Here is a 115,343-nt window from a genome sequence, read left to right on the forward strand (position 1 = left end):
CGGGCTTGCGAGCGGAGTCCACCCGGATGTCCGACGCGGGTCGGGGGCGTGAGCCGGGCGCGTTGGTTGGGGGTCTGGGATCGCCAGATGGGAGCCATGAGGCTGCCACGGGTGCTACCAGGCGCATGTTTTCATTCGTCCGTTCGCCGACGAAATCAAACCGCTCGCACGTAGAGTCTGATTTCTTGTTGTCGGAATATGCCTCCGCATAGAATGCCACTTTCATACGTGCACATGGCAAGAAGGGAACAAGCCATTCGGCAGGGCTCATAAACGACGATTAACTGCGGCGACTGCGAGGGCGAAAGCTCGCCCCAGAGCTTGAAACGCGTCGCGCCCGGCGTTACAACATGCTTGAGCGAGGTGTCGACGTGCAAGGCGGACCCCTGGTTGGAGGCTGGCATGAGTTCCTTCTCGGTTCCAATGGTACAGTTCATCGCCCTGACGCTGCTCTGGTATGTTGCGGCGCTTGCTGCCCTCATGGTCGTTGCGGGTCTGTTGCGGCTTGCCGTGCGGAAGTTCCTGGGATCGCAGGAACCGGAGCCCAATGCCACGACCTATCCCACGGAGGTCCCTTGGGTCTAGCCGCGCACGCGGCAGGCGAGCCCTCGCGGGTGTCTCCGGAGTGCTTTTTCACAACAGTTTCCCTCCCGTCCGTTAACGGGAGCCCTTGGGATGGCAGGGGAGGTATTGTGAAAAGTTTCTTGTCCATTTTCACAGAAGCTCCCCTGTCATCCGCATCTCAGATGCCTGATGGATGGCAGGGGAGGTATTGTGAGCGGCTGCCTGCTTCCGGCTCACACTAATTCACCTGTCGTCCGGAGGGCGTGCAGAGATGGACGGCAGGGCAACTTCTGTGAGCCGTGGCGGTAAAGAGACTCACAGAAGCCCGCCTGCCAGCCACAGCTTGTCAGCCGAAAGGCTCGTGCCTGAGAGACCCCGAGAGGCGTCACAGGCCTAGTTGTCTCCAAGCTCGGTCGGCCAGACGGCGTCGGCGGGCATGGTTGCGTTGCCCGTCTTGATGTCGTCGGGAATCGAGCTGTCTGCCGCCATGAGCTCGTTGAGGGTGACGAGGGTGTAACCCTGGGACTGCAGCGAGCTGATGATGGTGGGCAGCGCCTGCACGTCTTGGCTGCGGTCCCCACCGCCGTCGTGCATCAGGATGATGGACCCGTTCGTGATGCCCCTGAGGGAGTTCGCCACGATGGCGTCGACGCCCGGGCGGCGCCAGTCCTCGGAGTCCTGGTTCCACAGGACGGAGGCGGATACGAGCCCCCCGGAGTTCAGCCAGGTGGACTCCTTGAATGCGCCGTAGGGCGGGCGGAAGATGGTCGTGGACACGCCCGTTGCGTCCTTGAGTGAGTCAAGGGAGTCGCCGAGCTCCTTCCGTAGCGCGGCCGCGTCGAGCTTGGTGAGCTCGGGATGCGTGTCGGAGTGGCTGGCGACCTGCATGCCGGCGTCGGCGACGGCCTTGGCGAGATCGGGGTACTCACGGATGTTGTTGCCCAGCTGGAAGAAGGTTGCCTTGGCGCCGTACTGCGCAAGGATGTCCAGGTACTGCTGGGTGAACTCGCTGGGACCATCATCAAAGGTCAGCGCGACGAGCTTCTGGCCGTTGTCCGGGGTGAAGTTGTGCAGGAAGACGGTGCAGTTCTGGACCTCCTGGACGGTGACCTCGGCCGTCTCGCCGGAATCCCTGCCCGTGCGCGTCTCGGTGATGCCAACCTTCCCCCACTGCTTGATGTAGGCGAAGGCGCCGTAGCCGCCCTCCATGACAAGCTTGGGCTGGACCTCCGAGGTGGTCGCGTCGTAGTCCTCGGTGGTGTCGCTGCCGTCACCGATCTCGATGGTCTCGCCGCCCCGGACGCCGTAGGCCCCGACATTCTCTGCGGAGAGGTCCTCTCCGTCGACTTTCGCCGAGAAGGGCGTGCCCCCGCCCTCTCGGATCACGTTGCCAAGGACGGAGACGTAGTTGCCCGCCGCCACCTGGATCTTGTTGTCGTCCTTGAGCTTCTCGAGGGACTCGCCCGGCTGGGCCTCGATCTGGTTGCCGTTGAGCGTGAGCTTGACCGGGCGATGGGCCCAAAGGTAGGCACCCCCGCCGATCATGGCGACGAGGAGCACCAGGGCTATGAGGGCGGGAGCCTTGCCGGACCTCCTGCGTCCGTTACCCCTCCTGCCGTGCCCCCCCTTCTCCGAGAGGGCATGCTGGCCGGTCTCGCCGCCCTGGCCGTAGACGGCGCTGGGGATGTAGTAGGCCTTCTTGACGGTGGGCTGTCCTTGGCCATGCGTCCCTGCGGTGCGGGAGTGATGCTTGCCTGTTCCATGCGCATGTGTCTGTCGGGCAGGCGCGACTCGCCGCGTCGGCCTGGATGGTGCCTCGCGCCGCGTTGAGCTGTCCGTTGGGCTGTCGTTCTCGTGCTCTGCCATGGTACTCCCGATCCATTCCGCCTTGTCGATGCCTCAGATGCATATGGCACAAGCATATCAGTTTGATCGGGGCTTAGGTTGTAGCCTCGTATAACTTCCGAGATACGAGCGCAGTCGTCCTCCCGCCTACGAGCGCAGGCGCCTCTGGAGTGGCCCTTTGGTGGAACGGACAGGTTTCCGCAGGAAACTGCAAAACTTGCGACACGCCTACCTGGTGCTTCTCGAAAACCGACAGGCTCCTGCGGAAAGCTGCTCAGTCCTGTAGACAGGTCAGGTCACCATCAGGCCGGATCGGCATCAGGCCAGAGGTCAGATCCGACGGATGAAGAGGCCGCTTCTGAGCTTGGGCTCGAACCAGGTGGACTTGGGTGGCATGAGAAGCCCCGCGTCGCCTACGGCCATCAGCTCATCGACGGAGGTCGGGAAGAGCGTGAAGGCGACGCCGCCATCCTTGGCCTGGCGTTCCAGCTCACCGGTGCCGTGTATGCCGCCGACGAAACTGATGCGCGGATCCTCGCGGGGGTCGGCAATGCCCAGGATGGGGCCCAGTATGCGCTCTTGCAGCAGGGAGACGTCGAGTGATGCGACGGGGCCGCCCGACCCTCCCTCGGGGGCGTTGCCGTCGGCTTTTCCAGCGAACGTGAGCTCACGCCAGCTGCCGTCCGCATAGAGTCCCATGCGCCCCTTGGTGTGGGGCTCGATGGGCGCAGCCTGGGGGGGACCGGCCTTAAAGCCCGCGGCCTCGATGCGGCCGACCAGCCCCTCGACGGAGAGCCCGCCCCTGTCTCGCACGACGCGGTTGTAGGGGAGCACACATAGCTGGCTGGCGGGGAACAGGACGGAGAGGAACAGGTCCCAGGGCCGTTCGGCCATCATGGCCTCGTCTGCGCCAGGGTCGGTGCCAGCGGTGGGGCCCGTGCCGATGTCATCGCCGTCGGCGCGGGCGTCCCTTGGGACTGACTGCGACTCTCGGCCTTGCCCCCGCCCATGCGCACGACGGCGCTCGAGGCTCACGGCGACTGCGGAGGCAGCACGATGGTGGCCGTCGGCTATGTAGGCGCAAGGCACGGTGGCGAAGGCGGCCTGGATGGCTGCGACGGCATCGGGCCTGGCTATGCGCCATACCGTCTGGCGCACGCCTCCCTCGTCCGTGAAGTCATAGAGGGGACTTCCCGTGCATGCGGACCGCACCAGGACGTCCAGGGCATAGCTGTCGCGGTAGGTCAGGAAGATGGGGCCGCTCTGGGCACCCGTCGTGCGGATGTGCTCGATGCGGTCGCGCTCCTTCTCGTGACGGGTGCTCTCGTGGCGCCGTATGGTGCCGTCCAGGTACTCGTTGGCCGAGCAGGCGCAGACGATGCCGGTCTGGGAGTGGCCGCCCTGCTCCAGACGATAGATGTAATAGCAGGCCGTCTCGTCGCGGACGAGGGTCCCGTCGCTGGTGCGCAGGCGCATGAGCTCGGCTGCCTTGGCGTAGACTTCGGGTGCGTACATGTCCTGTGAGGGGCCGAAGGCGGTCTCGGGCCGGTCGATCTCAAGGAAGCAGCCAGGATGCGCCGCAACGTAGGATGCCGCCTGCCTTCGGTCGAACACGTCGTAGGGGGGCGAGGCGAAGTCGGCGGCCCTCTCGGGGGTCGGTCTCCAGCAGCTCAGGGGCTCTGCGCGCATCGTGTGTCCTCTCCTCTAGTCGTTGTCCGGCCTCCGTCCCCCTAGGCCCGCGTGGCCTCGCGAGGGGGCTCCAGCACGCGGATGCGGTAGATGCCGGGTATGGGGCGCAGATCGGCAACGGCCCCGTCGTCCAGGCGTCCATCGAGGTCGATGAGGGTGTAGGCGCTGCCGTCCTGGGCCTCGTTGCTCATGCGACGGATGTTTGCATCATAGCGCGCAAGCACGGCGGTGATCTGCCCGATCATATTGGGCACGTTGTCGTGCAGAGCGGCGATGCGCAGGCCGCTCGTGACGGGCCCCAGGTCGCAGTCCGGGTAGTTGACGGAGTTACGGATGATGCCGCTCTCCAGGTAGTCCTTCATCTGGCTGACGGCCATGGCCGCGCAGTTCTCCTCGGCCTCGTTGGTGCAGGCGCCCATGTGCGGGGTGATCATGGTGCGGGGCATCCGCGTCGTCTTGGGCGTCGCGAAGTCGCACACGAGCGAGCCCAGCCGACCGTCCTTCAGCGCCGCGGCCACGGCGTCCTCGTCGATGATGTCGGCGCGGGCGTAGTTGACGAGCATGGCGCCCTCGTGCATGAGGGCAATCTGCCGGGCGCCGATCATGCGGACGGTGTCGTCCTTCGAGGGCACGTGCAGGCTCACGTAGTCGGCGTCGCGGCAGAGCTCATCGAGGCTGTCCACGCGCTTGACGCTGCGGGAGAGCTGCCAGGCATGCTCGACGGAGAGGTAGGGGTCATATCCGTGCACGTCCAGCCCGAGCGAGACGAGCGCATTTGCGACCTTGGAACCCACTGCCCCCAGCCCCACGACACCGACCTTGCGACCGATGGCCTCGTGCCCCACGAAGGCCTTCTTGTTCCTCTCGGCGTCCCTCACGATGTCAGGGTCCTGGGCGTTGTCCAGGACCCAGTTGATGCCGCCCAGGGTGCCGCGCGAGTTGACGAGGATCATGCCCACGACGAGCTCCTTGACGGCGTTGGAGTTGCCACCTGGGGTGTTGAATACCACGATGCCCCTGCGGGCGCAGTCTTCGATGGGGATGTTGTTGTAGCCGGCTCCGGAGCGCGCGACGCAGCGCACGTTGGGGCCGAGGTCCATCCCGTGGATGTCGCTTGCGCGGACCAGGATGGCGTCCGCCCCGTTCACGTCCTCGTACCTCTCATAGCCCTCACCCAGGTCGACGATGCCGTCTCGGGTGATCTTCCTGCTGATGTTGTCCATGATCTTGACGTGACGCACGGGGATTCCTCTCTGTGAGCGCATGGCCCTCCAGGGCGGAGGGCTTGCGTGCGGGTGCGGACGGGCTGCCTGCGGGTGTGCGGGCACGCGGGCGCGGATGGGTCGAGGGCCGGCGTGCTGCCGGCTAGCCAGATCGGACGCCCTTGGGGTCCGTCGGGCTTCCCGACGTCACCTGAGTCGGCGTTGCACCGGCCCTCGTCGCGTTTTCAGGCGCCGCGCCCGCATGGGTGGCCTCGAAGTCCGCCATGCATGTGACGAGCTCTTGCACGGAGGCTGGCGAGACCGCGTTGTAGCAGCTCGCGCGCATGCCGCCCACCAGACGGTGCCCCCTGACGTTGACGATGCCCCTCTCGGCCGCAGCCTCCACAAAGGAGTCGTCGAGTTCGGGAGAGGAGGTGCGGAAGGTGACGTTGGCGATCGAGCGGTCCCCTGCGCGTACCGTCCCACAGAAGAGGCCGCTCTGGTCCAGGTAGTCGTAGAGGAGCCGCACCTTGTCCCAGTTGCTCCGCTCCATGGCCTTCAGGCCCCCCTGGTCCTCGATCCAGTGGAAGACCTTGCCGCACACGTAGATGGCCCAGCAGTTGGGGGTGTTGAGCAGGGAGCCCTTGTCCGCCTCGACGCGGAGGTCCAGGTAGGTGGGGCAGATGTCGGCGAGCGCCGGTCCCTGGGCGATGAGGTCGTCGCGCACGATGACCACAGCGGTGCCGGCGGGTCCCGCGTTCTTCTGCACGCCGGCATAGACGAGCCCGAAGGCGCCCACGTCGAGCGGCTGGGACAAGAAGCAGCTGGACACGTCCGCGACCAGGGGCACGTCGTCCGTCTGGGGGAAGTCCCTCATCATGTTGCCGAAGACCGTCTCGTTCTGGCAGACATAGACGTAGTCGAGGGTCTGGTCCACGGAGTCGGGGAAGGCGGGCACGCGGTCGAAGGAGCTGTCCTCGCTCGAGGCGATGACGATGGCGTCACCGTACCTGCGCGCCTCCTGCCAGGCCCTCTTCGACCAGTTGCCGCTCACGACGTAGCCGGCGCGCCTCGTGCGCATGAGGTTGAGGGGCACGCCCGCAAACTGCAGCGTCGCCCCACCCTGCAGAAAGAGCACGCGGTAGTTCTCCGGTATGTCCAGCAGGCGCCTGAGCGTGGCCTCGGCATCGTCCATGATGGACTGGAAGGCACCGGAGCGGTGGCTCATCTCCATGACCGACATCCCGCAGCCGCGGTAGTCGAGCATCTCGGCGGCACACTCGCGCAGCACGCACTCCGGCAGGGTCGCGGGGCCGGCGGAGAAGTTGTGGACTCGGGCCATCATGCCTCCCATCCTGGTCTGTTGGAACCAACATAGCGCCTGGATGTTTCAGGCAGGCTACGGGGCCGGCTTTTGGGCCCTCGCGGTTAGGGAGGACAGACGCATGGACGGCATGGGCGAGGGGGACGCGCTCTCACGGGCCGTTGCGGCCGAGCGTACGGTGGTGGTGTTCGACTTCGATGGCACGCTCGCCGATACGATGGGCGGCATCGTCGAGGTGGCGTCGGGGGTCCTGCGCGACTTCGGTCTGGACGAGGAGTGTCTGGCGGATTGTCCCAAGCTGGTGGGTCCGCCCTTCCCCGAGGCCTTCTCGGAGGTCTTCGGCCTCTCCCTTGCGGACGCACAGCTCGTGACGGATCGCTTCCGCGAGCGCTACAACGGTCGCGGACTGGTGAACTGGCCCAACTTCCCTGGCATTCCCGAGCTGGTCAGGGAACTGTCCCGGGCAGGCAGGACGGTCGCCGTGGCGAGTTCCAAGCGCGAGGAGACCCTGCGTGTGGCACTGAGGCAGGAGGGCATCCACGACCTCTTCGACCGGGTGCGGGGCAAGCGCCGCGAGCTGGGACACGACAAGGCCGACACCCTGCGCGAGCTCATCGGCGAGCTGGGCGTCGCACCCGACGACGTCGTGATGGTGGGGGACCGCTTCTACGACGTGGATGCCGCGCTCGCGTGCGGGCTGCCCTGCGTGGGCGTCACCTACGGCAGGACGGCGCCGGCGGGCGAGCTCGAGCGGGCGGGCGCCTGCAGCGTGGCCGAATCCGTCGAGGAGCTGGGGCGCGTCCTTCTCGGCTGACGGGAACTTCCGTCACCGATCGGGCCAGACGTGATAGCCGCTTCCGGTGTGGGGTAGAAGGGGCAACAGGGAGCCAACGGACGTAGCGCTGCGGCGCGTATCACGAAAGGGGTCTGCCATGGCCGGTTTTGGCGATCTGGGCGAGGGTGTCTACAAGATGTTCCTGGCGGGCGTCGGCGCGGTCGCGATGGGTGCCGAGAAGTCCCAGGAGATCGTGGGCGAGCTGGTCAAGAAGGGCGAGCTCACGGTCGAGCAGGGCAAGATCGTCAACGAGGAGCTCAGGCACCGGTTCGAGGGCGTTGCCAACGACACCTCGGACTCGCTCCTTCGCGCCAAGCTCAGGGGCATGACGCCCGAGGAGCGTGCGGCCTGGATCAGGCATGCCCAGCAGGTGAGTGACGACCTCGAGGCCCAGGTCACCAAGGTGGAGGTCGAGGAGGGGCCCGCGACAGACGAGCCGTCCCCTTCCGCTGACACCACGACCGAGTAGCGCCCGGGCGGGGATGCATGGCCGGCAAGGGCGGCGGGAGCCAGCCGAGCGGGGACCTCGACGAAGGTGAGGTCCTGCGCGGCCTCTACGATGACATGCTTGGGGAGCGACCCAGGGGCGAGGCCGACACGATCGGCCTGTTCGGCGCACGCTCCGATGCCATCGCGGGTCTTGACATCTCGCGGCGCAGCAAGCTCGCGCGCCTGCGCGAGATGGTCGCGATCGCAAGCCACTACGACGTCTTCCACGGTCTCACGCCCTACACCTTCCGCAAGCTCTTGGAGGAGCTGGGCCCGACCTTCGTGAAGGCCGGCCAGATCCTCTCCATGCGCTCGGAGATACTCCCCCAGAGCTTCTGCGACGAGCTGGCCAGGCTTCGCACGGACGTGGAGCCGATGGACCGCGACCTGGTGCTCGAGACGCTGCGCGCCGAGTATGACATGCCGATAGAGGAGATCTTCGACGCCATCGACGACGTGCCTCTGGGTTCGGCCTCGGTCGCTCAGGTCCACAAGGCGCGGCTCGCAACCGGCGAACTCGTGGCCGTGAAGGTCCAGCGCCCGCACGTGCGTGAGATCATGGCCCAAGACATCTCCATCGTGCGTTCGCTGGCGCGTCGGGCCGAGCGCTTCATGGGCGACGAGCAGTTCCTGGACCTGCAGTCGGTCGTAGACGAGCTCTGGCAGTCCTTCAAGGAGGAGACGGACTTCTTGGTGGAGGCCCGCAGCCTCGAGGAGTTCCGCCGCAACAACGCGGACTGCCGTTTCGTGGACTGCCCGCGCCCCTATCCCAGGCTCTGCACCGAGCACGTCGTCGTGATGGACTACGTCGAGGGACTCTCCGTGAGTGATGCCGCCGCCTTGTTGTCCTGTGGCTACGACCTCGAGGAGATCGGCACCAAGCTCGTCGACAACTATGCCCAGCAGATGCTCGACGACGGCCTCTTCCATGCGGACCCACATCCCGGCAACCTCGTGGTGCGGGGAGGCAAGATCGTCTACCTCGACCTGGGCATCATGGGTCGCCTGTCGGCCCATGACCGCTCGGCCCTCTCGGACATGGTCTTTGCTGTGGCCGAGAAGGACGCAGCGCGTCTCAAGGACGGGCTCCTTCGCTTCTCGGTGGGCGACGTGGCCGACGTCGACCACCCTCAGCTGCTTGCGGACCTTGACTCGATCATCGACGAGTTTGGCACCGCCGGCCTCGCCGACCTCGACATCGGGGCGTTCGTGAACGCGCTCGTCTCCATGGCGCGCAAGAACGGCATCGAGCTGCCGGGCACCGTCATGATGTTGGGGCGCGCGCTGGTCACCCTCGAGGGGGTGGTGGACGGACTCCTTCCGGGCACCTCCATCGTGGAGATCATCTCGCGTCACGTGAGGAGCCATACGGAGCCGGGCGAGTTCGCCCGCAGCGAGGGGAAGCGCCTTGTTCGGGAGTCGGTCCGCGCGACCCATGGCCTCCTCGGCGCCGCCGCGCAGGCGAACCTCGCGATGGGCATGCTCACGCGCGGCCAGCTTCGCGTGAACCTGGACCTCCCCGGCACCAAGGACCCCGTCAGCGACCTGGCCCATGCGGCCGACCGCCTGACCATGGGCATCATCATCGCGGGCCTCTTCATCGGCTCGTCGGTGGTCTACTACGCCCGCATCCAGCCGGTCATCTTCGGCATTCCCGTCATAGGCTTCGTGGGCTACCTCATCGCCCTCATCATGGGCCTTCAGGTCGTGCGCCAGGTCATGGGCGAGTCACGCCGAAGGCGATAGGAAATCGGCTCGGGTGGTTGGGACTCGAGCCGATCTGGCCTTGGGATTGCCTTGGGTCTGGTGACCCGAGAGGTCCCCGGCTACCCTATGACACGATAGCCCACGGTGCCCACGCCGTCGAAGCCCAGGGCATGCGCGACGGCCGGCTGCAGGTCGATCTCGCGTCCTGCGATGTAGGGGCCACGGTCGTTCACGACGGCGGTGGTGGTGCGTCCGTTATAGGTGATCTCGATGACCGTTCCGAGGGGCATGGTCTTCATGGCGACGCCCATCGAGGTCGGTGTGACGACGTCGCCCGAGGCGGTGGCGCTGTACATGAGGCCGTCGCCCTCGCCGTAAGTCGATGCGCCGACGTAGGTGTACGAGCCACTCGGTGCACTGGGGCTCGGATTGGGGTCCGAGCTGGCGTTCGAGCCCGAGCCGTCTGCCGAACTGGAGTCGCTGGCACTGTCGTTGGCATTGTTGGAGGAGTCGTTGCTGCCACCGCTTACGCCGCCGTTGGTGCCGCTGGTGGCTGCGGCAACCTCGGTCGCGGTGCTGTCCTGCTGGCCTGCCGCCTGCTGGGCCTCATAGGCGGCCTGGGCGGCCGCGGCGTTCTCCATGGCCTTGCGCTCTGCGGTCTTTCGCGCGGACTCCGCAGACTCATAGGCGCTCTGGGCCTCTGCGACCTTGGCATCGATGGCGGCCTTCTGCGACGTGAGGTCGGCCCTGGTCGCCTGGAGCTCGGCCTCGGTCTTAGCGAGTCCCTGGATGGCATCCATGTTGGACTGCGTCACCGTGTCGAGGTACATGAGAGAGGCGACGAACTGGTTGAAGTCCTCTGACGAGAGGAGCAGCGTGAGGAGGTTTGCCTGGTCCTGCGACATCTTGTACGAGGCGCGGATGGCGGTGGACGCCTTCGCCTTCTGCTCCGGGAGCGCCGCCTCGAGCTCGTCGATGCGCTGCTGGTTGTCGTCGATCTGCTGCTGGAGCTGGGTCGCCTGATCCTGTGCCTGCTGATAGGCGTCGGCAGCGGTGATGGCTGCGTTCTGGAGGCTCTCCAGGCTCTCGTCCGCAAGCGCGGGGAGCGGGGTGGCCCAGCAGAGGGTGGCCGCCGTGATGATGGCTACGGCGTCGCGGCCGAATCGCAGGGCGGGGCGCGTCGGTGTGATCATGGTCCTCCTGAGGTTGCGTCAACGAAGGTCTTCCGTGACGGCGCTACAGACCCCTCTATCATAAGGCCTTGTCGGGTGCCGTGGGCAAACTACACGAAACGGACCATGCGGGCGAACCGATGGCGGCCGGCATCGAGCGGCACGCGAGGGCGGTCGTGTGGCGTCCGAGGTTGGCGCCGAGCGGGGACTAGTCGACCATTGCCATGGACGTGATGCGCGGCTGCTGGTCCTTGGGGACGGTGCCGTTCGAGTCGGTGGGCACGATCTTCTCGCATATGGCATCGATGACCTCGAGACCGCTGGTGACCCTGCCGAAGGCGGCGTACTTGCCGTCAAGCGAGCTCGAGTCCGCGTGCATGATGAAGAACTGGGAGCTGGCAGAGTTCGCGTCGTTCGAGCGCGCCATGGAGATGACCCCGCGCTTATGCTGGATGGCGTTGACAATGCCATTCTCGGAGAACTCGCCCTTGATCCTTCTGGCGGAGCCGCCGGTGCCGTCCCCGTTTGGATCGCCGCCTTGGACCATGAAGCCACCGATGATGCGATGGAAGGTGAGGCCATCGTAGAAGCCGCTCTGAACGAGGTCGGCGAAGTTGCTGACCGTGATAGGCGTGTTGTTGGCGTTGAGTTCGAGTTCGATGGTGCCGAAGTCCGCCACCTCGATCGTCGCATGGTGCATGCCTGAGCCGAAGCCGTTCTCGAGGGGCCTCGTGAGCAGCTCGGGCTCGCTGGAGGAGGGCGTGCCGGCGGAGGAGCCATCGGAGGAGCTGTCGGACGAGTCGGAGGATGATCCGTCAGATGCCGTCGGGTCGGAGCCGGGGGCAAGCCTGCACCCGGAAAGCCCCAGCATTCCGTTCACGCCGAAGGTTGCCGTCAATCCAAGGAAGGCCTTGCGGCTCATCGATGCGCTCATATCTTCTCCTCTGTGCCGAACTGTGGAAAGCTGCGTGGTCCCTAGCTACGCAGCCCCTAACTTGTCGTGTGCCGTGAGGCCGTTTGCACCGACGATGCGGGACGTGGGCGGGAGATCATCGCATGCGCCGTGCGGTCGCTCCCGATTATAGCGGTCGACGGGTGCGGGCAGGGGAGGGCCCCGTGCCCATCGAAGCGGAAGCGCCTCGGGCGCACCTCGAGATACGCTCGTGCCCCTGTCGATTGCCCGGGAGTGAGCGGTGGCTGACCGGAAGTGTGCGCCAGTTCGCCAGAGTTGGCCAGAAGTGTGCACCATTTAGCCAGAAGTGTGTACCAGTGCTCACTTCTGATGATTTTGGCAAGCGTTGTACCTGCGGCGTTGCCGAGAGATGCATGCTTGTCGAACGTTGCAGGCCTTCGGAGACCCTAAAAAGTACTCACTTCTGGAGGTCAGAGACATCTAACGGCCAGGGGTCAGACATTTAACGGCTGCCGAGGGAACGACCGCCGAGGGGAATGCTTGACGGTGACGCCGCAACCGGCGGACGGCACCACATCGCGCCTTTGCCCGGCTGCCTACTCCAGCTCGAACGCGCCGGTGTAGAGCTGGTAGTAGGTGCCCCTCTGGGTGATGAGCTCGTCGTGGGTGCCACGCTCGATGATGCGGCCGTGGTCCAGGACGATGATCACGTCGGAGTTGCGGACCGTGGAGAGGCGGTGGGCGATCACGAAGGTCGTACGGCCCTGCATGAGGGCGTCCATGCCACGCTGGACGATGGCCTCGGTGCGCGTGTCGATCGAGGACGTTGCTTCGTCGAGGATCATCGCGGGGGGGTTGGCCACGGCAGCGCGGGCGATGGAGAGCAGCTGGCGCTGGCCCTGGGAGAGGGAGGCCGCATTGTCCGTGAGCATGGTGTCGTACCCCTCGGGCAGGCGTTCGATGAAGGAGTCCGCACCGGCGAGCTTGGCGGCGGCGATGCACTCGCCGTCCGAGGCAGTGAGACGCCCGTAGCGGATGTTGTCCATGACGGTGCCGGTGAAGAGGTTGACGTCCTGCAGGACGATGCCCAGCGAGCGCCGCAGGTCGGCCTTCCTGATCTTGTTGATGTTGATGCCGTCGTAGCGGATCTTTCCGTCGGCTATGTCGTAGAAGCGGTTGATGAGGTTGGTGATCGTGGTCTTGCCGGCTCCCGTCGCCCCCACGAAGGCGACCTTCTGGCCGGGCTTCGCGAAGAGCGAGACGCCATGCAGGACGGTGTGGTCGGGCGTGTAGCCAAAGTCGACGTCGGTCAGGCGTACGTCACCCTTGAGCGGGGTGTAGGTGACGCTGCCGTCGTGGTGCGGGTGCTTCCAGGCCCACAGGTCGGTGCGCTCGCCCGTCTCGACCAGCTCGCCCTGCGCGTCGCGCCGTGCGTTCACCAGGGTGACGTAACCCTCGTCGGACTCCGGTTCCTCGCCCATGAGGCCAAAGATGCGCTCCGCTCCCGCGAGGCCCATGACCACGAAGTTGATCTGCTGGGACACCTGCCCGATGGACCCCGCGAAGCGCTTGGTCAGGTTGAGGTAGGGGACCACGATGTCGATGGTGAGCGCCAGCCCGCTGATTGAGAGGTTGGGAACCGAGAGGGACATGAAGACACTGCCCGCCAGCGCCACCAGGACGTAGGCGAGGTTGCCGATGTTGAAGAGGATCGGTCCGAGCGTGTTGCCATAGATGTTCGCGGCCTTCGAGGCCTGGAAGAGCTCCTCGTTGACCTTGTCGAAGTCGCGCTCCATCTGAGGCTCGTGTGTGAAGACCTTGACGACCTTCTGACCGTTCATGGACTCCTCGGCAAAGCCCTCGGCCTTGGCGATGCTGACCTGCTGTGCAAGGAAGAAGTGCGCGGAACGCCCTCCCATGAGGCGCACCAGCCAGCCCATGAAGGCGACCATGGCGAGCACGACGAGTGACAGGGGGACCGAGTACCACAGCATGATGAACAGGACGGAGGCCATCTGCAGGAACATGGTCAGCAGGTTGGGGAGGGCCTGGCTGATGAGCTGCCTCAGCGTGTCGACGTCGTTGGTGTAGTGCGACATGATGTCGCCGTGCTTGTTGGTGTCGAAGTAGCTGATGGGCAGGTCCTCCATGTGGTCGAACATGGCGTTCCTGGTCTTCATCAGGGTGCCCTGGGTGACGACGGCGGAGAGCTGCGTTTGGACGACGTTGCACGTGATCGCTACCGCGTAGATGATCACGAGCTGGGTCATGAGGGGCGTAAGCTCGACGAGCGCGCTTGCCCAGTCGCCTGCCTGCCAGTACTTTCCTACGACGACGAGGGCCTGCTGCATGTAGATCGAAGGCAGCGAGGTCAGGATTGCCGCGGCGACGATACAGATGACGATGACGATGGTCTGCGCGGGGTAAAACGAGAAGACCATTCCCATGACCTTGCGAAGCGTCGCCATCGGATTGGACGGTCCGCGGCCCTTGCCGCCCCGGGGGGCCTGCGCCTCGGTTGCGCCTCGCTTTGCGGTGGCGCCCGCCTCGCCCGTCGTCCTCTTGGGGTCGTCTGCCATTACGCCTCGCCTCCTTTCAGTCTTTCCGCACCCTCGTCTTCGATCTCGCCCATCTTCACGTCGTGGGACTGCTTGTTCTGGGACGTGTAGGTCTCGCGGTAGATGGAGCTCGTGCGCAGGAGCTCGTCGTGCGTGCCGATGGCGCTCACCTTTCCGTCGTCCAGGACGACGATACGGTCCGCATCCTCGACCGAGCTGGTGCGCTGGGCGATGATGAACTTGGTGGTCTCGGGGATGAAGCTACGGAATCCTTGTCGGATGAGCTTGTCGGTCTTGGTGTCGACGGCCGAGGTGGAGTCGTCCAGGATCAGGATCTTGGGACGCTTCAGGAGGGCGCGCGCAATGCAGAGGCGCTGCTTCTGGCCACCCGAGACGTTGGTGCCGCCCTGCTCGATGTAGGTGTCGTACTGCTGGGGGAGTTGCTGGATGAACTCGTCGGCCTGGGCGAGCCTGCAGGCCTCGACGAGCTCCTCGTCGGTGGCGTCCGCCTTGCCCCAGCGCAGGTTCTCCTTGATGGTTCCCGAGAAGAGGACGTTTCTCTGCAGCACGACGGCCACCTCGTTACGCAGGGTGTCGAGGTCGTACTCGCGGACATCGTGCCCACCGACTTTGACCGATCCCCTGGAAGTGTCGTACAGGCGGCAGATGAGCTGGACGAGCGTCGACTTAGAGGAGCCCGTGCCACCGATGATGCCGACGACCTCGCCGCTCTTGACGTGGAGGTCTATGTCGTCGAGGGCCATGCGCTCGGCGTCTTCCGAGTACTCGAAGCTGACGTGGTCGAAGTCGACGGAGCCGTCGACGACGGTGTAGAGGGGATTGTCGGGGTCCGTGAGGTCGGGGACCTCGAGGAGCACCTCGCAGATGCGGCGCGCGCTCTCCTCTGACATGGTGACCATGACGAAGATCATGGAGAACATCATGAGCGAGATGAGCATGGAGAAACCGTAGGTGATGAGGGCCGAGATCTGGCCGACGTTCATCGCGGCGCCCTGGCTCTGCACGATGGCGCGCGAGCCGAAGAAGATGACGAAGGCATAGATCACGTCGATGGCCAGAGACATGAGGGGCATGTTGAAGGCGAGGATGCGCTCCACATGGACGAAGTCGTGGTAGAGGGCGCCGGAGGCGGCGTTGAACTTCTCCTTCTCGTGGTCCTCCCGCACGAACGACTTGACCACGCGGATGCCGCTAACGTTCTCCTCGACGGAGTCGTTGAGCTTGTCGTACTTCCTGAAGATGCGACGGAACATCGGCATGACCTTGATGGCGACGCCAAAGAGGATGGCGCCCAGCACCACGGAGACGATCACGTAGATGACCGCCATGGGGCCGCCTGTGACGAAGGCCATCACGATTGCGAAGACGATCATCATGGGCGCACGCAGGGCGGTGCGGATGATCATCATGTAGGACTGCTGGACGTTGTTGGTGTCGGTCGTCAGGCGCGTCACGAGCGAGCTCGTCGAGAAGCGGTCGATGTTGCTGAACGAGAAGCGCTGGATCGTCGCGAACATGTCATGGCGCAGGTTCTTGGCGAACCCGGTTGCCGCAACGGAGCAGGTGACGCCTGCGAGCGCCCCGCACGCAAGCGACAGGAGGGCGAGCGCGAGCAGCACGAGGCTGTAGTGGACGACCACGTCCATGCCGGCACCCATCTGCATCCGGTCGATCAGCTGCGCGGTGATGAAGGGCAGGATGCACTCGATGACGACCTCGCCTGTCACGAGCAGGGGGGTCAGGAGCGAGTCCCTCCTGTGTTCGCGAACGCTTCCGCCGAGCGTCGAGAGAATCTGCCGATACGTCAGTTCTTGCATGTGCCTTCCTTCGTCCCATCACCGTACGTGCGCCAGTGGTCGGCAACCTTGTCGAGCATGTCGGCGAGCTGTTCCCTCTCGTCGACCGTCAGTGGCGAGAGGGATGCCTCCTGGAAGGCGAGCTTCTGCCGCACGATCTGCTCGGCCCGACGCGTCCCCCCCTCCGTGAGGGCGATGTCGAGCTGCCTCCTGTCCCGAGCGGAGCGTGTCCGCAGGACCAGTCCCTCCGTCTCGAGCTTTGCGAGCACTTCCGAGAGCGCCGCGGCCGTGACGTGGGCGTGCTCCTGGAGCTCCCGCTGCGTCATGGCCCCGCCGCTTCTCAGCAGCCGGGACAGTATGTACTGCTTGCCGCCTCGTCCCCCCGCATGGACGTGGAGGAAGTGCCCGAAGAAGCCAAGGTCGCGCAGGACCCGGGCCTCCGTCGCACGACTGGCCCGCTCCATGCGCTTTTCCAGCCCCTCGTCCCTCAAGGCCCCTCCTTCCGTGTGTAGGATCGTGAAACTCGGTCTATGAGACGGTAGGTGCTTGGGGAGAGGAACGCAAGGTACTTGACAAAATTGAAAGGTACCTAACGGAATCTGCACACAAAGATGCCCTCCCCGCGGCCCGCATGCCACGAGTCCGCATGCCACGAGTGGGTGCATCGGGGCAGGTGGGAGTGGCGGAGGGGTCTGGGTCTGACCCTGACGTCATCCTATCGGCAACTCGGCTCGCCCCAGCGTGCGCAGGAGCTCATCGCACACCTCGTCCGGGACCTCCTTGGGAAGCGTGTGACCCGCACCGGCAACTATGCGGAGTCGCGCGCCGGGGATGGACCGTGCGATCGTATGCGTCTCCTGTGGCCTGACGCAGTCGAACTCGCCCGCCATCACCGTCGTGGGACAGGAGATGCACCCTAGGCCCTCGGCGTCGATGTGGGGCTCCCGGAGCATGAGGTCCAGCAGCTCCGCAGTCTGGCGTGCCTCGGCGGCGCTGGGCGTGACAAGCGTCGCGTCGACGTCCCCGCCCGCCTGGCCCTCGAGCCAGTCAGCCCAGGCCCTGCAGGTCGCCACGGTTCCCGCGACGTCCCAGTCCTCGTCCTCGATGATGCCCTCGGGCGTGAGGTTCGCGCCCAGGACGGTGAGCGAGCGGACCCGTTCGGGATGGTCGCGTGCCAGCACCAGCGCCTCGATGCCGCCGTCGGAGAACCCCAGGATGTGTGCGCAGGCCATGTCCAGCCGATCCATCACGTCGAGGGCATCTCGTGCCATGAGCTCGTAGCTGAGCCTCTCGGCATCCCCGCGCGTCGATCGGCCCTGCGCCCTGGAGTCTATCCCCACGGCCCTGTGCCCCCGTGCCACGACGGCGTCGACCATAGGACCGAAGATCCCGTGCTCCTCCCCGTTGCCGTGGAGGAAGACCACGTCATCCCGCCCACCTGCCCGTCCGTACACGAAGGCGGCGATCCGGGCCCCGTCGTCCGTCGTGACATGCCCCGCCCAGCACGGCGCCGTCTGGGGACGACGGTAGGGGCTGGGGAAATGGGGCTGCGGTGGCCTGGGTGCGTCCATGGGCTACTTCTGCCGAATCTGGCTGGGGTGCCTCTCGAAGAAGTCGAAGCGCGGTGGGAGCCCCACCGTCTGGTGCGTTGCGGGCGTGGTGCCCTGTGCCTGGCAGAGCTGTGCGATCGAGTCGAAGGCGTGCTCCCAGTCGAAGAAGAGGTCGCTGTCGAAGCCCAGATGCTCGCAGACCTTCTCGCAGCCCGACGGCGTCGCTGGGTGCATCAGCAGCGTCACCGTGCGAAGCGCCTGGAAGGCGTCGGCGAGCGCCTGCTCGTAGGCGACGTCGTCACCCTGGGCCGCCTTCGAGGCCTCGCCCCAGCGCTTGTTGGCCGCCCGTGCGAACGCGTCCACTGCTGCCAGGGCGTTGTGCGCGTCGAAGCCGTGGGCGAGGCGCTCGAAGCGGAGGGTCACCTCCCTGCAGGCAGCCATGACGTCGTCGTGCGCGGCAAGTGTCGGCAGGTGGCCCGCGCACGCGCTCTGCGTGCCGTAGAGGCAGCTGCGGGCCAGGCGGTTGAAGATGTTCGTGAGGAACGCCGACTCCTTGAGGGCTGGGTCGACCACGCGTGGGTCGTCCCTCACCAGGACGTCCCTGCCGGTCTTCCTGTCCCTGTGGCTGACGCTCGTGTCATAGGGCTTGGGCGAGAAGGACACCGCCCTCTGGTCGAGGCCCAGGCTCAGCCAGTGGCATCGCAGCTGCTCGGCACTGTAGTGGTCCAGGAGTTCGGTGGCCATGGGCGGCTTGATGGCGCCTGAGCTCGACGCCTTCCTGTTCATGAACAGGATGTGGTAGTTGGCGACGGGGACGTCCTGAGAGAGCCCCCAGTCGAGCGCGTCCCACAGCGCGGGCTGTGCGACGCAGTAGAAGTAGATGTTGTCCTGACCGATGAACTGGTAGACCTTGGCGTCGTCCGCGCACCACCAGTCGCGCCAGTCGTCGCTCGAGTAGCGCATGCCACCGGAGCGTGCGTCTGCGTCGAGCAGCGCCTGCGTGAAGGAGATGGGTGCCCACAGGGACTCCGGCCAGCACCAGACGGTGAGGTCGCGGACGTCTTCCAGCACGGGTGCCGGGACGCCCCAGTCGATGTTGCCGGTGATGCGGAATGGCAGGAGCGTCTTGCCCGTGCGGAAGCGGACGTGCGCTTCCTCCAGGACGCTGCGGGCCTGGTCGCGCTGCTCCCAGTCGGCAAACTCCACCGAGAAGGACTGCTGCCCCCTCTCGGGCTCGCGCAGCGCGTGTGCGGGGAGCCTGTCCGCGATGGCGTCGAACTCGTCGCGGAACTTGTCCTGTATGTACATAACCGGTGCGGCGAGGGACTCGCGGACGGTCTTGGTGACGACGGGGCGCACCTGCTCGTCTGTGTCCCATGCGTCCACGAGGCCCTCGAGCCGTCCCTTGAACGCAGGAAGGTCGAAGTACCAGTTGTCGACCGGACGCAGCTCGGGCGTGGTGCCCGTGAGCTGTGACACGGGGGAGATGAGCTCCTCGGGCTCGAACTGGTGTCCCAGGTCGCACTCGTCGGCGTAGGCCCTCTCGGACTTGCACCCGCGCACCGGGCAGCGCCCGATGACCTGTCGGCCGTTCAGGAACTGGTTGGCCTCGACGTCGAAGAACTGTCTCGTCGACATCCTGTGGAGGTGACCCCGCTCGTACAGGCGCGCTATGACCTCCGAGGTCAGGCGCTCGTGGTAGGGTGCCGCGTCCTTAGTGCCCGATCCCGCGAAGAGGTCGAGGCTGATTCCATAGGCATCGAGTGCGGCCCTCTGCGCGTCGTGGTTGGCGCCCACATAGTCGACGATGCTGCCCGTGTAGCCGTCATCCTCGACCTTCTTGCGGTAGCCCTCCATGATGGGTGAGCCATAGCAGTCGGTCCCCGAGACAAAGACGACGTTGTCGGCCCCCAGGCGGTCGCGCAGGAAGCGCGCGAAGAAGTCGGCGGGGACGAAGACGCCCCCGATGTGGCCGAAGTGGAGGTTCTTGTTGCCATAGGGCATGCCGCCGGTGATGACGGCACGCCGGGGGAAGCTGGGACGCCCCGCAGTGGGGGTGCTGGTGTCTGCCATGTGACTCACTGGTTCCTTCGGTTGCTCCGGGGGTGCTCTGGGGGAAGTGAACGCCCGCGATTATCCCACAACGCGTCAGGCGTCGCGGCGCGGGCCATGCATGCGCGTCGTTTCGGTGCAGGCCCCTCGGCGTTGCTAGAATGGTGCGCGCCAGCGAACTAGGGTCTCGCGTCATGACGGGAGGGGACGGATGTCCGAGAAGAGCGCGGCCACGCCGCTCCTGCTGCATGCCTGCTGCGGTCCGTGCTCGCTCGAGCCCGTCAAGTACCTGCGGCGCGAGGGCTTCGAGCCCACGATCTGCTGGACGAATCCCAACATCCAGCCCCTCGCGGAGCATGACCGGCGCCTCGCCGTCCTGAGGGACTGGGCGTCTCGCGTCGCACACGTCGACCTCATAGTGGCAGACGACCAGCGCGAGCTGTGGGAGCGCACGGTCGCCCCCGCAGGCCTCGACCGTGCCCGTCGCTGCCGGCTCTGCTATGCCCTGCGCCTGGCCGAGAGCTGCCGCGTCGCGCGCGAGAGGGGCTTCTCGCACATCTCCACCACGCTCGCCGTCTCCCCCTACCAGCTCTTCGATGACTGCTGCGACGTGTTGGCCTCCCTCGCCGCGCGCAACGGCCTCACACCTGTCTGGCGTGACTTCAGGCCCTACTACGCCGAGTCCGTGAGCGACTCGCGCGAGCTGGGGATGTATCGCCAGAACTACTGTGGCTGCCGCTTCTCGGCCGCCGAGGCCGCACTCGAGCGCCATGAGGCCCGCGACTGGCGCAAGGCCGCGAAGGCCGCCCGACGCGCGGGCAAGGAACCGCCTCCTCGTTCTGGGTACCTGCCAGGATAGCGCAGCTCCGACGAGCCCATCCACAGACGATCCCCCGCCATGCGGGAAAGGAAGCATGATGCGTACCGATGACTTCGACTACCCGCTGCCCGACTCACTCATCGCCCAGGTGCCCTGCGAGCCCCGCGACGCCTGCCGCCTGCTGGTCCTCGACCGGAAGGACGGCTCCGTCGAGCACCGCAGATTCACGGACCTCGTCGACTACCTCGAGCCGGGGGACCTCCTGGTCGCCAACAGGACCCGCGTACTGCCCGCGCGCCTCATGGGCCACAAGCGCGGCACCGGCGGCGTGTCTGAGACGCTGCTGCTCGCGCGTCGCGAGGACGTCGACGCGCTAGGCCATGTGTGGGAGTGCCTCGTCAAGCCCGGCAAACGCCTCAAGCAGGGCGCCGTGGTGGAGTACCGCGAGGGTGGCATCCATGCGCCGATGGACTGGCCCGTCGTCCTGACCGGCGAGGTCATCGACTACGTGGACGAGAGCCGTGGCGGACGCCTGGTGCGCTTCGAGCCCGTGGGCGGCCTTTCGCTGGACGAGGCCATCCACAGGGCCGGTCACGTGCCCCTGCCCCCCTACATAACCGACTACGAGGGTGATCCCGAGAGGTACCAGACCGTCTATTCCATGCGAGAGGAGCACTCAGCCGCGGCCCCCACGGCCGGCCTCCACTTCACGCCCGAGCTCATCAAGCGCATCCGCGGGCGGGACATCGACTTCAGGACCGTCGAGCTCGAGGTCGGCATCGACACCTTCCGCCTGGTCGAGGAGGACGACCCCACGCAGCATGCCATGCACACCGAGCGCTATCACGTGGGAAGAGGCGTCGTCGACGCCGTCCATGCGACCAAGGCGGCGGGACATCGCGTCATCGCCGTCGGCACCACGTCCGTGCGCTCTCTGGAGAGCGCCTTCGACCCGGACGTTCCCGCCTGGGGCACCCCCGTCTGCGCACGGCGCTTCGAGGGCGCCCGGGACTCCGCCCGCCTTCTCGGCAGAGGGGACATCGTCGAGCGCGTGGACGCCACGACCGACCTCTACCTCATGCCCGGCTCCACCTTCCACGTGGTCGATGCCATGATCACCAACTTCCACGTGCCACGCTCGACCCTCATGATGCTCGTCTCCGCCTTTGCGACGCGCGAGCAGATCATGGGAGCCTATCAGGCCGCTATGAACGAGGGCTACCGCTTCCTCAGCTTCGGTGACGCCATGCTCATAGAGTAGAAGGCGGAGGGCCGGGGGATGGGAGGGACGTCCTACCAGCGAAGGAAGAGCGTGATGGCCACGATCACGATGACGATGACGGCAACTGTCGCCGCCACCATGAGGGTGTAGCGCTGGCGACGGGTGCTCAGGCGTAGCTCGCGTTCCTCGTGGGCAAGCTCCTCGACGGTCGCCTGCCGCTGCTCGAGGTCCCTCATCTGGGCGTCGACCTTCTCCTGGAGCTGACGGGTAAGCTCTGGGGTCGTGTGGATGTCACGCGCCTCGTCCAGGAGCCGCTGCGCCGCAGACATGCGCCCCTCGGCGGCCTCGCGCCCCTTTGCCGCCTCCTCGGCCTCCTGCCTGCATCGTGCGATCTCGTCGGAGAGGTCCTTCTCCCTGCCCATGGCCTCGTTGTAGAGCCGTTCGTACTCCTCGCGCCTGCCATCGGCCTCGTGCTTGGCGTCATCGGCCTGGCGCTCCACGGTCTCGAGAGACTGTCTCTGGGTCCAGAGGTGGGTCTGGGCGTTGTCGACGAGGAGCTGGCACTCCGCCGTCACACGCGTGACCTCCTCGCGGGCCGCATCCAGATGGGCCTGTTCCGCGACCGCCTCGCTCTGCATCTTCGAGATGGCACCAGGGGCCGCGGAGGGGTTCGTCTGCAGCGCGTGGAGGTCCGACTGTACCTTGCGCAGACGCTCCTGGGCGTTGTCCACCGAGCGATTCGCCGCCGCAATGCGCTGTTCGCGCCGCTTTGCGGCATCGCTGACCTGCTGATCTGCGCCCTTGATGGCACGCTTGAGCTCCGAGAGCGACTTTGCTGCGTCATCGGAGCGGCCCTTGGTCGTCTCCATGAGGTCACGGTATGGCCGCAGCTGCCCCTCGTGCTTCTCCTTCATGGCGGCGAGCTGCCCCTCGAGCGCGCCTCGCTTTTCCTCCGCCTGGTCGATGGCGCCCTGCGTGGCCTGACGCTCGGACGTCGCGGCCCCAAGCTCGGCACCCTGGTCGGACACTATCTGCTCGAAGTTGCGCTCTATGTCGAGACGATGCGCGAGGACGCCCCTGCTCTCGTCGAGCGCGTCCTGGGCCGATTTCAGCTGGGCGCGCGCTTCTGCATGCTGGCGGGCGGCACCGCGCACCGCGGCAATGGCGCCGATGCCGGCCCTGAGCGCTCCGATCGTCGCTTGCTGACCCCGCCCGGCGTCGCCTTCGCCGTCCTGTGCCGTGGGCTCGTCTGCCATGGGTGCTCCTCCCGCTCTCGCCTGACCTCATGACGGTACAACATCTTCGTTGCCGGAAGGCCCCGCCCGCGCCGACTCCTCCGTGCCGTCATGTGCGAGAGGCCCCGGGGAGAAGAAATGTCCGATGGAATCATGCATAATCGCCGTAGTTTGTTACTATGGACGGAGTTCTTGGTGCAGTAGGGGGGAGCCGTCGGCTTCTCACAAAGGGACGCAAAGGAGTGCGTTATGGTTTCCAAGCAAGTGACTATCGTCAGCGCAACTGGTCTTCATGCCCGTCCGGCCTCTCAGTTCGTCCAGGTTGCCAAGGGCTTCCAGAGCGACGTCAAGATCTCGGACGTCGACAAGGGCACCGCTCCCGTCAACGCCAAGTCGATCATGATGATCCTCGCAGCAGGCCTCGGCACCGGCTCCAAGGTCGAGATCACCTGCGAGGGTCCCGACGAGCAGGACGCCCCGGGCGCGCTCCTCGCCATCAAGGACAACGACGAGAACCTCTTCTCCGAGTAGCCCGCTGCGCGCAGGCCTCGCCTCGGCGTGACTCCAGGGCCCGGCACCCAAGGTGTCGGGCCCGTTTGCGTGGCGTGGCCGTTTCCGGGCGCGTCGCATCGAACACCACCAGGCTGGAAGGCAGCACCGTGAACGACACCCACACGAACCCGCGCGAGAGCTGGTTCACCTATGACATCGTGGCCGAGGACCCCCTGACCCACGCGCGCGCCGGCGTGCTGCACACCCCGCACGGCGACGTCCCCACGCCCATCTTCATGCCCGTTGGCACCAAGGCGACGGTGAAGGGGCTCCTGCCTGGACAGCTTGAGGAAATTGGCACCAAGATCCTCCTCGCCAACACCTATCACCTCGCCATGAGGCCCGGTGCCGATCTCGTCGAGGAGATGGGCGGCTTGCACGAGTTCATGCAGTGGAAGGGTCCCATCCTGACGGACTCGGGCGGCTTCCAGGTCTTCAGCCATGGCGACTTCACCAAGCTCACGGATGACGGGGTGACGTTCCGCACGGTCGACTACGACGGCTCCTACGTCACGTGGACGCCCGAGAGGAACATGGAGATCGCCCAGAAGCTCGGTGCGGACATAGCCATGCAACTTGACCAATGTCCCGGCTACCCCGCGACGCGTGCCTTCGTGGAGCGCGCGGTGGAGCTCTCGAGCATGTGGGCTGAGCGCTGCTGGAAGGCGCATGGGAGGGACGACCAGGCGCTCTTCGGCATCGTCCAGGGAGGCATGCACCTGGACCTCCGGTTGAGGTCGCTCGCGCACCTTGAGGAGTGTGGCGACTTTCCGGGCTACGGCATCGGCGGCTACTCGGTGGGCGAGGATCACGAGACCATGTTCGAGACCCTCGAGCCACTGGTCAGTGACTACATGCCCAGAGACAAGCCACGCTACCTCATGGGCGTGGGCAATCCCACCACGCTGGTGCGCGGCGTGTCCTGCGGCATCGACATGTTCGACTGCGTGCTCCCCACGCGCACGGCCCGCATGGGCTGCGCCTTCACGGGCCAGGGTCGGGTGAATCTGCGCCATGCCGCGCACACGCACAGCCACGACCCCCTCGACCCCGACTGCGCCTGTCCCGTCTGCACTGGCGGCTACACCCGAGCCTACCTGCATCACCTCGTGAGGCAGAGGGAGATGGTGGGCTCCATCCTGCTGTCCCTGCACAACCTGCACTACCTGCTCGACCTCATGCGCCGCGCCCGACAGGCCATCATGGAGGGGCGCTACGGCGAGTTCGTCTCGGCTTGGGGGGACCTGCCCGCCGCCAACGACTGGTAGGCAAGTGGTCTATCATGAACGGGTTAAACCAGCCGGGGCCCATGCGCCCCCAACTCAGGAGAGTCAGCCATGGCACGAGACACCAAGTCCTCGGAGCCCAGGACCGGCGTTGAGCGTTGGAACGCCTCCGAGGGCGCGGGAGCGACCGCGAAAGGTGGCCGCGCGGTACGGAAGGGCAAGCGGACCAAGCCCAAGAGGGGGTGGGGCAGGCGCATGGCTCCCCAGGTGAGGCGCTACGTCAGTACCCTAGTGGTGCTCGCGGTCGTGCTCGTGGCGGCAGCGGTCGGCTTCACTCCGCTGGGCGAGCGCATCACGCAGGGCCTCGACATACAGGGCGGCGTCTCGGTCATCATGGCGGCAAACAAGGCGGACGGGTCCACCCCCAGCTCCGACGACATGGCGACCGCCACGACGATCGTCCAGAACCGCGTCAACTCGCTCGGTGCCTCGGAGACGTCCGTCCAGCAGCAGGGGACCAACTCCATCCTGATTCAGATTCCCGGTGCGACCAACGCGGACGCCGCCATCCAGACCATCGGCCAGACCGGTCACCTCGAGTTCGTCCGTCTCGACGAGATCGGCGATGCCGATGCGCTTGCCAAGATCAAGGCGGGCACGCAGGGTGTCAGCCTGCAGGACGGCAGCTACACCGCCTTCATGGACGGAAGCCACATCTCCTCGGTCAACGTTGCCCAGGACAGCTCGTCCGCAACGGGGCAGTATGCCGTCAACGTCACCCTTGACGGCGAGGGTACCAAGACCTTCGCGGACGTCACCAGGGAGCTCGCCCCCACCCACGGTCGCATCGCCATCGTCCTTGACGGCGTCATCAACTCCGCCCCCGCCGTCCAGAGCGAGATCACGGGGGGGCAGGTCTCCATCACGGGTGGCTTCACCCTCGAGCAGGCCAAGAGCCTCAAGACCGTCCTCGACTCCGGCTCCCTGCCCGTGACCCTGACCTACTCCGAGAGCCGCGTCGTCGGCCCGACGCTGGGGCAGGACTCCCTCAACCAGGGCGTGTTCGCCATCGCCATAGGCGTCGCCATCGTCGTGGCCTACCTGTTTGTCTTCTACCGGGGCCTGGGCCTTCTGACCATGGGCTCACTGGGAGTATTCGCAGTCCTCTACCTGGGACTCCTCGCTCTGCTCTCGCACTTCGACGCCTTTGCGCTGACGCTGCCGGGACTTGCCGGCATCGTGCTCACCACAGGCTCTGCGGCGGACTCCTCCATCCTCGTCCTCGAACGCTTCCGCGAGGAGATACGCATGGGCCGCTCGGTCAGGACGGCGTCCGTCTCGGGCGCCAAGCATGGCATCACCACCTCGCTTGACGCCGATGCCGTCACCCTGGTGACGGCCCTCGCCCTCTTCTTCGTTGCCGTCGGCAGCGTCAAGGGCTTCGGATTGACCCTTGCCCTCGGCATCGTGTGCGACATCGTGACCATGTTCTGCTTCAAGGCGCCCGCGCTGCGCCTGCTCGCCCTGGGCACCATCCAGAGGCATCCTCGCTTCTGGGGGATCGACCAGGACGTCGAGGAGGCGGAGCGCGAGAGGGACGCAGCTGGCGTGAAGGGGGGTGTCCGCAATGCGTAGCCACTTCAGTCGCGAGATCCCCATCATCTACCATCGCAGGCAGTTCCTCGCCATCTCGGGCATGCTGGTGGTCCTCGCCATCGTCGGCCTCGTGGCCCGAGGACTCGTGTTCGGCATCGAGTTCAAGGGCGGTACCGAGATAGACTTCCACGACACGGGCTCCATCAGCATCGGGCAGATGCGCTCGGCCCTCGTCTCTGCGGGTGAGGAGGACCCCACGGTCCAGACGAGCGTGACCGAGGGCGCCCAGGGCTTCCTCGTCCGCTCCGACACCATCGACCCCAAGACCGCCAACCAGCATGCCGCTGCCGCCGCGAGTTCGCTTGGGTTGGGTGGGGAGTCCTACACCGTCACCACCATCGGTCCCGACTGGGGCGCCGACGTGACACGCTCCTCGGCCATGGCCTTTGGCGTCGCAATCCTCCTCATCATCGCCTACGTCTCTGTGCGCTACGAGTTCAAGATGTCCATCACGGCCGTCATCGCCCTGCTCCACGACCTGCTGATCACGCTGGGCGTCTACGCGTGGACCCAGACGGCCATCACCCCCAACGTCGTCGCCGCGCTGCTCACGATCATGGGCTACTCTCTCTACGACACGGTCGTCGAGTTCAATCGCATGAACGAGAATGCCAAGCAGCTCAAGGACGGGGTGCATCGCACCTACTACCAGATCTGCAACTTCTCCATCAACGAGGTCTTCGTCCGTACGATCAACACCACCATCACCTCGCTCGTCCCCGTCGTCGCAATGCTGCTCCTGGGTGGCGCCACCCTGAAGGACTTCGCCTTCGCCATGCTCGTCGGCGAGCTGTTGGGGACGTGGTCGAGCTTTGCCGTCGCATCGCCCTTGCTTGCGATCTGGAAGACGCGCGAGAAGAGGTGGGCGCGCCTCGAGGCCAAGTACGGACCTGGTGCTACGGACACTGCCAAGATGGAGGACGACGCGGCTCCCGAAGGGGCCGAGTAGCCGTGCCTGGCCTGCTGGGAAGCAGGAGGTGGGAGCTGCTGCCGCAGGACGCGGCCGCCGAGAGGTGCCTGCGTGAGGGCTGTGGCGTCTCATCCCTCGTCGCGCGCACCCTCGCCGCGCGCGGTGTCAAGGACGTGGACGAGGCCCGTCGCTTCCTCACGCCCTCGCTCGAGCGCGACTGGGCGGACCCCTTGCTCATTCCCGGCATGGAGGGGGCGGCGCAGCGCGTGGGCGCCGCGCTCGACCGTCACGAGACCATAGCCGTCTTCGGTGACTTCGACGTCGACGGCATGTCCGCGACCTGCCTGCTCACGCTTGCGCTGCGCAAGCTGGGCGGTGACGTCCACCCTTACATACCGTACCGCTTCGGCGAGGGGTACGGCCTCTCCGACGAGGCCCTCTCCCGTGTGATAGAGGGCTGTGACCCCGACCTCATCGTCACCGTGGACAACGGCATCGCCGCCCGTGAAGAGGTCTCCCATCTCGGGGAGCGCGGGATCGACGTCGTCGTGACCGACCACCACGAGCCAGCCGAGCTCGTGCCCGTCGGCGTTCCCGTGACGGATCCCAAGATCGATCCCGCCTGCGTCTCGCGGGAGCTGGCGGGCGCAGGCGTCGCGCTCAAGCTCGTCCAGGTGCTCGGCGAGCGGCGAGGCCAGCCGGACCTCTGGCGGCGCTACACGGAGGTCGCCACGCTCGGCACCATCTCGGACATGATGCTGCTGGAGGGCGAGAACCGCGCCCTCGTGGCGGACGGCATCGCCCAGATGCGCCAGACCAGGCGTCCCGGAATCGTGGCGCTTGCGGCCACGTCCGGCGTGGACCTGTCCTCCATCACGGCCGACGAGCTGCCGTTCTCCCTGATCCCGCGACTCAACGCGGCTGGTCGCATGGGTACGACGGACGTCGCCTTCGACCTGCTCCTGACCGATGACGCCGCCGTGGCGGCCGTGCTCGCCGGTCGCCTCGAGCGCACCAATGCCGAGCGCCGCGAGATAGAGTCGCGGCTCACGGACGAGGCCATGGAGAAGGTCGAGGCAACCTACGACGGCGGTCGCGTCGTCGTGGTCGGTGGCGAGGGTTGGCACGAGGGGGTCAAGGGCATAGTCGCGAGTCGCATAGCCAATCGCTACCACGTCCCGTCCATCCTCTTCACGATCTCCGATGGCGTGGCTCGGGGCTCGGGCCGCTCAGTCGGCACCGTCGACCTCTTCCGTGCGGTCGAACGGTGCTCCGACGTGCTGGTCCGCTTTGGCGGACATGCCGGGGCGGTGGGGGTGACCTGCGCTGCCTCCAACCTCGATGCCTTCAGGTCCCGCCTCGGGGAGGTCATGGGCCAGCTGCCAGAGGAACAGTTCGTCGACAGGGGAGAGGTAAGCGCCCCCGTCGGCCTCTCCGAGATGAGCGTGGAGGCCATCGACTCGCTCGAGGTGCTCCAACCCTTTGGCCAGGGCAACAAGAAACCCCTGTTCGCAGTGCATGGTGTCTGCATGCGCAACCGCACCCGCGTCGGCGCGTCAGGCAACCACCTGCGCTTCGTGGCGACCGACGGCGTGAACCCCGTCCCGGCCATCATGTTCCGCACCCCCCAGATCGAGCGCGCCTGCGACTGCGAGGCGGCGGTCGACTTGGTGTTCGAGCCAGTCAACGAGACCTGGCAGGGGCGAACCAAGCCCAAACTCATGGTCCGTGACATCCTGTATCGGGACGCGGTCGACCTCTGCGGCGATGCATGCGAGGCTGCCACGTCCCTCTCGGACGACCTGTTCTCACGTGCCGGCGAGACCCTCTCGCATGACGCCCAAGGGGACGCAGTACCGTCTGACGCGCCCGCCCGTAGGGCGCAGCTGGGGCGCCTGGGCACAGACGAGCTCACCGACGAGCTGCGGCGCGCCATGATCGGCGACCATGCGCTCCTGCCCGCGCAGAGGGAGGCCCTCGACCGCCTGGCTGCCGGCAAGTCGGTGCTCTGCGTCATGGCGACAGGGCGTGGCAAGTCGCTGATCTTCCACATCCACGCCGCCCGTGAGGCCATCGGTCGCGGCAGGGCGAGCGTCTTCGTGTACCCGTTGCGCGCGCTCGTCGCCGACCAGTCGTATCATCTGGCTGGTTCCTTCGGGAGGCTGGGCATGAGCGTGCGCGTGCTCACGGGCGAGACGCCCTTGGACGAGAGGGACGACAGCTTTGCGGACCTGGCCCTAGGCTCGGTCGACGTGCTGCTCACGACCCCCGAGTTTCTGGCCATCCATGCCGAGCGCTTCGCGAGCTCGGGGCGCGTCGGGTTCGTGGTCGTGGACGAGGCCCACCACGCGGGTGTGGCCAAGGGGGGGAGCCGCAGCTCCTACACTGCGCTGCCCAGGGTCCTGGAACGCCTGGGAGGCCCGGTGGCGCTTGCCGTGACGGCGACCGCCGAGGAGGGTGTGGCCCGCGAGATCTGCCGCCTCCTCTCCATCAATGCCGATGACGGGGTCGTCGTGGACCGGAGCGTCCGGGAGAACCTCCACGTCGTAGACTACCGCGGGCTGCACGACCGCGAGGCCGCGCTCGTGTCAGTCGTCGCGACGGGCATGAAGACCGTGGTCTATGTCAACTCGCGCGAGCGATCGGTGTCACTCGCGCGCATGTTGCGCAAGAACGTGCCCGAACTGGGGCAGCGCATAGCCTTCTACAACGCCGGCCTCACGCGCGAGGATCGCTTTCGCGTGGAGGCGGCCTTCCGGGACGGGCGCCTGAGCTGCATCGTATCCACCAGCGCCTTTGGCGAGGGCGTGAACCTTCCGGACATCAGGAATGTCGTGCTCTACCACATGCCCTTCGGCTCGATCGAGTTCAACCAGATGAGCGGCCGGGCGGGACGCGATGGCGACGACGCCTGGGTCTATCTGCTCTTTGGCAGCAGAGACGCGCGTATCAACGAGAGGATCATCTGCTCGGCGGCCCCAGGGCGCGATGATCTGGTGGTGCTCTACCGGACCCTGATGACCCTGGCGGGACGCGCGGGCGCACGCGACGGCGAGACGCCCCTCTCGATGGGCAATGCTGACATTGCCCAGGTCGCCCTTGACGTCGATCCCACGGCGCGTCTGGACGAGCATTCCGTGTCCTGCGGCATCTCGATCTTTCGCGAGCTGGGCTTCCTGGGCGTCAGTGGCTACGGGCCGACCCGTCGGATCTCCATGGCCCCCTCACCCGAGCGCATGCGGCTCGAGCGGTCGATACGCTATCTCGAGGGGCTACGCTCGCGCGATGCGTTTTCGGCCTTCCGCGATTGGGTACTTACTAGCGGCCAACAGGAGATGTTGGAGCGTATCAACAAGCCGATCACGCCCGGCTTCGGCTGCGTCGTAGATCGATAGGAGGCTTTCATGGGCGAGGCTACCGGTGGCTTGGGGAGTGTCCGACGAAGGGCCGTGCCGCAGGCCGATAACTGGCGCGTGCTGAGGAACACCTGTGTCACGTACCTGGATGCCGAGGCATTGGCCAAAATCGACGCCGCCTACTCGTTCGCCGCGGACTTCCACCGCGACCAGCGTCGACGCTCTGGCGAGCCCTACATCAACCATCCGGTCGAGGTCGCGCTCATCCTGGCCAAGGACCTCAAGATGGACGAGGATCCCATCTGCGCGGCCCTTCTGCACGACACGGTGGAGGACACCTCGGCGACCCTGGATGACCTGACGGAGCGCTTTGGTGCCACGGTGGCGGAGCTGGTCGACGGCGTCACCAAGCTGACCTCCATCGAGGTCTCCTCGATGGACGAGAAGCAGGCCCTCAACCTGCGCAAGATGTTCCTGGCCATGTCCAAGGACATCCGCGTGGTCATCATCAAGCTCGCCGACCGCCTGCACAACATGCGCACCCTCGCGGCCCTGCCCCCCGACAGGCGCGTGTTCAAGGCCCGTGAGACGATGGACGTCTACGCGCCGCTTGCGGATCGCCTGGGCATCAGCTCCATCAAGTGGGAGCTCGAGGACCTGGCCTTCTTCTATCTGAACCCCGACGAGTACGAGCGCATCGCCCGCATGGTGCAGGAGTCGCGCGCCCAGCGCGAGCAGAACACCGACGAGGCCATCAAGACGCTTGGAGACGAGCTCGCCCGCGTGGGGATCACGGGCTTTCAGATCCACGGTCGTCCCAAGCACCTGTGGTCCATCTATCAGAAGATGACGCGCAAGGGGAAGAAGTTCACCGACATCTACGACCTGATCGCCATTCGCGTCCTGACGGAGTCCGTGGGAGACTGCTACTCCACGCTGGGTGCGGTCCATACCGTCTGGCATCCCCTGCCCGGCCGCTTCAAGGATTACATCGCCATGCCGAAGCCCAACGGCTACCAGTCGCTTCACACCACGGTCATCGGCTTCGACGCGCGGCCCATCGAGATCCAGATCAGGACCTTCGAGATGCACAGCCAGGCGGAGTACGGCATCGCCGCACACTGGCTGTACAAGAAGTCCGGCAACTCGAGCGGGCGCATGTCGCGCGACGAGGCTGACGTGGACAGCCAGATCAACTGGATACGGCGCAGCCTCGACTGGGCCACCGACGAGGAGATGGGCGATCCCCACGAGTACCTCAACAGCCTGAGGGTGGAGCTCTTCGAGGACGAGATCTTCGTGTTCACCCCCAAGGGCGAGGTCATGAGCCTCAGGCGCGACTCCACACCGCTCGACTTCGCCTATGCGGTCCATACCGAGGTCGGCAACCACTGCGTCGGAGCCAAGGTGAACGGCTCGGTCGCACCCCTGACCTACCGCCTCCAGAGCGGGGATCGCATCGAGATCCTGACCAACAAGAACGCAAGGCCGAGCCATGACTGGCTCAACGTCGTCGTGACCCCTTCGGCCAAGGCCAAGATACGCAAGTATTTCACCACGGTCTCGAAGGTCGACGATGCCGAGCAGGGCAGGAGCGACATCGCCCACGAGCTTCGCAAGCGAGGCTACGGCATCTCCAACCAGCGCACCACCAAGGCGATCGAGCGTGTCACCGCGCTGCTCGACTACGTCCGCACCAACGACCTCTTTGCCGCCGTGGGGACGGGAAAGATCTCGCCAAAGCAGGTGGCCAATCGCATAGAGGCCATCCTCGAGGAGAACTCGCCCGAGCGCCTGGCCGAGCAGGAGCGCGCCGCCGCACGAAAGGCCGCCCACGAGAGGGCCATGACCGAGAACCGCCCCCTGGTCAACGTCTCCGCGAAGTCGGCATCGGACCGCAGGAGGCGCAACAACTGCGGCGTCGTCGCGAAGGGGGACCCCGATCTCCTTGTCCACCTGGCCCACTGCTGCAACCCCGTGGCCGGCGACGAGATCGTTGGTTTCGTCACCCGGGGCCGTGGCGTCTCCGTGCATCGGGCGAGCTGTCCCAACTGCAAGGACCTCCTGAACCACCCGGAGCGCATGATCGATGTGGAGTGGGACGCCACCGGTGCGACCGAGTTCCAGGTCGAGATCGTGGTCGAGGCCACGGATCGCATGGGCCTCCTCAAGGACGTCACCATCGCGCTGGGCGACGCGGGCGGCAACATCCTCTCGGCGGCCACCCAGACGACTTCGACCGGTGTCGCGCGCCTGCGCTTCCTGGTCGCCATATCCGACGCGTCGCGCCTGGGCCCACTGCTCGCTACGGTCAACAAGGTCCCCTCCGTCTATGATGCGCGTCGTATCATGCCGGGGGAGGGCGGAAACGAGATGAAAAGGAGGACCCGATGACGTGCAGGGACGAGAGGGACGAGTCCTGTTGTCGTGACGGCCACGGACACGGCGGCTGCGGCGGTCACGCCCATGGGCACGGGCACGACGACTGCCGCGATGGCCACGGGCACCACCGTGAGGGTGACGGCTGCTGCGGGGGCTGCGAGGGAGGCCGTCGCGGGCGCGACCAGATCGCCATGTTCGTCGTGGGTCCGCTCGAGACGGACTGCTACGCATACCTCTCCGGCGGAGAGTGCATGGTCGTCGATCCCGGAAACTCGGGGGCAAAGATCGCCGAGCATCTCCCCGTGGGCGCGACGGTGAGGTACATAGTCGCGACCCACGGGCACGGAGACCATGTGGGCGGCGTGAAGGCCCTGCGTGAGATCACGGGTGGCAGCTACGCCATCCATGCGGCTGACGCCGAGCTGGCCCGACACGCCGGCGAGCCCAGCGAGCAGGGGCGCTCCTACGACGACAATGCCCCGGACCCCGACCTGACCTTGGCGGAGGGTGACGTGCTCGAGCTGGGCAGCGCCCGCTTCAAGGTGCTCGAGGCACCGGGGCACACGCCAGGGGGCATCGTCCTTCTCGGCGAGGGTAGCGCCCGGGGCGTGGCCTTCGTGGGTGACACCCTGTTCAAGGGCTCGTGCGGCAGGACCGATCTTGGGGGAGGCGACGAGAGGGCCATGCGCAGGACGCTCGCACGTCTCAAGAGGGAGATCCCCGCCCACACAAACCTCTTCTGCGGGCATGGCGACCCCACGACCATGGAGGACGAGCTTGTGACGAACCCTGCGCTTCAATAGTGCCGTTTTCTGATATATTCTCCTTGCTGCGGCGTGGATGTTCGCAGCCGAGCCCGAGTGGTGGAATTGGCAGACACGGCAGACTCAAAATCTGCTGCCGGCAACGGCGTGTGGGTTCGAGTCCCACCTCGGGCACCAGCTCACTATATGGGGGACTGCCTCGGGTCGCCATTCCTCTGCCAGACTTCCGAGGCTCCTCTCGATCACAGCGATATCGCTGATGACAGGGGACCCTCGACGGGTCGCAACAACCTGCAGCCTCAGAGGGTGTACCCCGGCAGAGGCGTGCCGCGATCCATCGTCATCGTAGTGTCTATCATCCCTCGTGTCGCAGTCTGCGACCCCGTCGACTGCCGGTTGACCCAGCTCGTCCAAAGTCGACGAGCCATCCGTTGTCTCAACCGGTGAGAGACTTGATACTGGATTTGGGGGCGACCTGAGGCGTGCGCCCGCGCCGCGAGGGAGGGTGTCGACATGGAACCGACCGTCAGCATCGGCAGCGTCATCGCTCGTGAGCGGCGCTTGCGCGGCGACACGCAGCAGGAGCTCGCGGAGCGGCTCGGGGTTTCGAAGGCCGCAGTCTCGAAGTGGGAAGTCGGTCAGAGCATACCCGACGTCACGCTCCTGCCTCGCATAGCGGCCTACTTCTCACTTACGCTCGACGAGCTCTTCGGCTATCGCTCCGTGCTCTCCAACGAGGAGGTGGCGACCCTCTACGCCGAGCTGCGCGCCAAAGCGGCTCGGGACCAGTCCTCTGCGCTCGACCGCCTGCGCGAGGCCGTCCAGGATCACTATGCGGACTGTCGGCTCCTGGTCATGATGGCGTCGCTGCTCTTCGAGTGGGCGACCGTGGGGCCGGACCCACTCGGGCAGGCGGGGGATGAGGTTCCCCGCCTGGCTGCCGAAGATGGCCCCGACATGCTGATGGCCGAGGCGGTCGACCTCCTCGACCACGTGATCGACGAGGGTTCCGATTCCGTGGCGGTACGGCAGGCAGCCCAGATGAAGGCCGCGACACTCGTCCAGTCGGGGTCATATGCGAAGGCGGTGGCGCTCCTGGAGCCTGTGGTCTCCCCGCAGGGGATATCGCAGGTGATGCTTCTGGTCATGGCCTATAGGGGGCTGGGGCGCAAGGATGACGCCTGGAAGCTCATGCAGGGGGAATGCCTGCGCTCGGCCTCGCTCGTCGAAGCGCTCCTGCTGCAGGAGGTCGGCATGGCGGAGGATGCCGAGCATGTCAGGTGTGCCGCCCGGGCGGCGAGCGCGCTTCACGGGGCGCTTGACATGGATGGGGTCAACCCGTGCTACCGCGCGACGGTCGCCCTCGAGCTCGCAGGCACGCTTCGTCGGATGGGCGATACGGACGGCGCCCTCGAGGCGCTTGGGGATGCGGTCGACCTTGCGCGGGAACTTGCGCCGGCCGTGCCCTTCTCGTCCCAGAGCTCACCGCTCTATGACCGCATCGCCCCCGACGCCGACCCCGGGCAGTTTGGGGCAGCGTGGGCCGGGCATAAGGAGGGGCAGGCGTCCGACCTCGTCCGCGCCTTGAGGGAAGCCGTCGCCGCCGCGGTGGCCGACCCCGCGTGGGGCGGACTCGCGGACGACGAGCGCTTCCGGAAGCTCGCCACCTCCGCTGCTGCCCTCACGAGCGGCGGGCTGGACATGAGGTGAGGGGCTGGCTCTCGGCGGCGCTGCACCTGGCGAGCGCCAGCGCGTATTCCCGGCGTCGGCGATTCGTTGGCGCACTACTCAGTACGCTTAACGCCCCCCAGGACGGAGGACCTCTCGATGAGCTCGTGGTCAGGACTCGCTGCCGTTATCGGTGAGAAGAGGTGCGAAGAGCCCCTTGAAGCCGTCTGTGCCTACGATCCTCTCAAGTGCATCGAGCGTGCGCACCACCCCGTCTAGGGTCTTCTCCTCGAGAAGCAACATGAGCTGGAACTTACAGGATCTGAGATAGAGCGCGAGCAGGCACTTCGAGTCGCGCACTATGCCTGTGACTGCGTCCATCTCACATGCTGAGTCTCGCTCCTCCTCCGGGAGCTCGACGAAGGCCGCATGGGAGCGCGTGGGACCGTGGCTGGCGCCCTTACGGGTTATACCCTTCTTTCTCAGCCTATGGGAGACCCTTCGCCTGAGCTCTAGGTGGGCTGCGTCTGCATATCTCAAATCTATCCAGCGATAGATCGTAGGGACGCTCACGGAAAGCTAGCACATGAGGTTGTTGATTGACTCGTATGCGGAGGGTGTGTGGCCGGTGGTGTGCCCCAAGGGTCGCGCCTTGCGTCACAAGGGTCATCCGTCTACAATAGTCCCCGCAAAGAGGGGTGGTTCCTGTGCCCCCACCTACACGGCGCCCTCGGCAGCTGTCTGGTCAGACAACGTAGTGCCCCGCCTCCTGGCGGTTACTGTCTCCTGGATGCTGTCGCGCCGGGAGTTTTTTGTATCGCACGTTCTGCGATACGCGAAGGGAAGGTGTAGAAGATAGCCAAGAACGAGGGTCCTCGCATCAACAACGAGATTACCGCACGTACCTGCCGCCTGATCGGAGTCGATGGCTCGCAGCTTGGTCTGTTTGGCGTGCGTGACGCACAGCGCATCGCAGACGAGCAGAACCTTGACCTCGTGGAGATCGCACCCAACGCGGAGCCTCCCGTCTGCAAGGTCATGGACTACCGCAAGTTCAAGTACGAGCAGGATCGCAAGGCCAAGGCCGCCCGCAAGAAGCAGGTCAGGGTCGAGGTCAAGGAGATGAAGTTCCGCCCGAAGATCGATGTGGGGGACTACACCACCAAGAAGAACCACGTCATGCGCTTCCTGAGGAAGGGCGCGCGCGTCAAGGTCACCATCATGTTCCGCGGCCGCGAGATGGCCCATCCCGAGCAGGGTCTCAACGTCCTCGAGAGGCTCGCGCAGGACCTGAAGCCCTACGCCACCGTTGAGCAGCAGCCCAAGATGGAGGGCCGCAACATGCACATGCTCGTCGCCCCGATCAAGGGCGCCTTCGATGAGAAGGCGGTTGAGGGTGACGCCGAGAGCGAGAAGGAGAACTAGCATGCCCAAGATGAAGACTCACAAGGGTTCGGCAAAGCGCTTCCGCCGCACCGGCACCGGCAAGATCATGCGTGCCAAGGCTTTCAAGAGCCACATCCTGACCAAGAAGTCTCAGAAGCGCATTCGTGCGTTCCGCAAGGAGACCGTGCTCACCCCAAGTGATGCCCAGGTCGTCTCCCAGCGCATGGGCAAGTAAGCGCCCTCGCGTCCCCGAATCGTATTTCTCAAGGAGTTGATTAGATATGGCACGTGTCAAGCGCGCAGTCGCCGGTCGCAAGAAGCGTCAGACGCTGGTCGAGCGTACCAAGGGATACTACGGCACCTCCTCCCGCACCTTCCGCGGGATGAAGGAGCAGGCACAGCACTCCATGCAGTACCAGTACCGCGACCGTCGTAACAAGAAGCGTGACATCCGCGCCCTCTGGATCCAGCGCATCAACGCTGCCGCCCGCATGAACGACCTCTCCTACAGCAAGTTCATGCATGGCCTGAAGCTCGCTGGCGTCGATCTCGACCGCAAGGTCCTGGCCCAGATCGCCTACGACGATGACACTGCGTTCAGGGACCTGGCCGAGGTCGCCAGAAAGGCCCTCGCCGAGGAGAACTAGGGCCGGACGTCCTGAAGTCCCTCACCCTCACGGGCGAGCTGAGAGGTTCCGGTCCGGTGGGATCGGAACCTCTTTTTTTGCCAAACCGCTCAGATGCCGTACTCGTCCATGAGCTTCTCGAGGTGACTGCGGTCCTGCATCGCGGGAGGCAGCAGCTCGAGCCCTCCCTTCTCATCGAGGGCCGACACCAAAGTCGACATACGGTCAAATTCCGCCTCTCTGGCACGATCTTCCCTCCTCTCGCACTCATCCTCGATGAGGGCGGCGAAATCGGGGAAGCCTGCGTAGACGTCGTCCATCTCGTCCGGGTATCCATCCAAGCGCGAGCCCGACGGCCGTTCGCCACATGGCCTGCCAGCGCCACGGCCTTCGGCAAAGAGTCTCCCAATCAGCTCCCCACGCAGCCTGTCGGTCATGACCTCCCTCATGATGAGCTCATCATGGTCCAGTATGGCCTGGACGATCGTCGGGGTCGCGCAGTCATCAAAGCAGATGTCCATGGTCGTGCTCCCTTCTCGTTGCTGGTGGGGGGGAGCATAGGACAGTGCGCTTGCGTGGCCTGCCGCGCCCGTTTGCGGCGTACTTGCATCGAAAGGCGACGTTCGGCGTGTCAGCCGTTGGGGTGGTGTGTCCTCTCGAACTTGCGCTCCTCTTGGTCGAAGGCGGCATCTTGGGGGCATACGAGCTCGTCGTCGCCCGTCTGGGGGTTCCTGTGGTGCAGCAAGACCGGCCGGAAGAGGTGCAGGCGTGCCGCGAGGCCTCCAGATAGGGCAAGCAGGAGACAGAAGATGGCGATGCGTGGGATGACGCCGACCTGCGTCATGACAAAGGTCCCCAGGCAGAGCGCCGCCGTCCATGCGTACATCAGCAGCACGGCCTGAAGCTGGTCGAAGCCTTCGTCAATGAGGCGGTGATGGATGTGCCCGCGGTCAGCGGAACCGATGCTCACGTGGGCGCGCCTGCGCCGCACTATCGCGGAGAACGTGTCGATGATGGGTATGCCCGCTATGACCAGAGGGACGATGATCGTCGTGAGGCCAGCGACGCGGGTGACTGAGAGCAGAGAGACGGCCCCAAGGGCGTATCCCAAGAGCAGGGATCCCGAGTCACCCAGGAAGATGGACGCGGGGTTGAAGTTGTAGCGCAAGAAGCCGAGGGTCGATCCCGCGAGGGCGATGGCGAGGCTGGCCGCGTCCATGCGTCCCGCCATGACCGAGAGCGTGAACATCGTCACGCCAGCGATGCACGCAATGCCTGACGCCAGGCCGTCGAGACCGTCTATCAGGTTGAAGATGTTTACGTAGGAGACCAGGTAGATGACGGTGATGGGGTAAGCGAGCCAGGAAAGCTCAAGGGCATCCCCCGTAAGGGGGTTGACGATGGTGCCGATGACAAGACCGCCCGCGACGGCGACCGCCGCGGCGATGACCTGGCCCAAGAGCTTCTGGAGTGGTTTGAGCTGGAAGATGTCATCGAGGACGCCAGTGAGGAAGATCACGCAGAAGCCCACCACGAGCATCTGGTAGCTCATGGATGCGAAGTGGGGGGCCGGGGTGAGGACGACGGGCCAATCGAGCCGGGTGGTGCCCAGGTACTGGATGACAAAGGCCGCAATGATCCCCAGGAAGACCGCTATACCGCCCATACGGGGGATGGGGCGTCTGTTGATGCGCCTCTTGTTGGGATAATCGACGGCCCCAACCTTCCAGGCGATCCTTCCGGCAAGGGGGGTTGCCACGAGAGCAACGAGCAGTGCCGTGACAAAGAGGCAGAGGTATGGCATCCATGGCCTGAACATCCCCGCCTCACACCCTCCTGCCGCAAGCGAACCCCTCCAAGGAGGCAATGATACAGGAAGAGGGGGACGTGCACTCCGTGCAGCGAGGCGTCTCTCCAAAAGGACCCCGGCAGCTGGCGTGGGGCCAGACGCAACCTCAACTGTTACTCATAGAGGAGAGCAAGTCAAGACTGGTATCGCTGCGTCACTCCCGTATAGTGTGAGGTGTCGTCCCCCTGCGGTAACAACTGGGTGAACCGACAAGCGTTTTGAGGGAGCCCGTATTTCGTTTCCCAGTACAGAGATCCTCCCTTGTTGAGGAAGCTGGAACAGACGATGAGGGCACCCACCTTATGAAGGTGGGTTCATTTCGCGGCCGCAGGGGGCGACTTCTCTGGGTGACGCCAAATCTCCGTATGTCATGGCGGGCGGTTGACACTGCAGTTGTTAATTGCGATACTACTCCTCGCGCAAATTTGCTTGGGGATGTAGCTCAGCTGGGAGAGCGCTGCCTTCGCAAGGCAGAGGCCGAGGGTTCGAATCCCTTCATCTCCACCATGAGCGTGAGCGCCGGGCCCTTCTCTGCCAGGGATGGGCCCTGCGTCTGACATAGGTTCGTGGACGGATAGAGTCCACGAGGAGGTGCTCCGAGAGCGCCCTCGGGACTCCGCCCGAATAGATTCGGGCGGGGTCTTTTCATTGTGGAGGAATCATCAGGTGGTCAGAGAAATCTCCGAAAGCGAGCTGAGCGCACTGCTCAATCTGTATCTGCATTTGCACGGAGAACCCGTACCGCAAATGACCGAGCATTTAAAAGGCGCGTGGGACACCATCACCAAAGACGAGAACCATCACATCATCGTTAACGAGATAGATGGTGACCTCGTGTCCTCCTGCGTTTGTGTAATTATTCCAAATCTAACGAGAAATGCCAGGCCATATGCATTTATCGAAAATGTTGTTACTCATGTCGACTTTCGTGGAAAAGGATATGCAACCGAGTGCCTGAACCGCGCCAAAGAGATAGCCCAGAAAGCCAATTGTTACAAAATGATGTTGCTCACAAGTTCGAGGGAAGAGGCGACACTGCACTTTTACAGTGATGCGGGATACAGCAACACTGATAAGACCGCATTCGTTCAATGGCTGCAGTAGCCTCAGAAAGGCAGGGGCCGCGCGACTGCGGGCCTGCCAGGTGACAAGGGGCAAAGGCGATTAGTTCGCACGAGGAGGGGCGATTGGGGCCCATGAACATCGATGCGGGGTCCTACGAGGCCTGCGAGCTCTGCCCTCGTCGCTGTCGCGCCGCGCGCGCCCAGGGCGAGGCGGGGTTCTGCGGGGCAGGTGCGACGTTGCGCGTCGCACGCTCCGCACTGCACTTCTGGGAGGAGCCCCCCATCTCGGGCGAGTCCGGCTCGGGTGCCATCTTCTTCACGGGTTGCCCGTTACGTTGCGTGTTCTGCCAGAACCATGAGATCTCGCAGGAGGGCTTCGGCCTCGCCGTCACGACCGGACGCCTCGCGCGGATGATGCTTGAGCTGAGGGATCAGGGCGCACTCAACATAAACCTGGTCACCCCGCTGCACTTCGCACCCCAGGTTCGCGAGGCGATCATCCTGGCCAGGGGAGAGGGGCTTGCCCTGCCGATCGTCTGCAACACCTCCGGTTACGAACGTCCTGAGGTCGTCGCGGCCATGGGCGACGTCATCGATGTCTGGCTCACGGACTTCAAGTACGGCTCGACGAGACTTGCGGGGAGGCTCTCGAAGGCGAGGGACTATCCGGACGTCGCAGCCGGGGCCCTCTCGGCCATGCTGAGCTCCCTGCGTTCCCGGGGCGGCCGTGCCCAGGGCGAGGATGGGCGCATGTTGAGGGGCATCATCGTTCGCCATCTGGTGCTTCCCGGTCACTCGTGCGACTCCAAGGACGTGCTGGACCGTGTCTGGGAACTCTGTGGCAACGAGGTCGACCTGTCGGTCATGAACCAGTACACGCCCAACGGGGACTGTCGCAGCGAGGGTGGGGCCCTTGCTCGTGGCGTGACGGACGACGAGTACGAGTCGGTCCTCGACCACGCCGACGATCTGGGCTTCGAGAGGCTCTGGTGGCAGCAGGGCGGCACCGTCTCCGAGAGTTTCGTGCCCGCCTTCGATGCGACGGGAGTGCGCGGCCCCGAGCTGTACGACTCGGAAAAGCGGCTACGATAGGGTCCGTGCGCAACCGAAGGGCGCCCTTCCGTGGACGTCCGCCTCGGGTGGGAGGGCGCCTGGACCCACAGGGATCCACGTGCGTACGGGATGGAGAGAGACATGGCTGATTCGTCTGCACCGCTGAGCGACGAGGAGCGCGCCGAGCTCGAGACGCTGCGCGCCGAGAAGTCCCGGGAGGAGGAGCTGCGACGTGCCCAGCGCGAGCGCGCGGAGCTTGCCCGGCTCAAGGCCGAGAGGGAGCGTGCCCTGCGCGACGCGCAGGCGTCTGCGCGCGCGAGAGAGATCCGCGAGCGCAACTCCAAGCTCATGGAGCCGGATGACGATCTCAGGATGCCCCTGGGCCAGAGGGCCGTGCTCGTCGTCCTTACTGTCCTGGCCGTCGCCATCGTCGCGTCCATGATGGTGGGGCGCTAGCCGCATGATCGCCATCCCCTCCGCAACAGGGTCCCATGCCGACGGTCGAGGGCGACTTTGGGACGCGCTGCCTTGGCATAGTGTTACGCTGGCACCAGGGCGGGCATCGTCTCCGCCTTCCGTCACCAGCGAGTTGGGAGGATCTCCCCATGGCTCTGACTGACATCACGAGGCCGTCGGACGTCGCGTTGAACACAGACCTGTACGAACTTACGATGGCCCAGGGCTTCTGGGAGTCGGGACTGGTCGACGTAGAGGGCTGCTTCAACGTGTTCTTCCGGGACAACCCCTTTGGCGGTGGCTATGCCGTTGCCTGTGGCATGGGTCAGATCGCCGACCTGGTCGAGAGCTTCCTCTTCGACGACGATTCCATAGCCTACCTCGAGTCCGTGCAGGCTCCGGGCGGCGGCCCCATGTTTAAGCGGGGCTTCCTCGACTACCTGGGCGGCTTCAGGATGCGCGTCAGCGTCTGGGCGGTTCCCGAGGGCGACCTCGTGTTTCCGCGCGAGCCGATGGTTCGCGTCGAGGGTCCCATCATTGACTGCCAGCTGCTTGAGACGGCACTCCTGAACCTCGTGAACTTCCAGACGCTCGTTGCGACCAAGGCCGCACGCGTGGTGCATGCAGCCGAGGGCCATCCCGTCTCCGACTTCGGCCTTCGCCGCGCCCAGGGCCCTGATGGCGGCCTTGCCGTGGCGCGCGCCTCGTACGTGGGGGGCGCCTCGTCCACGTCGAACGTCCTTGCGGGCAAGGTCTACGGCATTCCCGTGTTCGGCACCCACGCACACTCCTGGGTGATGGCGTTTCCAACGGAGCTTGACGCCTTCCGCGCGTTCGCTCGCTCCAGCCCCAAGAACTGCGTCCTCCTCCTCGACACCTATGACGTGCACCAGGGCATACGTAACGCGATCGTCGTGGCGAAGGAGATGGAGGCCGCAGGGGAGCGCCTCGCGGCCATCCGCATCGACTCGGGCGACCTCGCCAGGCTCTCGAAGGAGACCCGCGCCGCGTTCGACGCCGAGGGCCTTGGCTACGTGAGGATCTCGGCTTCCAACGACCTGGACGAGTACACCATCCAGTCGCTCTTTGCACAGGGCGCTCCCATCGACTCGTTTGGCGTGGGCACCAAGCTTGCGACATGCGACCCCCAGCCGTCTCTGGGTGGCGTGTACAAACTCTCCGCCACGCGCTCGCAGGACGGAACCTGGGAGCCCGTCATTAAGCTGTCCGAGATGGCCTACAAACGCACGATCCCTGGCGTGCAGCATGTCAGGCGCTACGTCGATGCCGCCGGTTGCCCCGTGGGCGACATGATCGTGGACGATGCCGTGGACGCGGGCGATGATTCCACGATCGTGGACGTCCTGGACGACCTCACGACCTACGACGTCTCGGGCGCCACCTCGCGTGAGCTCCTGGAGCGGGTGGTCGAGAGGGGTGTGCGCTCCAAGGAGCCGGACTCCCTCGAACTGGCCCGTTCCCGCTGTCGCGAGGCGCTCATGCACCTCGACCCTGCGGTCAGGCGCTTTCTCAACCCGCAGATCTATCCCGTGGGCCTGGAGAGCGGCCTTGCGCGCCTGCGCGGCGAGCTCGCACGTTCGGAGCGCTGCGGGTCGGGTCGTCGTAGCGGGTAGAAGACTTCGCAGGGGGGGCATGAAAAGGGCGACATTGCGTCTCTCGTGCGATGCCAGCGCGAGCGACGTGCCACTCTGCTAGACTTCAGCGAAGGTGTGTCGGGCCAGTGGGTTCGGCGGCAGGCACAGAGCGATGAGGCACAAAGGAGAAAGCATGCCCGAGACGATCGAGGAGCTTGTCAAGCAAGCAATCGCCGCCGCACAGTCGGCTGGCGCCCTTCCGGAGTTCGAGATCGAGGACTATGGCCTTGAGCGTCCGGCTGACACCTCAAACGGCGACTGGTCCTCGACCGTCGCCATGCGTTCCGCCCGTCTCGCGCGGATGGCCCCTGCCAAGATCGCAAAGGCAATCGTCGACAACATGCCCCCCGACCCCGCCATCACCAGGGTCGAGGTTGCCGGTCCCGGCTTCATCAACTTCTACCTGAGCACCTCCGCACACAACGAGGTCTTCCGCACCGTCCGCGAGGCCGGCTCCGACTGGGGCAAGAGCAACGTCGGCGACGGCCTCAAGGTCAACTACGAGTTCATCTCGGCCAATCCCACCGGTCCCCTGCATGTCGGCCATGGTCGCTGGGCCGCCCTGGGCGACTCCATGTGCAACGTCTTCGAACACACGAACCACAAGGTCACGCGCGAGTACTACATCAATGACCATGGTAGCCAGATGGACGTCTTCGGCCGCTCCGTCGCCATGCGCTACCTGCAGCTGGACCAAGCGATCAAGGCCGAGGGCTTTGGTCTGGAGGACGCCGTCAGGCTCCTCCTGCAGGATCGCGAGAGCTACGTTGACGACGAGCAGGACGAGCATCCCGAGCTCCATCCCTACATGGACGCCTTCAACGAGGTCCTCGGCGGCAACTCCTATGGCGGCGACTACATCATCCAGATCGCCAGGGAGTTCTACGAGGCCGACGGCGACAAGTGGGTCTCGGCAGAGCCAGAGGAGCGCGACCCCGAGTTCCGTGAGCGTGCGTACCAGGCCATGCTCAGGCGCATAAAGGCGACCTGCCATACCGTTCGCTGCGACTTCGACCTGTGGTTCTCGGAGCGCTCGCTCTACAGGAAAGACACCGACGGCACCTCGCAGGTCGATCGTGCCTTCAGGCGCCTGGACGAGATGGGCTACCTCTACAAGACCGATGACGGTGCGCTCTGGTTCAAGTCCACGGCCTTCGGCGACGACAAGGACCGCGTGCTCGTCAAGAGCAACGGCGAGTACACCTACTTCGCCTCGGACGTCGCGTACCACTGGAACAAGTTCCAGCGTGACGAGTACTCCATCGACCTATGGGGGGCCGACCACCACGGCTACATTGCGCGCGTCACCAACGTCTGCGACGCGCTTGGGTACCCCGGCAAGTTCGAGGTCGACCTCGGCCAGTTTGTCAACCTGCTGAGGGATGGCGAGCCTGTCCGCATGTCCAAGCGCAAAGGCACCATGGTGTCCTTCGACGAGCTCATCGCCGAGGTGGGCGTTGACGCCACGCGCTATACGCTCATCAGCCGTTCGTCCAACCAGACCATCGACTTCGACATCGAGGCCGTCAAGCAGAAGGACAACGCCAACCCCGTGTACTACGTGCAGTACGCGCACGCTCGCATCTGCTCCATTCTACGCAAGGCCGCCGGCGTCGGCGAGGACGAGGCGGTGGAGATGGGCATGGACGAGGTCGCCAAGCGCGCCATCGGTCCCGCATACGACCTCTCGCTCCTGACGGACGCGACCGAGGCCTCCCTCGCCCGCAAGCTCTCCGAGTTCCCTGAGCTCGTCGCCGGTTGCGCCCGCGACCGTGCCCCGTTCCGCATCACTCACTTCTGCGAGGAGCTCGCCGCCGCCTTCCATGGCTTCTACGCTAGCTGCCAGGTGCTTCCCAGCGAGGGACGTCCCGTCGACGCCGAGCTCTCCCGCGCCCGCCTTGCCGCCTGCGATGCCGTGCGCGTGAACCTCGAAGTCGCCCTGAGGCTCATCGGCGTCTCGGCACCGGATGTGATGTAGGAGGGCATCTGGTTACATTTGTATTGCAGGACAAGTTTATGTTGCGACTTGTGCCCTGTGTGATGGGGTATCATACTTGCAGCGTTGGTCGTGCATGACATGTATGCGTGCGCCCCACCATCCCCATGGTGGGGCATTTTTTTGAGGGGTGGGTGAGCGCTATGGAGCTTCGCGAGTACCTGTCGATACGTCGAGCCTACAACCTGGTCAGGAAGTCGATGGACTCTCCGGAAAGGCTGACGTTTGCCGAGTTTGCGATTCTCTGTAGGTTGGATCTGTCCCAGAGCTGCCTGAGGACCTCAGAGATCGCCGACTATCAGGGCTCCTTGCGCCCGACGACCACACACAGGACCAAGCATCTGGCGTCCCTCGGCCTCATCGAGCGCCAGAAGGGCAGCGCCGACAGGCGCAACGTCGTGTGCGCCATAACCGATGGCGGTCATGACTATGCGGCAAGGCTGTGCACCATGACCTGTGACAGGATCTCCTCGACGCAGCCCCTCGGCCGCACGTCTCCCGAGCGCGTTCAGCGCTACGTCGACGCAATGGGGGCAATCAGCTACATGGCCGGCGACCTGACGCTGCTGGGGCTCTACAGCTTCAAGGGGGAGCCCACATCCATCTCCGAGATCGTCACTACGCTGGGGCTTCTCCAACCCACGGTCTCCATGTCCGTGGCGGCGCTCGAGGAGGAGGGCCTCGTCGAGAGGACCGAGGCCATCTCCCCCGCAGGCACCCATGTCACGAACGTGACGCTGACAGACGGCGGACAGGATGCCGCAAGGAGGCTTGTGAGCCAGATCGCGAAGACCATCGTGCGCCGCCGTCCGCGTTCATAGCGTTAGGGGCCGGTGGCCCTTCGCAGATTCCGCCGGTCCTCCTGGTCGATTGCGAGCCATTTTTATTTTCCCGTCGTCATCATGCGTCATGCCTGCTATAGTTACAGCAGCCAAGGTACCGCGAGCGGTTGCCTTTTGGCAGACGGCCACTCTCAACACACTACGGGCATGTCCTTCTCCTTCCGCGTCTTTTGAGCGTGTGGGAAGGCGTTTCGGCTGGCCGTCATCTCCAACAGGTCATATGCGGCGCAAGCGCCGTGTGTCATTCGCTTGAGAAAGGCAGTCTGAATGACGAAGGATACCGCAGATCCCGCCCAAGAGGCCATGGCGCTCCCAACAGGGGAGGCGGAGGCACCCAAGCGTCGGCGTCGTACCGCCAGGAAGAAGGCCCAGGAGGAAGCGGCCGCGCCCCTCTCGCCCGAGCCTCCCCTCGCGTCGGGCGAGGTTGCCGAGAAGCCTAAGCCCCGCCGCAGGCGCGCGAAGTCGGCCGCCGCGGTCGAGGAACAGGTCGTGTCGGGTGCGGCTCAGCCCGAGGCGACCCCAGCGATCCCCACCTCGCCCTTGCCCGAGGCGCCCATGACGCCCCCGCGCGAGATTCCCGCCGCCAGCAAAGACGGACAGGCGGGACAGCAGTCGCCGTCCGAGGAGGCCGCCAAGCCCAAGCGCCGCCGCGGCCGCCCTCGCAAGAGCGAACAGCTGCAGGCCGATGCGGGTGAGGCGGCCAGGCCGTCTCAGGGGGTGACCCCATCCACGGCGACTGTCCTTGCCGCTCCCGCCGCGACGCTGGCCGAGGCCGATGCCGCAGCCGAACGTCTGGGCGACCAGCATGTGGGAGGCCAGGGCGTCCCGGCTTCGCGCGGCGCGGATCAGCGCAGCGCAGACCAGCACGATGACGAGGCGACCCCTCGCCATCGGCGTCGGCGCGAGCGCGCCCACAGCCAGAACGGCGAGGCAGCCGATGGTCGTGGCGGGAACGGCTATGGTGGCTACGGCAGCAATCGCCCGGGCCGCAACCAGAAGCGCCGCGGGCGTCGCGGCCAGAACGACGCGAATCTCGAGCCCTCCCTCACCCGTGACGCACTTGCCGAGATGAAGGTTGCCGAGCTGCGCGTCAAGGCGCAGGAGCTCCACGTGGACTACGTCGGTGTCCGCAAGAAGGCCCTTGCCGAGGCCATCTACCAGGCTGCGGCGCGCGCCGAGGGGTTCAGGTCCGTCGAGGGCGTGCTCGAGATCCAAAACGAGGGTTACGGCTTCCTCCGCACTGGTAACTACATGGTGGGCGAGGACGACGCCTTCGTGCACCAACAGCTCATTCGCCAGTACGGCCTGCGTGCCGGCGACAAGGTGGCCGGCTCCGTCGCACCGGCCCGCAACGGCAACAGCAAGTTCCCGCCCTTGCACAAGGTCGAGGCAATCAATGGCGCCGAGCCCGAGAAGATGCGGTCTCGCCCCCGCTTCCGCGACCTCACGCCCATCTATCCCAACGAGCGTCTCGTCATGGAGCATGGCAAGGAGTCGGTTACCGGTCGTGCCATCGACCTCGTCGCGCCCATTGGCAAGGGTCAGCGCGGCCTCATCGTGAGTCCCCCCAAGGCTGGCAAGACGACGGTCCTCAAGCACATCTGCCAGTCGATAACGGCCAACAATCCTGAGGTGCACCTCTTCTGCCTTTTGGTGGACGAGCGTCCCGAGGAGGTCACCGACATGGAGCGCTCCATCAGGGGCGAGGTCGTGGCCTCCACGTTCGACATGCCTGCCTCCAACCACACGGCCGTCGCGGAGCTTGTGATCGAGCGCGCCAAGCGCTTGGTCGAGCTGGGCGAGGACGTCGTCGTGGTCCTTGACTCCATCACACGTTTGGCGCGTGCCTACAACCTCGCCGCGCCCGCGAGCGGGCGCATCCTGTCGGGCGGCGTCGACTCCGCCGCATTGTACCCACCCAAGAAGTTCCTGGGTGCCGCCCGCAACATCGAGGGCGGCGGGTCGCTCACCATCCTCGCCTCCGCCCTCGTCGATACGGGGTCCAAGATGGACGAGGTCATCTTCGAGGAGTTCAAGGGTACCGGTAACATGGAGCTCAAGCTCGATCGCGACTTGGCGGACAGGCGCATCTTCCCGGCCATCGATCCCGTCGCCTCGGGTACGCGCAACGAGGACCTGCTGCTCGACACGGGGCTCCAGCCGTTCGTCTGGGGGATTCGCCGCGTGCTCGCCAACATGAACAACACCGAGCGCGCCGCTTCGGCCCTGGTGAAGGGCCTCAGGGGCACCAAGGACAACGAGGAGTTCCTCATCCGCTCCGCCAAGAAGGCACAGCAGAGCGACTATTTCCAAGGCTAGGCGTCCCTGGTCGCCAGGATCGCGATTCCCTCGCCGCGGACGGGCCTGCCCGGCAGATATTTTTGCCGGACAGGCTTGCAATCGGGACGAATCGAGCTAACATCAAAGCAGTCTGAGGATTTCTGTCTCGGACGCATATAGCGACGGTACATGAAGATGAGACGAAGCAAGCCGTTGTCGCAGCCAGGTGCCATGGCTTCCTGGCGTCTATGCGCAGCTGATGTCACCACTCCTCCCGTATCGCGCGATGTGCGTCGGGTACAACGGGAGGTGGGTCGCGATGATTCGGGAGAAGAGGAACCCGGCCGTGGTGGCAGGGCTTCTGGGTGTGGTGACGTTTGCCGCACCTAAGGTCGCCCTCGCCATCTCTCCCGACATGGGCCTGATCGGCAGCCCCTTCGCACAGTTCGTCATAGGCTGCGCCACGGGGTCGATCGTGACGGGCGTCGCCTGCGCCCTTGCCATCCATGCCTCGCGCGTCCGAGAGCTGCGCGATCTTGAGGGCGGCACCCTGCAGGCCACATCCTCCCTCATGCGTCAGGGAACTGCGAGCTGCGTTACGGCCACATCGCAAGGCGCGGCCGATGATACCTCGCGGCTCTCCCGCGATCCCGGAGTCCGTCATGACCATGTGGCCGCCGGTCACATAGCGACCGACTACGAGGACGTCGCCGAGAACTACGTGCGCCGCGAGACCTTCCGCGAGCGCATGGCATCGCGGGCGCGTGGTGTTGCCGACGTGCTGTCCGAGCGCCTTGGGGCTAGCCGCTTCGATGACCTCCCCGTCATCGAGCGTGCCGACGGCAGCGTAGGTGACGTCGGAACCGGTTGGTGGGAGGCACGTGTGGGCGGCTCGGTCCGTCACGTTGGCGACAGGACCGACCTTGCCGGCGAGCTGGCAGTGCCCTCGTGGATGGGTGACGTCTCCCCTCAGCCCCAGACCTCTCGGTCCCAGGCCCGCCCCGGTGCAGACGTCGCGCCACGGCCTCGCGAGGCCGTGCGCCCACAGCCGTCCCATGCCGCCGTCATCGCGCGTCGTGTCGCCGAGGTCGACCAAGGAAAGTACCCTGCGCGCCGTACGTCGGCCGAGCTGGATCACGACGACATGTGGGATGCCGCGCTCGCGGCAATGGGGGAGAGGATCGACCAGATGCAGTCCTCCCCCGTCTTCCACGACACGGTTGGCGGGGTCGATTCCATCGATGAGCCCGAGGGCCTCGAGTCTCCCACGCGCTTCATCCCGTTCAGGACCCCAGCGGGCCATCCGGAGGTCGTCGACACGGAGTCCTATGTCGACTATCTCATCGGCGAGGAGTTCTCACGCAACTCCTCCCAGGCCGTGCGGCGTCAGTCGCGTGAGTACCTGCGCGTCTTGCGGGGCGGAAGCCAGGACCTCCGTGCCACCGCGCGCCATCGGACCGTTCGTAGCGGCGATTACAGGCCTAGGCATATGGCCGTGCCCACAGCGAGGGAGGCATAGCTGTTCGAGGGCTTGGGCGTGCGCGACGTCGCCGCGATGGAGTTCGAACGCGCGCCACCGCGCCCGTCTCGGGGCCGACGGGACGACGCTCTTTTTGATTGGAATTATTTCCATTCTGTATGCGATGTTACAGGATTGATAAGCCTGGCACCCACCGTGCCATTTTCGTTGGACGCGCTCCTAAAGTATGTCAACAAGCAACCGGCGAGCGGTTGCCATCGACTGATCCCAAGGAGGGTGGACATGGCTAACGCAATCAGCAGGCGCGACTTTGTCAAGCTGAGCGGCATCACTGCCGCCGGACTGGGTGGCGCCTCCATCATTACCGCGTGCGGTGGCTCTTCCTCGTCGTCATCCAACAGCGACTCCATCAAGGTCGGCCTCATGGGGCCGTACTCCGGTGACGTCGCGCAGTATGGCCTGGCCGTGCGCCATGGCGCGGAGCTCTACGTCAAGGAACTCAACGAGGCGGGCGGCATCGGTGGCAGGAACGTCGAGCTCAACACCCAGGACGAGAAGGGCGACGCCACCGAGGCCGTCAACGTCTACAACAAGATGGCTGAGGATGGCGTCGTGGCCATCATCGGCGACGTGACTTCCACGCCCTCCATCGCCGTTGCCCAGGCGTCGGTGAAGGACAACATGCCGTTGGTCTCCGCCTCCACGACTGCGGCAGACTTCATCTCCTACGGACCCAATGCCTTCCGCGCCTGCGTCACCGATCCCTACCAGGGCAAGCTCATGGCCGACTTCGCCGCCACCCAGGGTTACAAGACCGTGGGCGTCATCTTCAACTCCGGTGGCGACTACGAGGTCGGCGTCAAGGACGCCTTCGTCGAGGAGGCGAAGGCCAAGGGCATCACCGTCCTCGACCCTCAGGGCTACGCTGCCGGCGACGTCGACTTCAATGCCCAGCTCACCACCATCATTGCCGGCAACCCCGATGCCGTGCTCGCCCCCAACTACTACCAGGATGACGGCAAGATCGTCACCCAGGCCCGCCAGCTCGGCTACAAGGGCGTCTTCCTGGGTGCGGATGGCTGGTCCAACATCCTCGGCGGCGACGAGGAGTATGCCTCGGCCACAGACCTCGAGGGCTGCTACTATGACTGCTCCTTCATCCTCGAGAATGATGACGAGGGGGTCCAGAAGTTCGTCAAGGCCTACAAGGACGAGTACGGCGAGAGTCCGACCAACTTCTGCGCCTTGGGCTACGATGCGGCCATGGTCATGATGAACGGCATCAAGACTGCCGTCGAGGGTGGTGCCGACCTCTCGAGCGATGACGGCAGGCAGGCCATCATCGACGGCATCGCAAAGGGCTCCGTCGAAGGCGTCACGGGCACCATCAAGTACGATGGCACGGGCGACCCGGTAAAGCCCACGCTCGTAATCACCTTCAAGGACGGCGCTCAGAAGGTCTTCGACACCATCGAGGCGTAGCAGACCCTCCAGGCATCGTCCCACGAGGCGCCGGGAGCGGTCGCTCCCGGCGCCTCGCCTGTGGAACCGGCCTGGCGCCGCCCGCCCGCCGTCCGTCGTGGAGGCCGGCGCCCGCTCGCATTCGTGTACGCGCCGCAGGCCTGTGGCCTGCGGCGGAGAGCTGAAGAGAGGAAGTGTTTGCCGTGACGTTTTTGACGCAGGTGCTGAACGGCCTCCAGCTGGGCAGCATTTACGCGCTCGTCGCCCTGGGCTACACGATGGTGTACGGCATCATCCTGTTGCTGAACTTCGCCCATGGCGACATCATCATGGTGGGCGCGTACATCTCCTGGATCGTGATGGCCCAGCTGGGCCTCAACCCCATCCTTGCGGTCATCCTTTCCGTTGCTGGCTGCACCCTCCTCGGCGTCCTCATCGACAAGGTCGCCTATGCGCCCCTGCGCAACGCCCCGCGCCTTTCGATCCTGATCACCGCGATCGGTGTCTCCTACTTCCTGGAGAACGGCGCCCAGCTCGTCTTCGGCGCCGACGCCAAGGTCGTCCCGTCATACTTTGACGCCACGCCGATCACCTTCGCGGACCTTCAGCTCTCGCCGATCGCCTTGCTGACCATCGTGGTCACCGTCGTCTCCACGGCCATCCTGACCTTCCTGGTCCAGAGGACCAAGCTTGGCAAGGCCATGCGTGCCGTGTCCGAGGACATGGGTGCCGCCCGCCTCATGGGCATCAACGTGAACACGACGATCTCGTTCACCTTTGCGGTGGGCTCGGCGCTCGCCGGCATCGGCGCCGTGCTCTACTCGATGGCCTACACCCAGGCCACGCCGACCATGGGCATCATGCTCGGCACCAAGGCCTTCGTCGCGGCCGTCTTGGGCGGCATCGGCTCCATCCCCGGTGCCGTCATCGGCGGCCTGCTCGTCGGCTTCGCCGAGGTGCTCGTCTCGGCCATCGGCCTGTCCGTCTGGAAGGACGCCGTCGTGTTCCTGCTCCTGATCATCGTGCTGATCGTCAAGCCCACGGGCATCCTCGGCCGCACCATGAACGAGAAAGTGTAAGGAGGCGATACCATGGAAGAGAAGACCGCTTTCGAGAAGAAGCCCATCATCTCGCTCGGCGGCTCCGTCGGCGGCGGGAGGAGAAAGACGCTCTCGACCCCGGTTCGCTACGTCATCAACGCCGTGCTTGTCGCAGCCTTCATCGCCATCGGCGAGCTCATGATCGACGGCGGCGCCATAACGCGCTACCAGACTTCCGTGCTCGAGCAGGTCGGCATCTACGTCATCATGGCCGTCTCTCTCAACATCGCAACTGGCTACCTCGGACAGCTGCCGCTGGGTCACGCGGGCTTCATGTCCGTCGGCGGCTACTCCTGCGCCATCTTCATCATGCGCATGAGCGACGTCATGGGCGTGGGCGCCCGCGACTTCGTCACGGGGGCCCCGGCCGCCATGGCGCTCTTTGTCTGTGGCCTCGCCTTCGGTGGCGTCTGCGCAGCCATCTGCGGCGTCATCATCGGCATACCGGCCCTGCGCCTCAAGGGCGATTACCTTGCCATCATCACCCTGGGCTTTGCCGAGATCATTCGTGTGATCATGCTCAACATCGACGGCGTCCTGGGCTTCGACCTCACGGGTGGCGCCAAGGGTCTCACGGGCATCCCGTCCTACACCAGCTTCGTCAACACCTTCGTGATCGTCGCCATATCGCTCTTCCTCATCCACACGATGATGAAGTCGCGCCACGGCCGCGCCATCCTGGCCATCCGCGACAACGAGATCGCGGCCGAGGCATCGGGTGTCCACACCACCTACTACAAGACCCTCGCCTTCGTCGTCTCGGCGTTCTTCGCCGGCATCGCGGGCGGCCTCTATGCCGGTTGCATAGGCGTCATGGCGCCCGCGAAGTTCGGCTTCATGAAGTCCATCGAGGTCCTGGTCATGGTCGTTCTTGGTGGCATGGGTTCCATGCTTGGCTCCGTCGTCTCGGCGACCGTCCTAACCGTCCTGCCGGAGGCCCTGCGCGCCTTCGCGGACTACCGCATGGTCGTCTATGCCGTCGTCCTGATCATCGTCATGATCTTCCGCCCGCAGGGCTTCATGGGCACCTACGACTTCTCCCTCACCGGCGTCGTGGAGAAGCTCATGAACGGCTCGCTCCCCTGGAAGAGGGAGTCTGCGGAGGAGGTGGACGTCGATGCCTAACGGCAAGAGCAAGAGGAAGCGCTCCGTCCTCGTCCAGATGGAGACGCCCAACCTCATCCCCGAGCGCGATCTGGGCTCCATCCCCGTCCTGCAGGCCGAGCACCTTGGCATCGACTTCGGCGGCCTGACTGCCGTCGACGACTTCAACATCGCCATGGGCCGCACGGAGATCTCGGGCCTCATCGGGCCCAACGGCGCCGGCAAGACCACCATCTTCAACCTGCTGACCAACGTCTACGCACCCACGCGTGGCACCGTCCTGATCGACGGCTACGACACGGCGGGCCTCAGCATGGTGCAGGTCAACAAGATGGGCATCGCCCGCACCTTCCAAAACATCCGCCTCTTCAACCAGATGACGGTCGAGGAGAACATACTCGTCGGGCTCGGCAACTCCATGTCCACAAGCCTCGTGACCGACCTGCTGCGCCTTCCCAAGCACTGGCGCCAGGAGGCGGAGTTCCACGATCAGGCCATGGACCTTCTCGGCATCTTCGACATGCAGAGGTATGCCAAGACCCAGGCCGGCAACCTCCCGTATGGAGCCCAGCGCCGCCTCGAGATCCTGCGCGCCCTGGGCACGCATCCCAAGGTGTTGCTGCTCGACGAGCCTGCCGCCGGCATGAACCCCGCGGAGACCGAGGAGCTGATGGAGAACATCCAGAGGATCCGCGACGAGTTCCAGATCGCCATCCTGCTCATCGAGCACGACATGAGCCTGGTCATGGGCGTCTGCGAGGTCGTCGGCGTCCTCGACTACGGCAGGATCATCGCCAAGGGCACTCCCGACGAGATCCAGAACGACCCCAGGGTCATCGAGGCCTACCTGGGCAAGCGGGAGGTGGACTAAATGGCACTGCTCGCCGTCAAGGACCTGTACGTCTCCTACGGTGCCATCAAGGCCGTCAAGGGCATCGACTTCGAGATCAACGAGGGCGAGATCGTCACGCTGATCGGCGCCAACGGGGCGGGGAAGTCATCGACGCTCAACACCATCGCGGGACTCATCAAGCCCGAGCGTGGCGACATCGACTTCAAGGGCGACAGCCTGGTGGGCATCAGGCCCCACCGGATCGTCGAGAAGGGCTTGGCCCTCTGCCCCGAGGGGCGACGCGTCTTCACGCAGATGAGCGTTGCCGAGAACCTCGACATGGGCGGCTACACCCGCACCGATGCCGAGAACGCCGAGACGATCAAGGGCATCTACGAGCACTTCCCTCGCCTGAGGGAACGCATCGGCCAGTCTGCCGGCACCATGTCCGGTGGCGAGCAGCAGATGCTCGCCATGGGGCGCGCCCTCATGAGCAAGCCAGACCTCCTGATGCTCGACGAGCCCTCGATGGGCCTCGCCCCCATCCTCGTCCAGGAGATCTTCGACATCATCAAGGAGCTCAACAAGCAGGGAACCACGATCCTTCTGGTCGAGCAGAACGCCTCCATGGCACTCTCCATCGCGGACCGCGGCTACGTCCTCGAGGTCGGCCGCATCATCAAGACCGGCACGGGCGCCAGCCTCCTGCACGACGACGACGTGCGCAAGGCGTACCTCGGCGGGTAAACCCAGCCGTCGGCCACGCAATGGGCGGGTCGTCGCGACTGAGCCACATGCGAGAAGGGCAGGGGGTGGGGGAGACCCCACCCCTTTCTGGCATCCCCGTCGTCACCATACTTGGGCCGCGCGCCCTCAGGTCCGGGTGCCAACGTGTCTCGATAGCCACGCCTCGCGCGTCATGCTGGAGAAATGCACGGTATGCAGCACACCGGGCATCGCGCAGGCAACGTCGTGAGCCGTGTGATGGTAGGCGAAGCCGCACTTCTCCTGTACTCGCCTGGACTTCTCGTTCCCGTCGAAGTAGCCGACCCACATCGTGCCCATCCCCAGGTCCTCGAATGCATGGCGCTGCAACTCGCGGACCGCCTCGGGGATGAGGCCCTGGCCCCAGAACGGTACGCCGATCCAGTAGCCAAGCTCGCATTCGTCTCCCGCGAGCTTGATGCTGGCGCCGTTATCAGTCTTGAGGCCGATGCTGCCGACCGCGTGACCTGCCGACTTCGGTACGACCGCGTAGGACTCGGGTGCCGAGAGCACGCCTCGGATGGCGCCCAGGCTGTCCTCGATGCACGTATGGGCTGGCCAGCCTGCCATGGGGCCAACCAGCGGGTCGCTCGCGTAGAGGAAGAGGTCTTTGGCATCCGACTCGAGCCAGGGGCGCAAGAGGAGCCGTTCGGTCTCCAGGCACGCGTGCCGTTTGCTGACGGGGGCAACGGAGGCGCCGCGCGCGAGTCGCATGAGGAATCTCCTCCGCGGCTGGTCGATGGCCCCGCACACCTTGAACCCAAGCCTCTCGTAGAGGCCCTTCGCCGCGACGTTGTCGGCAAATACGGAGAGCGAAATGCTGCCGACCCCGGGATTCGCGAATAACATCCTGACGAATTCGGACAGGGCGCACCCACCTATGCCCCGCCTCGTGCGGCTGGGATCTATAAGGAACCTACCGATATGGACGTCGCCGCCCTCCCCATGCAGCTTCTGGATTATGCCGACGAACTCATCGGCCGAGAAGATCGAATATACGTTGTCGAAGCGCCGTAGCGTCTCGACCGTCAAGGGGAATGCCACCTCCATGCCAGCCCACTGCGCGAGAAAGCCCGCGCCTCGTCGGTTGCTCCATAGGCAGACACGCCCTGCGTGCTCCCGACTCAGACCTTCCGCGAGCGCCACGTTACACATGGCAGACCTCCTGCTGACAGACAACCTCGTGGAAAAAGACAAGGTGCGCACGCGTGCGCATGTGGATACCGACTATCGGGTGGGTGGGTCCTCGACCCACTACTACCCCAGCTCCACGGTCGTGCCGGTCGTATGGGTCCCCAGAATGCGGACCCAGAGTCCCTCCACCCTGTTCTCCACCATGTTGGTGACGGAGCATGCGACGCGCTCGGCGGCCTTGCGGCCGTCGCAGACGGCGAGCATGGTGGAGCCGGAGCCAGAGATGAGGTAGGCTGCCGCACCAGCTGCCAATGCCGTCCTGCGCAGCGGCTCGTAGTCAGCGATGAGCTGGGAGCGATAGGGCTCGTGCAGGCGGTCCTGGCAGGAAACGGCGAGCAGGCCTGCGTCCCCAGTCGTGAGGGCATGCACCGCAGCCACGCAGTGACCGATCTGCCAGACGGCCGTCTCGGTGGGCACGCTCTGGGGCATGACCTTGCGCGCGTCGGCGGTGCGCACTTCGTAGGGAGGCGCGATGGCGACGAAGGCGAGGCACTCTGCGATCTCGAAGCGCAGGGAGTGCGTGTGACGGCCGTCTGAGAAGGAGCTCACGAGGCCGCCCATGATGGCGGGTGCCACGTTGTCGGGATGCCCTTCCAGCAGGGTGGCGATCTCGAGCGAGCCTTTGGGGTCAAAGCCGCTAGCGTTGAGCGCCTGGGCTGCGGCGATGCCGGCGACGACGCAGGCGGAACTCGAACCCAGGCCGCCCGAAAGCGGGATGGGTGAGTGAATCGTGATGTGCAGCCGATGGGGCCGCACGTAGAGACGTCGACAGGCATCGAGGTAGCTCGTCCAGACGAGGTTGTCCTCCCCGCGGAAGCGCTCCTCGCAGCCGTCTATCGACAGTCTGTCGGCCACCTCGAAGATGAACGTCGCCTCGAGGGAGAGGGCAAGTCCCAGGCAGTCGTAGCCCACGCCCACGTTGGCGGAGGTCGCCGGCACCCTCACGACGGCGCGACATCCGCTCATGCGAAGACCCTCTGGCAGGCGCGCTCCACGAACGAGCCCATCTCGTCGCGCCCACAGACGTCCGTGTGGATGACGGGGGCATAGCGCAGGCGTGAGAGCTGGGCGGGCGCCGCAGTGCCGCTCAGGCGCTCGAGCCCGTCCATGCAGGCAAAGCCATCAAGGCCTGCGGTCTTGCCGCCCAGCGCGGCAAGTACGTCAGCAGAGAACTTGTAGGGGCTTGCCGTGGAGAGACAGACGCGCTGCCTGCCCTCGTGGGGCGTGCGGTCGAGGATGGTCTTGGCGACTGCGGTATGCGGGTCGAGAAGGACGTGCCCACCCTCCCAACTGGAGCGAATCGTCCCCTTGGTCTCCTCATCGGTCGCGAAGCCGCAGCCAAAGGTCTCCCGCAGGCGTGCGTGCATGTCTGCGTCGATGGAGTAGACGCCCCTCTCGGCCAGGTCTGACATGTGGGAGCGGACGCGCTCGCAGTCCCCGTCCGACAGGTAGTAGAGCAGGCGCTCGAGGTTGGACGAGACGAGGATGTCCATGGAGGGGGAGATGGTCTTCACGAAGTCGCGCCGCCGGTCGTAGGTGCCGGTCTCGATGAAGTCGGTGAGGACCTTGTTGGTGTTGGAGGCGACGACGAGCCGCCCGACGGGCAGTCCCAGGCGCCTGGCGTAGTAGCCGGCGAGGACGTCGCCAAAGTTGCCGGTGGGGACGTAGAAGTCCACGGCGTCACCCTGGCGGACGGCACCGCGACGCACGAGCTGCGCGTAGGCGTCGAAGTAGTAGGTGACCTGCGGGACAAGACGACCGACGTTGATGGAGTTGGCGCTGGAGAGGACGGTGCCCCCGGCGGCCAGGCGCCCTGCGAGGCTCGCATCCGAGAAGATGCGCTTGACCTCGGTCTGACTGTCGTCGAAGTTGCCGCGGATGGCGCAGACGGCGACGTTCCCCCCTTGCTGGGTGACCATCTGGAGGCGCTGTATGTCCGAGACCTTGCCCTCCGGGTAGAAGACGGTGACGCCCGTGCCCTCGACGCCCGCGAAGCCCGCCAGGGCGGCCTTGCCGGTGTCTCCCGAGGTGGCCGTGACGATCATGACGTCACGTCCGTCACCCTCACGTGCGACGGACATGAGGCGCGGCAGCATCTGCAGGGCGATGTCCTTGAAGGCGCAGGTTGGCCCATGGTGAAGCTCGAGCAGCCAGTCATCGCCGAGGGGGGAGAGCGGCGTCACCGCCGCGCTGTCGAAGTTGTCGGCGTATGCACCCGCGACGCAGGCCCCCACCTCGCCCTCGCTGAAGTCGCCCAGGAGCGTTCCCAGGACGAGGCGAGCGGTCGCATGATAGTCCTGTCCCACGACCAGGGCGAGATCGATCTTCTCGGCCCCCAGCCCGTCGGACACGAAGAGCCCTCCGTCAGGGGCGATGCCCGCCAGGATAGCTTGCTTGCTTGTTACGGAATCGTCGCCATTGCGCGTGCTGTGATAGAAAGTGTCCACGGAATGCACTCCTTGGCCTGGCCCTTGGGTCGCCTGTCTGCCAGTATCATAACGTCGGAGCCTATCGGCCTGCACCTACGACACACAACGGAAAGATTGGAACGCCATGAACATCGCACTGCTTGGCCATGGAACCGTCGGGCGCGGGGTGGACGAGATCATCACCGAGCGCGTCGAGGGCGTGGACGTCACCCGCATCCTCGAGCTGCCTGACCGTCTGAGCGATCCTCGCATGACGGCAAGCTACGATGACATCGTCGGCGATCCCGAGATCGAGCTCGTCGTCGAGTGCATGGGTGGCCTGGAGCCGGCACATACGTTCATCTCGGCCGCACTTGCCGCCGGCAAGAGCGTCGTGACCTCCAACAAGGCCGTCGTTGCGGAGCATTTCGGCGAGTTCGCGCGGCAGGCGCGCACCTCGGGTGCTGCCCTCTTCATCGAGGCGACCTGCGCGGGCGGCATTCCCTGGATCGCGAGCATCCAGAAGGCCCGTCGCATCGATGACGTCACGTCCTTCTCGGGCATCATGAACGGCACGACCAACTTCATCGTCGACGCCATGCTGCGCGAGGGGGCGGACTTTGACGTCATCCTCGGACGGGCCCAGGAGCTTGGCTATGCCGAGCGCGACCCCTCCGCCGACATAGACGGCATCGACGTGCGCAACAAGACGCTCATCGCCGCGTGCGTCGCCTTCGACGTCGACTGTGCCAGGGAGTTCCCCGTCACGGGCATCCGCACGCTCACCAAGGCGGGCCTCGACCTCCTGTCCCATCATGGGCGTACGGCCAAGCTGCTGGGACGCGGCGCGCAGGCCGATGGGCGCTACGCCGTGGCCGTGGAGCCCGTCGCGCTCCCGAAGTCTTCCCTCGAGGCCAACGTCCCGGCCAACTTCAACCTGGTCACCCTCGAGGGCACCACCGTGGGGCCACTCAAGTTCTATGGGCAGGGGGCCGGCATGCTGCCCACGGGCAACGCCATCGTCCAGGACGTCCTCGACTACATGCAGGGCATACGCCCCAGCTATGACTTCTCGCGGGACCTCGCCTACGACCCCGCGCTCCTGAGCTCGGACTACCTCTTCATGACCACGGCGAGCGTCGCGGCCTCCGAGCCCTTCGACGAGGGGGCCGTGCTCGTGCGGGACATCTCCGCGCAGCGTGCGCGCGCGCTCCTCGGAGAGGCCCTCGAGACCGATGCGGCCAGCTTCATGGCTGCGTTTCCCCAGGAGGGCTAGCCCAAGATGATCAAGGTCGCAAAGTTCGGCGGCTCGTCCGTGGCCGACGCAGGGCAGTTTCGCAAGGTGAGGGACATAGTCAGGTCCGATCCCGAGCGCAGGTTCGTGGTCGTGTCCGCCTCGGGCAGGCGCTTCCCGACGGACAACAAGCTCACCGACCTGCTGCTGCTGGTGAATGCGCACATCCAGTACCACGTCGACTGCAGCTCCCTGCTCAGGGACATCGAGGGGCGCTTCGTCGCGCTCGCGGGCGAGCTGGGCCTCAAATACCCCATCTCCGAGAAGTTCGAGGAGTTCTCCGCGCTCGTCGCGAGCCTCTCTCCCGAGTACATCGTCAGTCGTGGCGAGTGGTTCACGGCCCAGCTGATGGCGGAGTACCTGGGCAAGCCCTTCCTCGACGCCGCCGACGTCATCGTCTTCCACCATGACGGCACGATTGACATGGAGCGCACGCAGACCGCGCTGCGCGATGCGGCCCAGCGCCTGGGCGGCTTCGTCCTGCCAGGCTTCTACGGGGCGACCGTCGACGGCACCATCAAGCTCTTCGAACGTGGTGGCGGTGACATCACGGGGGCCATCCTCGCACGTTGCCTCGACGCAAACCTCTACGAGAACTGGACGGACGTATCGGGCTTCCTCTCCGCCGACCCCCGCATCGTGGAGGGCCCCCGCACCATCCACCGCATCACCTTCGACGAGATGCGCGAGCTCTCCTACATGGGCGCGTCCGTCCTGCAGGAGGAGGCCATCTTCCCCGTGCGCGAGGTCGGCATTCCCATCCAGATCAAGAACACCAACCTGCCGGAGAAGCGCGGCACCATCATACGCGAGACCGCCGAGGACGGGGTGAGCGAACACCTCATCACCGGCATCGCGGGCAGGAAGGACTTCACGGCCATCCACGTCCAGCGCGCGCACATGTCCGGCGAGGTCGGCTACATCCGCCGGGCGCTCGGGATCTTCGAGCGCTACGGAGTCTCGGTCGAGCACATCCCCACGGGCGTCGACTCCTTCGGCGTCGTCGTGAGCGCGTCAGACGTCAAGGACAGCGTCTACTCGATCGTTAACGACATACAGCGCGACCTCAAGCCCGACAGCATCAACGTCGTCGACAAGCTCGCCCTCATCTCGGTCGTCGGCCGCAACATGAGCCGCCGCGCCGGCACCTCGGGCCGCGTCTTCGGCGCCCTGGGCGAGGAGGGCATCAACATCCGCATGATCACGCAGAGCTCCCAGGAGATCTCGATCATCATGGGCGTCGACAACGACGACTTCGAGCGTGCCATCAACGTCATCTACGATCGCTTCGTGGAGAACGAGATGGCCATCCTGTCCGAGGCGGACAGGGGCTAGGGTTAGGGGCTGGTCACAGGAGCTGACGGTGACGTGCCGCGTGACGGCTCCGTCTCGTGCGACAGAGGGGAAGAGCATGGCAGACAAGGTTGTGGCGGTTCTCGGTGCGACAGGCGTCGTCGGCACACAGATGCTCCAGTGCCTTGAGGAGCGGTCATTTCCCGTGAAGCGGCTCGTGCCCCTGGCCAGCGCGCGCTCGCAGGGCAGGAGCGTGGTGTTCGGGGGCGAGGAGCTGCCCGTCCGGGAGGCCCGGCCCGAGACCTTCGACGGCGTGGACATCGTGCTCGGTGCCGCCGGGGACGCCCAGGCACGGGAGCTGCTGCCCGAGGCCGCGCGCCGAGGTGCGGTCTGCGTCGACAACAGCCACGCCTTCCGACTGGACGAGGACGTACCCCTGGTCATCCCCGAGATCAACGCGGAGGATATCCAGGACCACCCGAGGGGCCTCATCTCCAACCCCAACTGCGCCACGACCATCGGCCTGGTGCCCACCTGGCCGCTGCATCGCGTGGCTGGGCTCAGGCGCATGATCGTCTCCACCTACCAGGCGGCCTCTGGCGCCGGCATGGGCGGCCTCAAGGAGCTCGAGCGCGAGTCCGCCTGCATTATGCGGGGCGAGGGGATAACGGAGACGGCTCCGTTCGCGTACCAACTGGCCTTCAACCTCATTCCGCAGATCGGTGGCTTCGCGGACAACGACTACACGTCCGAGGAACTCAAGATGCAAAACGAAGGCCGCAAGATCATGCACCTCCCCGAGCTGCGCTTCAACTGTACCTGCGTGCGAGTTCCCATCATGCGCTCGCACTCCGAGTCCATCACTTGCGAGTTCGATCGCCCCATCACGCCTGATGAGGCGCGCGAGATCCTCTCGGCGGCTCCGGGCGTCAAGCTCGTCGACGACCCGGCGCAGCTGCGCTATCCCATGCCGTTGGACGCCTCGGACCAGGACCTGGTCCTCGTCGGGCGCATCCGCCGTGACCTCTCTGCACCCGATGGCGCCAACGCGCTCACGTTCTTCTGCTGCGGGGACCAGATTCGCAAGGGCGCCGCCACCAATGCCGTCCAGATCGCGGAGCATCTGGTCTAGGCGCCCGCTCCCATCACGTGGGCGCATCGCGCCCCTTCGACGCCTCGCCACGCGAGGCCCCCGGGGAACTGACGGTCCCCGGGGGCCTTCTGCTGTCAGGTTTTGGGGTGCAGAATCGTGTTGTAGGCAGATGGATCCATCACGGTCGCGACGGGGAGCCAGACAGGAGGGGGACATGCCCAAGAAGGAAGTGGATGGACGGGGAGGGGATGGAGGCGACCAGCGCAGGGAGGCGGAGAGGTTCGTGCGCACCTACTCCGACCTCATCCTGCGCCTGAGCTACACCTACCTGCACTCCACGTACGATGCGCAGGACGTCTGCCAGACGGTGTTCCTAAAGATGCTCACGAGAAGGCCGCAGTTCGAGGGCGAGGGGCATGAGCGGGCGTGGGTCATACGCGTCACGGCGAACGCCTGCAAGGACCTGCTGAGGAGAGCGGACAAAAGGGTCCTGTGCCTAGACGACGTCGCCGAGCCGCCCGCTCCCGATGACGGCGCCCATGAGCGTCAGACGGTGCTCGATGCCGTCATGTCGCTTCCCGAGGCCTATCGGGAGGTCGTGTACCTGCATTACTTCGAGGGCTACCCCATCAGGGACGTCGCCCGTCTCGTCAACGTTGGCGAGGCCGCGGCAACCAAGCGCCTGAGCAGAGCCCGCGACATGCTCCGCGAGAGGATTGGAGACAGCGATGACTGACATCATGGACGACTACAGGAAGCAGATGCACGACCTGTCGTTCTCCGAAGAGGACAAGGTGAGGATGGTGGAGCGTCTCGCAAGCGCGACTCGTGACGCCCCCTCCGATCAGGCGCCTTCCGCGGTCCCGCTTCGCCGCGGCCACCGCATGCGCCTCGTTGCCGCAGCCGTTGCGGCCGCGCTTTGCGTGACCTGTGGGTTTGGCGTCGCGTATGCGAGCGGCGGCCTCGTGGGCGTGAGTGACCTCCTGGACGACGTCTTCGGGGGGGCGCCTGCCCAGACCGAGGTCGTGAACAAGGTCGGCAGGCCGCTCAATGCCGTGGCGAGCTCGGATGGCGTGACCATGAGCGCGGACGCGGTCATCTGTGACGGCAACAACTATGCCGTGGTCTACAGCATCCGCAGGGATGACGGAGGCTCGTTCGGCGACTTCGAGGCCAACGGCTACGGCTACCTTCCCCTCATGTTCAGGGACGGTGACTCGCACGTCTCCGGCATCACGGGAGCATACGGGAGCAGCTACTTCTACGACGCCGACCCCTCCGACAACGCGATTCAGTACGTGCAGCAGATGTCGCTGTCAGGAGGGTCCGACTCTCCTGAGGGCAGGACGCTCCGTGCGGAGTTCTCTGGCCTCTGTGTCTTTGACGGCGAGACGGGAGACCTGACCAGCCTGGCCAGTGGCAGCTGGAACCTCAAGTTCAAGATGGACTACGAGCCCGTCTCCCAGGCCCTGCCCACAGGCCAGGACTTCGATCTCAATGGGGCGAGGGCGACGGTGCGCCGGCTCTCCGTCTCACCGATCGCGGTCTCCCTCGACTATGACGTTGCCGAGCCCGCCAGCCTTCCCGACGACGAGCCAGACGGACGAGAGTCCGACGCGATGGCGCAGCGCGAGTCCCAGCTGCTCGATCTGGGGACCATAGTCCTGACCATGAAGGATGGCACTACCTACCAGGTGAAGGACATGGGAGGCGGCGCTCTCGACTCCTCTCGTTCTGACTCGGCATCGGTGGAGAAGAACATCTTCCTCACCCAGATCATCGACCCGGCCGATTTGGCCTCGGTCACGGTCGGCGGCACGACCATAGCCGTGTCGTAGTCGACCTTACTCGACTCGACGTTACCCTGCCGAGCGTTCGGCGCGCTTGTGACGACGGGAGGGGCGAAAGGCGTGGTGCCTGGTGCCCCTTCGTCCGGCGCTCCCGTGCAGGCACCCCATGCTGCTAGTCCTCCGCATCCGCGAGGAAGCTCCTCGTGCGTTCGTCAGTTGGGCTTCCGAGGACCTGCGCGGCGTCGCCTTCCTCGACGATCTGGCCGTCAAAGAGGAAGGCGACACGGTCGGACACCTCGCGCGCGAAGCCCATCTCGTGCGTGACGATGCCTACGGCCATGCCTTCGGCGGCGAGTTCGCGGATGAGGAGGTGCATGTCGGCCGTCAGCCTGGGGTCGAGGGCGGACGTTGCCTCGTCGAAGTAGATGACCTGGGGCCTCATGCAGAGGGCGCGGGCGATGGCGACGCGCTGTTGCTGCCCGCCCGAGAGCTGGCAGGGGACCTTCTCGGCATGCTCGTTGAGCCCTAGGCGCTCGAGCAGCCGGCGGGCCTGGTCCTCGACCTCGCCACGGTCCCTCCTCTGGACCACGATCGGGGCGTCCATGACGTTTTGTAGGACACTGCGATGCGGGAAGAGGTTGTAGCTCTGAAAGACGATGCCAAAGCGCATGCGCGCCTCTCGCATCGCCGTGCGGTCGTACTCGGCGCCCGTGCCTTCGGCTGTGGTGCAGACGCGGACGCTGCCGTAGGCGAGCTCCCCTGCGTCATAGGTGTCGAGGAGCGTCAGGCCGCGCAACAGCGTGGACTTGCCGGCACCGGAGGGGCCGATGAGCGCGAGGACCTCACCTTTCCGTATGGTGAGGCTGACGCCCTTCAGCACCTCCCTGCCATCAAAGGACTTGCGTGCGCCACGCAGGTAGACGGCGGGAAGGCCCATCGCGGACGCAAAGCTCACGTCCGGACGGGGGATGGCTCGCATCGCGGTCCTAGTCATGGTAGTAGTCCAACCCCTTCTCGGCGCGTCTGAGCGCGAACTCGATGAGCAGGCAGGTGACCCAGTAGATGAGGGCGGCCAGGGCGAAGGGGGCCATGTTGCGCTGGGACGCCACGAGTGCCCTGCTGGTGGTGAACATCTCGGCGATGCCGATGGAGAAGGCGAGGGACGTGTCCTTGACCAACGTGACGACCTCGTTACCCATGGCTGGCAGTATGCGCTTGAAGACCTGTGGCAGGATGATCCCGAAGAAGGTCTGGGACCTCGAGTAGCCCAGGACCTGCGCAGCCTCGTACTGTCCCTGCGGCATGCTCTGGATGCCCGAACGATAGATCTCGGCAAAGTATGCCGCGTAGTTGACGATGAAGGCGATCATGACGGCCACGAACATGTAGCTGGGGCCCGTTTGCTGCCCAAAGACGTAGTAGGGGATGAAGAAGACCGCAAACATCTGGAGCATCAGCGGCGTGCCGCGCATGAGAGAGATGTAGAGCCCCGTGAGGAACGAGAGCGGCCTGAACTTCGACAGGCGACCTAACGCCACGATGACCCCCAGGGGGACAGCCCCCAGGAGGGTGAGAAGGAATATCTGGAGGGACACGACATAGCCCTGCACGAGCATGCCGAACATGGTGGACAGTTCCACGTGATACCGCCTTGTTCTCGCCTGACGTATGTCTGGGATGCGTTTCCGTTGTGAGGCTACCGCGCTTTGGGAAGCACCCAGAGATCGTAGGAGACGCCCTGGTCGGCGTACTTCTCGCAGAGCTCTCTGACCCTGCCCTCAGAGTCAAGCGCCTGGAGGTCGCCCTCTACCTTCTTGGCAAGTTCCCTGCCAAGGTCGGTGTCGGCAAATCCCACGCCAAAGTGCTCCGAGCTGAGCGCCTCGTCGAGGATCGCAAAGGTCGCGGTCTTGTCACCTATGTTGTACACCGCGACGGGATAGTCGACGGCCACGGCATCCACCGATCCGCTCTCGAGCATCATGAAGGCGGTGTTGTACTCGCCGATGGTCTGAAGCTGGGAGAACGAGGCGCCAAGCTCGGCCTGCGTCCCGTCGGTGCTCAGGAGGTCGTAGGCTGCGGAGTCCGCCTGCACGACCACGTTCTTGCCCGCGAGGCCGGCGAAGCCCGAGATGCCGGAGTCGGAGCGCACGACCACGACCTGGCGGTTCTCCATGTAGGGGCTGGTGAACGCGTAGTCGCCCTCGCGACCCTCGATGGTGAAGCCGTTCCAGATGCAGGTGATCTGCCCGCTGTTCAGCAGACCGTCCTTTGCGTCCCAAGATATGGGGCTGGGAGTGTACGTCCAGCCCTCCTTCTCGCAGACCGCCTGAGCGAGCTCGAGGTCGAAGCCGGTGTAGCGTCCGTCGTCACCGACATATCCATAGGGTGGGAAGTCCTGGTCAAAACCGACGACGAAGTTGCCGTCGAAGGATGAGGGGCCGCCTTCCTTCGTGCCGACGGGTGCGGGGGCCGCGCCGCAGCCTGCCGTTGCAAGCAGAATGGGTGTCGAGAGGATGGCAGCGGATGCCTCGATGAACTGCCTGCGGCCCAGCGTACGTGCTTCGATCATGATGCCCCTCCTTAGAGCGATGCATGCACTTTAGCGTGATGGAGTAAGCATAGACCGCGCCCACGAGGCGTTCAAGCGCCGTGCAGTTACGACTCTGTTTCTCCTGTCCAGCAGCAGACGAAGATAGTCCTTTCGCGCTGTCCGGGTACGTCAGAGCTGCAGGTGACGAGCGATACGGCACATCGCGTGCGCCCGATGAGCTCCTCCCAGTCCGCCCGACGGGCTCCCGCGTCACGGGCAAGTCGGATGAGCCATGCCTGAAGCTCCCCCGTGTCCTTTGGCGGGGAGCAGCCGACAACCTTGCCGTTACCTTCGCCGTCTACCGTGAGGGCACAGAGGGGCACGAGCAGCTTGCCCCTCGAGCCCCGGGTCTTCCAACGGAGGCGCTCGTCACACAGGCCGGCGAATGCTCGCTCCTCCCCGGCGTGGGCAATGGGGGAGAACATGAGCGTCGTTCCCGAGCAGTGATGCCCAAAGACGAGGATGCCCGCGTCTTCGGTCGATCTGTCGAACTCCATATAGGGGCAGCCAATCCCGCTCTCCTCACCCCACAGGTCATGAGTGAGGAAGTAGCCCGGATCGTCAGCGGGCTCCCGTGCGACGGGGTAGTCGATTGGGGTTCCGCTGAGGCTTAGCCAGGCGACGGCGTTTCCGGGCAGCTCGTCCCTATCGCCCCCACCGTCCGCACCTGGGTCGCCCCGGGCGCCCGAGACGCGGTCGGCGAGCGTTTCATAGCGTCTCTGGTGCCCGAGGTCATCGATGGCTCGGACGAGTTGGGGCAAGGAGATTGCCAGGCCCGCTCCGACGAGGATGGACGCAAGGAGTCTGCGTGAACTCACGCGCCTGTCCGACCACATGCCCTTCCCTACCTTCTGCCCCGATGCCAGAGGGCGACTCCACCTAGGATCGCAGCGGCGCAGAGGGCCAGGCGCATCCAGTCGATAGACATCGTGCCCGTCTGCGGCATGCGACGCGCTCCGCTGGGCCCGTCGCCCACGAAGACCGCCTGATCGTCGTCTTCCAGGTCCTCGTGCGCGGCGACGGGGCCGAACTCGTCAAAGAGGCGCTCGAAGGCGACGACCGCGCGGCCTTCGAGCCCCTCCGCATCAAGGGGCAGCTCAACGATCACCTCACCCGAACCCTCCTCGGGCACGAAGGAGACGCCTCTGGCATCTCCCAGGGCCTTGCCGTCCCCTCGGTCGACGAGGTGACCTTCCAGACGGTATTCCCTTCCCGGGACGAGGTTGTGATAACTGACGTGATCGACCACCATCTCGTCCCTGGTGGCCCTGACGCTATGCTCGCCCGTCGTTCTGTCCGTGGCGATCGTGTGGATGGAGGAGACGAACACGCTCTGGTCCGCGTCGCCAAGGTCCTCATGGGCCGCCACCACGCGTCCCTCCCGCGCGAGCCTCTCGAAGGCGACTACCGTCTTTCCCGCCAGAGCCGTGGCGTCGACGTCCATCCTCACCTCGACGCTCCCGGACGGTTCCGCGGGGACGAACGTGACGCTTGCCCCGAACGGGGTGCCGTCGCCGCCGACGAGCTCCGCGCCCGAGTCCCGGTCGCGTAGCGTGCCGGAGGCGACGTACTCGGCGCCTGGCTCGAGCCCCTCGTAGCTCATGAGGTCGCAGACGGTCTGGACGTCACACGAGCTTATCAGGTGGTCTCCGTCGAGCGCATCCGTAGCCATGGTCTCTATCTTGGGGAATGACACGAACTGGCCCTCGTCCTCGAGGGACTCATGCGTAGCCACGAGTTCGTCACTCTGATAGAGCCTCTCGAACACGACAAGCCTCCTTCCTGCGACCACCTCCGCCGACACGTCGAAGCACAGCTCCTGTGTGCCTACGGCTGCCTGGGGGGTGAACTTGACCTCGGCCTGGGCGCCGTCAGCCTTGAGGGGGCTTCCGTCTGCGCGGTCGACGAGAACCCCCACCAGTCGATACTCGCGCCTAGCCTGGAGACCCTCGAACGACACCCTGTCCGTGACGGTCTCGCTTGCGTCTGCCTGACGCTCACGCCCTCCCCCCTTGAGGGCTGCCTCGGTGTGGATGCTGGGGCGTACCAGGGTCTGGCTCGGGTCACCGACGTCGCAGTGGTTAGCCACGGGCCGTCCGTTGCGCATGAGCCGCTCGAACACCACGACCGAGGACCCCCCGACATGGGCCGGCAGGCGAAACTCGAGCACATGGCTCTCCGTGGACGAGCGTGCGGTAAAGGTCATGCTCTGAGACAGGCTCTGCCCACCCTCGTCCTTGAGCTCCTCACCTGACACGCCGTCAACGAGGGTTCCCACCAGCGAGTAGCTGGCGCCCACATAGAGGCCTTCCATATGCACGCTGTCGGTGATGGCCGACTCCGAGCAGGAGGGGATCTCGTGGTCGGCGTCTGTCGCGTCAGTCGCCTCCGTTTGGATGGAGGGACGGACATGGAACGTCTGGGCCTTGTCGTTCGGGTCATCATGACGTGCGACTTCGACGTCTCCCTTGAGAAGCCGCTCGAACACCACGACGTCGCGATCGCCACACAGGGTTGAGTCGAACGTGAACTCAACGGATTCCGTCCCATACTCCGACTTGGACACGAAATCCTTTCGCGAGCTCACGGGCTTTCCATCGCTGTCAAGCACAGCTTGGCCGGTCGTCCTGTCTACGAGTGTTCCCACCAGGCTGTAAGAGGTGAGCGGCGTGACGTAGGCGAAGTCGATGACGTCCGTGACGTGCGTCTCGCCCGCCGCGCAGACGCCACCGTCGGTGGAGAGGGTCGTGACGGAGGTCCGAATGGAGGGAAGGTTCTTGTCATCGACGGTACCCATGTCTATCGCATAGCTGTCCCTCGAGACGGTGACGGCGAGGGTGACGAGCTCCCTGCCCTCGTTCGTTTTGCAGCGCAGCTCCTCGAGGCGGTACGTGTCGTAGGGGAGTGCTCCAAGGTCGTCGCGCACCGCCGACCCGTCATGTGCGGCACCCGAAAACCACGTGCCGCAGACCCGGTAGTCGTCGCCCTTCGCCCCATCGTTCGCGTTGGTCATCTCGCTGTGCGCGATGCGGCTCGTCCTCGTGTCGAGGACGCCGTTCTCGTCCGTGACCACGATGTGGCTCTCCCCTGTGGTGGTCGAGGTGATGCGGAAGGGAACTCCCGCAAGTGCGTCTGCGCCGTCGGAGACCTTCTTCCTCAGATGGAGGTCGCCACGCTTGACCATGTCGGAGAATGGGACCTTGACCAGGACGCCCTCCTCGTGCACGTGGATCGTCTGCGTAAAGCCCTCGGGCAGCAGGTATCCTTCCGGTGCCGAGAGCTCGGTGACGCGATAGCTGCCATAGGGAAGATCGTCCGCTGCGGTCTCGGCATGCCCGTTCTCGTCCGTGACCAGCTCCAGGCAGTCTATGGTCGCGTCTGGTGGGTAGGGAGTGCCCCGTACGACGACGGGGCCGTCCGAGGCGTTCTCCAGCTTGAACCGCGCGCCAGCAAGTGACGCTGCGCCCAGGGGCCGCGATGCCTTCGTCTCCGCGTCGAGCTTCTCTATGGCAAGCCCACCGCGCCTCACCGTGTCAAGGAACGCCAGTGCCCCCTCATCCACACCCGTCCTTGTGGCCCAACCGTCGGCCTTCTCGAGGGACGTGGTCGTTCCGTCCGTCGTGACCCAGGCAAGGCAGGTTGCGGATGAGGGGGAGTATCCCTGTGGCGCCTTGGACTCCCTGATCGCGTACGTTCCGAGGGGAAATACCACGCCCCCCGTCACGGGGTCGCGGAAGTAGTCGGCTCCGGACACCTTGCAGCCCTCGTCTCCCAGCACGGCGGCGACACGCCCGTCGTCCAGGCGTCTCGTACGTATGGTCCATGTCCTGGTCGCGACATAGGGAAGCCCCGCGACGTCATCGTATCTGCCGGCGAAGTACCTGACCTCGAACTCGGCATCCTCCAGAAGTGCGTCGCCCTCGGCGGTCCTGGGGTTGATGGCGATGTCCCCATCATGCTTCTCGATCTCGAACGGATGAGTCAGCCGTCCGGGCTCCTCACACAGCTCCACCCGTCTGGTCTCCATCCGCTCGACGGAGGCTGCATGTACCGTGACGTCCAGCAGATAGCCATGCGGTGCGTGACTCTCGCGCAGGTAGTAGCGACCTACGGGGAGCTCGACCTCCTCGGAGGACCCATCGGTCCCCGTCCACAGCTCGCATGCGAGATCCGTGCAGGCCTCATCACGGAACACCTGATAGCATGCCTTGTCGAGGGCGTAACACGGATTACCGTCGCTCAGCTCCCTGTCGGCGGAGGACTTGACGACCTTGAGCCACCCCATGTTGGCCTCCGTGGTCAGGAGCACGTCCTGGTACCTTCCGTCCTCAGGGGTCCATATGGTGCCGCAGGAGAAGGGCGGCCCCTGGTAGGCCTGGGCCTCTTCCAGGAACTGGAGGGCCGTGGTCCTGCAGCCGTCTATGTCGGCACATTCCGAAACGACGTCACCGCCACAGCACTGCCATATCGCCATCTGGGTCACGGCCCGCGCCTCCCCCGGTGAGAAGGCCCTGCCGCATATCGTCGTCGCATTGGGATAGCCATGGGCCATCAGGTAGCTCAGGACCTGGTCAGGTTTGCCGTACGCCGCGTAGCCTACGGATGCCAGGGGTCCGTCCTTGTGCTGGTCTATGCAGTACGCCACGCCCCATTTTCCGGAATCGTCCACATTCTGGTAGACGCCGAAGGTGCGAGCGTCGTACTTTCCGACGGCCCCCTGCTCGCGCGTGTTGCGAAATGCCATGCCCTGTGCCTCTCGAGCCAAGAGGGGAGAGGCGAGGAGGACCATGGACGCAACGAAGAGCCCAAGCGCCATGGCGACGAGTCGTTGCATGTCTGGGCGACGTCTGGGGGCCGTGCCGATCTGTCTGTTCGTCTCTGGGTCGGGTGCTGACATGCTGACCGCCTTTCCTGCAAATGTCCGCGTGATGGGGGATCGCACAGGCATTGTCGGCTTGCCTTGGGGTGCCTTGAGGTGAAAATCACCTGGAAAGGGAGGCCGTGCGACCAAAGTGACGGTGCTTGTCAAATGCTTGCCCACGCCTGGCGTGAGCGCCGCCTTGGTTTGCATAAAGCACACCGACGACCGTCGTTCCCGCGCCCTCCCCATCCCTTCGGATCATGCAAGTTTTTTCAAATTGACCCTTGCATCCCTGGGGTAGTTTGGGCATGATAGTCAAGCGCGTTACGCAGTGGGGCCCGTATGGTGGGTGTAGCTCAGTTGGCAGAGCGACGGACCGTGGCTCCGTAGGTCGAGGGTTCGAGCCCCTCTACCCACCCCATTTCGTGGCGCCTGGTCAGACGGGTCGTTAGCTCAGTTGGTAGAGCAGGGGACTCTTAATCCCAAGGTCGAGGGTTCGACCCCCTCACGACCCACCATCTGATTCTCTTGGCCGCAGCGTCCCTGCGGCTTTGCCTTGACGGGTCGTTAGCTCAGTTGGTAGAGCAGGGGACTCTTAATCCCAAGGTCGAGGGTTCGACCCCCTCACGACCCACCACGAAGATAAGCCCTCGCCTGCGGAAATGCGGGCGGGGGGCTTTGCGTGGGGACACGTGTCACTCGGTGCTGCTCGGCACCTCGCCCAGAGTCGCCAATTCTCTCGTCGGAATCGTGCTGCCCCATCCCCGCGGCCCCGTGTCCCACGGGCTCGGAAGTGCGCACCTTTGGAAGTGAGTACTCTTCCGAGAAGTGAGTACTTTTTCGACTTCCCAGGGGTGTGTGGCGCCTGGTAAAACTGCGTTTCTTGACATAACCGCAGGTACTGGACCTATCGAAATTATCGGAAGTGAGCACTGGCACTCACTTCTAGCCACTTCTAGCAATTCCGGCACAGTTCTGACACGAAAACCGTGATCTCGGTGATCTTACGCCGTGGCGCGTGCACGCATTTTGAAATCGCGTGCACGCAAGTAATGGAACCCCAGTTCAGAAAGGGCACCATGCACACGTTTCGAAATCGCGTGCACGGACGCTCGGCCAGGGAGTGCCGGAGCCTCGACGTCGCGGCCCCGGCACGATGTCGGCATGCTGTTTTTGGATGCTGTTCCGGTAGCGAGATCCGGGTTTTACGGCCTGCGAGGACGGTGCCGACCCACCCAAGCGCTCGCTTGGCTCAGCGCCGCCTCGTGCCGCCTCGATCGCCGGGATGACGTCGTCCGGAGCGGCCTGCCGGCTTCCTGGGCTTGTTGGGTGCGCCATAGCTGCCGCTCGCTCTGCGAATGGGGCTCGTCTTGGCATCCTTGCCGCCGTGCGCGATGCCTTCGGAGCCCCCCATCCCGTCGACATCAGGAGCGCGTCGTGCCGTGCGCCGCTCGGCCATCCTCCTGCGCGCCCTCTTTCCCGGCAGCTTCTCCCGGGGGTCGCGCATGGGGTCTATCAGCTGCGGATGCTCTCCCAAGTCGATGCCGTGCGCTCGGGGATACGTCGGCACCACGCGTCCCATGAGCTTCTCGACGTCGCGCAGGTCGAGGTAGTCATCCTCCGTCACGAAGGTAAGCGCCCAGCCGCTCTCGCCCGCACGTCCGGTGCGCCCGATGCGGTGGATGTAGTCCTCGGCGTCGCCAGGCACGTCGAAGTTGACGACGTAGGCGACGTCGGGGATGTCGATGCCCCGTGCCAGCACGTCGGTTGCCACCAGGACGCCGACCGATCCCTCGCGAAAGCCCCTGAGGGCGCGCTCGCGCTGGTTCTGACTGCGGTTCCCGTGAATGGGGGCGGCGGAGAAGCCCTTTCTCCTGAGCCTTCGACAGATTCCGTCCGCGCGGTGCTTCCCGCGACAGAAGACGATGACGCGCTCGGCCCCCTCGTTCTCGAGCACATGGGTGAGCGCCGCGTGCTTCGCCTCGGGCGAGACTCCCAAGACGAACTGCTCGATCGTCTCGGCTGCGGTGCCCTTGTGGGCTATCTCGACGCGTACGGGGTCCTTGACCAGCGACTCGGTGTTGGATGTCACGTGTCCGTCGAGCGTTGCCGAGAAGAGCAGCGTCTGGCGCCCCTCAGGCGTCCTTCCCACGATCTTGCGCATGGCAGGAAGGAAGCCCATGTCAAGCATGCGGTCCGCCTCGTCGAGCACCAGCACCTGGACCTCCCCGAGGTGGGCATCCCCCTGGTCCATGAGGTCGATCAGGCGACCGGGCGTCGCTACGAGCAGGTCGCAGCCCCGACGCAGGGCCCTGCGCTGCGGCTCGTAGCCCACACCGCCCACGACAGTCGCCGCCGTGTGTCCGGTGCGCGCGCAGATGGCCCGTGCCACCTCGTCGATCTGCTGGGCAAGCTCTCGCGTGGGCGTCACGACGAGCATGAGCGGCCCTTGCCCGGCCTGGGCGTGGGGCAGCCCGTCAAGTGAGGGGAGGAGGAACGCGGCTGTCTTCCCCGTGCCGGTCTGGGCGGCGGCGATGACGTCCCTGCCTCGGAGCGCCGGGGGGATGGAGCGTGCCTGCACGGGCGTCGGCACCTCGTAGCCCATGTCCCTCACGGCCGCAAGCGTGAGGGCGCCCAGGCCAAGGGATGCGAAGTCATCGAATTCGGTCTCGTCGGCCGATTCGGTCTCGTCGGTCGCCTGCGCCGGCATGTCGTGCTTGCGGCCGCGAGGACCGCGCTGGTGGTTTGCCATAGGTCTCTTTCTTGGAGTGGCTTTGCCGTGCATCCCTCGGGAACCTGTGTCCCGGATGGCAGCCTGCCAACCGACGGGCTCGTCGCACGGCGCTTCTCTACCCCACCCATGCTAGGCGTTTCGCCGTGCCAGCCGACCCCGTCTTCGCCTCCCCGCCAAAAGAGCGCAAGTCATCATGGGCCGTTGCGAGCCGTCGCACCTGCAGGGCACGTCCGCCCCCATCGTGCTAGCCTTGCCCTGTCACGCGCCCGGACTCGTGGGGAGGAACTATGACCGGACTGCATGTGAGCAGGAGGATCGAGGCGCTGCTGAGGCCCGACGCACGCTTCGTCGAACGGGTGGAGGGGCGTCGCCGCACGTGGGAGGGCACGATCTTCTCGGCCGACGTCCTTACGGTCGGACTTCCTGATGGGACGCGGGGCCGTCGCGAGGTTGCCGTCCACCATGGGGGGGCCGGCGCCTGCGTGGTGGCCGACGGCCAGATGTGCCTCGTCCGCCAGTATCGCGTCGCGGTAGGGCGCATGACACTCGAGATCCCTGCCGGGAAGCTGGACGCGGGGGAGTCCCCTGCGCTCTGTGCGGCCCGTGAGCTTCGAGAGGAGACGGGCCTGGTTGCGCGGGAGCTTGAGCCCATCGCGGTGTCGGCGGGCTCCATCGGGTTCACGAACGAGACGACCCACATCTTCTTGGCCCACGGCGTCACGCGTGGTGAGTCCTCTCCTGACGAGGGCGAGCTGTTGGGCGTCGTGTGGCTTCCCGTGCGCGAGGTCGTGGATGCGGTACGCGCCGGCGCCATCCAGGATGCCAAGACCATCGTCTCCGCCCTGACGGTGCTCGAGAGGGGCCTTGCGTAGGCTAGAATGGGTCGGGAGGACTTCCTGCGCGGCGGTGGGATGCCCCCTTCCGTCGCGCCATACGGTGTCGAAAGGGGTGTGGGCATGGGCGAGACACGCGATGACACGGTTGACGCCAAGCGTGGCCTCATCTTCATGGAACCGCTGTTCCACGAGAAGATCTGGGGCGGCAGGCGCCTCGAGAGCGAGTATGGCTATCGGCTGCCAGATGGTGCCATAGGGGAGTGCTGGGCGATATCGGCCCATGCGGCGGGCGACTGTCCCATCGTTGGCGGTCCCTTCGAGGGGACGACCCTCTCGGGACTCTGGCGCGATCACCGCGAGCTGTTCGGAGGCCTTCCCGGCGATCAGTTCCCCCTGCTCATCAAGATACTCGATGCGGATTCCGACCTCTCCATACAGGTCCATCCAGACGATGCCTACGCCGCCGTGCATGAGGGGGGCTCCCTCGGCAAATGCGAGTGCTGGTACGTGCTCCACGCCGACCCTGGGGCAACGATTGTCGTGGGCCAGCGCGCCCATGACAGGGAGGAGTTCTCCTCCCTGGTCGGGCAGGGTGCGTGGGACAGGCTCCTGAACGTCGTGCCCGTGCATGCCGGTGACTTCTTCCAGATCGATCCCGGTACCGTCCACGCCATCAAGGCGGGGACCATGGTCCTTGAGACCCAGCAGTCATCCGACGTCACCTACCGCGTCTACGACTACGACCGCCTGCAGCCCGACGGCACCAAGCGCGAGCTCCATATCGCCCAGAGCCTGGACGTGATCGACTACGACGCGGAGCCCCTCACCTCGGGAAGAATCGTCGCACCCGAGGTGGATGGGGTGACGACGCTCGTGGAGTGCTCACGCTACACGGTCCTGCGCGTCAGGGTCCAGGGCGAGAGGGACCTGGACCTAGACTGCCCGTTCCTCTGCGTCAGCGTCATCGACGGCACCGGCGAGGCGGCGGGCCATCCCGTTCGCAAGGGCTCGCACTTCGTGGTCCCCTCCGGCTTCGGCAAGCTTACCCTCAAGGGCGGCATGGAGCTCATCGTGTCCTACGTCCATCGAGTAGCTCCGCCCGTCGTGCTACCATGGTGCGGCATGAGGCTCCCTTAGCTCAGATGGATAGAGCATCGGTCTTCTAAACCGCAGGTCAGGCGTTCGAATCGCCTAGGGAGCACCAGAAGGTGAGGGCCGGCCGGACGCCACTGCGTCTGGCCGGCCTCCTGCGTGCGCCGGTGGGCCGGTGGCCACGCGCGTCCCGCTGGGGTCAGTCGCCCCTTCCGCCCTCGAGTCCGGCGATGACCTTGCGAAGCAGCCGACGGAGCTCGGCGGCCTCCTCGGGAGATAGATTGATGCGGCAGGCCATCTGCCCGGGCACGCTGGCGAGCTCGTCCTCGAGGCTGAGCCCTGCGTCCGTGGGGGCGACGAGCACGCGCCTCTCGTCATCGGGATCACGGCGGCGTGTCACGAGCCTACGGGCTTCGAGCTTCTTGAGCAGGGGGGTGAGCGTACCCGAGTCGAGCATGAGCTTCTCGCCCAGCTCGCCTACGCCCATCTCGCCGTACTCCCAGAGGGCCATCATGGTGACGTACTGCGTGTAGGTGAGGCCTGCGCGTTCCAGTAGCGACTTGTACGACCGCGTGACCTCGCGTGAGCAGGCGTACAGGGGAAAGCACAGCTGCCTCTCGAGGCTGAGCTCCTCGTGTCTCATGACGTGCCCGCTAGAGGGGGGCGGCCACCGAGGCGTCGATGTCCTCGGGGGTCTTGGTGGGGGCGAAGCGCTCAACCACGCGTCCGTCGCAATCGACCAGGAACCTGGTGAAGTTCCACTTGATCTTGGAACCCATGACCCCGCCCCTCTGCCCCTTGAGCCAGGCGTAGAGCGGGGACTCGTTGCCACCGTTGACGTCTGCCAGGGGCTCCTCGCTGCCGTCCTGCGCCATTACGGTGAAATCGTAGATGGAGCCCGCCATGCGTCCTCCTTCCCGTCGGTTGATCGCAGGCATTAATATATTACAAAATAATATTGTATACAACTGAAAGGCGAGCGAACACCGCGCCTCCACGCACCGCCGAAGGCTCACGCGCGGAGGGTATGTGGGAGGCGGTGCGTGACAGGGGGCCCGAATATCCCTCCAATGATTTTTTTGCGTGGGTTTTATCATCAAACTGAATGCAGGATGCGGCATAATGTCACCTAGGGCGTCTTGGGAAGGAGCTTGCGTTGATATATACCGTCACGTTGAACCCCGCCATCGATTACGTCATGCATCCGCTCACGCTCGACATGGGCTTCACCAACAGGTCCTCGAGCGAAGAGCTGTACTGCGGCGGCAACGGCATTAACGTCTCCACGCTGCTGAACGAGCTCAAGGTGGTGAACGTGGCCTTTGGCATTGTCGCAGGCTTCACGGGCGACTATCTCGTCAAGACGCTCCAGAAGGGCGGCATCTCGTCCAACTTCGTTCGCCTGGACCATGGCTTCACGCGCATCAACGTGAAGCTCAACGGCATCGTCATGACCATGGTCAACGGCATGGGCCCCCGCATCAGCGAGAAGAAGGTCGACGAGCTCCTCGAGCGCATCGACTACATCGGCGAGGGCGACACGCTCGTCCTGACGGGATCCATCCCCAAGTCGCTGCCTGAGGACATGTACGACATCATCATCAGGCGCCTCAGGGGCCGCGGCATCCGCTTCGTCGTCGACGCGCCCGGTTCGCTCCTGCTCAAGGCGCTCGACGCCAGGCCCTTCCTCATCAAGCCCAACAACCACGAGGTCGGCCGCATCTTCGATGCGCGTCCCGAGACCCCCGAGGAGTGCCTGCCCTTTGCCAAGGAGCTGCACGAGCGCGGGGCCCAGAACGTCATCGTCTCCTGTGGCGGGCACGGCTCCTTGCTCTATGACGAGAACGACGAGATCCACATGGTCCCGACGGCAAAGATCCGCCTGGTCAACGCCACGGGAGCCGGCGACTCCATGGTCGCGGGCTTCGTGGCCAAGGTCCAGGAGGGCGCCGACTACGAGACCGCCCTGCGCTTCGCGTCCGCCTGTGGTACCGCGACGGCGGCAAGCAAGGGCATCGCCAGGCGTTCGACCATCGATCGCGTCTACAACGAGCTCAACAAGATCATTCTCAAGCAGGGGTAGGTTTTCCACCCGCCTGAACCGCAGGCGCTGCCCACCTACGGTCGGTCTTGGCATTGCAGGTGCCCTGAGCACTCATTGACAGGAGGCTTACATGTTTCAAGGTGTTAACGCTTCTGATGGCTACGGCATAGGCGTCGCGCAGGTTGCCGTCGCCCCCGACCTCTCGTTCACGCCGACGGCCCCCGACGATCCCGTCGCCGAGAAGGCGCGCTACGCCGCCGCGCTCAAGAAGTTCGTGGCCCAGACGAACGCCCAGATCGAGCGCATGAAGAAGACCGTCGGCGAGGAGGCCGCCCTCATCATGGGCGCCCACATCGAGTTTGCCGAGGACGAGGGCATCAAGGACATGGTCAACGGGTCCATCGACTCGGGCATGTGCGCGGAGCAGGCCGTGAGCGAGGCCTACGACATGTACTACAACATGTTCAGCAACATGGATGACGAGCTCTTCCGCGAGCGCGCCACCGACGTCGCCGACGTCAAGACCGGCCTTCTGGCAGACCTGCTCGGCAAGGAGGTCGTCGACCTCTCGACCCTGCCCGAGAACTCCGTCGTGGTCGTCGAGGAGCTCACGCCGTCCATGACCGCCGACATCGACAAGGAGAACGTCGCCGGCATCGTCACGGAGACGGGCGGGCGCACCTCCCATTCCGCGATCATCGCACGCGCCCTCGAGATCCCGGCCGTCCTCTCCGTAGAGGACGCGACCAAGAGCATCAAGACCGGTGACATGGTCATCGTGGACGGCGGCGCCGGCAAGGTGCTCGTCCAGCCGTCCGACAAGGACCTTGCCCACTATCGCGCCAAGGCCAAGACCTTCGCTGACGAGAAGGCCGCCCTCGAGGCCTACCGCGGCAAGGAGACCGTCACAGGTGACGGCGAGAAGGTCCTGCTCGTCGCCAACATCGGCAACCCCGAGGACGCCAACGTCGCCGCCGAGCACGATGCCGAGGGCGTTGGCCTGTTCCGCTCCGAGTTCCTCTTCATGGACGCCACCGAGCTCCCCTCCGAGGACGAGCAGTTCGCGGCATACCAGAAGGTCGCGCTGCGCCTGAAGGGCCAGCCGGTCATCATCCGCACGCTCGACGTGGGTGGCGACAAGGAGATCCCCTACCTCAACCTGCAGCACGAGGAGAACCCGTTCATGGGCTTCCGCGCCGTGCGCTACTGCCTCAACAACCCGGAGCAGTACAAGGTCCAGCTGACCGCCCTCTTGCGTGCCTCCGCCTTCGGTGACATCAAGATCATGCTGCCACTGGTCACCAGCCTGGACGAGGTGCGCCAGGCCAAGGCGCTCATCGAGGAGTGCAAGGCCTCACTGGACGAGCGTGGCGTCTCGTACAACAAGGACATCGAGGTCGGCACCATGATCGAGACCCCTGCCGCCTCGCTCATCGCCGACGACCTGGCAACCGAGTGCGACTTCTTCTCCATCGGCACCAACGACCTCATCGGCTATACCATGTGTGCCGACCGCGGCAACGACCGCGTATCCTATCTCTACGAGGTCTACCAGCCGGCCGTCCTGCGCTCCCTCAAGCGCATCATCTCCGAGGGCAACAAGGCGGGGATCATGGTCGGCATGTGCGGCGAGGCGGCGGCCGATCCGCTGCTGATTCCGGTCCTGCTCTCCTTCGGCCTGAACGAGTTCTCCGTCTCGGCTCCGTCGATCCTGCGCACCCGCCACATCATCTCCGAGTGGACCAAGGCGGAAGCGGACGCCCTGGCCGAGAAGGTCCTCAAGCTCAAGACGGCCGCCGAGGTCAAGGCGGCCCTGCAGGCGGCTGCAAAGTAGACTGACCGGAGGGGGCGCCTGCAGCAGGTTCCGCAGACGGGCTTCTCACGTATGTCCCCAGAGGGGTGCCTGGCTCGGCCAGGCACCCCTCAGCCTTGGCGGACAATCTCCCCTGGGGCACATGGCGCCCGCAATCGCCTTTTATCCATCTAGCCCGTGCTGTGCCCGTTAGGGGCAGGTGGCGGGAACGATGATGTCGAGGGCGTGGGGAACGACATGTATGTCGAAGCTGGTGCCACGCAGCGGCTCCCCATCAACCTGGCAGGGTGGCTCCTCGTCAGGGAACTCCACATGAACGCGCTCGACGCTCCCGAGCCTCACCGCACGCGAGTGCGTGTGCCATCCCAGGCGTGCGAGGGCGAGGAGTCCGAGGAGGCGGGGCGTGGACGGAATGCTGACGTTGAAACAGATGTCAAGGAGACCGTCGGCGGGGGAGGCGTCGGGGCAGATGCGGAAGCCTCCCCCGTAGCTCGGTCCGTTTTGGACCGCCATCACGATGCTCTGCAGCTCAAGGGGGGCGTCGTTATCGAGGGTGAGCCGTGAGCGATACCCCTTTGAGCTCGAGGACAGGATCCGTATCCCCGAAGTGGCGAAGAGGGCCGAGCCCCTCTGGCTCGTGTTGCGCGCGCGACGCCTGGTGGTGTCCAGGGCAATGGCGGCGTCAAGGCCGAACGACAGGGTCTGCACCACGTAGGCAGACGCGCCCGTGTCGCTCGTGACCGCCTCGAGGTCGATGCGACGTCTCCTGCCTGAGATGATCTGGTCGAGCGCCCGCTCGGGGTCATTGATGCTCGCATGGATCGTGCGGGCAAAGTCGTTTCCCGATCCCATGGGGATGACGGCGAGGTCAGGCCTGCTGTGGTGAGGCAATCTCATGAGGCCGTTGACCGCCTCGTGTATGATGCCGTCCCCACCCAGCACGATGAGGGTGTCCACCTCGTCCATGGTCGAGGCCAGCTCGCCTGCATGCCCGGCCCTCTTCGTCAGCGAGAGCGAGAACGAGGTCGTGGCGGAGGGGTGGGCGTCGAAGAAGCGCTGGACGCGCTCGGCGGCCGCAGCGCCTCTGCCGCTACGTGCGACAGGATTGGCGAGTACCCGGGTTCTTCCCAGTCTGAGTTGGGCCATGTCGTCTCCTGCTGGCAGAGGGGTGATACGGGCATGCCTTCGCAGGCCATTGTAGAGGGAGAGTCCAAGGGTCTGCAGCCCGCGACGCGCAACGCGTGGTCTTGCTAGGCAGGCGGCCCCCGCAGGGGCGCATGACATGGGGGCTGGGGCGCCCATGGCCGTTCGGCGGACCCAGCTCTCTTGCGATATAAAAAGTCAGAGGCCCTCAGCCTCTGACCCTTAGTCCTATGGAGCGGCGGACGGGACTCGAACCCGCAACAGGCAGCTTGGAAGGCTGCTGCTCTACCAATTGAACTACCGCCGCGCGTGGTCGGGGTGACTGGATTCGAACCAGCGACCCTCTGCTCCCAAAGCAGATGCGCTACCAAGCTGCGCCACACCCCGGAGCCGCGTGGAAAGTATACGCGAGGCAGAAGGGCAAGGCAACGGCAGGCCTCGAATTCGCATCGGGGATGTACAGATTGTTACACGGCGTCGTTTGGATGACCTTGCGCCAAGCCAAGTTTTATATTCTCCACGATGTGGCGCCGTCCCCGGCAGCGTGATGACGTCCGGAATTGGCAGTTCGAGAGGAGAAGCAATGAACTATTCCCAGAGGGTCATGGCGGAGCTCAGGGAGCGGTACGCCGACCAACCCGAGTTCATCCAGGCGGCGGACGAGGTGCTCGAGACCCTGCAGCCGGCGCTCGACGCCCACCCAGAGTTCGAGGAGGGCGCACTGCTCGAGCGTATTGTCGAGCCCGAACGTATCGTCATGTTCCGCGTCCCCTGGGTCGACGACAAGGGCAAGGTGCAGGTCAACCGCGGCTACCGCGTCGAGTACAACTCCGCCCTCGGTCCCTACAAGGGCGGCCTGCGCTTCAACCCGACGGTGAGCCTGGGCATGCTGAAGTTCCTGGGCTTCGAGCAGATCTTCAAGAACTCGCTTACCACGCTGCCCATGGGTGGTGGCAAGGGCGGATCGGACTTCGACCCCAAGGGCAAGTCCAACATGGAGATCATGCGCTTCTGCCAGTCCTTCATGACTGAGCTCCAGCGCCACGTCGGCCCAAACACCGACGTCCCCGCCGGCGACCTGGGTGTGGGCGGCCGCGAGATCGGTTACCTGTTCGGCCAGTACAAGCGCCTGCGCAACGAGTGGTCTGGCGTGCTCACCGGCAAGGGCCTCAGCTTCGGCGGCTCGCTCGCTCGCACCGAGGCTACGGGCTACGGCTTGGTCTACTTCGTCCAGAACCTGCTCGAGGACCACGGTGACTCCCTCGAGGGCAAGACCGTCGTCGCCCACGGCTCCGGCAACGTCGCCATCTATGCGATCCAGAAGGCCCAGCAGCTAGGCGCCAAGGTCGTCGCCTGCTCTGACACCAGGGGCTGGGTCTACGATGGCGAGGGACTCTCCGTCGAGGCCCTCGAGGCCATCTACGCGGCCAAGCGCTCCGGTCACGACAAGGGCGTCAGCCTCGCCAAGTACAGCGAGCATCGCCCTGGCGCCGAGTACCATGCCGAGGACGGCCGCAACGTCTGGAAGGTCCCCTGCGACATCGCGTTGCCCTGCGCCCGCGAGAACACCCTCCTGCTCGAGGACGCCCAGGCGCTCGTCGCCAACGGCTGCAAGGTCGTGGGCGAGGGTGCCAACATGCCGACCACGACCGAGGCGACCGCCTACCTCATCGAGAGCGGAGTCGCGTTCTGCCCTGGCAAGGCTGCCAACGCAGGCGGCGTCGCCGTCTCGGGCCTCGAGATGAGCCAGAACGCCGGTCACATCTCCTGGACCTTCGAGGAGGTCGACGAACGCCTCAAGGGCATCATGGCTTCCATCTACCAGGCCTCGTCCAATGCGGCCAAGGAGTACGGCCACGAGGGCAACCTCGTTCTCGGCGCCAACATCGCAGGCTTCCTCAAGGTGGCGGATGCCATGATGGCCCAAGGCGTCTGCTAGGAAGGCGGCTTCCGGGGAGCTTCCGTCCCCATCCATGCCCGCACGAGCGAAAGGGCCCCGAGACGCGGTCTCGGGGCCCTTCTTCCGTGTGCAGTATGTCCATTCGATAACGCATGTCCAGTAATTCACATAATTGAATCTGAAGAGATTAGAATTCATCCAGACCTTTAACAACGGTACGGAGATACCGGCAAGGCGCCCAAATGAAGACAATCGTCATCGTGTTGGCGTCCGTCCCTGGCGGGCGCCTTTTCACGCGAGGGGTCATATGGGAGGGGAGGACGTGCGTGAACCCATTAGTTGACGGCATGCGCCAGCAGCGGGCGCTGCTGGCGCTCGAGGACGGGACGGTGCTCGAGGGGAGGTCGTGCGGCGCTCGTGGCGAGGCCTTCGGCGAGATCGTCTTCAACACCTCCATGACGGGCTATCAGGAGATCGTGAGTGACCCCAGCTATGCCGGGCAGATCGTCACGCTGACCTATCCCCAGGTCGGAAACTATGGCGTCAACGAGGGGTGCATGCAGTCGGGTTCGCCCCGGCTGCGTGCGCTGGTCGTCCGGGACATGTGCCATGCCCCCAGCAACTGGTCCAGCCAGACGAGCCTGCCCGACTTCCTGTGCGGGCACGGCGTCGTCGCCATGGAGGGTGTCGACACGCGCGCGCTGACGCTGCGAATACGCTCTGCGGGTGCCATGCGCGCGTGCGTCTCGACCATGGACCTTGACGGAGAGCGGCTCGTCTCCCGGGTCGTGGCGTCACCGTCCATCTCGGTCCATAACTTCGTGCCGGACGTCTCGACGCCCACGCCCTACGTCGTGGATGCGGCGGGTCCCCTCCGCTTCAGGGTCGTGGCGCTTGACTGCGGGGAGAAGCGCGGCATAACGGATGGCCTGGCTGCCCAGGGCTGTGAGGTCATCGTCATGCCGTGGGACGCGTCTTGCGAGCGCGTGCTGGCCGAGCGCCCGGACGGCGTGTTCGTCTCGAACGGGCCGGGGGACCCCACCCGGGTGGCGGTCACGAGGCACACGGTGTCCCAGCTCCTGGGCAGGCTGCCCGTCTTCGGCATCTGCCTGGGACACCAGCTTATGTCGCTTGCCGCGGGAGGCCAGATCGAGAAGCTGCCCTTCGGCCATCACGGTGGCAACGAGCCGGTCATGAACCTCCTGACCGGCAAGGTAGAGGTCACGGCGCAGAACCATGGCTTCGGGCTCGTGTTCCCCAGCCTGGGCGCCCTCGTCGGCGAGCTTTCGGGCGGGGAGACGGACCATCCCCGCGACCTGCGCCATTGGTGCGAGCGACGGCTGGCGCCCGTCGTCCTGACCTCCCGCCTCGGCCGCGTGCGCCTCACGCACGTGAACCTCAACGACGGCACGCCCGAGGGCATGCAGTTTCTGGACGTTCCCGCCTTCAGTGTCCAGTATCACCCGGAGGCCAGTCCCGGCCCGCATGATGCGGCCTACCTCTTCAGGGCGTTCGCACGCCTCATGGAGGGGCGCGACGACTATCTTGCCATCGACGTGCACGAGGGGAGGCGCTTCTGATGCCGAGGCGCGAGGACATCGAGAAGATCCTGGTCATCGGCTCTGGACCCATCGTCATCGGCCAGGCCTGCGAGTTCGACTACTCGGGCACCCAGGCCTGCCGCGCCCTGCGCGCCGCAGGCCTCTCGGTCGTGCTCGTGAACTCGAACCCCGCGACGATCATGACCGACCCGGACACCGCGGACAGGACCTACGTCGAGCCCATCACCCTCGACGCGGTGCGTCGCGTCATCGAGCGCGAACGGCCCGACGCCCTGCTGCCCAACATGGGCGGACAGACGGCGCTCAACTGCGCCGTCGCCCTGGGCGAGGCGGGCGTACTCGACGAGTTCGGCATCGAGGTCATCGGCTGCGACCTTGACTCCATCAGGCGGGGCGAGGACCGCGAGCTCTTTGCGGCGGCGATGGCGGACCTCGGCCTCGAGGTGGCACGCGCCGGTAGCGCCCACAGCATGCAGGATGCCCGTCGCATCGTCTCTGAGGTGGGATTTCCCGTGGTCATACGCCCGTCGTTCACGCTGGGTGGCGCAGGCGGCGGCATCGCCCGCGACCAGGGGGAGCTCGAGCGCATCGTCTCGCAGGGGCTTGCGCTCTCGCCTGAGCACGAGGTGCTCGTAGAGGAGTCCATCGAGGGCTGGAAGGAGATCGAGATGGAGGTCATGCGCGACGTTGCCGGCAACGGCATCGTCGTGTGCTCCATCGAGAACCTCGACCCCATGGGCGTTCACACCGGCGACTCCATCACGGTGGCGCCCGCCCAGACCCTGACCGACGCGGAGCTGCAGCGCCTGAGGGACTACTCCCTCGCCATCCTCGAGCGCATCGGCGTCGCGACGGGAGGGTCCAACGTGCAGTTCGCCGTCGACCCCAAGGACGGTCGCGTCATAGTCGTCGAGATGAATCCCCGCGTCAGCCGCTCCTCGGCGCTTGCGTCAAAGGCGACGGGGTTCCCGATAGCGAAGGTGGCTGCCCTCCTCGCCGTGGGCTACACCCTCGACGAGGTGGCCAACGACATCACCGGAGCCACGCCGGCCTGCTTCGAGCCCTCCATCGACTACTGCGTCGTGAAGGTGCCGCGCTTCGCCTTCGAGAAGTTCAAGGGCGCCAGCGAGGAGCTCACCACGCGCATGAAGAGCGTAGGTGAGGCGATGGCCATAGGTCGCTGCTTCGAGGAGGCCCTCCAGAAGGCCCTGCGTTCGCTCGAGCAGGGCAGGGCGGGACTTGGCGCCGACGCCCACGACGGCTTCGACGAGGACCGATTCGACGAGCTGGTCGCGCGCCCCACGCCCGAACGCATCTTCTACGTCGCCGAGGCACTCCGTCGCGGGTGGTCGGTCGCGCGCCTGCACGAGGTGACGGGCATCGACCCCTGGTACCTCTTTCGCATTGCGGACATCGTCCGCGCGCAGCGTACCCTTGCCGAGGACGGCCTCGCGGGCCTCGACGCGGAGCGTCTGCTCGCCGCGAAGCAGCTGGGCCTCTCGGACGTGCAGATCGCCCACCTCACGGGGTCGAGGGAGGAGGTCGTGCGGGCACTGCGCGAGGTGCTGGGCGTCCGTGCCGTCGTGAAGACGGTGGACACGTGTGCCGGGGAGTTCTCTGCAAGTACCGACTACCACTATCTGACCTACGAGTGCGGGGGCGTCACCGAGGCGCATGAGGCCTCCAGGCCACGCGCCCTGATCCTCTCGGCGGGACCCAACCGCATAGGCCAGGGCATCGAGTTCGACTACTGCTGCGTCCATGCCGCACGGGCCCTGCACGAGCGTGGCTTCGAGACGGTCATGGTCAACTGCAACCCCGAGACCGTCTCCACAGACTACGACAGCTCGGACAGGCTCTACTTCCAGCCGCTCACCTTCGAGGACGTGATGGACGTCATCGAGGTGGAGCGCCCCGCCGGCGTCGTCGTGGCGCTGGGCGGGCAGACGCCCATCAAGCTGGCCCGCGACCTGGAGGCGGCAGGCGTGCCCATCATGGGCACGAGCCCCGATGCCATCGACCTGGCCGAGGACCGCGACCGCTTTGCGGCCCTGCTCGACCGCCTGCGCATATCCTATCCGCCCTCGTCCGTGGCGCGGACGCAGCAGGAGGCCGCGGAGGTCGCCCGGCGCATCGGCTACCCGCTGGTCATCCGCCCGAGCTACGTGCTGGGGGGTCGCGGCATGGGCATCGTCTACGGCGACGAGGACCTTGCCGCCTACATGGCCTCGGCCACGCATGTCACGCCCGAGCGACCGGTCTACCTCGACGCCTTCCTCGAGGACGCCATCGAGCTCGACGTCGACGCCCTCGCAGATGGTCGAGAGTGCTATGTGGGGTCTGTCCTCGAGCACATCGAGGAGTGCGGCATCCATTCCGGTGACTCGGCCTGCTGCTGGCCTCCGTTCTCGCTCTCGGACGCCATCGTGGGGCGCGTCCGTGACACGACGCGCCGCCTCGCCCTCGCCTGCGGCATCCATGGCCCCCTCAACGTGCAGTTCGCCATCCGAGACGAGCAGGTCTTCGTCATCGAGCTCAATCCTCGCGCAAGCCGCACGGTGCCCTTCTCGTCCAAGGCCACGACCGTCCCTCTGGCCCAGTGCGCGGCGCGCATCATGGCGGGGGAGACGATCGAGTCCCTGCGCCTTGAGGGAATCCTGCCCAGCGAGGGATGCGGCGCAGGCTACTTCGCCGTCAAGGAGGCGGTCATGCCATGGAGCCGCTTCCCGGGCGCGGACTCGGTCTTGGGCCCCGAGATGAAGTCGACCGGCGAGGTCATGGGCATCGCGCGGACCTTCCCGGAGGCCTATGCGAAGACGCGCCAGGCCATCGACTACGCCATGCCCGAGGACGGCACGGTCTTCGTAAGCGTCTGCGACCGGGACAAGCGCGCCATCGCGCCCGTGGCATTGGCGCTCGAGGGCCTGGGCTATGACATCGTGGCAACGCCGGGTACGGCCAAGACCCTGCGGGCGGCTGGAATCGCCTGCGAGGTGGTCTCCCGGATAGCCGACGGGCATCCCAATGCGGTCGATCTGATGGAGGAGGGAAAGGTGAGCTTCATCATCAACACGCCGCACGGGCGTGCGTCGCGCGGTGACGGGGCGCGCCTGAGGGGGGAGGCCGTCAGGCGCGGCATCACCTGCGTGACGGCACTCTCGGCGACGATAGCCCTGGTGCAGGCGCTTACGGCCTCACGACGGCGGGAGGGGGAGGTCTTCGCCCTGCAGGACCTGGCATAGCATGGACGCCCCTGGGCCCCTCCGCGTGGAAAGATTGAGCACGGTGGGGAAATGCTGTGCGGCTTTGCTATCATGCAAAGGCTGTGTGATAACGCGGGCGTGGCGGAACTGGTAGACGCGCTGGATTTAGGTTCCAGTGGGAGAAATTCCGTGAAGGTTCGAGTCCTTTCGCCCGCACCATCACCCGAGGCTTAGGTACTGCGCGAGGCAGGCGCACGAGCGTGCCGAGCACGAGAACACTGGAGGAACGTTGGACATCACCGTCACCGCCGAAAGGCCCGACAACGACAAGGTCGTCGCCACCATCACCGTCTGCGCCGCAGACGTCGACAAGGCCATTGCCGCCGCCTACAAGGACATCGCCAGGAAGTACAACTTCCAGGGCTTCCGCAAGGGCCGTGCCCCGCGTCCGGTCATCGACAGCCTGGTCGGCCGCGCCAACGTCCTGGCCCAGGCCACCGAGGACGTCATGAATGACGCCCAGCCCATGATGCTCGAGCAGCTCGACATCGTCCCCGTCGACCGCCCCGACTACGGCGAGCATCCCGTGGCGGTCGTCGAGCACGAGGACTTCACCACCACGGCCACCGTCCTTGTCCCACCCGCGTGCGAGCTCGACTCCTACGACGCCCCTGCGATCAACATGCCGCCTGCCGAGGCCACCGAGGCCGAGGTCGACCAGCAGCTCGAGCAGCTCCAGAGCTACCGTGCCACCTACGAGGACGAGGACGAGGACCGTCCCGTCGCCGCCGATGACGTCATCGTCTGCGACATCGAGAACAAGCAGGGCGTCCCCGAGCTTGCCGGCGAGGGCCGTCAGCTCGCCCTCAACGGCTCCTACCTGCCCAGCGACTTCGTCGCGGGTGTCATCGGCATGAAGAGGGACGAGACCAAGGAGATCTCCTGGACCAAGGCCGTCGACGGCGAGAGCGACCACGACTTTGCCGTCTCGGTCACCCTCAGGGGCATCAAGAGGTCCGTCCTCCCCGCAATCGACGAGGAGTTTGCAAAGGGCACCGGCTTCGACTCCGTCGAGGCGCTGCGCGACGCCGTGAGGGAGGAGATCGAGGAGGACAAGAAGCGGAGCCTGCCTTCGCTCAAGGAGGACCGCCTCGTCGAGGAGATCGGCAGGCACCTCACCCTGGAGAAGGTCCCCGAGGCCTACCAGAACCAGGTCTTCTCTGAGCTGGCCCAGGAGTTCCTCGGCCAGCTTCAGCGTCAGGGCATGTCGCTCGACATGTACCTTGCCGCCCGCCAGATCAAGTCCGAGGACTTCCTTGCCGACCTGCGCGAGCAGGCAGGCGAGCGAGCGCGCCAGTCGCTGGCCCTTGATGCGCTGGCCACCAAGCTCGCCCTCGAGGCCACCGAGGAGGACGTGAGGGCCGAGTTCGAGCGTGCCGGGGTCGATGATGTGGACAAGTCCATCGCCGAGTTCACCCAGTCTGGCCAGATGCCTGCGGTCCGCGAGTCCATCCGTCGCACCAAGGCCGTCAACTGGCTCGTCGAGAACGCCACGGTCACCGAGGTCGACGAGGTCGCCGAGAAGCGTGCCCAGAAGGACGCCGAGTAGGCGTCACCTCGCGCCCCCGCGCCCATAGGACTACGGATGCGCTCCGAGGGGTACCTTACCCCGGAGCGCATTTTCGACAGCAGAGGAGACCCACCCATGCACAACCCCATGGCAACCCCGCTCATCCCGTACGTCATCGAGCAGACGCCGCGTGGCGAGCGCAGCTACGACATCTACTCGCGACTCCTGAACGACCGCATCGTCTTTCTCGGCGAGGAGATCACCCGCGACTCGGCGAACCTCGTGATCGCGCAGCTGCTCCATCTCGAGAGCCAGGACCCCGACAAGGACATCTCCCTCTACATCGACTCACCTGGTGGGGAGGTCTACGCGGGCCTGGGCATCCTCGACACGATGAACTTCATCAAGCCCGACGTCTCGACCATCTGCGTGGGCATGGCCGCCTCGATGGCGTCCGTCCTTCTCGCCGCAGGGACGCCAGGCAAGCGCCTTGCACTGCCAAACTCCATGATCATGATCCATCAGCCCAGCTCTGGCGCCCAGGGCCAGCAGACGGACATCCAGATCGTCGCCGACGAGACCAAGTGGATCCGCAACCACATGAACGAGCTGCTGGCGCAGTATACTGGGCAGTCCGTGGAGAAGATCAACGCCGACACCGAGCGCGACAACTACCTGCGCGCAAGCGAGGCCGCTGCTTACGGCCTGGTCGACAAGGTCATCTCCTCCCGTACCGAGCAGGTTGACTAGTACGAGGACGCGCGTGCGCCCCGCAAGGAGAAGCTAGATGCCGACAAACGACATGAACACCCCAGAGCCGCACTGCTCGTTCTGCGGCAAGAGCCGCAGCCAGGTGCGTAAGCTCATCCAAGGGCCCAATGGGGTCTTCATCTGCGACGAGTGCGTCAACGAGTGCGCAGACATCATCTCCGAGGACGATGCGGCGCAGTACGCCGACGAGAAGGGAGAGGCACCCTCAGCGCCCATCGCGTACCTCCCGACCCCGCACGAGATCTACGACGAACTCTCGCAGTACGTCATGGGCCAGGAGGACGCCAAGCGCGCCATGAGCGTCGCCGTCTACAACCACTACCGCCGCATCATCTCGGGGGACGACGGCACCAATGCCGACGGCGAGCGCGTCGAGCTCGCGAAGAGCAACATCCTGCTGCTGGGTCCCACCGGCACCGGCAAGACGCTGCTGGCCCAGACGCTCGCGCGCTTCCTGGAGGTGCCGTTCGCCATCGCGGACGCCACGACCCTCACCGAGGCGGGCTATGTGGGCGAGGACGTGGAGAACATCCTGCTCAAGCTCATCACCGCGGCCGACGGCGACGTCGAGCGAGCCCAGGTGGGCATCGTCTACATCGACGAGATCGACAAGATCGCGCGCAAGGCCGAGAACCTCTCCATCACCCGTGACGTCTCGGGCGAGGGCGTGCAGCAGGCGCTGCTCAAGATCCTCGAGGGCACCGAGGCGAGCGTCCCACCGCAGGGAGGGCGCAAGCACCCCCAACAGGAGCTCATCCACATCGACACCAAGAACATCCTCTTCATCTGCGGCGGCGCCTTCGTGGGCCTGGACAAGATCGTCGCGGACCGCATCGGCAAGAAGGGCATCGGCTTCAACGCCGAGCTTGCCAAGCGGGTCGAGGAGAACCAGGACGAGCTCATGGGCCAGGTCATGCCCCAGGACCTGCACAAGTTCGGCATGATTCCCGAGTTCATCGGTCGCATCCCCGTCATCACCTCCACCAAGGAGCTGACAGAGGACGATCTGGTCGAGATCCTGACCAAGCCCAAGAACGCCATCGTCAAGCAGTACCGTCGCATGTTCGAGATCGAAGGCGTCGAGCTCGACTTCGACGACGACGCCCTGCGTGAGGTGGCCGCACAGGCAATTGCCCGTGGCACGGGCGCCCGCGGCCTCAGGGCCATCTGCGAGTCGACCCTCGAGGAGACCATGTTCGACCTTCCGAGCGACCTCGACATCACGAGGGTTGTCGTGACCAAGGAGTCGGTGGGCGGGACCGTGAGACCCATGGTCGTCCGTCAGGACAGCGGCAAGCACCGCGCAAGCTAGACCCACAGAGCGGTCGTCGGCCCCATCGTCGTCATCATGATTCAGGTCGCAGGCCCTCAGATAAGGGAGCTCATGGATCGCCATAGGGGGTCTGGTCCCAAGTAAGCGGGCGGCTCGGATGGCTGCCGGGCCTCCCCCGGTGACCTGTCACGCGGACAGCAGGCCCCGTGCGTTGAGTGCGATGCGCTCTGTCAGTGCGTCGGACTCCATGTGGCGTGACTGTGCGACCATGGCGATGCTCCTCCCAAGCGCGGCCTCAATCATCTGGGCCTTGAAGGGCCGGCCCACATGTGGCGGCAGGTCCGTCTCGGTGAGCAGACGGTCGAGGGGCAGCTGACGGGCATACTCGCGACCGCGCCTGGTGGCGAGCATCATCTGGTTGACGCTGAACCAGCAGCCGGACTTGACGGCGCGGTGCAGCTCGTCCGAGCTGCCGCTGAACCAGTGGAACACGCAGCGGCAACGCTCGAGGCAGCCGGTCTCGGCGAGGATGTCGAGGCAGGCGCCCGCCGCGTGCACGGCGTGGATCGAGATGACCGTGGGGGTGGTTGGGGTCGCGTGTGCCACTGCGGCTGCGCACACACGCCTGAAGGCCTCCACTTGACATGCGTGGGAGTCGGATGGCGTGTGTGCGTCCGAGAAGTCGAGGCCAACCTCGCCCAGCCAGCGCGTGTGCGCGGCAAGCTCCTCAAAGCGTCGAATGTCCTCTTCTTCACATCGCCCGTCCGCGACCCACCAGGGATGCAGGCCCAAGGCCAGATGCACGTTGGGAAGGTGGCCCAGACGGGGGAGGGCAGCCTCGTACCCCTTGGGCGTGACGGTCGTCGCGAAGAGCGCCAGTCCGTCCCGCTTGGCCTGATCCGCCACTTCGACGGCGTTTGGCATGAAGTCCAGGTGGACGTGGGCGTCAAAGAGCCTCATCTTCTGGCCTCGAGTCCCGCGAGCCCGCAGATGACGCGCCCGGCGATCATCTGGCCCATGATAGGTGGCATGTAGCTCATGGTGCCCAGGATGGAGGCACCCTCCCGCACGAAGCCGCCGTCGCCCAAGGCGGCTGCCTTGCCCTCGGGCTCGCACGGCGACTCGTCGGAGCAGAGGACCTCCAACCCATGGATGCCACGCTTGCGACACTCCTTGCGGATGATGCGCGCCAGCGGGTCGTTGGTGGTTTTCTCGATACGCGAGAAGCGCAGGCGGGTGGGGTCGAGCTTGTTGGCTCCTCCCATGCTGGCTACCTCGCGGATCCCCTCGTCCTGACACCACTGCGCAATGATGAGCTTCTGGCTCACGGTGTCGATGGCATCCACCACGTAGTCCGGGCGGGGGAGGGCCGAGAGGGTCTCGGCCAGGTTCTCCTTCGAGAGGAACCGTTGGTGGAGGGTGAGGTGGCAGGAGGGGTTGATGTCGCTTACGATGCGGGCCATGACCTCGGTCTTCGGCTGGCCGATCGTGGAGTTGTAGGCAACGGCCTGCCGGTTGATGTTGCTTGGGGCTACCACGTCGCGGTCCACGAGGACGAGCTCCCCCACGCCACCGCGCGCGAGGGCCTCGGCGCAGCTTGAGCCGACGCCGCCCAGGCCCAGCACCATGACGCGGGCCGCCTGCACGCGTGCCAGCGCCTCTGTGCCCATCACCAGGCGCAGGCGGTCGAGGGCGGTCTCTTCGGTGTCCCCCTGAGCGTGGTTTTGCGTGCCGTCGCTCCATATGCCGTCGCATGCGCCCTCGGCCTTGTAGTCCATGTGGTGCTCCTCCATGTGACGCGGTGCAAGCTGATGTGGTGCGAATGCGGTATCGGCATTGTACGGCAGGGCAGGACGTGCCAATCCGAGCGATTTCGGGGACCTGCTTGGGCTTGGGAATCGGCGTCAGCCCGTGGGAAATCGACCGGCTTCTCGGGCATGTGCCCGAAAGAAGATCGGATGAAGGCCGTCGAGGCCTGCATCGCGCATGTGCGCACAAGGCTCCTGTCAGCAACCTAGAGACATGCCGTACCCCTAGTTGGTCGGTGTTCATTCACCGTTCGGGCGGCCCCTTCCCGTGCTAAGCTAATGAGTTATCTGCTCGCACACCAGGCGAGCCGTCCGTCTGCACCACCCGTGCGGGCGTTGTGCAACCCGTCCCTCCGGTCGTGCGCGCTCAAGACACGAGTGCCAACGCGTGCCGCAGGGCCCAACAGAAAGCGAACCACAGTGGAAGAGATGCCCAAGACCTACGATCCCCAGACCACCGAGCCCGAGCTCATCGAAGCGTGGATGAGCGCGGGCTGCTACCAGCGCTCCAAGGGCGTCGGCGACTGCACCGTCACCATCCCGCCGCCCAACGTCACCGGCATCCTCCACATGGGTCACGCCATGGACGACACCATCCAGGACGCCTACGTGCGCTACAGCCGCATGCGCGGCCGCTCCACCCGCTGGATCCTGGGCACCGACCATGCGGGCATCGCCACGCAGACCAAGGTGGACAAGAAGCTCAAGGAGGAGGGCGTCTCCCGCCTCCAGATCGGCCGAGAGAAGTTCCTGGAGGCCTGCTGGGACTGGCGTCGCGAGTACGGCGGCACCATCGTCTCCCAGATCAAGCGCATGGGCTGCTCCATCGACTTCGATGACGAGAAGTTCACGATGAGCCCCGAGTACGCCCGGGCCGTGCGCAAGGTGTTCTGCGACTGGTACCACGAAGGCCTCATCTACCGCGGCAAGCGCATCGTCAACTGGTGCCCCAGCTGCAAGACGGCCATCAGCGACGACGAGGCCGAGTACAGGGGCGAGGAGGGCCACCTCTGGTACCTGCGCTACCCGCTCGTGGAGCCCACCGGTGGCATCGAGTACGTCACCGTGGCCACCACCCGCCCCGAGACCATGCTCGGCGACACGGGCATTGCCGTCTCGCCGTCAGACCCCGACAAGCAGTCCCTCGTGGGCAAGAAGGTCCTGCTGCCCATCGTGGGCCGCGAGATCCCCATCTTCTCCGACTGGCACGTGGACGCGGGCTTCGGTACCGGCTTCGTGAAGGTCACGCCTGCGCACGACCCCAACGACTATGCCATGGGCCAGGCCCACGGCCTGCCACAGATCAACATCTTCGACGAGCGCGCCCACGTGGTGGAGGGCTACGGTGAGTTCAGCGGCATGGACCGCGACGAGTGCCGCGAGGCCATCGTCAGCTGGTTCGACGAGCACGGCCTTCTCGACCACGTCGAGGAGCTGGACCATTCGGTCATGCACTGCTACCGCTGTGACACGGCGCTCGAGCCCTGGCTCTCCGAGCAGTGGTTCGTTGCCGTGGACAAGCTCAAGGGGCGCGCCACCGAGGTCGTGCGCTCGGGCGAGGTCAAGTTCCACCCCGCACGTTGGACGGACACCTACCTCACCTGGATGGATGGCCTCAAGGACTGGTGCATCAGCCGCCAGCTGTGGTGGGGACACCGCATCCCCGTGTTCTACTGCGAGGACTGCGGCTGGCAGGATGCCCTCATGGAGGATACGGGCACCTGTCCCAACTGCGGTGGCCACCACGTGCACCAGGACGAGGACGTGCTGGACACCTGGTTCTCCAGCCAGCTGTGGACCTTCGCCACGCAGGGCTGGCCGGATGACGCCACCGAGCTTGCCCAGCACCATCCCACCAAGGTCCTGGTCACCGCCCGCGACATCATCGCGCTCTGGGTCGCACGCATGATCATGAGCTCGCTTTACTTCACGGGCGAGATCCCCTTCCGCGACGTCTACATCTACGCGACCATCCTCGCCAAGGACGGCAGCCGCATGAGCAAGTCCAAGGGCAACGGCGTGAACCCCATGGACCTCATGGAGAGGTACGGCGCGGACGCCATGCGCTTCAACCTCCTGACCCTCATCACCAACAACCAGGACGTCAAGTTCGACGCCAACATCGACAAGAAGACCCATGCCCTCATCGACAGCCCCCGTACCGAGCAGGCGCGCTCCTTCGTCACCAAGATCTGGAACGCCAGCCGCTTCGTCCAGATGAACCTCGACGGCTACGCGCCTGGCGAGCCCAAGGCCGAGACGCCCGAGGACGCCTGGATGCTCAGCCGCCTCGCGCGCATCGTCGACGAGGCCACCGAGGCCCTCGAGGGCTATGCCTTTGGTGACTACGCCCGCGACATGCAGTCCTTCTTCTGGAACGAGGTCTGCGACTGGTACATCGAGCTCTGCAAGGGCCGCTTGCTGGGTGGCACGCCAGAGGAGCGTCTGCAAGCGCAGCGCAACCTGGTCTTCGTCCTGGACACCTCCCTGCGTCTGCTGCATCCCGTGATGCCCTTCGTGACCGAGAAGGTCTGGGACGCGCTGCCCGCGAGCGCCTTGGGCCGCATGTCGGCCACAGGAGAGGTCGATTCGCGCTTCCTGATGCTCGCCAGCTGGCCCGAGCCCGCAGACTTCGCACGCTTTACGGACGACCGTGCTGAGGGCGACTTCGAGCTTGCAAAGGGCCTCATCTCCGCCGTGCGCTCCACGCGAGCGCGCTATCGCCTCTCGCCCAAGGCCGAGCTGGCGGTCGCTGTCAAGGCGGATGCGGCTGCGTCCGAGAAGATCAGCGCCCAGGTGGACTTCATCCGCCAGGTCGGGCGCGTGAGCGCTCTCACCGTGGGCGCACCGGACGAGTTCGTTCGCCCCGAAGGCTCCGTCAGCGTGTTGGCGCCCGACTTCGAGGCCTACGTCGTGGTCGGTGGTCTCGTCGACCTCTCCGCAGAGGCGGCGCGTCTCGAGAAGGAGCTCGCCAAGGCCGAGAAGGACCTGGCCTCCGTCTCGCGCACCCTCTCCAACGAGGGCTTTGTCGCCAAGGCCGCGGCAGATGTCATCGAGAAGAAGCGTGCACAGAGGGACGAGCTCTCCGTCACGGTCGAGCGTCTCTCGGCCCAGATTGCGGACCTAGTGTAGGGAACCCGGTACGGTGGAGCCCGACGTGCATGACATGGGGCCGTCGGCAAAGGACCGTAAGGCCACGTTGCGAGTGTGTCTGACGTCCCGTCGGGCTGCCGCCTCCGCTGAGAGACGCGCTGCGGCAGATGCGGCCATCGTGCAACGGGTAGTGCGTCTGCCCGAGTACGCGCGCTCATCTCTCCTGCTCACTTATCTTGCCATGGGCGAGGAGGTGGAGACCCGCGGCCTGATTGGGCGCGCCTGGGCGGACGGTAAGGCCGTGGCGCTCCCGCGCTGCCTGCCGGGCAGACGTCTGGCATGGCAGCGCATCGAATCGCTTGATGGTCTCGTGCGAAGCCCCTTTGGTGTCGAGGAGCCGCCCGACGATCCGGGAGCCCTGGTCGACCTCGGGGCAGCCATGCCGGATGCATGGCCGCCAGACGCGCGGTCGTCAGGTGTGTGGCCGTCAGATGCGTCCGTGTCAGACGTATTGGCCATCGTACCGGGGCTTGCGTTTGACCGGCAGGGCTACAGGGTCGGCTACGGCGGAGGCTTCTATGACACGTTTCTCGCAGGCTTTGGTGGCAGCACGATTGGCCTGTGCCGTTCCGGCCTTCTGAGTGATGATCTGGGGTTGTTGGGCGCCCTTGAGCCCCACGACCTGCCGGTGCAGGTCGTGGTGACGGACACCGAGGCACTCAGGATGGATGCGTGAATGGGAACCCGACGTCATGAGCAAGGATGATACGCGACGGGATGTGCCACGGACGCGTGGACGGGAGTAGATTAACGGTGACCTCAACCTTAGCAACATGAGGTGTGCCACGGACGCGTGGACGGGAGGGGAATTTTTGTGAGCCGTTCCAGAGAGGCCACTCACAGAAGTTCACCACGTGTCCGGAATTTAGGCCTTGTTGGATGGCTGAGGAGGAATTGTGAGCGGTGCCAGCGCAACCACTCACAAAGATTCCCCTGGCATCCTCTGAATGCAAAAAAATGGATGGGAGAAGAACCTTTGTGAGTTGCGTTCACGACTCCGCTCACAGTAGCTCATCTCCCATCCCGAGAAGATAAAAAAGCGGACGTCACACGAACTTTTGTGAGTTGGCTGTCACAGGCCATCGCCATCACAGGCCGCCGCCACGACTTGCCATCACGGGCTGTCATATGAAGGTCACCACGCCAGAAGCTGCCGTTCGCGGTGCTGCCGTTCGTGGGGGCGAGGCCTACTGCCCGAAGGACTGCTGCTCGGCCTGGACCAGGCGAGTGAGCACCAGGTTCACGGGCGTGGGGATGCCATGGCGCTTGCCACCCTCCACGATGGCGCCGTTGATTGCCTTGACCTCGGTCCGACCGCGATGCTCGATGTCCTGGAGCATGGAGCACTTGGTGACTGCAGCCGAGACGGTGACGTCAACCACATGCCGGTAGATGCCGTCGTAGTCAATGTCGATGCCCTCTGCGCGGGCGACGGCGGAGAACTCCTCCACGGCCAGGCGCTGAATCTCTCCCGCAGGCTCTATGGAGTGGGTCTCCCCATTCTTGAGGCGGGCAAGGGCTCCGATGGCATTGATGCCCACGTTGACGGCGAGCTTGGTCCACACCAGGGAGTTCACGTCTTCGACGCAGTTGACGATGAAGCCGCCTGTGCGCAGGAGATCGGCCAGGCGATTGATGCGCTCCGTAATGCCGCCTGCGTACTCGCCGATGGAAATTTCGCCCGTGGCCGTGCCACGCGTCTTGCCCGGCTCGTACATGGTGGCGCCGAAGGTGGTGGTGCCCACGCAGGTGCGCTCCTCGCCCACGACGGAGGAGATGGTCTCGTAGTTGCCCACTCCATTCTGCAAGGTGAGGACCGTCGTGTTGTCCCCGATGATCTTGAGGCAATCGCGTGCGGCGGTGACGTTGTCGTAGGACTTGACGGTGAACATGATGAGGTCGGGGTCGGGCACGTCCTCGATGCGGCTCGTGATGGGGACGTCCAGGACCTCTGTTTCGTCTCCGCGGGTCACGGAGAGGCCCCTCTCTTGGATGGCGCTTACCACCTCGGGACGGATCTCCACCAAGGTGACGTCCTGTCCACTCTTGTAGAGGATGGAGCTAAAGAGGGTGCCGATGGAACCGGCACCGACAACGGCGATCTTCACGGTACGCTGCCTTTCTGTCGAGGGAGACGGTCGAGGGCGATGGTAGCAAAGCACTCACCCGCCTCCTCCGGTCGCAGGCGGCTTTCTAACACGCCAGACATGTTGCATGCCTTTGGGGCGGTGAGGGATACGGGGCATGCGGAGCTGCGAGATGCCTCGCGTGCGCGCCTTCGCGCATGTCCCTGCGTGTCACCCGTTTGTTGCCGCCTTCGTACGCTTTATGGAATCGGGAGTACCCTGTGCGTCTTTGTGTGCACAATGGTCCGTGGTCAGTCGTCCCGTGAAATTCGGTAACCATTGGTGCCGCCAGGTGCCATAAAGCGAGGGAGAGCCCGCCATGAACACCATGCATACGTCAGACATCGAGATCGCCCAGGGAGCAACGATGCTTCCCATAGGCGAGGTCGCACGACGGGCGGGGCTCCCTGAGGGCATGCTCGAGCCGTATGGTCGCACCAAGGCGAAGGTTGACGTCCATTCGCTCGGAGACCTCCCCCAACGAGGCAAGCTGGTCCTGGTGACAGCCATCAACCCCACGCCCGCAGGCGAGGGCAAGACCACCACTTCGATTGGGCTGGCGGATGCCATGAATCGCCTGGGTCACCAAACCATGCTGGCCCTGCGCGAGCCGTCGCTGGGTCCCGTCTTCGGTGTCAAGGGTGGTGCTGCCGGTGGCGGCTACGCCCAGGTCGTTCCCATGGAGGACATCAACCTGCATTTCACGGGCGACTTCCACGCTATCGGGGCGGCGAACAACCTCTGTGCCGCCATGCTCGACAACCACATCAAGCAGGGCAACGCCTTGGGGATCGATCCTCGTCGCGTGACCTGGAGGCGCTGCGTGGACATGAACGACCGCCAGCTCAGGAACATCGTCGACGGACTGGGCGGTGCAGCCAACGGCATGCCTCGCGAGGATGGTTTCGACATCACCGTCGCCTCCGAGGTCATGGCCGTCTTCTGCTTGGCTACCGACCTCGCAGACCTCAAGGCCCGCCTGGGCCGCATGGTCGTGGCCTACACCTTCGATCGCAGGCCCGTCACCGTCCACGACATCCGCGCCGAGGGAGCCATGTGCGTACTTCTCAAGGACGCCATCAAGCCCAACCTGGTCCAGACGCTCGAGGGTAATCCCGCCTTTGTCCACGGTGGCCCGTTTGCGAACATCGCCCACGGGTGCAACTCCGTTGAGGCGACTACTACAGCCCTCAAGCTTGCTGACTACGTCGTGACCGAGGCCGGCTTCGGTGCGGACCTCGGTGCCGAGAAGTTCCTGGACATCAAGTGTCGCGCTGCGGACCTCAGGCCCAGCGCCGTCGTCGTCGTCGCGACCGTCCGCGCCCTCAAGTTCAACGGCGACGTTCCCAAGGCACGACTGGGCGAGGAGAACCTCGGCGCCCTCGAGGCGGGCCTTCCCAACCTACTGCGTCACGTGGGCAACATCCGTGACGTCTGGGGGCTGCCCGTCGTCGTGGCCATCAACGCCTTCCCCACGGACACGGCAGCGGAGCTTGCCCTCGTGGAGCGCAGGTGCAGCGAGCTGGGTGTGAGCGTCGCCCTCTCCGAGGTCTGGGCCAAGGGAGGTGCCGGTGGCGAGGCTCTGGCCGAGGAGGTTGTGCGCCTGTGTGATGCGCCCAATGACTTCCGCTTCGCCTACGACGTGGACGACACGATTGAGGCCAAGCTCGATGCCATCGCAACGAAGGTCTACCATGCCGACGGCGTCGATCTCACGCCAGCCGCACGCAGGCAGCTTGACCAACTCGAGGGACAGGGCTTTGGCAACCTGCCCATCTGCGTCGCCAAGACCCAGTACTCTTTCACGGACGACCAGTCTAAGCTCGGCGCACCCGAGGGTTTCCGCATCACGGTCCGTAACCTCAAGGTGTCAGCGGGTGCCGGCTTCGTCGTCGCGCTCACGGGCGACATCATGACCATGCCAGGACTGCCGAAGGTCCCTGCGGCGGAAGAAATCGACGTCATGGAGGACGGCAGGATCGTCGGGCTGTTCTAGCCCGCGCATTCCAGCCTGCAGGAGGTATTGCATGGTCAACGACTATGAGCTCGTCGACTTCCTCGACGCGCTCGCATCCCGGAACTCGACTCCCAGCGGGGGTGGCGCCACGGCCGTCGTGGGCTCCATGGCCGTGTCCTTAGGCGAGATGGTGGCAAACCTGACCGTCGGCAAGGCCTGCTATGCGGACGTCCAAGGGCGCATAGCGACCATCGTCGTGCGCGCCGAACAGGTGCGTTCCCGCCTCATACAGCTGATGGACGAGGACGAGTGTGCCCTCGCGCCTCTGCTTGCCGCTTATGCGCTCCCGCATGGCACTGCATCCGAGGCTGACGAGCGCACCCTTCGCATGGAGGAGGCCCTGCGCGGGGCCTGTGGTCCTCCGATTGGGGTCATCGAGGCGATCCATGAGGCCCTTTCGCTCTTCGATGAGCTTGCATGCATAGGCTCCCGCATCGCGCTCTCTGACGTCGGGGTCGCTGCATCCTTCGCCACTGCCGCACTCAGGGGTGCGAGCCTGAACGTCCTCGTCAACACGAGCATGATGGCGGACCGCACTTACGCTGAGCGCCTCAACGCTCGCACGAGGGAGCTGGTTTCTGATGGCTGCGAGCGTGCGGAACGCATCTTTCTCGACGTGGAGGGGGAGATGACATGTCCCAGGAGCTGACGGGGGCGCCCGTGGCTCAGGCCGTCATGGAAGGCCTCCGGCCTCGCATCGCGGCACTTGCCCGGGATGGCGTGTCTCCCAAGCTCGCGATTGTGCGGGTGGGCGAGCGCTCCGGCGACCTCTCCTACGAGCGTGGCGCCTGCAAGCGCTGCTCCTCCCTGGGCATTGAGGTCGAGAAGATCGTCCTGCCAGGCGACACACCGCAGATCCAGTTGGAGCATGCTATCGAGTGCGTGAGCGGGGACGGGTCCGTCCACGGCTGCCTCCTCCTTCGCCCGCTTCCCCGGACGCTGGATGAGCGGCGGGTCGCCTTCTTGCTTTCCGTCGAGAAGGACGTGGACTGCCTGACGGACGGCTCTCTCGCCGGCGTGTTCGCTGGGCGCCCCACGGGCTTTCCCCCCTGCACCGCCGAGGCCGTCGTGCTCATGCTTGAGCATTATGGCTGTGGGCTGCGCGGTGCGGACGTCGTGGTCGTAGGGCGTTCCCTGGTGATCGGCAGACCAGTCGCCATGATGCTGCAGGCCAGGAACGCCACCGTGACCATGTGCCACACCAAGACACACGGCCTTGCCGAGAAGTGCCGCGCGGCGGACGTCCTTGTCGTCGCGGCGGGTCACGCCCGTGTCGTGGGGGCTGACTTCGTCCGCGACGGCCAGACGGTCATTGACGTCGGCATCAACCGGGATGAGGTGACAGGTAAGCTATGTGGCGATGTGGACTACGACACCGTGGCACCGATCGTCTCGGCCATTTCGCCCGTCCCGCGCGGAGTGGGCTCCGTCACCACGGCCGTCCTTGCCAAGCACGTCATCGAGGCGGCCGAACGCTCCTGCACATGAGGGGGCATGTCGCCTTGGGGACTGCGCGTCACGCACCGGCGCCAGACCGTGCCGTCACCTACTGCGTTGTCAAATGCTGCCAAAGCGTGTAAGGGGTTCCACTCAGCCATGTATACCGTACCGTTTGACGTGCCTACGCTCGACTACGCGGGCGCCTTGGACAAGCTCAGGTCCACGCTCAGGTTCGGCATCCAGCCCATGCTCGAGAGCGTCGAGGACATGCTCTCTGAGCTGGGCGATCCTGACCTCGCGTTCGAGAGCGTCCAGATCGCCGGCACCAACGGCAAAACCTCGACCTCCCGCTATGCCCAGGCCATCCTCATGGGCGAGGGAAGGCGTACGGGGCTCTACACCTCGCCCGAGCTGGTGAGCTACACCGAGCGCATGGAGATCATGGGACGGCCCGTGGACGAGGGGGCCTTCGCCCACGGCATCTCCGCGGCCGTCGAGGCGGGCCGCCGCATGAACCAGAGGCGCACGTCAGCGGGGGAGCGTCCCTACGACATCACGGAGTTCGACCTGCTGACGGTGGCTGCCTGCGTGGTCTTTGCCGAGGCCTCTCTCGACGTCGTCGTGCTGGAGTGCGGCATGGGCGGGCGCTGGGATGCCACGAGTGCCGTCAAGTCCGTCCGTGCCGTGGCCGTCACGGGTGTGGGCCTTGATCACACGCGCATCCTGGGCGACACCCTCGAGAAGATCGCCGTCGAGAAGGCGGCCATCATCAGGCGGGGACGTGGTTGCGTGCTGGGCGTCGGCACGGCGACACCCGACAGCGTCGAGGATGTGTTCCTGACCCGCTGCGCCGAGGAGGGCGTCGAACCCGTGCTTGTGAGGCCCGTTGACCCAAAGGATGCCGAGGGCGAGATGCATCCCGGCGTGCCGCGCGACCACGCGGGGCTCCCGCATGCCTTCTACCGGATCATCCGCCGTCCCAAGCGCCTGGGCTTTCCCATGGAACTCTCCGTTGCCTACGAGGGCGAGCGCTACCTTGAGCTCGCGGCCCTGAAGCCAACCTACCAGGCCGCAAACGTCGCCTGCGCCATCGCCCTGGTCCGCAGCTACCTGGGGAACTCGGTGGGGGTGCTTGGCCGAGAGGCCCTGTACGACGCTGTCGTCACTTGCCCTACGCCCGGTCGCTTCCAACTGCTGCGGGCGGACCCGCCCCTGCTCATCGACGCCTGCCACAACCCCCAGTCGGTCCAGGCCTTCCTCGCGGCGGTGCGGCAGATAGAGCCCGACGTGCCCGCCCGTCCGACGCTGCTCTGCGCCGTGCTGGCCGACAAGGACGTGGAAGGCATCGTGGGGTTGCTCGCCTCCGAGTTCCCCCGCGTCGCGCTCACGCAGACCTCCTCGCCGCGCGCTCTCCCGCACGATGAGCTGGCCCGTCGCTTCTCGGATGCGGGGGCCGCGGTCTGTGGAGGCTATCCCACGGTGGCCGAGGCGCTTGCCGCCCTTTGTGGAGATTCGCTCGTCGCCTGTGGGTCCATCACGCTGGCGGGTGAGGTTGCGGCCCTCGTGCGCTAGGTTCTGGTACAATCGCCAGAGCGTTGACTAGGATTGGAGAGGGTGCGGCATGCACGGGGCCGTACCGCTCAATGACTGCAAAGGAGCGAAAGCTCGATGTCTGACCTTCTTGACCAGCTCATCACGCCCGAGGTCCGTATGGTGCTCTACCTGATGGTCGCCTGCGTCGTGATGCTCTACATCCTGTCGATCGTCTACGTCATCCGTGATGCCCAGCGCCGTGGCGCAGAGCCCTGGTGGCTCTGGGCGGTCATCTCGGTCATCCCCATCGTGGGCCTGCTCGCCTACGTCATCCTGCGTCCCAGCTCCTACCTGGTGGACCGCGAGGAGCAGGACCTCGACATCGCCCTGCGCGAGCATCAGCTCTCGCACTATGGCATCTGCCCCAAGTGCGGTGCCCCCATCGACCGCGACTTCGTGGTGTGCCCCATCTGCAACACGCAGGTCAGGAACGTCTGCCCCACCTGCCATCGTCCGCTCAACGCGGACTGGAAGGTCTGCCCCTATTGTCGTACGCGCATCCAGTAGTGACGATCACGGCAGTAGCCCCGTTCGTCTCCTGAGCCCGTCGGCCCGCTGCCGGCGGGCCTTTTCATATGAGAGGAGCGACACGTGAACGCAGATGCGGAACGGCTGAAGGCGGCCTGGGAGGGTGAGGAGCGCATCGCCCACGTCCATGGGTGGGACTTCTCCCACATCCGCGGCAGGTACGTGGAAGAGGACGACCTGCCGTGGGACTTCGCAGAGGTCATCCAGGGGTATCGCAACGACGGCATGCGGTTGCTGGACATGGAGACCGGGGGCGGCGAGTTCCTGCTCTCGCTCGGCCACCCCAGCGGCAACACGGCGGCGACCGAGGGCTATGGGCCCAACGTGGAGTTGTGCAGGGAGGTCCTGCTGCCGCTGGGGATTGACTTCAGGGAGGCAGACGGGAGCGACAGGATCCCCTTTCCCGACGAGAGCTTCGACATCGTCACGAACCGGCATGGCGACTATGACGTCGCGGAGCTGTGGCGCGTGCTGAGGCCGGGCGGGTTGTTCCTCACCCAGCAGGTAGGGGCCGAGAACGACAGGGAGCTGGTACGGCTCCTCCTCCCGCACGCCACGGAGCTGCCCTATCCCGAGCAATACCTTGACGCGCGGCGGTCGGAGCTCCTCGGGAGGGGCTTCGAGGTGCTGGAGGGGGGCGAGGCCCATCGACCTATCCGGTTCTTCGACGTAGGGGCCCTCGTCTGGTTCGCACGGGTTGTCGAGTGGGAGTTCCCGGGCTTCTCCGTCGAGAGCTGCTTCGAGCGGCTGTGCGTAGCGCAGGAGACGCTCGAGAGAACGGGTGCGATCGAAGGCAGCATCCACAGGTTCTATGTCGTGGCGAGAAGAAAGTGACGGGTGAACCCCGCTCCTTGCCTCATCCGCACCCCCTCTCTTGGGACATTTTTTAAAAAGCGCTGCTGCCGCCTGTTTCCTGCCAGCTCGAGAAGGCCATCCGGCAAGTCTCGCGCAAGGGATCTCGAGTGGGAGAAGAAACGGTATCCGAGCCACCGATAATTCGCCACTCCCTATGGCACGCGCAATGCATCTGGGCTACACCTTTCTCATGGATACCTTGGCAATCGTTGGCATGTCGGCCCTGCAAATCATTCGTGGCATGCGAGAGAGTGAAGCGCGGATAGAGCGGACGACCCTGTCCTCGCCAGAAGGTCTTGTCTCCGGCGTGAGGCAGGCAGAGCACCTTGGCGTGGGGATGGATGCCGCTGGCGAACACCCGCTCTGTCTGCTTGTGCCGCGCGGGGCCGTGAGGTCGCGCAGCCCCCGCGCCAAGCTCATGACATGGACGGGAGAGATTCCTCCCGACTCATTCATGCGCATGGACGGTCTGGCGCGGAAGGCGAAGCCCGGGCAGATCCTCGTAGCCTCCCCAGAACTCTGCGCGCTTACGATGGCCCGCGAGCTTGACCTGCCCCAACTAGTGCTTCTCGTTAGCGAGCTCTGTGGGGACTTCTCAGTTTGCAGCGATGGAGATGCGTTCGTCCCTCGCCCACCCGTCTCGACCATCGAGCGCATCGAGGGCTATGTTCGCGCATCTGCCGGGGCCTATGCCGTCGATCACCTGCGGCGTGCGTTAGCGTGGTCGGCTGGGGGCGCATTCTCGCCCATGGAGGCGATAGTGCGGGTATGGCTTTGTCTCGACGTGCGACTGGGTGGCTTTGGATGCGGGCGACCGGAGACCAACATGAACGTGTCCGTGGGCGAGGGCTATGGAGCGGGCACTGTCGATAACGTGGTCCGGTACCTGGATCTTGGCTGGCGCGATCGGTTCTTCGGCGTGGAGTGCGATGGCGGGCAGCACGACGCCAGCTCCGCCGCCTTCAGGGACATACAGCTAGGGCGTGTGGGCTTTCGCGAACGGCGTATCACATGGCGACAGATGAGCAGCTACAATACCGCCTGCGCGTTTGGGGGCCTGGTCAGGCAGGAGCTGGGTCTCTCCTCTCGCCCCACTGATACGCCAGCGTATGCAGGGAAGCGTCTGCGCCTTTGGAAGTCCCTCGTTTCGTCCCCTTGGGCGGCTCTACAGATGCGCGACTAGGTGACAAGGTAGTCTACGAGGATGTTAAAGTAACAAAAATGACTGAGGGGATTTTGGTACTTTTATACGTTCGTGCAGGTAGATACCTATAAATTATCGAAAGTAACAAAAGTCCCTGAGAGACTTTTGTTACTTCACTGCCGCCCCGCCGCTGGTGGCACTCCGATCACACCGCGCCTCGCTGCCCGGCTTGGCTTGTTGTGGAGGATCTTGGTGCCCGCATACGCCAGGCTCCGACCGGGAACACGGGAAGGGATGGTGTTCCGCCCGGAGGAGCGATGTTTCCATCCACCGTCCGCCACGAGAAAGGCATCGCATGTACCTAGAGCAGATTGACGGGCCGGCCGACCTCAAGGGCCTTGGCGCCGAGGGAAGACGCGTCCTCGCTCAGGAGGTCCGCGATGCGCTGTTGGCCAAGGCAAGCGCCCATGGAGGGCACTTCGGTCCCAACTTCGGCTTTGTCGAGACGACGATAGCCCTCCACACGGTCTTCGACTCCCCGCGAGACCGCCTCGTCTTCGACGTGTCCCACCAGACCTACACCCACAAGATGCTGACGGGCCGCAAGGAGGCGTTCCTCTCGTCCGAGCACTACGACGACGTCTCGGCCTACAGCAATCCTGACGAGACGGACCACGACCTCTTCAAGGTGGGGCACACCTCGACCTCGGTGAGCTTGGCTCTGGGCCTGGCCAAGGCCCGTGACGTCCTGGGTGGCTCGGAGAACGTCGTTGCCATCATCGGCGACGGCTCGCTCTCGGGCGGGGAGGCCCTCGAGGGACTCAACGCTGCGGCCGAGCTGGGCAGCAACTTCATCGTGGTGGTCAACGACAACCAGATGTCCATCGCCGAGAACCACGGCGGCCTCTACAGGGGGCTTGCCGAGCTGCGCCGCACCAGGGGCGAGGCTCGGGACAACCTCTTCCGCGCCATGGGCTTCGACTACCGCTACGTGGCCGATGGCAACGACTGCGAGGCGCTCATCCCCGTCCTCGAGGAGGTCCACGGCATCCGGCATCCGGTGGTCGTCCATGTCAACACCTTCAAGGGCAAGGGCTATGCGCCCGCCGAGGCCGACAAGGAGGCCTGGCACTGGCACATGCCCTTCGACATCGAGACGGGCGAGAGCCACCCCTCCTCCCGCGAGAGCTATGCCGCCCTGGCGGGAGAGTACCTCCTCGAGCGGTCCCAAAGTGACGAGTCCCTGCTCGTCGTCGCCTCGGGCGTTACCAGTGCCTTGGACATGAACCCCCGCCGCCGCCGCGCGCTGGGCGCCCATTACGTCGACGTGGGCATCGCCGAGGAGGCGGCCGTCGCGCTTGCGTCGGGTGCCGCCAAACGTGGTGCCAACGTGGTCTGGGGCACTGCGGCCACCTTCATCCAGCGCAGCTACGACCAGCTCTCCCAGGACCTCGCCATCAACGGCAACCCGGCGACCATCGTCGGTGCAAACGGGTCCGTCTGGGGCATGAGCGACGTCACGCATGCCGCGTTCTACAGCATCCCGCTGATAGCCAACATCCCCGACATCGTCTACCTCGCACCGACCAACGCCGAGGAGTACCTCTCCATGCTCGCCTGGTCCCTTGACCAAAGGGAGCATCCGGTCTACATCGCCGTCCCTGGCGGTCCCGTCACGCATGCCAGTCGCCCCGTGCGCAGCGACTTCTCCCAGACCGACCGCTACGAGGTCGTCCGCAGGGGCTCGCGCGTCGCCGTGCTCGCGCTCGGCGACTTCTTCGCTTTGGGCGAGGAACTCGCGGATGGGCTCGCCGAGGAGCTGGGCATCCGGGCAACCCTCGTGAACCCCCAGTTTGCCTCGGGCCTGGACAGGGCCTTGCTCGACGAGCTTGCCAAGGACCACGAGCTCGTCGTCACCCTTGAGGACGGCTCGCTCGACGGCGGCTTTGGCGGGCGCATCGCCCGACACCTCGGCGCCACGCGCACGCGCGTCGCATGCTTCGGCTTCGAGCGCGCGTTCTATGACCGCTACGACGCGGCGGAGCTCATGCGCGAGGCTCACCTCACGCCTGACCAGCTGTGCCGAGATGTGCGGGAGCTGCTGGCGTAGCTGGGGAGAATGCAAGTTCTTCTCGGCAGGCAGTCGAGAGTGTTGTATGGTGGTCCCGTCGGAAGTGCCGGGCACGGTCGTGCCCGAGGTGACGGAGGGTCTCTTTACATGTCCAAGCACGCAGCGGAACGCCTGCAGGGCGGTACGGTCTCCCACATGGCTGACCAGCGCGGTACCCTCCCGGCCCGAACTCAGACTATCTAGGCGCGTGTCCTTTTCACCTGGTCTAGCGGCCATGCGGCATGCGCCACAGATGCTCGCCGCCACGCTCGTGGCGCGCGGGCCTTTCTTTTCCCGTTGACGCCACAAGAGAGGTTTGTCACATGAAGGCTCTGTTCAACGACGGCCACGTCGGCGAGGTCCCCGAGAACGAGGAGCTCCACGTCATCCGTCACTCGGCTGCGCACATCATGGCGCAGGCCATCAAGCGCCTCTACCCCGAGGCGGACTTCGCCTTTGGCCCCGCTACCGACAATGGCTTCTACTACGACATCGACCTGCCCGAGGGCACGAAGATCTCCGACGATGACCTCCCGGCGATCGAGGCCGAGATGCGCAAGATCACGAAGGAGAACCTCAGGTTCGAGACCTACGAGCTCCCCCGGGAGGATGCCATCCGCCACATGGAGGAGCGGGGCGAGAAGTACAAGGTCGAGCACATCGGCGATCTTCCCGATGACGCTCGCATCACCTTCTACAGGCAGGGCGAGTACGTCGACATGTGCGTGGGACCGCATCTCACCTACACCAAGGCGCTCAAGGCATTCAAGCTCACGGGCGTCAGCGGTGCCTACTGGAGAGGTGACAGCGCCAACAAGATGCTGACGCGCGTGAACGGCGTCGCCTTCCGCAGCAGGGAGGAGCTTCTCGAGCACGAGCGTCTGCTCGCCGAGGCCGAGAAGCGCGACCACCGCAAGATCGGCAAGGAGATGGGCCTCTTCATGATGTCCGAGGCAGGCCCCGGCTTTCCGTTCTGGCTCCCCAATGGCATGCGCGTGCGCAACGCCCTCATGGACTATTGGCAGGAGATGCAGGACAGGTTTGGCTACGAGCAGGTCCAGACCCCCATCATCCTGTCCCGCACCTTGTGGGAGACCTCGGGCCACTGGGACCACTACAAGGACAACATGTACACCACGCAGATCGATGACGAGGACTTCGCCATCAAGCCGATGAACTGCCCCGGAGCCTGCCTGGTGTACAAGAGCAAGCCGCGCTCCTATCGCGACCTGCCCCTCAAGCTCGCCGAGGCCGGTCTCGACCACCGCCACGAGCTCAAGGGCGCGCTGCACGGCCTCTTCCGCGTCCGCGAGTTCACGCAGGACGACGCCCACCTCTTCATCCGCCCGGACCAGATCACCGAGCAGGTCACGGACACCGCGCACCTGATCACCACCTACTACGCCCAGTTTGGCTTCCCCTACCACGTCGAGCTCTCCACCCGCCCCGAGGACTCCATGGGTTCCGACGAGGACTGGGAGCGTGCCGAGCAGGGCCTGCGCGACGCCCTCGACTCCATGGGGGTCGACTACATCGTCAACGAGGGCGACGGCGCCTTCTACGGCCCCAAGATCGACTTCCACCTGCAGGACTGCCTGGGCCGCACCTGGCAGTGCGGCACCATCCAGCTGGACTTCCAGCTGCCGCACAACTTCCAGCTCGAGTACACGGCCCCCGACGGCTCAAAGCAGCAGCCCATCATGATCCACCGCGCGGGCTTCGGCTCCTTCGAGCGCTTCATCGGCATGCTCATCGAACAGTACGAGGGCAAGTTCCCCACCTGGCTCTCTCCCTGCCAGGTCAAGGTCCTTCCCGTATCCGAGAAGACCCGCGACTACGCGCTCGAGGTCGCACGCACGCTGCGCGCTGCGGGCGTGCGCGTCAAGGTGGACGTGCGCGACGAGAAGATCGGCTACAAGATCCGCGAGGCCCGCTCCGCAGATCGCGTGCCCTACATGCTTATCCTCGGCGAGAAGGAGGCCGAGGCGAACAACATCTCGGTGCGCGACCGCTCGAACGAGACGCACCAGGCCACGCTCGAGGACTTCGTCACCGAGATCACGGCGGAGATCCGCGATCGCCGCGGCTAGCGGTCCGGCGAACCCCCGCGCCCATGGAACGCGTGAATCCCAGACACCGGCAAGCCGAACCCGGACGTGCCATCTGTGCGCGCCTGGGCGACCCTGGCGGCCTCACGCGGCTCGTGAGCGCCACGACGTCCCAGCTCCTTGATTCGCTGGCTTACTCAGGCGTGCCCTATCGGGTAGCCGCCCCCTTGGGCGGCGTTCCCGTGCACGCCTGGGACCTGCGCGCCCTCGCGGCCGATGCAGCCCGGGACGGATCGCTTCTCGTCGTCGACAACAGCCTGACCACCTCCTTCGGCTGTGCCGCCCTCGGGCGCGGTGCGGACGTGGCCTTCGAGGGAGCCTGCGCCTTGCAGGCACGCGACGGTGACTCCCCGACCGATGGCGGGGGAGGGGGGAGCCCGCTCCTTTTCGTGAGCGGCGCACGGGGGAGGGGCCGCCTGGCGGTCGAGGCCCTTCCCCTCGACGATGCGCCGCCGGTGGTATGGGAGGCGCTCCTCGCGACCGAGGGGGAGCGCGAGCGTAGGCGTCGCAGTGCGAACGATGCGGCGCAGGTCGTCGCAAGCTACCTCAGGTGCCATCCGGCCGTCGCCCACGTCTGGTATCCCGGTCTCAGGGATGATCCCTCGCATGCGGCGGCGGCCTCGATTTTGAGCAATGGCTTTGGGCCGCTCGTCGACTTCGCCCTGCGGGATGGCTGGCGACTCGTGACCGACGCCCCCCTCGTCCAGGGACTTCTGGATCGGCTCCCCACCCATGCACAGTTCCGCCTGCGCTGTCCGGCGGGCGCCGCGCGCCCCCTGGTCATGGGACTCGAGTGCGCCCTCGTGCGCCAGGGCTGACCGCCTGGTGCCACTCGCTTGCGCATCAAGTTGACCACTGGTGGATGCTCAACTCACACTCGCAGCTGTATTTCAAGCTCATTTAGGCGAACGGTCCTCCATAACCTCGTCACATCTGCGACAATGTCAGACGTCCCTCGGGACGGCATCATCCACGTTGCTATCCACAGGTATGGAGGAAGCATGGCAAAGGCCGAGAAAGTCATTGACAGCGTCGACGCCCTCACGGAGCGAATCACCGCGATGCGCGCCGCGCAGGCTGAGTTCGCCACGTTCAGCCAGGAGCAGGTTGACAGGATCTTCTACGCCGCGGCCATGGCCGCAGACAAGGCTCGCATCCCCCTCGCGAAGCTTGCCGTCGAGGAGACCCAGATGGGCCTCGTCGAGGACAAGGTCATCAAGAACCACTACGCCTCCGAGTACATCTACAACAAGTACAAGAGCATGAGGACCTGTGGCGTCATCGAGGAGGACAAGGCCTTCGGCTTCAAGAAGATAGCCGAGCCCATCGGCATCGTCGCGGCCGTCATCCCCACCACCAACCCCACCTCGACGGCCATCTTCAAGTCGCTCATCTGCCTGAAGACGCGCAACGCCATCATCATCAGCCCACACCCGCGTGCCAAGCAGTGCACCATCGAGGCCGCGCGCGTCGTGCGCGACGCCGCCGAGGCGGCCGGCCTGCCCAAGAACATCATCAGCTGGATCGACGTGCCCTCGCTCGCCCTCACCAATGAGCTCATGCACTCCTGCGACACCATCCTCGCCACCGGCGGCCCCGGCATGGTGACTGCCGCCTACAGCTCCGGTAAGCCCGCATTGGGCGTCGGACCGGGCAACAATCCCGCCATCATCGACGATTCTGCGGACGTCGAGCTCTCCGTCAACTCGATCATCCACTCCAAGACCTTCGACTACGGCATGATCTGCGCCACCGAGCAGAACGTCATCGTCCTGGACAAGGTCTATGACGCCGTCAAGGCCGAGTTCCAGAAGCGCGGCTGCTACTTCCTGAAGAAGGACGAGGCCGAGAAGGTCGTCAACCTGGTCATCCAGGAGTCAGGCGCCGTCAACGCCGCCATGGTCGGAAAGAGCGCCTCCTGGATCGCCGAGCAGGCCGGTGTCAGCGTGCCCAGGTCCACGAAGGTCCTCATCGGCGAGACCTCGTCCGTCGACCCCTCCAACCGTTGGGCTCACGAGAAGCTGACCACCATCCTGGGCATGTACCGTGCCAAGGACTTCGATGACGCCATTGCCAAGGCAAGCAAGCTCATCGCCGATGGCGGCTACGGCCACACCAGCTCCCTCTTCTGCGACGTCAACGAGACCGAGAAGCTCGCGCGCCACGCCCAGGCCATGAAGACCTGCCGCATCCTGGTCAACACCCCGGCTGCGCAGGGCGGCATCGGCGACATCTACAACTTCATGATGACCCCGTCGCTCACCTTGGGTTGTGGCTCCTGGGGCGGTAACTCCGTCTGCGGCAACGTGGGTGCCGCCAACCTCATCAACATCAAGAGCGTGGCTGAGAGGCGTGAGAACATGCTGTGGCTCCGTACCCCTGAGAAGGTCTACTTCAAGAAGGGCTGCATGCCCGTCGCCCTGCGCGAGCTCTCCGAGGTCTACGGCAAGAAGCGCTGCTTCGTCGTCACCGACCAGTTCCTCTACAAGAACGGTTTTACCAAGAAGGTCGAGGAGTCCCTGGACGAGCAGGGGATCTTCCACTCCAGCTTCTGGAACGTCGAGCCCGACCCCTCCCTGCAGTCCGCCCTCGAGGGCCTCGAGCAGATGAGGGCCTTCGAGCCCGACTGCATCATCGCCATGGGTGGTGGCTCCGCCATGGACTGCGGCAAGATCATGTGGTCCCTCTATGAGAACCCCGACGAGAAGTTCGAGGACATGTCCGCCGACTTCATGGACATCCGCAAGCGCGTCTACACCTTCCCCAAGATGGGCAAGAAGGCCTTCTTCGTCGCCATCCCGACCTCCTCGGGCACTGGCTCCGAGGTCACGCCGTTCGCCATCATCACGGACAAGACCACGGGGGTGAAGTGGCCCATCACGGACTACGAGCTCATGCCCAACATGGCCATCGTCGACACCGACAACATGATGACCCAGCCCAAGGGCCTGACCTCCGCCTCCGGCGTTGACGTCCTGACGCACTGCCTCGAGGCCTATGTCTCGGTCATGGCCTCGGACTACACCGATCCCATGGCACTGCAGGGCATGCAGCTCGTCTTCGACTACCTGCCCCGCGCCTACGACAATCCCAACGACATCGAGGCCCGCGACCACATGGCCAACGCCTCCTGCCTTGGCGGCCTTGCCTTCGCCAACGCCTTCCTGGGCATGAACCACTCCATGGCCCACAAGCTCGGCGCCTTCCATCACATCCCCCATGGCTGGGCCAATGCCGTCATCCTCACGCGCGTCATGCGCTACAACTCTGCGGAGCGGCCGACCCGCATGGGCACCTTCCCGCAGTACGACCACCCCAAGACGCTGCAGCGCTATGCGCAGGCCGCCCGCTTCTGCGGTGTCACCGGCAAGGACGATGCCGAGGTGTTCGAGAAGTTCGTCGCCAAGATCGGCGAACTCTTTGACTACGTGGGCGTCAAGCACACGATCGCCGAGTACGGGGTCGACGAGAAGTACTTCCTCGACAGCCTCGATGCGATGACCGAGCAGGCATTCAACGACCAATGCACCGGCGCCAACCCGCGCTACCCCCTCATGAGCGAGATGAAGGAGCTCTACCTCGATGCCTACTATGGCCGCGAGGCAAGTACCTACGAGGACTAGTCACATACGCTGATGCCCTGAAAGGTGAGGCCCATCATGAAGCTTTCTGACAGCAAGGTCGAGATCGTCAAGCGTGGCAACAAGGTCGTCTACCATGACGACGAGCGCCTGGTGAAGGTGTTCAACAGCGAGAAGCCTGCCGCAGACGTGTTCAACGAGGCCCTCAACAACGCGCGCGTCGAGGGGACGGGCGTTCGCGCCGCCGAGATCCTTGAGGTCTCGCGCGTCGAGGAGGGCGAGCACAAGGGTTCCTGGGCGCTCGCCACTCGCTTCATTCCCGGCAAGACCCTCCATGAGCTTGCCGCTGCGGACGCATCCAACGCCGATCGCTACCTCACCCAGCTCGTCGACCTCCAGGCGGAGATCCACTCGTTCGAGGCGCCCCTGCTGAACCGGCAGAAGGACAAGCTCGCACGCATGATTTCAAAGTGCAAGGCCATTGATCCCACGACCCGCTACGACCTCGAGATGCGCGTCGATGGCATGCATTCGGGCACCAGGGTCTGCCATGGCGACTTCATCCCATCAAACGTCATACTCAGCGAGGATGACGGGCAGCTCTACCTCTGTGACTGGGCGCATGTCACCGCGGGCCTGCCAGAGGTCGACGCGGCGATGACCTTCCTGCTCTTCAACGTTGAGTATCCCGAGAGCGCCCAGCGCTACCTCGACATCTACTCCGAGCGCACCGATACCCCGAAGCAGGTCATCTACTACTGGCTCCCGGTTGTCGCGGCAGCCGAGCTCTCGCGTGAGCGCAAGGTGAACGAGGACCTCCTCAAGCACTGGGTCCAGGTCGGCGACTACGAGTAGGGGCGTGTGCCGCGCAGCGTGTGCCGTCCACCGCGCTGACAGGCCTGATTGCTAGGCGCGGCATCGAGTCATCATAAGCGGGGGTCCGGAACGCCGGACCCCCG

The 115,343-nt window shown here is 65.3% G+C and carries 89 protein-coding genes and 9 tRNA genes; 66 read left to right on the forward strand and 32 right to left on the reverse strand.

All coding sequences use genetic code 11. From position 1 onward, the window contains the following. Positions 1-402: 402 nt before the first annotated feature. A complete protein-coding gene (locus OLSU_RS03525) occupies positions 403-585 on the forward strand; it encodes a hypothetical protein (RefSeq protein WP_013251579.1) in 183 nt (60 codons plus the stop codon). 372 nt (positions 586-957) lie between these two features. On the opposite strand, the gene OLSU_RS03530 is transcribed toward OLSU_RS03525, so the two are convergent. The 4 genes from OLSU_RS03530 to serC all read right to left on the reverse strand — a co-directional run bounded on the left by OLSU_RS03530 (position 958) and on the right by serC (position 6,642). Next, positions 958-2,430: a polysaccharide deacetylase family protein gene (locus tag OLSU_RS03530; RefSeq protein WP_013251580.1), complete on the reverse strand. Its 1,473-nt coding sequence runs from the start codon at positions 2,428-2,430 to the stop codon at positions 958-960. Between the two features lie 309 nt (positions 2,431-2,739). Then, positions 2,740-4,098: a DUF1015 domain-containing protein gene (locus OLSU_RS03535; RefSeq protein WP_013251581.1), complete on the reverse strand. Its 1,359-nt coding sequence runs from the start codon at positions 4,096-4,098 to the stop codon at positions 2,740-2,742. A gap of 41 nt (positions 4,099-4,139) precedes the next feature. Further along, positions 4,140-5,363 carry a 3-phosphoglycerate dehydrogenase family protein gene (locus OLSU_RS03540; protein WP_013251582.1) on the reverse strand — a complete coding sequence of 408 codons (1,224 nt, stop codon included), beginning with the start codon at positions 5,361-5,363 and terminating at the stop codon, positions 4,140-4,142. A 100-nt stretch (positions 5,364-5,463) separates the two neighbouring features. Next, positions 5,464-6,642 carry a 3-phosphoserine/phosphohydroxythreonine transaminase gene (serC, locus tag OLSU_RS03545; RefSeq protein WP_013251583.1) on the reverse strand — a complete coding sequence of 393 codons (1,179 nt, stop codon included), beginning with the start codon at positions 6,640-6,642 and terminating at the stop codon, positions 5,464-5,466. Between the two features lie 103 nt (positions 6,643-6,745). Between serC and OLSU_RS03550 the strand changes: the two genes are divergently transcribed. The 3 genes from OLSU_RS03550 to OLSU_RS03560 all read left to right on the forward strand — a co-directional run bounded on the left by OLSU_RS03550 (position 6,746) and on the right by OLSU_RS03560 (position 9,694). Then, positions 6,746-7,438, forward strand: coding sequence for an HAD family hydrolase (locus tag OLSU_RS03550; RefSeq protein WP_013251584.1), 693 nt, complete (start codon positions 6,746-6,748; stop codon positions 7,436-7,438). Between the two features lie 118 nt (positions 7,439-7,556). Continuing rightward, positions 7,557-7,928 carry a hypothetical protein gene (locus OLSU_RS03555; protein ID WP_013251585.1) on the forward strand — a complete coding sequence of 124 codons (372 nt, stop codon included), beginning with the start codon at positions 7,557-7,559 and terminating at the stop codon, positions 7,926-7,928. Positions 7,929-7,945: 17 nt separating this feature from the next. Continuing rightward, the gene (locus OLSU_RS03560) at positions 7,946-9,694 is read left to right on the forward strand and encodes an ABC1 kinase family protein (RefSeq protein ID WP_013251586.1); all 1,749 of its coding nucleotides are present in this window, start codon (positions 7,946-7,948) and stop codon (positions 9,692-9,694) included. Between the two features lie 80 nt (positions 9,695-9,774). Here the strand turns inward: OLSU_RS03560 and OLSU_RS03565 are convergent, their stop codons facing one another. The 7 genes from OLSU_RS03565 to OLSU_RS03595 all read right to left on the reverse strand — a co-directional run bounded on the left by OLSU_RS03565 (position 9,775) and on the right by OLSU_RS03595 (position 19,738). Then, entirely contained in the window at positions 9,775-10,848 is a 1,074-nt protein-coding gene (locus tag OLSU_RS03565) for an RlpA-like double-psi beta-barrel domain-containing protein (RefSeq protein WP_013251587.1), read from the reverse strand. 187 nt (positions 10,849-11,035) lie between these two features. Further along, a complete protein-coding gene (locus tag OLSU_RS03570; protein ID WP_013251588.1) occupies positions 11,036-11,761 on the reverse strand; it encodes a peptidylprolyl isomerase in 726 nt (241 codons plus the stop codon). Between the two features lie 575 nt (positions 11,762-12,336). Beyond that, positions 12,337-14,319 (reverse strand): ABC transporter ATP-binding protein, encoded by a 1,983-nt coding sequence (locus OLSU_RS03575; RefSeq protein ID WP_013251589.1) that lies wholly within the window; start codon positions 14,317-14,319, stop codon positions 12,337-12,339. Then, complete coding sequence (locus tag OLSU_RS03580) at positions 14,319-16,136, reverse strand: ABC transporter ATP-binding protein (RefSeq protein WP_013251590.1); 1,818 nt, start codon at positions 16,134-16,136, stop codon at positions 14,319-14,321. Before OLSU_RS03580 ends, OLSU_RS03575 begins: the two co-directional genes overlap by 1 nt. Then, a complete protein-coding gene (locus OLSU_RS03585; protein ID WP_013251591.1) occupies positions 16,124-16,606 on the reverse strand; it encodes a MarR family winged helix-turn-helix transcriptional regulator in 483 nt (160 codons plus the stop codon). Before OLSU_RS03585 ends, OLSU_RS03580 begins: the two co-directional genes overlap by 13 nt. A gap of 219 nt (positions 16,607-16,825) precedes the next feature. After that, positions 16,826-17,686 (reverse strand): alpha/beta fold hydrolase, encoded by an 861-nt coding sequence (locus tag OLSU_RS03590; RefSeq protein WP_013251592.1) that lies wholly within the window; start codon positions 17,684-17,686, stop codon positions 16,826-16,828. Between the two features lie 3 nt (positions 17,687-17,689). Then, positions 17,690-19,738: a class I tRNA ligase family protein gene (locus tag OLSU_RS03595; protein ID WP_013251593.1), complete on the reverse strand. Its 2,049-nt coding sequence runs from the start codon at positions 19,736-19,738 to the stop codon at positions 17,690-17,692. 190 nt (positions 19,739-19,928) lie between these two features. Between OLSU_RS03595 and OLSU_RS03600 the strand changes: the two genes are divergently transcribed. Then, the gene (locus OLSU_RS03600) at positions 19,929-20,576 is read left to right on the forward strand and encodes an epoxyqueuosine reductase QueH (RefSeq protein WP_013251594.1); all 648 of its coding nucleotides are present in this window, start codon (positions 19,929-19,931) and stop codon (positions 20,574-20,576) included. A gap of 58 nt (positions 20,577-20,634) precedes the next feature. Then, positions 20,635-21,798, forward strand: a complete 1,164-nt coding sequence (queA, locus tag OLSU_RS03605) for a tRNA preQ1(34) S-adenosylmethionine ribosyltransferase-isomerase QueA (protein WP_013251595.1) — start codon at positions 20,635-20,637, stop codon at positions 21,796-21,798. 32 nt (positions 21,799-21,830) lie between these two features. On the opposite strand, the gene OLSU_RS03610 is transcribed toward queA, so the two are convergent. Continuing rightward, on the reverse strand, positions 21,831-23,015 hold the full coding sequence (locus OLSU_RS03610; protein WP_013251596.1) for a coiled-coil domain-containing protein: 1,185 nt from the start codon (positions 23,013-23,015) through the stop codon (positions 21,831-21,833). A 228-nt stretch (positions 23,016-23,243) separates the two neighbouring features. Here OLSU_RS03610 and OLSU_RS03615 point away from each other — a divergent pair, with 228 nt between their 5' ends. The 9 genes from OLSU_RS03615 to OLSU_RS03655 all read left to right on the forward strand — a co-directional run bounded on the left by OLSU_RS03615 (position 23,244) and on the right by OLSU_RS03655 (position 35,550). After that, a complete protein-coding gene (locus OLSU_RS03615; RefSeq protein ID WP_013251597.1) occupies positions 23,244-23,525 on the forward strand; it encodes an HPr family phosphocarrier protein in 282 nt (93 codons plus the stop codon). Between the two features lie 128 nt (positions 23,526-23,653). Further along, positions 23,654-24,814, forward strand: coding sequence for a tRNA guanosine(34) transglycosylase Tgt (gene tgt / locus OLSU_RS03620; protein ID WP_013251598.1), 1,161 nt, complete (start codon positions 23,654-23,656; stop codon positions 24,812-24,814). Between the two features lie 69 nt (positions 24,815-24,883). Beyond that, positions 24,884-26,407 (forward strand): protein translocase subunit SecD, encoded by a 1,524-nt coding sequence (gene secD / locus OLSU_RS03625; RefSeq protein WP_013251599.1) that lies wholly within the window; start codon positions 24,884-24,886, stop codon positions 26,405-26,407. After that, the gene (secF, locus tag OLSU_RS03630; RefSeq protein WP_013251600.1) at positions 26,400-27,377 is read left to right on the forward strand and encodes a protein translocase subunit SecF; all 978 of its coding nucleotides are present in this window, start codon (positions 26,400-26,402) and stop codon (positions 27,375-27,377) included. The genes secD and secF overlap by 8 nt, the downstream gene beginning before the upstream one ends. 2 nt (positions 27,378-27,379) lie before the next feature. Beyond that, positions 27,380-30,733: a single-stranded-DNA-specific exonuclease RecJ gene (recJ, locus tag OLSU_RS03635; protein ID WP_013251601.1), complete on the forward strand. Its 3,354-nt coding sequence runs from the start codon at positions 27,380-27,382 to the stop codon at positions 30,731-30,733. A gap of 9 nt (positions 30,734-30,742) precedes the next feature. After that, positions 30,743-33,088, forward strand: a complete 2,346-nt coding sequence (locus tag OLSU_RS03640) for a RelA/SpoT family protein (protein ID WP_013251602.1) — start codon at positions 30,743-30,745, stop codon at positions 33,086-33,088. Further along, complete coding sequence (locus OLSU_RS03645) at positions 33,085-33,879, forward strand: MBL fold metallo-hydrolase (protein WP_013251603.1); 795 nt, start codon at positions 33,085-33,087, stop codon at positions 33,877-33,879. Before OLSU_RS03640 ends, OLSU_RS03645 begins: the two co-directional genes overlap by 4 nt. Before the next feature lie 51 nt (positions 33,880-33,930). Continuing rightward, a tRNA-Leu gene (locus tag OLSU_RS03650) sits at positions 33,931-34,017 on the forward strand. 336 nt (positions 34,018-34,353) lie between these two features. Beyond that, positions 34,354-35,550 carry a helix-turn-helix transcriptional regulator gene (locus OLSU_RS03655; protein ID WP_013251604.1) on the forward strand — a complete coding sequence of 399 codons (1,197 nt, stop codon included), beginning with the start codon at positions 34,354-34,356 and terminating at the stop codon, positions 35,548-35,550. 129 nt (positions 35,551-35,679) lie between these two features. Here the strand turns inward: OLSU_RS03655 and OLSU_RS03660 are convergent, their stop codons facing one another. Further along, positions 35,680-35,889 (reverse strand): hypothetical protein, encoded by a 210-nt coding sequence (locus tag OLSU_RS03660; protein ID WP_041548879.1) that lies wholly within the window; start codon positions 35,887-35,889, stop codon positions 35,680-35,682. Positions 35,890-36,363: 474 nt separating this feature from the next. On the opposite strand from OLSU_RS03660, the gene infC reads away from it, so the two are divergent. From infC to rplT, 3 genes are read left to right on the forward strand one after another with little or no spacing between them, the layout of a single operon-like run. Next, the gene (gene infC / locus OLSU_RS03665; RefSeq protein WP_013251605.1) at positions 36,364-36,933 is read left to right on the forward strand and encodes a translation initiation factor IF-3; all 570 of its coding nucleotides are present in this window, start codon (positions 36,364-36,366) and stop codon (positions 36,931-36,933) included. A gap of 1 nt (position 36,934) precedes the next feature. Next, on the forward strand, positions 36,935-37,129 hold the full coding sequence (rpmI, locus tag OLSU_RS03670; protein WP_013251606.1) for a 50S ribosomal protein L35: 195 nt from the start codon (positions 36,935-36,937) through the stop codon (positions 37,127-37,129). A gap of 46 nt (positions 37,130-37,175) precedes the next feature. After that, a complete protein-coding gene (gene rplT / locus OLSU_RS03675; RefSeq protein WP_013251607.1) occupies positions 37,176-37,541 on the forward strand; it encodes a 50S ribosomal protein L20 in 366 nt (121 codons plus the stop codon). A gap of 89 nt (positions 37,542-37,630) precedes the next feature. Here the strand turns inward: rplT and OLSU_RS03680 are convergent, their stop codons facing one another. Beyond that, positions 37,631-38,041: a hypothetical protein gene (locus tag OLSU_RS03680; protein ID WP_013251608.1), complete on the reverse strand. Its 411-nt coding sequence runs from the start codon at positions 38,039-38,041 to the stop codon at positions 37,631-37,633. A 110-nt stretch (positions 38,042-38,151) separates the two neighbouring features. After that, positions 38,152-39,339, reverse strand: coding sequence for a glycosyltransferase family 4 protein (locus OLSU_RS03685; protein WP_013251609.1), 1,188 nt, complete (start codon positions 39,337-39,339; stop codon positions 38,152-38,154). 461 nt (positions 39,340-39,800) lie between these two features. Between OLSU_RS03685 and OLSU_RS03690 the strand changes: the two genes are divergently transcribed. From OLSU_RS03690 to OLSU_RS03755, 14 genes are all read left to right on the forward strand, one after another. Then, positions 39,801-39,876, forward strand: a tRNA-Ala gene (locus OLSU_RS03690). Between the two features lie 159 nt (positions 39,877-40,035). Then, positions 40,036-40,473, forward strand: a complete 438-nt coding sequence (locus OLSU_RS03695; RefSeq protein ID WP_013251610.1) for a GNAT family N-acetyltransferase — start codon at positions 40,036-40,038, stop codon at positions 40,471-40,473. A gap of 92 nt (positions 40,474-40,565) precedes the next feature. Further along, entirely contained in the window at positions 40,566-41,525 is a 960-nt protein-coding gene (locus OLSU_RS03700; protein WP_041548882.1) for a radical SAM protein, read from the forward strand. Positions 41,526-41,627: 102 nt separating this feature from the next. Further along, entirely contained in the window at positions 41,628-41,942 is a 315-nt protein-coding gene (locus OLSU_RS03705; protein WP_013251612.1) for a hypothetical protein, read from the forward strand. Between the two features lie 149 nt (positions 41,943-42,091). Further along, positions 42,092-43,576 (forward strand): nicotinate phosphoribosyltransferase, encoded by a 1,485-nt coding sequence (locus tag OLSU_RS03710; protein WP_013251613.1) that lies wholly within the window; start codon positions 42,092-42,094, stop codon positions 43,574-43,576. A 154-nt stretch (positions 43,577-43,730) separates the two neighbouring features. Continuing rightward, entirely contained in the window at positions 43,731-45,575 is a 1,845-nt protein-coding gene (gene argS / locus OLSU_RS03715) for an arginine--tRNA ligase (RefSeq protein ID WP_013251614.1), read from the forward strand. Between the two features lie 161 nt (positions 45,576-45,736). Then, positions 45,737-46,414, forward strand: coding sequence for a MarR family transcriptional regulator (locus OLSU_RS03720; protein ID WP_013251615.1), 678 nt, complete (start codon positions 45,737-45,739; stop codon positions 46,412-46,414). 288 nt (positions 46,415-46,702) lie between these two features. Further along, positions 46,703-48,754, forward strand: a complete 2,052-nt coding sequence (rho, locus tag OLSU_RS09340; RefSeq protein ID WP_013251616.1) for a transcription termination factor Rho — start codon at positions 46,703-46,705, stop codon at positions 48,752-48,754. A 280-nt stretch (positions 48,755-49,034) separates the two neighbouring features. Continuing rightward, the gene (locus OLSU_RS03730; protein ID WP_013251618.1) at positions 49,035-50,234 is read left to right on the forward strand and encodes a hypothetical protein; all 1,200 of its coding nucleotides are present in this window, start codon (positions 49,035-49,037) and stop codon (positions 50,232-50,234) included. A gap of 243 nt (positions 50,235-50,477) precedes the next feature. Beyond that, the gene (locus tag OLSU_RS03735) at positions 50,478-51,677 is read left to right on the forward strand and encodes an ABC transporter substrate-binding protein (protein WP_013251619.1); all 1,200 of its coding nucleotides are present in this window, start codon (positions 50,478-50,480) and stop codon (positions 51,675-51,677) included. A gap of 182 nt (positions 51,678-51,859) precedes the next feature. Next, positions 51,860-52,735 carry a branched-chain amino acid ABC transporter permease gene (locus OLSU_RS03740; RefSeq protein WP_013251620.1) on the forward strand — a complete coding sequence of 292 codons (876 nt, stop codon included), beginning with the start codon at positions 51,860-51,862 and terminating at the stop codon, positions 52,733-52,735. 12 nt (positions 52,736-52,747) lie between these two features. Beyond that, the gene (locus OLSU_RS03745) at positions 52,748-53,881 is read left to right on the forward strand and encodes a branched-chain amino acid ABC transporter permease (RefSeq protein ID WP_013251621.1); all 1,134 of its coding nucleotides are present in this window, start codon (positions 52,748-52,750) and stop codon (positions 53,879-53,881) included. Then, positions 53,874-54,731, forward strand: a complete 858-nt coding sequence (locus tag OLSU_RS03750; RefSeq protein ID WP_013251622.1) for an ABC transporter ATP-binding protein — start codon at positions 53,874-53,876, stop codon at positions 54,729-54,731. The genes OLSU_RS03745 and OLSU_RS03750 overlap by 8 nt, the downstream gene beginning before the upstream one ends. Further along, positions 54,732-55,439: an ABC transporter ATP-binding protein gene (locus OLSU_RS03755; protein WP_013251623.1), complete on the forward strand. Its 708-nt coding sequence runs from the start codon at positions 54,732-54,734 to the stop codon at positions 55,437-55,439. A gap of 126 nt (positions 55,440-55,565) precedes the next feature. Here OLSU_RS03755 and OLSU_RS09345 read toward each other — a convergent pair whose 3' ends face one another. From OLSU_RS09345 to thrC, 3 genes are all read right to left on the reverse strand, one after another. Continuing rightward, positions 55,566-56,489, reverse strand: a complete 924-nt coding sequence (locus OLSU_RS09345) for a GNAT family N-acetyltransferase (RefSeq protein WP_162260684.1) — start codon at positions 56,487-56,489, stop codon at positions 55,566-55,568. 225 nt (positions 56,490-56,714) lie between these two features. Continuing rightward, positions 56,715-57,617, reverse strand: a complete 903-nt coding sequence (gene thrB / locus OLSU_RS03765; protein ID WP_013251625.1) for a homoserine kinase — start codon at positions 57,615-57,617, stop codon at positions 56,715-56,717. Continuing rightward, positions 57,614-59,098 carry a threonine synthase gene (thrC, locus tag OLSU_RS03770; protein ID WP_013251626.1) on the reverse strand — a complete coding sequence of 495 codons (1,485 nt, stop codon included), beginning with the start codon at positions 59,096-59,098 and terminating at the stop codon, positions 57,614-57,616. Before thrC ends, thrB begins: the two co-directional genes overlap by 4 nt. Positions 59,099-59,204: 106 nt before the next feature. On the opposite strand from thrC, the gene OLSU_RS03775 reads away from it, so the two are divergent. The 5 genes from OLSU_RS03775 to OLSU_RS03795 all read left to right on the forward strand — a co-directional run bounded on the left by OLSU_RS03775 (position 59,205) and on the right by OLSU_RS03795 (position 64,577). Then, entirely contained in the window at positions 59,205-60,335 is a 1,131-nt protein-coding gene (locus OLSU_RS03775; protein ID WP_013251627.1) for a homoserine dehydrogenase, read from the forward strand. 6 nt (positions 60,336-60,341) lie between these two features. Next, positions 60,342-61,688, forward strand: coding sequence for an aspartate kinase (locus tag OLSU_RS03780; protein ID WP_013251628.1), 1,347 nt, complete (start codon positions 60,342-60,344; stop codon positions 61,686-61,688). 76 nt (positions 61,689-61,764) lie between these two features. Continuing rightward, positions 61,765-62,778, forward strand: a complete 1,014-nt coding sequence (locus OLSU_RS03785) for an aspartate-semialdehyde dehydrogenase (RefSeq protein ID WP_013251629.1) — start codon at positions 61,765-61,767, stop codon at positions 62,776-62,778. Positions 62,779-62,953: 175 nt separating this feature from the next. Further along, positions 62,954-63,475 (forward strand): RNA polymerase sigma factor, encoded by a 522-nt coding sequence (locus OLSU_RS03790; protein ID WP_013251630.1) that lies wholly within the window; start codon positions 62,954-62,956, stop codon positions 63,473-63,475. Then, positions 63,468-64,577 carry a DUF4179 domain-containing protein gene (locus OLSU_RS03795; RefSeq protein ID WP_013251631.1) on the forward strand — a complete coding sequence of 370 codons (1,110 nt, stop codon included), beginning with the start codon at positions 63,468-63,470 and terminating at the stop codon, positions 64,575-64,577. Before OLSU_RS03790 ends, OLSU_RS03795 begins: the two co-directional genes overlap by 8 nt. Positions 64,578-64,701: 124 nt before the next feature. Here OLSU_RS03795 and OLSU_RS03800 read toward each other — a convergent pair whose 3' ends face one another. The 5 genes from OLSU_RS03800 to OLSU_RS03820 all read right to left on the reverse strand — a co-directional run bounded on the left by OLSU_RS03800 (position 64,702) and on the right by OLSU_RS03820 (position 72,016). Then, on the reverse strand, positions 64,702-65,523 hold the full coding sequence (locus OLSU_RS03800; RefSeq protein ID WP_236697194.1) for an amino acid ABC transporter ATP-binding protein: 822 nt from the start codon (positions 65,521-65,523) through the stop codon (positions 64,702-64,704). After that, on the reverse strand, positions 65,516-66,169 hold the full coding sequence (locus OLSU_RS03805) for an amino acid ABC transporter permease (protein WP_013251633.1): 654 nt from the start codon (positions 66,167-66,169) through the stop codon (positions 65,516-65,518). Before OLSU_RS03805 ends, OLSU_RS03800 begins: the two co-directional genes overlap by 8 nt. A 56-nt stretch (positions 66,170-66,225) precedes the next feature. Continuing rightward, positions 66,226-67,098: a transporter substrate-binding domain-containing protein gene (locus OLSU_RS03810; protein ID WP_013251634.1), complete on the reverse strand. Its 873-nt coding sequence runs from the start codon at positions 67,096-67,098 to the stop codon at positions 66,226-66,228. Between the two features lie 86 nt (positions 67,099-67,184). Further along, positions 67,185-67,937: a class B sortase gene (locus tag OLSU_RS09085; RefSeq protein ID WP_148219052.1), complete on the reverse strand. Its 753-nt coding sequence runs from the start codon at positions 67,935-67,937 to the stop codon at positions 67,185-67,187. Positions 67,938-67,963: 26 nt separating this feature from the next. Next, positions 67,964-72,016 (reverse strand): VaFE repeat-containing surface-anchored protein, encoded by a 4,053-nt coding sequence (locus OLSU_RS03820; protein WP_013251636.1) that lies wholly within the window; start codon positions 72,014-72,016, stop codon positions 67,964-67,966. A gap of 309 nt (positions 72,017-72,325) precedes the next feature. Here OLSU_RS03820 and OLSU_RS03825 point away from each other — a divergent pair. The 3 genes from OLSU_RS03825 to OLSU_RS03835 all read left to right on the forward strand — a co-directional run bounded on the left by OLSU_RS03825 (position 72,326) and on the right by OLSU_RS03835 (position 72,617). Then, positions 72,326-72,401, forward strand: a tRNA-His gene (locus OLSU_RS03825). A 21-nt stretch (positions 72,402-72,422) separates the two neighbouring features. After that, positions 72,423-72,498: transfer RNA gene (locus OLSU_RS03830), tRNA-Lys, on the forward strand. A gap of 43 nt (positions 72,499-72,541) precedes the next feature. Continuing rightward, positions 72,542-72,617, forward strand: a tRNA-Lys gene (locus OLSU_RS03835). A gap of 615 nt (positions 72,618-73,232) precedes the next feature. Here the strand turns inward: OLSU_RS03835 and OLSU_RS03840 are convergent. Next, entirely contained in the window at positions 73,233-74,732 is a 1,500-nt protein-coding gene (locus OLSU_RS03840) for a DEAD/DEAH box helicase (RefSeq protein ID WP_236697193.1), read from the reverse strand. Between the two features lie 269 nt (positions 74,733-75,001). Here OLSU_RS03840 and OLSU_RS03845 point away from each other — a divergent pair, with 269 nt between their 5' ends. The 3 genes from OLSU_RS03845 (at position 75,002) to OLSU_RS03850 (ending at position 76,754) form a co-directional block, all read left to right on the forward strand. Further along, positions 75,002-75,586 (forward strand): NUDIX hydrolase, encoded by a 585-nt coding sequence (locus OLSU_RS03845; RefSeq protein WP_013251638.1) that lies wholly within the window; start codon positions 75,002-75,004, stop codon positions 75,584-75,586. Between the two features lie 84 nt (positions 75,587-75,670). Then, on the forward strand, positions 75,671-76,687 hold the full coding sequence (locus OLSU_RS09090) for a type I phosphomannose isomerase catalytic subunit (protein ID WP_049765211.1): 1,017 nt from the start codon (positions 75,671-75,673) through the stop codon (positions 76,685-76,687). Then, positions 76,678-76,754: transfer RNA gene (locus OLSU_RS03850), tRNA-Arg, on the forward strand. Before OLSU_RS09090 ends, OLSU_RS03850 begins: the two co-directional genes overlap by 10 nt. A gap of 87 nt (positions 76,755-76,841) precedes the next feature. Here the strand turns inward: OLSU_RS03850 and OLSU_RS03855 are convergent. Both OLSU_RS03855 and OLSU_RS03860 read right to left on the reverse strand, forming a co-directional pair. Further along, the gene (locus OLSU_RS03855; RefSeq protein WP_013251640.1) at positions 76,842-77,285 is read right to left on the reverse strand and encodes a MarR family winged helix-turn-helix transcriptional regulator; all 444 of its coding nucleotides are present in this window, start codon (positions 77,283-77,285) and stop codon (positions 76,842-76,844) included. Positions 77,286-77,295: 10 nt separating this feature from the next. Then, the gene (locus OLSU_RS03860) at positions 77,296-77,547 is read right to left on the reverse strand and encodes a thioredoxin domain-containing protein (RefSeq protein WP_187287200.1); all 252 of its coding nucleotides are present in this window, start codon (positions 77,545-77,547) and stop codon (positions 77,296-77,298) included. A 251-nt stretch (positions 77,548-77,798) separates the two neighbouring features. Between OLSU_RS03860 and pfkB the strand changes: the two genes are divergently transcribed. Then, positions 77,799-78,725: a 1-phosphofructokinase gene (pfkB, locus tag OLSU_RS03865; RefSeq protein WP_013251642.1), complete on the forward strand. Its 927-nt coding sequence runs from the start codon at positions 77,799-77,801 to the stop codon at positions 78,723-78,725. Between the two features lie 91 nt (positions 78,726-78,816). Continuing rightward, positions 78,817-80,520 carry a phosphoenolpyruvate--protein phosphotransferase gene (gene ptsP / locus OLSU_RS03870; RefSeq protein WP_013251643.1) on the forward strand — a complete coding sequence of 568 codons (1,704 nt, stop codon included), beginning with the start codon at positions 78,817-78,819 and terminating at the stop codon, positions 80,518-80,520. 168 nt (positions 80,521-80,688) lie between these two features. Here the strand turns inward: ptsP and OLSU_RS03875 are convergent, their stop codons facing one another. The 3 genes from OLSU_RS03875 to OLSU_RS03885 all read right to left on the reverse strand — a co-directional run bounded on the left by OLSU_RS03875 (position 80,689) and on the right by OLSU_RS03885 (position 82,029). Beyond that, positions 80,689-81,645, reverse strand: coding sequence for a diacylglycerol/lipid kinase family protein (locus tag OLSU_RS03875; RefSeq protein WP_013251644.1), 957 nt, complete (start codon positions 81,643-81,645; stop codon positions 80,689-80,691). 228 nt (positions 81,646-81,873) lie between these two features. Further along, positions 81,874-81,949 (reverse strand) — tRNA-Gly (locus OLSU_RS03880). 3 nt (positions 81,950-81,952) lie between these two features. Continuing rightward, positions 81,953-82,029: transfer RNA gene (locus OLSU_RS03885), tRNA-Pro, on the reverse strand. A 196-nt stretch (positions 82,030-82,225) separates the two neighbouring features. Here OLSU_RS03885 and gdhA point away from each other — a divergent pair. The 7 genes from gdhA (at position 82,226) to clpX (ending at position 91,960) form a co-directional block, all read left to right on the forward strand. Next, on the forward strand, positions 82,226-83,581 hold the full coding sequence (gene gdhA / locus OLSU_RS03890) for an NADP-specific glutamate dehydrogenase (RefSeq protein ID WP_013251645.1): 1,356 nt from the start codon (positions 82,226-82,228) through the stop codon (positions 83,579-83,581). Between the two features lie 287 nt (positions 83,582-83,868). Continuing rightward, positions 83,869-85,122, forward strand: a complete 1,254-nt coding sequence (gene carA, locus OLSU_RS03895) for a glutamine-hydrolyzing carbamoyl-phosphate synthase small subunit (RefSeq protein WP_013251646.1) — start codon at positions 83,869-83,871, stop codon at positions 85,120-85,122. Then, positions 85,122-88,346 (forward strand): carbamoyl-phosphate synthase large subunit, encoded by a 3,225-nt coding sequence (gene carB / locus OLSU_RS03900; protein WP_013251647.1) that lies wholly within the window; start codon positions 85,122-85,124, stop codon positions 88,344-88,346. The genes carA and carB overlap by 1 nt, the downstream gene beginning before the upstream one ends. A 93-nt stretch (positions 88,347-88,439) precedes the next feature. Then, positions 88,440-88,526 (forward strand) — tRNA-Leu (locus OLSU_RS03905). A 70-nt stretch (positions 88,527-88,596) separates the two neighbouring features. Further along, on the forward strand, positions 88,597-89,916 hold the full coding sequence (gene tig, locus OLSU_RS03910) for a trigger factor (RefSeq protein WP_013251648.1): 1,320 nt from the start codon (positions 88,597-88,599) through the stop codon (positions 89,914-89,916). 96 nt (positions 89,917-90,012) lie between these two features. Then, the gene (locus OLSU_RS03915; RefSeq protein WP_013251649.1) at positions 90,013-90,627 is read left to right on the forward strand and encodes an ATP-dependent Clp protease proteolytic subunit; all 615 of its coding nucleotides are present in this window, start codon (positions 90,013-90,015) and stop codon (positions 90,625-90,627) included. A gap of 37 nt (positions 90,628-90,664) precedes the next feature. Further along, positions 90,665-91,960 (forward strand): ATP-dependent Clp protease ATP-binding subunit ClpX, encoded by a 1,296-nt coding sequence (gene clpX / locus OLSU_RS03920; RefSeq protein WP_013251650.1) that lies wholly within the window; start codon positions 90,665-90,667, stop codon positions 91,958-91,960. A 147-nt stretch (positions 91,961-92,107) separates the two neighbouring features. On the opposite strand, the gene OLSU_RS03925 is transcribed toward clpX, so the two are convergent. Together OLSU_RS03925 and OLSU_RS03930 are read right to left on the reverse strand one after the other, a co-directional pair. Further along, on the reverse strand, positions 92,108-92,881 hold the full coding sequence (locus OLSU_RS03925) for a TatD family hydrolase (RefSeq protein ID WP_013251651.1): 774 nt from the start codon (positions 92,879-92,881) through the stop codon (positions 92,108-92,110). Further along, the gene (locus OLSU_RS03930) at positions 92,878-93,699 is read right to left on the reverse strand and encodes a tRNA threonylcarbamoyladenosine dehydratase (protein WP_013251652.1); all 822 of its coding nucleotides are present in this window, start codon (positions 93,697-93,699) and stop codon (positions 92,878-92,880) included. The genes OLSU_RS03925 and OLSU_RS03930 overlap by 4 nt, the downstream gene beginning before the upstream one ends. Before the next feature lie 450 nt (positions 93,700-94,149). On the opposite strand from OLSU_RS03930, the gene OLSU_RS03935 reads away from it, so the two are divergent. Together OLSU_RS03935 and OLSU_RS03940 are read left to right on the forward strand one after the other, a co-directional pair. Beyond that, positions 94,150-96,861 (forward strand): valine--tRNA ligase, encoded by a 2,712-nt coding sequence (locus OLSU_RS03935; RefSeq protein WP_041548886.1) that lies wholly within the window; start codon positions 94,150-94,152, stop codon positions 96,859-96,861. A gap of 34 nt (positions 96,862-96,895) precedes the next feature. Further along, positions 96,896-97,558 carry a 5-formyltetrahydrofolate cyclo-ligase gene (locus OLSU_RS03940; RefSeq protein WP_236697215.1) on the forward strand — a complete coding sequence of 221 codons (663 nt, stop codon included), beginning with the start codon at positions 96,896-96,898 and terminating at the stop codon, positions 97,556-97,558. A 511-nt stretch (positions 97,559-98,069) separates the two neighbouring features. On the opposite strand, the gene OLSU_RS03945 is transcribed toward OLSU_RS03940, so the two are convergent. Beyond that, positions 98,070-98,990, reverse strand: a complete 921-nt coding sequence (locus tag OLSU_RS03945) for a ketopantoate reductase family protein (RefSeq protein WP_013251655.1) — start codon at positions 98,988-98,990, stop codon at positions 98,070-98,072. 346 nt (positions 98,991-99,336) lie between these two features. Here OLSU_RS03945 and OLSU_RS03950 point away from each other — a divergent pair, with 346 nt between their 5' ends. The 12 genes from OLSU_RS03950 to OLSU_RS04005 all read left to right on the forward strand — a co-directional run bounded on the left by OLSU_RS03950 (position 99,337) and on the right by OLSU_RS04005 (position 115,239). After that, positions 99,337-101,004 carry a formate--tetrahydrofolate ligase gene (locus OLSU_RS03950; protein WP_041549300.1) on the forward strand — a complete coding sequence of 556 codons (1,668 nt, stop codon included), beginning with the start codon at positions 99,337-99,339 and terminating at the stop codon, positions 101,002-101,004. 31 nt (positions 101,005-101,035) lie between these two features. After that, entirely contained in the window at positions 101,036-101,674 is a 639-nt protein-coding gene (locus tag OLSU_RS03955; protein ID WP_013251657.1) for a cyclodeaminase/cyclohydrolase family protein, read from the forward strand. Further along, complete coding sequence (locus tag OLSU_RS03960; RefSeq protein WP_013251658.1) at positions 101,659-102,513, forward strand: bifunctional 5,10-methylenetetrahydrofolate dehydrogenase/5,10-methenyltetrahydrofolate cyclohydrolase; 855 nt, start codon at positions 101,659-101,661, stop codon at positions 102,511-102,513. Before OLSU_RS03955 ends, OLSU_RS03960 begins: the two co-directional genes overlap by 16 nt. A 108-nt stretch (positions 102,514-102,621) precedes the next feature. Beyond that, positions 102,622-104,037, forward strand: a complete 1,416-nt coding sequence (locus OLSU_RS03965; protein WP_013251659.1) for a bifunctional folylpolyglutamate synthase/dihydrofolate synthase — start codon at positions 102,622-102,624, stop codon at positions 104,035-104,037. 96 nt (positions 104,038-104,133) lie between these two features. Beyond that, a complete protein-coding gene (locus tag OLSU_RS03970) occupies positions 104,134-104,565 on the forward strand; it encodes a zinc ribbon domain-containing protein (RefSeq protein WP_013251660.1) in 432 nt (143 codons plus the stop codon). Between the two features lie 84 nt (positions 104,566-104,649). Beyond that, the gene (locus tag OLSU_RS03975) at positions 104,650-105,420 is read left to right on the forward strand and encodes a class I SAM-dependent methyltransferase (protein ID WP_013251661.1); all 771 of its coding nucleotides are present in this window, start codon (positions 104,650-104,652) and stop codon (positions 105,418-105,420) included. 262 nt (positions 105,421-105,682) lie between these two features. Beyond that, positions 105,683-106,624, forward strand: a complete 942-nt coding sequence (locus OLSU_RS03980) for a hypothetical protein (protein ID WP_187287201.1) — start codon at positions 105,683-105,685, stop codon at positions 106,622-106,624. 316 nt (positions 106,625-106,940) lie between these two features. Further along, entirely contained in the window at positions 106,941-108,695 is a 1,755-nt protein-coding gene (locus OLSU_RS03985) for a 1-deoxy-D-xylulose-5-phosphate synthase (protein WP_013251663.1), read from the forward strand. Positions 108,696-109,018: 323 nt separating this feature from the next. Beyond that, positions 109,019-110,785 carry a threonine--tRNA ligase gene (thrS, locus tag OLSU_RS03990; protein WP_013251665.1) on the forward strand — a complete coding sequence of 589 codons (1,767 nt, stop codon included), beginning with the start codon at positions 109,019-109,021 and terminating at the stop codon, positions 110,783-110,785. 32 nt (positions 110,786-110,817) lie between these two features. Continuing rightward, the gene (locus OLSU_RS09095; RefSeq protein WP_049765156.1) at positions 110,818-111,621 is read left to right on the forward strand and encodes a PLP-dependent transferase; all 804 of its coding nucleotides are present in this window, start codon (positions 110,818-110,820) and stop codon (positions 111,619-111,621) included. A gap of 183 nt (positions 111,622-111,804) precedes the next feature. Continuing rightward, on the forward strand, positions 111,805-114,426 hold the full coding sequence (gene adhE / locus OLSU_RS04000; RefSeq protein ID WP_013251667.1) for a bifunctional acetaldehyde-CoA/alcohol dehydrogenase: 2,622 nt from the start codon (positions 111,805-111,807) through the stop codon (positions 114,424-114,426). 36 nt (positions 114,427-114,462) lie between these two features. Further along, on the forward strand, positions 114,463-115,239 hold the full coding sequence (locus OLSU_RS04005; RefSeq protein ID WP_013251668.1) for a phosphotransferase family protein: 777 nt from the start codon (positions 114,463-114,465) through the stop codon (positions 115,237-115,239). Positions 115,240-115,343: the final 104 nt, after the last annotated feature.

Source organism: Olsenella uli DSM 7084, from assembly GCF_000143845.1.
Lineage (GTDB): Bacteria > Actinomycetota > Coriobacteriia > Coriobacteriales > Atopobiaceae > Olsenella > Olsenella uli.

What these genes read in the sequence shown, in the direction of transcription:
- OLSU_RS03525 (WP_013251579.1), top strand. Translation starts at nt 403, where the DNA reads ATGAGTTCCTTCTCGGTTCCAATGGTACAGTTCATCGCCCTGACGCTG.
- OLSU_RS03530 (WP_013251580.1), bottom strand. Translation starts at nt 2,430, where the DNA reads ATGGCAGAGCACGAGAACGACAGCCCAACGGACAGCTCAACGCGGCGC.
- OLSU_RS03535 (WP_013251581.1), bottom strand. Translation starts at nt 4,098, where the DNA reads ATGCGCGCAGAGCCCCTGAGCTGCTGGAGACCGACCCCCGAGAGGGCC.
- OLSU_RS03540 (WP_013251582.1), bottom strand. Translation starts at nt 5,363, where the DNA reads ATGCGCTCACAGAGAGGAATCCCCGTGCGTCACGTCAAGATCATGGAC.
- serC (WP_013251583.1), bottom strand. Translation starts at nt 6,642, where the DNA reads ATGGCCCGAGTCCACAACTTCTCCGCCGGCCCCGCGACCCTGCCGGAG.
- OLSU_RS03550 (WP_013251584.1), top strand. Translation starts at nt 6,746, where the DNA reads ATGGACGGCATGGGCGAGGGGGACGCGCTCTCACGGGCCGTTGCGGCC.
- OLSU_RS03555 (WP_013251585.1), top strand. Translation starts at nt 7,557, where the DNA reads ATGGCCGGTTTTGGCGATCTGGGCGAGGGTGTCTACAAGATGTTCCTG.
- OLSU_RS03560 (WP_013251586.1), top strand. Translation starts at nt 7,946, where the DNA reads ATGGCCGGCAAGGGCGGCGGGAGCCAGCCGAGCGGGGACCTCGACGAA.
- OLSU_RS03565 (WP_013251587.1), bottom strand. Translation starts at nt 10,848, where the DNA reads ATGATCACACCGACGCGCCCCGCCCTGCGATTCGGCCGCGACGCCGTA.
- OLSU_RS03570 (WP_013251588.1), bottom strand. Translation starts at nt 11,761, where the DNA reads ATGAGCGCATCGATGAGCCGCAAGGCCTTCCTTGGATTGACGGCAACC.
- OLSU_RS03575 (WP_013251589.1), bottom strand. Translation starts at nt 14,319, where the DNA reads ATGGCAGACGACCCCAAGAGGACGACGGGCGAGGCGGGCGCCACCGCA.
- OLSU_RS03580 (WP_013251590.1), bottom strand. Translation starts at nt 16,136, where the DNA reads ATGCAAGAACTGACGTATCGGCAGATTCTCTCGACGCTCGGCGGAAGC.
- OLSU_RS03590 (WP_013251592.1), bottom strand. Translation starts at nt 17,686, where the DNA reads ATGGACGCACCCAGGCCACCGCAGCCCCATTTCCCCAGCCCCTACCGT.
- OLSU_RS03595 (WP_013251593.1), bottom strand. Translation starts at nt 19,738, where the DNA reads ATGGCAGACACCAGCACCCCCACTGCGGGGCGTCCCAGCTTCCCCCGG.
- OLSU_RS03600 (WP_013251594.1), top strand. Translation starts at nt 19,929, where the DNA reads ATGTCCGAGAAGAGCGCGGCCACGCCGCTCCTGCTGCATGCCTGCTGC.
- queA (WP_013251595.1), top strand. Translation starts at nt 20,635, where the DNA reads ATGCGTACCGATGACTTCGACTACCCGCTGCCCGACTCACTCATCGCC.
- OLSU_RS03610 (WP_013251596.1), bottom strand. Translation starts at nt 23,015, where the DNA reads ATGGCAGACGAGCCCACGGCACAGGACGGCGAAGGCGACGCCGGGCGG.
- OLSU_RS03615 (WP_013251597.1), top strand. Translation starts at nt 23,244, where the DNA reads ATGGTTTCCAAGCAAGTGACTATCGTCAGCGCAACTGGTCTTCATGCC.
- secD (WP_013251599.1), top strand. Translation starts at nt 24,884, where the DNA reads ATGGCACGAGACACCAAGTCCTCGGAGCCCAGGACCGGCGTTGAGCGT.
- secF (WP_013251600.1), top strand. Translation starts at nt 26,400, where the DNA reads ATGCGTAGCCACTTCAGTCGCGAGATCCCCATCATCTACCATCGCAGG.
- OLSU_RS03640 (WP_013251602.1), top strand. Translation starts at nt 30,743, where the DNA reads ATGGGCGAGGCTACCGGTGGCTTGGGGAGTGTCCGACGAAGGGCCGTG.
- OLSU_RS03645 (WP_013251603.1), top strand. Translation starts at nt 33,085, where the DNA reads ATGACGTGCAGGGACGAGAGGGACGAGTCCTGTTGTCGTGACGGCCAC.
- OLSU_RS03655 (WP_013251604.1), top strand. Translation starts at nt 34,354, where the DNA reads ATGGAACCGACCGTCAGCATCGGCAGCGTCATCGCTCGTGAGCGGCGC.
- OLSU_RS03660 (WP_041548879.1), bottom strand. Translation starts at nt 35,889, where the DNA reads ATGGACGCAGTCACAGGCATAGTGCGCGACTCGAAGTGCCTGCTCGCG.
- rpmI (WP_013251606.1), top strand. Translation starts at nt 36,935, where the DNA reads ATGCCCAAGATGAAGACTCACAAGGGTTCGGCAAAGCGCTTCCGCCGC.
- rplT (WP_013251607.1), top strand. Translation starts at nt 37,176, where the DNA reads ATGGCACGTGTCAAGCGCGCAGTCGCCGGTCGCAAGAAGCGTCAGACG.
- OLSU_RS03680 (WP_013251608.1), bottom strand. Translation starts at nt 38,041, where the DNA reads ATGGACATCTGCTTTGATGACTGCGCGACCCCGACGATCGTCCAGGCC.
- OLSU_RS03685 (WP_013251609.1), bottom strand. Translation starts at nt 39,339, where the DNA reads ATGTTCAGGCCATGGATGCCATACCTCTGCCTCTTTGTCACGGCACTG.
- OLSU_RS03700 (WP_041548882.1), top strand. Translation starts at nt 40,566, where the DNA reads ATGAACATCGATGCGGGGTCCTACGAGGCCTGCGAGCTCTGCCCTCGT.
- OLSU_RS03705 (WP_013251612.1), top strand. Translation starts at nt 41,628, where the DNA reads ATGGCTGATTCGTCTGCACCGCTGAGCGACGAGGAGCGCGCCGAGCTC.
- OLSU_RS03710 (WP_013251613.1), top strand. Translation starts at nt 42,092, where the DNA reads ATGGCTCTGACTGACATCACGAGGCCGTCGGACGTCGCGTTGAACACA.
- argS (WP_013251614.1), top strand. Translation starts at nt 43,731, where the DNA reads ATGCCCGAGACGATCGAGGAGCTTGTCAAGCAAGCAATCGCCGCCGCA.
- OLSU_RS03720 (WP_013251615.1), top strand. Translation starts at nt 45,737, where the DNA reads ATGGAGCTTCGCGAGTACCTGTCGATACGTCGAGCCTACAACCTGGTC.
- rho (WP_013251616.1), top strand. Translation starts at nt 46,703, where the DNA reads ATGACGAAGGATACCGCAGATCCCGCCCAAGAGGCCATGGCGCTCCCA.
- OLSU_RS03730 (WP_013251618.1), top strand. Translation starts at nt 49,035, where the DNA reads ATGATTCGGGAGAAGAGGAACCCGGCCGTGGTGGCAGGGCTTCTGGGT.
- OLSU_RS03735 (WP_013251619.1), top strand. Translation starts at nt 50,478, where the DNA reads ATGGCTAACGCAATCAGCAGGCGCGACTTTGTCAAGCTGAGCGGCATC.
- OLSU_RS03745 (WP_013251621.1), top strand. Translation starts at nt 52,748, where the DNA reads ATGGAAGAGAAGACCGCTTTCGAGAAGAAGCCCATCATCTCGCTCGGC.
- OLSU_RS03750 (WP_013251622.1), top strand. Translation starts at nt 53,874, where the DNA reads ATGCCTAACGGCAAGAGCAAGAGGAAGCGCTCCGTCCTCGTCCAGATG.
- OLSU_RS03755 (WP_013251623.1), top strand. Translation starts at nt 54,732, where the DNA reads ATGGCACTGCTCGCCGTCAAGGACCTGTACGTCTCCTACGGTGCCATC.
- thrB (WP_013251625.1), bottom strand. Translation starts at nt 57,617, where the DNA reads ATGAGCGGATGTCGCGCCGTCGTGAGGGTGCCGGCGACCTCCGCCAAC.
- OLSU_RS03775 (WP_013251627.1), top strand. Translation starts at nt 59,205, where the DNA reads ATGAACATCGCACTGCTTGGCCATGGAACCGTCGGGCGCGGGGTGGAC.
- OLSU_RS03780 (WP_013251628.1), top strand. Translation starts at nt 60,342, where the DNA reads ATGATCAAGGTCGCAAAGTTCGGCGGCTCGTCCGTGGCCGACGCAGGG.
- OLSU_RS03785 (WP_013251629.1), top strand. Translation starts at nt 61,765, where the DNA reads ATGGCAGACAAGGTTGTGGCGGTTCTCGGTGCGACAGGCGTCGTCGGC.
- OLSU_RS03790 (WP_013251630.1), top strand. Translation starts at nt 62,954, where the DNA reads ATGCCCAAGAAGGAAGTGGATGGACGGGGAGGGGATGGAGGCGACCAG.
- OLSU_RS03795 (WP_013251631.1), top strand. Translation starts at nt 63,468, where the DNA reads ATGACTGACATCATGGACGACTACAGGAAGCAGATGCACGACCTGTCG.
- OLSU_RS03800 (WP_236697194.1), bottom strand. Translation starts at nt 65,523, where the DNA reads ATGACTAGGACCGCGATGCGAGCCATCCCCCGTCCGGACGTGAGCTTT.
- OLSU_RS03810 (WP_013251634.1), bottom strand. Translation starts at nt 67,098, where the DNA reads ATGATCGAAGCACGTACGCTGGGCCGCAGGCAGTTCATCGAGGCATCC.
- OLSU_RS03820 (WP_013251636.1), bottom strand. Translation starts at nt 72,016, where the DNA reads ATGTCAGCACCCGACCCAGAGACGAACAGACAGATCGGCACGGCCCCC.
- OLSU_RS03840 (WP_236697193.1), bottom strand. Translation starts at nt 74,732, where the DNA reads ATGGCAAACCACCAGCGCGGTCCTCGCGGCCGCAAGCACGACATGCCG.
- OLSU_RS03845 (WP_013251638.1), top strand. Translation starts at nt 75,002, where the DNA reads ATGACCGGACTGCATGTGAGCAGGAGGATCGAGGCGCTGCTGAGGCCC.
- OLSU_RS09090 (WP_049765211.1), top strand. Translation starts at nt 75,671, where the DNA reads ATGGGCGAGACACGCGATGACACGGTTGACGCCAAGCGTGGCCTCATC.
- OLSU_RS03855 (WP_013251640.1), bottom strand. Translation starts at nt 77,285, where the DNA reads ATGAGACACGAGGAGCTCAGCCTCGAGAGGCAGCTGTGCTTTCCCCTG.
- OLSU_RS03860 (WP_187287200.1), bottom strand. Translation starts at nt 77,547, where the DNA reads ATGGCGGGCTCCATCTACGATTTCACCGTAATGGCGCAGGACGGCAGC.
- ptsP (WP_013251643.1), top strand. Translation starts at nt 78,817, where the DNA reads ATGTTTCAAGGTGTTAACGCTTCTGATGGCTACGGCATAGGCGTCGCG.
- OLSU_RS03875 (WP_013251644.1), bottom strand. Translation starts at nt 81,645, where the DNA reads ATGGCCCAACTCAGACTGGGAAGAACCCGGGTACTCGCCAATCCTGTC.
- gdhA (WP_013251645.1), top strand. Translation starts at nt 82,226, where the DNA reads ATGAACTATTCCCAGAGGGTCATGGCGGAGCTCAGGGAGCGGTACGCC.
- carB (WP_013251647.1), top strand. Translation starts at nt 85,122, where the DNA reads ATGCCGAGGCGCGAGGACATCGAGAAGATCCTGGTCATCGGCTCTGGA.
- OLSU_RS03915 (WP_013251649.1), top strand. Translation starts at nt 90,013, where the DNA reads ATGCACAACCCCATGGCAACCCCGCTCATCCCGTACGTCATCGAGCAG.
- clpX (WP_013251650.1), top strand. Translation starts at nt 90,665, where the DNA reads ATGCCGACAAACGACATGAACACCCCAGAGCCGCACTGCTCGTTCTGC.
- OLSU_RS03925 (WP_013251651.1), bottom strand. Translation starts at nt 92,881, where the DNA reads ATGAGGCTCTTTGACGCCCACGTCCACCTGGACTTCATGCCAAACGCC.
- OLSU_RS03930 (WP_013251652.1), bottom strand. Translation starts at nt 93,699, where the DNA reads ATGGACTACAAGGCCGAGGGCGCATGCGACGGCATATGGAGCGACGGC.
- OLSU_RS03940 (WP_236697215.1), top strand. Translation starts at nt 96,896, where the DNA reads ATGGGGCCGTCGGCAAAGGACCGTAAGGCCACGTTGCGAGTGTGTCTG.
- OLSU_RS03950 (WP_041549300.1), top strand. Translation starts at nt 99,337, where the DNA reads ATGCATACGTCAGACATCGAGATCGCCCAGGGAGCAACGATGCTTCCC.
- OLSU_RS03955 (WP_013251657.1), top strand. Translation starts at nt 101,036, where the DNA reads ATGGTCAACGACTATGAGCTCGTCGACTTCCTCGACGCGCTCGCATCC.
- OLSU_RS03960 (WP_013251658.1), top strand. Translation starts at nt 101,659, where the DNA reads ATGTCCCAGGAGCTGACGGGGGCGCCCGTGGCTCAGGCCGTCATGGAA.
- OLSU_RS03965 (WP_013251659.1), top strand. Translation starts at nt 102,622, where the DNA reads ATGTATACCGTACCGTTTGACGTGCCTACGCTCGACTACGCGGGCGCC.
- OLSU_RS03970 (WP_013251660.1), top strand. Translation starts at nt 104,134, where the DNA reads ATGTCTGACCTTCTTGACCAGCTCATCACGCCCGAGGTCCGTATGGTG.
- OLSU_RS03980 (WP_187287201.1), top strand. Translation starts at nt 105,683, where the DNA reads ATGCGAGAGAGTGAAGCGCGGATAGAGCGGACGACCCTGTCCTCGCCA.
- OLSU_RS03985 (WP_013251663.1), top strand. Translation starts at nt 106,941, where the DNA reads ATGTACCTAGAGCAGATTGACGGGCCGGCCGACCTCAAGGGCCTTGGC.
- thrS (WP_013251665.1), top strand. Translation starts at nt 109,019, where the DNA reads ATGAAGGCTCTGTTCAACGACGGCCACGTCGGCGAGGTCCCCGAGAAC.
- adhE (WP_013251667.1), top strand. Translation starts at nt 111,805, where the DNA reads ATGGCAAAGGCCGAGAAAGTCATTGACAGCGTCGACGCCCTCACGGAG.
- OLSU_RS04005 (WP_013251668.1), top strand. Translation starts at nt 114,463, where the DNA reads ATGAAGCTTTCTGACAGCAAGGTCGAGATCGTCAAGCGTGGCAACAAG.